Annotated in this window: 111 protein-coding genes, 1 tRNA gene and 2 pseudogenes (2 of these 114 running past the window's edge); 73 read left to right on the forward strand and 41 right to left on the reverse strand. The window is 65.8% G+C overall.

The annotated features are described in order from the left end of the window. The 6 genes and pseudogenes from ACOJB8_RS07580 to rfaE2 all read left to right on the forward strand — a co-directional run. Positions 1-910 carry the 3' portion of an ABC transporter substrate-binding protein gene (locus ACOJB8_RS07580; RefSeq protein ID WP_368682831.1) on the forward strand. 221 nt of this gene lie to the left of the window's left edge, so only the last 910 of its 1,131 coding nucleotides appear in the window; the start codon falls outside the window, past its left edge; the stop codon is at positions 908-910. Between the two features lie 58 nt (positions 911-968). Beyond that, entirely contained in the window at positions 969-1,793 is an 825-nt protein-coding gene (locus tag ACOJB8_RS07585; RefSeq protein ID WP_475011938.1) for an enoyl-CoA hydratase/isomerase family protein, read from the forward strand. A 109-nt stretch (positions 1,794-1,902) separates the two neighbouring features. Then, on the forward strand, positions 1,903-2,655 hold the full coding sequence (locus tag ACOJB8_RS07590) for a PhaM family polyhydroxyalkanoate granule multifunctional regulatory protein (protein ID WP_475011939.1): 753 nt from the start codon (positions 1,903-1,905) through the stop codon (positions 2,653-2,655). After that, positions 2,655-2,873: pseudogene (locus ACOJB8_RS07595) on the forward strand (patatin-like phospholipase family protein); the annotation flags it as partial. The gene ACOJB8_RS07590 and the pseudogene ACOJB8_RS07595, both read left to right, overlap by 1 nt. 599 nt (positions 2,874-3,472) lie before the next feature. Continuing rightward, a complete protein-coding gene (locus tag ACOJB8_RS07600; protein ID WP_342949563.1) occupies positions 3,473-4,342 on the forward strand; it encodes a ferritin family protein in 870 nt (289 codons plus the stop codon). Between the two features lie 166 nt (positions 4,343-4,508). Then, the gene (gene rfaE2, locus ACOJB8_RS07605; protein WP_342949562.1) at positions 4,509-5,000 is read left to right on the forward strand and encodes a D-glycero-beta-D-manno-heptose 1-phosphate adenylyltransferase; all 492 of its coding nucleotides are present in this window, start codon (positions 4,509-4,511) and stop codon (positions 4,998-5,000) included. A gap of 111 nt (positions 5,001-5,111) precedes the next feature. Here the strand turns inward: rfaE2 and ACOJB8_RS07610 are convergent, their stop codons facing one another. The 3 genes from ACOJB8_RS07610 to ACOJB8_RS07620 all read right to left on the reverse strand — a co-directional run bounded on the left by ACOJB8_RS07610 (position 5,112) and on the right by ACOJB8_RS07620 (position 7,136). Next, complete coding sequence (locus ACOJB8_RS07610) at positions 5,112-5,351, reverse strand: hypothetical protein (RefSeq protein ID WP_342949561.1); 240 nt, start codon at positions 5,349-5,351, stop codon at positions 5,112-5,114. 73 nt (positions 5,352-5,424) lie between these two features. After that, positions 5,425-6,228 (reverse strand): type III pantothenate kinase, encoded by an 804-nt coding sequence (locus ACOJB8_RS07615; protein WP_342949560.1) that lies wholly within the window; start codon positions 6,226-6,228, stop codon positions 5,425-5,427. Continuing rightward, the gene (locus tag ACOJB8_RS07620; RefSeq protein WP_475011948.1) at positions 6,225-7,136 is read right to left on the reverse strand and encodes a biotin--[acetyl-CoA-carboxylase] ligase; all 912 of its coding nucleotides are present in this window, start codon (positions 7,134-7,136) and stop codon (positions 6,225-6,227) included. Before ACOJB8_RS07620 ends, ACOJB8_RS07615 begins: the two co-directional genes overlap by 4 nt. Positions 7,137-7,467: 331 nt before the next feature. On the opposite strand from ACOJB8_RS07620, the gene ACOJB8_RS07625 reads away from it, so the two are divergent. From ACOJB8_RS07625 to ACOJB8_RS07670, 10 genes are all read left to right on the forward strand, one after another. Further along, entirely contained in the window at positions 7,468-8,601 is a 1,134-nt protein-coding gene (locus tag ACOJB8_RS07625; RefSeq protein WP_475011949.1) for an MlaE family ABC transporter permease, read from the forward strand. A 50-nt stretch (positions 8,602-8,651) separates the two neighbouring features. Next, the gene (locus ACOJB8_RS07630; RefSeq protein WP_475012079.1) at positions 8,652-9,533 is read left to right on the forward strand and encodes an ABC transporter ATP-binding protein; all 882 of its coding nucleotides are present in this window, start codon (positions 8,652-8,654) and stop codon (positions 9,531-9,533) included. A gap of 82 nt (positions 9,534-9,615) precedes the next feature. Continuing rightward, positions 9,616-10,581 (forward strand): MlaD family protein, encoded by a 966-nt coding sequence (locus tag ACOJB8_RS07635; protein WP_069265099.1) that lies wholly within the window; start codon positions 9,616-9,618, stop codon positions 10,579-10,581. An 86-nt stretch (positions 10,582-10,667) separates the two neighbouring features. Then, positions 10,668-11,342: an ABC-type transport auxiliary lipoprotein family protein gene (locus ACOJB8_RS07640; RefSeq protein ID WP_474636953.1), complete on the forward strand. Its 675-nt coding sequence runs from the start codon at positions 10,668-10,670 to the stop codon at positions 11,340-11,342. 69 nt (positions 11,343-11,411) lie between these two features. Next, positions 11,412-12,770 (forward strand): VanZ family protein, encoded by a 1,359-nt coding sequence (locus tag ACOJB8_RS07645; protein WP_342949558.1) that lies wholly within the window; start codon positions 11,412-11,414, stop codon positions 12,768-12,770. 163 nt (positions 12,771-12,933) lie between these two features. After that, a complete protein-coding gene (locus tag ACOJB8_RS07650; RefSeq protein ID WP_069265095.1) occupies positions 12,934-13,260 on the forward strand; it encodes a (2Fe-2S) ferredoxin domain-containing protein in 327 nt (108 codons plus the stop codon). Positions 13,261-13,306: 46 nt separating this feature from the next. Next, positions 13,307-13,939: an alpha/beta hydrolase gene (locus tag ACOJB8_RS07655; RefSeq protein ID WP_069265093.1), complete on the forward strand. Its 633-nt coding sequence runs from the start codon at positions 13,307-13,309 to the stop codon at positions 13,937-13,939. Positions 13,940-14,208: 269 nt separating this feature from the next. Then, the gene (locus ACOJB8_RS07660; protein WP_475011960.1) at positions 14,209-15,513 is read left to right on the forward strand and encodes a D-alanyl-D-alanine carboxypeptidase family protein; all 1,305 of its coding nucleotides are present in this window, start codon (positions 14,209-14,211) and stop codon (positions 15,511-15,513) included. Then, a complete protein-coding gene (locus tag ACOJB8_RS07665) occupies positions 15,510-16,475 on the forward strand; it encodes a D-amino acid aminotransferase (protein ID WP_475011964.1) in 966 nt (321 codons plus the stop codon). The genes ACOJB8_RS07660 and ACOJB8_RS07665 overlap by 4 nt, the downstream gene beginning before the upstream one ends. Continuing rightward, positions 16,472-16,765 carry a DUF493 family protein gene (locus tag ACOJB8_RS07670; protein ID WP_368618097.1) on the forward strand — a complete coding sequence of 98 codons (294 nt, stop codon included), beginning with the start codon at positions 16,472-16,474 and terminating at the stop codon, positions 16,763-16,765. The genes ACOJB8_RS07665 and ACOJB8_RS07670 overlap by 4 nt, the downstream gene beginning before the upstream one ends. Positions 16,766-16,849: 84 nt before the next feature. Here the strand turns inward: ACOJB8_RS07670 and ACOJB8_RS07675 are convergent, their stop codons facing one another. Next, on the reverse strand, positions 16,850-17,827 hold the full coding sequence (locus tag ACOJB8_RS07675) for a transcriptional regulator GcvA (protein ID WP_069265086.1): 978 nt from the start codon (positions 17,825-17,827) through the stop codon (positions 16,850-16,852). A 101-nt stretch (positions 17,828-17,928) separates the two neighbouring features. Between ACOJB8_RS07675 and ACOJB8_RS07680 the strand changes: the two genes are divergently transcribed. The 6 genes and pseudogenes from ACOJB8_RS07680 (at position 17,929) to ACOJB8_RS07705 (ending at position 23,307) form a co-directional block, all read left to right on the forward strand. Next, the gene (locus tag ACOJB8_RS07680; protein ID WP_069265084.1) at positions 17,929-18,255 is read left to right on the forward strand and encodes a DUF2917 domain-containing protein; all 327 of its coding nucleotides are present in this window, start codon (positions 17,929-17,931) and stop codon (positions 18,253-18,255) included. 110 nt (positions 18,256-18,365) lie between these two features. Further along, positions 18,366-19,127: pseudogene (gene lipB, locus ACOJB8_RS07685) on the forward strand (lipoyl(octanoyl) transferase LipB); the annotation flags it as partial. Between the two features lie 166 nt (positions 19,128-19,293). Further along, positions 19,294-20,295, forward strand: coding sequence for a lipoyl synthase (lipA, locus tag ACOJB8_RS07690; protein ID WP_342949553.1), 1,002 nt, complete (start codon positions 19,294-19,296; stop codon positions 20,293-20,295). Positions 20,296-20,544: 249 nt separating this feature from the next. Continuing rightward, positions 20,545-21,597 (forward strand): taurine ABC transporter substrate-binding protein, encoded by a 1,053-nt coding sequence (gene tauA / locus ACOJB8_RS07695; protein ID WP_069265078.1) that lies wholly within the window; start codon positions 20,545-20,547, stop codon positions 21,595-21,597. Between the two features lie 16 nt (positions 21,598-21,613). Continuing rightward, complete coding sequence (locus ACOJB8_RS07700; RefSeq protein WP_475011969.1) at positions 21,614-22,423, forward strand: taurine ABC transporter ATP-binding protein; 810 nt, start codon at positions 21,614-21,616, stop codon at positions 22,421-22,423. After that, a complete protein-coding gene (locus ACOJB8_RS07705) occupies positions 22,420-23,307 on the forward strand; it encodes an ABC transporter permease subunit (RefSeq protein ID WP_475011971.1) in 888 nt (295 codons plus the stop codon). Before ACOJB8_RS07700 ends, ACOJB8_RS07705 begins: the two co-directional genes overlap by 4 nt. 32 nt (positions 23,308-23,339) lie before the next feature. Here ACOJB8_RS07705 and ACOJB8_RS07710 read toward each other — a convergent pair whose 3' ends face one another. Beyond that, the gene (locus ACOJB8_RS07710) at positions 23,340-23,579 is read right to left on the reverse strand and encodes a hypothetical protein (protein WP_141710677.1); all 240 of its coding nucleotides are present in this window, start codon (positions 23,577-23,579) and stop codon (positions 23,340-23,342) included. Positions 23,580-23,603: 24 nt separating this feature from the next. Here ACOJB8_RS07710 and ACOJB8_RS07715 point away from each other — a divergent pair, with 24 nt between their 5' ends. The 3 genes from ACOJB8_RS07715 (at position 23,604) to ACOJB8_RS07725 (ending at position 28,432) form a co-directional block, all read left to right on the forward strand. Beyond that, the gene (locus ACOJB8_RS07715) at positions 23,604-24,890 is read left to right on the forward strand and encodes a dicarboxylate/amino acid:cation symporter (RefSeq protein ID WP_254314733.1); all 1,287 of its coding nucleotides are present in this window, start codon (positions 23,604-23,606) and stop codon (positions 24,888-24,890) included. A 156-nt stretch (positions 24,891-25,046) separates the two neighbouring features. Then, positions 25,047-27,026, forward strand: coding sequence for a sensor histidine kinase (locus ACOJB8_RS07720; RefSeq protein ID WP_475012081.1), 1,980 nt, complete (start codon positions 25,047-25,049; stop codon positions 27,024-27,026). A gap of 32 nt (positions 27,027-27,058) precedes the next feature. Then, positions 27,059-28,432, forward strand: a complete 1,374-nt coding sequence (locus tag ACOJB8_RS07725) for a sigma-54-dependent transcriptional regulator (protein ID WP_370684279.1) — start codon at positions 27,059-27,061, stop codon at positions 28,430-28,432. A gap of 73 nt (positions 28,433-28,505) precedes the next feature. On the opposite strand, the gene ACOJB8_RS07730 is transcribed toward ACOJB8_RS07725, so the two are convergent. Further along, positions 28,506-28,991 carry a TlpA family protein disulfide reductase gene (locus tag ACOJB8_RS07730; protein ID WP_375542204.1) on the reverse strand — a complete coding sequence of 162 codons (486 nt, stop codon included), beginning with the start codon at positions 28,989-28,991 and terminating at the stop codon, positions 28,506-28,508. A gap of 245 nt (positions 28,992-29,236) precedes the next feature. Between ACOJB8_RS07730 and ACOJB8_RS07735 the strand changes: the two genes are divergently transcribed. Next, positions 29,237-29,785 (forward strand): hypothetical protein, encoded by a 549-nt coding sequence (locus ACOJB8_RS07735; RefSeq protein WP_342949550.1) that lies wholly within the window; start codon positions 29,237-29,239, stop codon positions 29,783-29,785. Positions 29,786-30,201: 416 nt separating this feature from the next. Here the strand turns inward: ACOJB8_RS07735 and ACOJB8_RS07740 are convergent, their stop codons facing one another. Then, positions 30,202-31,839 carry a YifB family Mg chelatase-like AAA ATPase gene (locus ACOJB8_RS07740; protein ID WP_342949549.1) on the reverse strand — a complete coding sequence of 546 codons (1,638 nt, stop codon included), beginning with the start codon at positions 31,837-31,839 and terminating at the stop codon, positions 30,202-30,204. Between the two features lie 210 nt (positions 31,840-32,049). Further along, on the reverse strand, positions 32,050-32,307 hold the full coding sequence (locus ACOJB8_RS07745; RefSeq protein WP_028201802.1) for an accessory factor UbiK family protein: 258 nt from the start codon (positions 32,305-32,307) through the stop codon (positions 32,050-32,052). A gap of 528 nt (positions 32,308-32,835) precedes the next feature. Here ACOJB8_RS07745 and ACOJB8_RS07750 point away from each other — a divergent pair. The 7 genes from ACOJB8_RS07750 (at position 32,836) to ptsP (ACOJB8_RS07780) (ending at position 40,791) form a co-directional block, all read left to right on the forward strand. Then, the gene (locus ACOJB8_RS07750) at positions 32,836-33,174 is read left to right on the forward strand and encodes a P-II family nitrogen regulator (protein WP_028201804.1); all 339 of its coding nucleotides are present in this window, start codon (positions 32,836-32,838) and stop codon (positions 33,172-33,174) included. A 40-nt stretch (positions 33,175-33,214) separates the two neighbouring features. Continuing rightward, entirely contained in the window at positions 33,215-34,711 is a 1,497-nt protein-coding gene (locus ACOJB8_RS07755; RefSeq protein WP_342949548.1) for an ammonium transporter, read from the forward strand. Positions 34,712-35,095: 384 nt separating this feature from the next. Continuing rightward, positions 35,096-36,385, forward strand: coding sequence for a glutamate--cysteine ligase (gshA, locus tag ACOJB8_RS07760; RefSeq protein ID WP_069264972.1), 1,290 nt, complete (start codon positions 35,096-35,098; stop codon positions 36,383-36,385). Between the two features lie 135 nt (positions 36,386-36,520). Continuing rightward, positions 36,521-37,474, forward strand: a complete 954-nt coding sequence (gshB, locus tag ACOJB8_RS07765; RefSeq protein ID WP_342949547.1) for a glutathione synthase — start codon at positions 36,521-36,523, stop codon at positions 37,472-37,474. Positions 37,475-37,902: 428 nt separating this feature from the next. Further along, a complete protein-coding gene (locus ACOJB8_RS07770) occupies positions 37,903-38,484 on the forward strand; it encodes a PTS sugar transporter subunit IIA (RefSeq protein ID WP_475011979.1) in 582 nt (193 codons plus the stop codon). 85 nt (positions 38,485-38,569) lie between these two features. Then, on the forward strand, positions 38,570-38,839 hold the full coding sequence (locus tag ACOJB8_RS07775; RefSeq protein ID WP_042270095.1) for an HPr family phosphocarrier protein: 270 nt from the start codon (positions 38,570-38,572) through the stop codon (positions 38,837-38,839). Between the two features lie 212 nt (positions 38,840-39,051). After that, positions 39,052-40,791: a phosphoenolpyruvate--protein phosphotransferase gene (ptsP, locus tag ACOJB8_RS07780; protein ID WP_069265236.1), complete on the forward strand. Its 1,740-nt coding sequence runs from the start codon at positions 39,052-39,054 to the stop codon at positions 40,789-40,791. Between the two features lie 80 nt (positions 40,792-40,871). Here ptsP (ACOJB8_RS07780) and ACOJB8_RS07785 read toward each other — a convergent pair whose 3' ends face one another. The 3 genes from ACOJB8_RS07785 to gpmA all read right to left on the reverse strand — a co-directional run bounded on the left by ACOJB8_RS07785 (position 40,872) and on the right by gpmA (position 44,539). After that, a complete protein-coding gene (locus ACOJB8_RS07785; protein ID WP_342949545.1) occupies positions 40,872-41,633 on the reverse strand; it encodes a HesA/MoeB/ThiF family protein in 762 nt (253 codons plus the stop codon). A 175-nt stretch (positions 41,634-41,808) separates the two neighbouring features. After that, positions 41,809-43,389, reverse strand: a complete 1,581-nt coding sequence (locus tag ACOJB8_RS07790; protein ID WP_342949544.1) for a S41 family peptidase — start codon at positions 43,387-43,389, stop codon at positions 41,809-41,811. Between the two features lie 400 nt (positions 43,390-43,789). After that, positions 43,790-44,539: a 2,3-diphosphoglycerate-dependent phosphoglycerate mutase gene (gene gpmA, locus ACOJB8_RS07795; protein ID WP_069264960.1), complete on the reverse strand. Its 750-nt coding sequence runs from the start codon at positions 44,537-44,539 to the stop codon at positions 43,790-43,792. Positions 44,540-44,751: 212 nt separating this feature from the next. Between gpmA and ACOJB8_RS07800 the strand changes: the two genes are divergently transcribed. The 5 genes from ACOJB8_RS07800 (at position 44,752) to ACOJB8_RS07820 (ending at position 47,774) form a co-directional block, all read left to right on the forward strand. After that, on the forward strand, positions 44,752-45,177 hold the full coding sequence (locus tag ACOJB8_RS07800) for a rhodanese-like domain-containing protein (RefSeq protein WP_042270087.1): 426 nt from the start codon (positions 44,752-44,754) through the stop codon (positions 45,175-45,177). After that, a complete protein-coding gene (gene grxC / locus ACOJB8_RS07805) occupies positions 45,174-45,434 on the forward strand; it encodes a glutaredoxin 3 (RefSeq protein WP_042270085.1) in 261 nt (86 codons plus the stop codon). Before ACOJB8_RS07800 ends, grxC begins: the two co-directional genes overlap by 4 nt. A 227-nt stretch (positions 45,435-45,661) precedes the next feature. Continuing rightward, positions 45,662-46,126, forward strand: coding sequence for a protein-export chaperone SecB (gene secB, locus ACOJB8_RS07810; RefSeq protein WP_042270084.1), 465 nt, complete (start codon positions 45,662-45,664; stop codon positions 46,124-46,126). Positions 46,127-46,172: 46 nt separating this feature from the next. Next, positions 46,173-47,171, forward strand: coding sequence for an NAD(P)H-dependent glycerol-3-phosphate dehydrogenase (locus ACOJB8_RS07815; protein ID WP_475011988.1), 999 nt, complete (start codon positions 46,173-46,175; stop codon positions 47,169-47,171). A gap of 69 nt (positions 47,172-47,240) precedes the next feature. Beyond that, complete coding sequence (locus ACOJB8_RS07820; RefSeq protein WP_475011991.1) at positions 47,241-47,774, forward strand: O-acetyl-ADP-ribose deacetylase; 534 nt, start codon at positions 47,241-47,243, stop codon at positions 47,772-47,774. Positions 47,775-47,799: 25 nt separating this feature from the next. Here the strand turns inward: ACOJB8_RS07820 and trmL are convergent, their stop codons facing one another. Continuing rightward, a complete protein-coding gene (trmL, locus tag ACOJB8_RS07825) occupies positions 47,800-48,270 on the reverse strand; it encodes a tRNA (uridine(34)/cytosine(34)/5-carboxymethylaminomethyluridine(34)-2'-O)-methyltransferase TrmL (protein WP_069264956.1) in 471 nt (156 codons plus the stop codon). Positions 48,271-48,312: 42 nt separating this feature from the next. Further along, the gene (locus tag ACOJB8_RS07830) at positions 48,313-49,143 is read right to left on the reverse strand and encodes a phosphoribosyltransferase family protein (RefSeq protein WP_475011995.1); all 831 of its coding nucleotides are present in this window, start codon (positions 49,141-49,143) and stop codon (positions 48,313-48,315) included. 92 nt (positions 49,144-49,235) lie between these two features. On the opposite strand from ACOJB8_RS07830, the gene ACOJB8_RS07835 reads away from it, so the two are divergent. From ACOJB8_RS07835 to ACOJB8_RS07870, 8 genes are all read left to right on the forward strand, one after another. Next, positions 49,236-50,225, forward strand: coding sequence for a methyltransferase domain-containing protein (locus ACOJB8_RS07835; RefSeq protein WP_069264950.1), 990 nt, complete (start codon positions 49,236-49,238; stop codon positions 50,223-50,225). Between the two features lie 267 nt (positions 50,226-50,492). Continuing rightward, positions 50,493-50,969 carry a DUF2244 domain-containing protein gene (locus ACOJB8_RS07840; RefSeq protein WP_475011997.1) on the forward strand — a complete coding sequence of 159 codons (477 nt, stop codon included), beginning with the start codon at positions 50,493-50,495 and terminating at the stop codon, positions 50,967-50,969. Positions 50,970-51,058: 89 nt separating this feature from the next. Further along, a complete protein-coding gene (coxB, locus tag ACOJB8_RS07845; RefSeq protein ID WP_342949538.1) occupies positions 51,059-52,726 on the forward strand; it encodes a cytochrome c oxidase subunit II in 1,668 nt (555 codons plus the stop codon). A 122-nt stretch (positions 52,727-52,848) separates the two neighbouring features. Further along, complete coding sequence (ctaD, locus tag ACOJB8_RS07850) at positions 52,849-54,462, forward strand: cytochrome c oxidase subunit I (RefSeq protein WP_069264943.1); 1,614 nt, start codon at positions 52,849-52,851, stop codon at positions 54,460-54,462. Between the two features lie 137 nt (positions 54,463-54,599). Beyond that, complete coding sequence (locus ACOJB8_RS07855; protein WP_208867222.1) at positions 54,600-54,740, forward strand: cytochrome oxidase small assembly protein; 141 nt, start codon at positions 54,600-54,602, stop codon at positions 54,738-54,740. Positions 54,741-54,780: 40 nt separating this feature from the next. Next, positions 54,781-55,359: a cytochrome c oxidase assembly protein gene (locus ACOJB8_RS07860; protein WP_069264941.1), complete on the forward strand. Its 579-nt coding sequence runs from the start codon at positions 54,781-54,783 to the stop codon at positions 55,357-55,359. 43 nt (positions 55,360-55,402) lie between these two features. Beyond that, complete coding sequence (locus tag ACOJB8_RS07865) at positions 55,403-55,624, forward strand: DUF2970 domain-containing protein (protein WP_069264939.1); 222 nt, start codon at positions 55,403-55,405, stop codon at positions 55,622-55,624. Positions 55,625-55,727: 103 nt separating this feature from the next. Then, entirely contained in the window at positions 55,728-56,585 is an 858-nt protein-coding gene (locus ACOJB8_RS07870) for a cytochrome c oxidase subunit 3 (protein WP_069264937.1), read from the forward strand. A gap of 134 nt (positions 56,586-56,719) precedes the next feature. Here the strand turns inward: ACOJB8_RS07870 and ACOJB8_RS07875 are convergent, their stop codons facing one another. After that, a complete protein-coding gene (locus tag ACOJB8_RS07875) occupies positions 56,720-56,929 on the reverse strand; it encodes a twin transmembrane helix small protein (protein ID WP_028201826.1) in 210 nt (69 codons plus the stop codon). Between the two features lie 105 nt (positions 56,930-57,034). On the opposite strand from ACOJB8_RS07875, the gene ACOJB8_RS07880 reads away from it, so the two are divergent. The 11 genes from ACOJB8_RS07880 to nagE all read left to right on the forward strand — a co-directional run bounded on the left by ACOJB8_RS07880 (position 57,035) and on the right by nagE (position 70,158). Further along, positions 57,035-57,829, forward strand: coding sequence for an SURF1 family protein (locus ACOJB8_RS07880; protein ID WP_342949537.1), 795 nt, complete (start codon positions 57,035-57,037; stop codon positions 57,827-57,829). A 104-nt stretch (positions 57,830-57,933) separates the two neighbouring features. Next, positions 57,934-58,587 (forward strand): SCO family protein, encoded by a 654-nt coding sequence (locus tag ACOJB8_RS07885; RefSeq protein ID WP_475012009.1) that lies wholly within the window; start codon positions 57,934-57,936, stop codon positions 58,585-58,587. A 38-nt stretch (positions 58,588-58,625) separates the two neighbouring features. Continuing rightward, positions 58,626-59,735, forward strand: a complete 1,110-nt coding sequence (locus ACOJB8_RS07890) for a COX15/CtaA family protein (RefSeq protein ID WP_342949536.1) — start codon at positions 58,626-58,628, stop codon at positions 59,733-59,735. A gap of 9 nt (positions 59,736-59,744) precedes the next feature. Continuing rightward, on the forward strand, positions 59,745-60,650 hold the full coding sequence (gene cyoE, locus ACOJB8_RS07895) for a heme o synthase (protein ID WP_069264928.1): 906 nt from the start codon (positions 59,745-59,747) through the stop codon (positions 60,648-60,650). Between the two features lie 4 nt (positions 60,651-60,654). Next, positions 60,655-61,296, forward strand: a complete 642-nt coding sequence (locus ACOJB8_RS07900; RefSeq protein ID WP_069264925.1) for an SCO family protein — start codon at positions 60,655-60,657, stop codon at positions 61,294-61,296. Between the two features lie 191 nt (positions 61,297-61,487). Next, positions 61,488-62,300 (forward strand): MetQ/NlpA family ABC transporter substrate-binding protein, encoded by an 813-nt coding sequence (locus ACOJB8_RS07905; protein ID WP_069264923.1) that lies wholly within the window; start codon positions 61,488-61,490, stop codon positions 62,298-62,300. A gap of 464 nt (positions 62,301-62,764) precedes the next feature. Then, entirely contained in the window at positions 62,765-63,499 is a 735-nt protein-coding gene (locus ACOJB8_RS07910) for a GntR family transcriptional regulator (protein WP_324148451.1), read from the forward strand. Between the two features lie 76 nt (positions 63,500-63,575). After that, on the forward strand, positions 63,576-64,679 hold the full coding sequence (nagA, locus tag ACOJB8_RS07915) for an N-acetylglucosamine-6-phosphate deacetylase (RefSeq protein WP_069264917.1): 1,104 nt from the start codon (positions 63,576-63,578) through the stop codon (positions 64,677-64,679). Beyond that, positions 64,672-65,679: an SIS domain-containing protein gene (locus tag ACOJB8_RS07920; protein WP_069264913.1), complete on the forward strand. Its 1,008-nt coding sequence runs from the start codon at positions 64,672-64,674 to the stop codon at positions 65,677-65,679. Before nagA ends, ACOJB8_RS07920 begins: the two co-directional genes overlap by 8 nt. A gap of 12 nt (positions 65,680-65,691) precedes the next feature. Continuing rightward, positions 65,692-68,286 (forward strand): phosphoenolpyruvate--protein phosphotransferase, encoded by a 2,595-nt coding sequence (gene ptsP, locus ACOJB8_RS07925; protein ID WP_342949535.1) that lies wholly within the window; start codon positions 65,692-65,694, stop codon positions 68,284-68,286. 120 nt (positions 68,287-68,406) lie between these two features. Beyond that, the gene (nagE, locus tag ACOJB8_RS07930) at positions 68,407-70,158 is read left to right on the forward strand and encodes an N-acetylglucosamine-specific PTS transporter subunit IIBC (RefSeq protein WP_342949534.1); all 1,752 of its coding nucleotides are present in this window, start codon (positions 68,407-68,409) and stop codon (positions 70,156-70,158) included. Positions 70,159-70,241: 83 nt separating this feature from the next. On the opposite strand, the gene cydB is transcribed toward nagE, so the two are convergent. The 4 genes from cydB to rpoH all read right to left on the reverse strand — a co-directional run bounded on the left by cydB (position 70,242) and on the right by rpoH (position 74,415). Further along, positions 70,242-71,378: a cytochrome d ubiquinol oxidase subunit II gene (cydB, locus tag ACOJB8_RS07935; RefSeq protein WP_342949533.1), complete on the reverse strand. Its 1,137-nt coding sequence runs from the start codon at positions 71,376-71,378 to the stop codon at positions 70,242-70,244. Positions 71,379-71,415: 37 nt separating this feature from the next. After that, positions 71,416-73,002, reverse strand: a complete 1,587-nt coding sequence (locus tag ACOJB8_RS07940; protein ID WP_069264906.1) for a cytochrome ubiquinol oxidase subunit I — start codon at positions 73,000-73,002, stop codon at positions 71,416-71,418. Then, positions 72,989-73,291, reverse strand: a complete 303-nt coding sequence (cydP, locus tag ACOJB8_RS07945) for a cytochrome oxidase putative small subunit CydP (RefSeq protein ID WP_342949531.1) — start codon at positions 73,289-73,291, stop codon at positions 72,989-72,991. The genes ACOJB8_RS07940 and cydP overlap by 14 nt, the downstream gene beginning before the upstream one ends. Positions 73,292-73,479: 188 nt before the next feature. Next, the gene (gene rpoH, locus ACOJB8_RS07950) at positions 73,480-74,415 is read right to left on the reverse strand and encodes an RNA polymerase sigma factor RpoH (protein ID WP_069264904.1); all 936 of its coding nucleotides are present in this window, start codon (positions 74,413-74,415) and stop codon (positions 73,480-73,482) included. Between the two features lie 574 nt (positions 74,416-74,989). Here rpoH and ACOJB8_RS07955 point away from each other — a divergent pair. Then, positions 74,990-75,373, forward strand: coding sequence for a nuclear transport factor 2 family protein (locus tag ACOJB8_RS07955; protein ID WP_028201838.1), 384 nt, complete (start codon positions 74,990-74,992; stop codon positions 75,371-75,373). A 150-nt stretch (positions 75,374-75,523) separates the two neighbouring features. Here ACOJB8_RS07955 and leuA read toward each other — a convergent pair whose 3' ends face one another. The 3 genes from leuA to ybiB form a co-directional block, all read right to left on the reverse strand. Continuing rightward, positions 75,524-77,170, reverse strand: a complete 1,647-nt coding sequence (gene leuA, locus ACOJB8_RS07960) for a 2-isopropylmalate synthase (protein ID WP_342949530.1) — start codon at positions 77,168-77,170, stop codon at positions 75,524-75,526. Next, entirely contained in the window at positions 77,160-77,363 is a 204-nt protein-coding gene (locus ACOJB8_RS07965) for a hypothetical protein (protein ID WP_342949529.1), read from the reverse strand. Before ACOJB8_RS07965 ends, leuA begins: the two co-directional genes overlap by 11 nt. A gap of 392 nt (positions 77,364-77,755) precedes the next feature. After that, positions 77,756-78,718: a DNA-binding protein YbiB gene (ybiB, locus tag ACOJB8_RS07970; protein ID WP_475012019.1), complete on the reverse strand. Its 963-nt coding sequence runs from the start codon at positions 78,716-78,718 to the stop codon at positions 77,756-77,758. 235 nt (positions 78,719-78,953) lie between these two features. Between ybiB and ACOJB8_RS07975 the strand changes: the two genes are divergently transcribed. Continuing rightward, positions 78,954-79,652: a fumarylacetoacetate hydrolase family protein gene (locus tag ACOJB8_RS07975; RefSeq protein ID WP_342949527.1), complete on the forward strand. Its 699-nt coding sequence runs from the start codon at positions 78,954-78,956 to the stop codon at positions 79,650-79,652. Positions 79,653-79,696: 44 nt separating this feature from the next. Beyond that, positions 79,697-80,344 (forward strand): maleylacetoacetate isomerase, encoded by a 648-nt coding sequence (gene maiA, locus ACOJB8_RS07980; protein WP_475012021.1) that lies wholly within the window; start codon positions 79,697-79,699, stop codon positions 80,342-80,344. Between the two features lie 98 nt (positions 80,345-80,442). On the opposite strand, the gene ftsY is transcribed toward maiA, so the two are convergent. Then, complete coding sequence (gene ftsY / locus ACOJB8_RS07985) at positions 80,443-81,612, reverse strand: signal recognition particle-docking protein FtsY (protein WP_342949525.1); 1,170 nt, start codon at positions 81,610-81,612, stop codon at positions 80,443-80,445. A gap of 284 nt (positions 81,613-81,896) precedes the next feature. On the opposite strand from ftsY, the gene rsmD reads away from it, so the two are divergent. The 3 genes from rsmD (at position 81,897) to ACOJB8_RS08000 (ending at position 83,491) form a co-directional block, all read left to right on the forward strand. Beyond that, positions 81,897-82,538 (forward strand): 16S rRNA (guanine(966)-N(2))-methyltransferase RsmD, encoded by a 642-nt coding sequence (rsmD, locus tag ACOJB8_RS07990; protein ID WP_475012023.1) that lies wholly within the window; start codon positions 81,897-81,899, stop codon positions 82,536-82,538. A 108-nt stretch (positions 82,539-82,646) separates the two neighbouring features. After that, a complete protein-coding gene (gene coaD / locus ACOJB8_RS07995) occupies positions 82,647-83,150 on the forward strand; it encodes a pantetheine-phosphate adenylyltransferase (protein ID WP_069264884.1) in 504 nt (167 codons plus the stop codon). An 80-nt stretch (positions 83,151-83,230) separates the two neighbouring features. Next, positions 83,231-83,491 carry a YfhL family 4Fe-4S dicluster ferredoxin gene (locus ACOJB8_RS08000; protein WP_069264882.1) on the forward strand — a complete coding sequence of 87 codons (261 nt, stop codon included), beginning with the start codon at positions 83,231-83,233 and terminating at the stop codon, positions 83,489-83,491. 69 nt (positions 83,492-83,560) lie between these two features. Here ACOJB8_RS08000 and hisC read toward each other — a convergent pair whose 3' ends face one another. The 8 genes from hisC to ACOJB8_RS08040 form a co-directional block, all read right to left on the reverse strand. Beyond that, positions 83,561-84,628 (reverse strand): histidinol-phosphate transaminase, encoded by a 1,068-nt coding sequence (gene hisC / locus ACOJB8_RS08005; RefSeq protein ID WP_342949523.1) that lies wholly within the window; start codon positions 84,626-84,628, stop codon positions 83,561-83,563. Positions 84,629-84,643: 15 nt separating this feature from the next. Next, on the reverse strand, positions 84,644-85,246 hold the full coding sequence (pth, locus tag ACOJB8_RS08010) for an aminoacyl-tRNA hydrolase (protein ID WP_342949522.1): 603 nt from the start codon (positions 85,244-85,246) through the stop codon (positions 84,644-84,646). Between the two features lie 149 nt (positions 85,247-85,395). Further along, positions 85,396-86,004, reverse strand: coding sequence for a 50S ribosomal protein L25/general stress protein Ctc (locus ACOJB8_RS08015; protein ID WP_069264876.1), 609 nt, complete (start codon positions 86,002-86,004; stop codon positions 85,396-85,398). Between the two features lie 169 nt (positions 86,005-86,173). Then, positions 86,174-87,130: a ribose-phosphate pyrophosphokinase gene (locus tag ACOJB8_RS08020; RefSeq protein ID WP_069265235.1), complete on the reverse strand. Its 957-nt coding sequence runs from the start codon at positions 87,128-87,130 to the stop codon at positions 86,174-86,176. Positions 87,131-87,219: 89 nt separating this feature from the next. After that, positions 87,220-87,296 (reverse strand) — tRNA-Gln (locus tag ACOJB8_RS08025). A 50-nt stretch (positions 87,297-87,346) separates the two neighbouring features. Further along, entirely contained in the window at positions 87,347-88,249 is a 903-nt protein-coding gene (gene ispE, locus ACOJB8_RS08030; RefSeq protein WP_475012026.1) for a 4-(cytidine 5'-diphospho)-2-C-methyl-D-erythritol kinase, read from the reverse strand. 80 nt (positions 88,250-88,329) lie between these two features. After that, entirely contained in the window at positions 88,330-88,992 is a 663-nt protein-coding gene (gene lolB, locus ACOJB8_RS08035) for a lipoprotein insertase outer membrane protein LolB (RefSeq protein ID WP_069264872.1), read from the reverse strand. Next, positions 88,992-90,827, reverse strand: coding sequence for a tetratricopeptide repeat protein (locus ACOJB8_RS08040; protein WP_368605855.1), 1,836 nt, complete (start codon positions 90,825-90,827; stop codon positions 88,992-88,994). The genes lolB and ACOJB8_RS08040 overlap by 1 nt, the downstream gene beginning before the upstream one ends. Positions 90,828-90,949: 122 nt before the next feature. Here ACOJB8_RS08040 and mutM point away from each other — a divergent pair, with 122 nt between their 5' ends. Both mutM and mutY read left to right on the forward strand, forming a co-directional pair. Further along, on the forward strand, positions 90,950-91,780 hold the full coding sequence (gene mutM, locus ACOJB8_RS08045) for a bifunctional DNA-formamidopyrimidine glycosylase/DNA-(apurinic or apyrimidinic site) lyase (RefSeq protein ID WP_069264868.1): 831 nt from the start codon (positions 90,950-90,952) through the stop codon (positions 91,778-91,780). Between the two features lie 15 nt (positions 91,781-91,795). Then, positions 91,796-92,929 (forward strand): A/G-specific adenine glycosylase, encoded by a 1,134-nt coding sequence (mutY, locus tag ACOJB8_RS08050; protein WP_368618125.1) that lies wholly within the window; start codon positions 91,796-91,798, stop codon positions 92,927-92,929. Positions 92,930-92,958: 29 nt separating this feature from the next. Here mutY and ACOJB8_RS08055 read toward each other — a convergent pair whose 3' ends face one another. From ACOJB8_RS08055 to kdsD, 11 genes are all read right to left on the reverse strand, one after another. Continuing rightward, positions 92,959-93,597: an LON peptidase substrate-binding domain-containing protein gene (locus ACOJB8_RS08055; protein WP_069264867.1), complete on the reverse strand. Its 639-nt coding sequence runs from the start codon at positions 93,595-93,597 to the stop codon at positions 92,959-92,961. Positions 93,598-93,639: 42 nt separating this feature from the next. Further along, a complete protein-coding gene (gene rapZ, locus ACOJB8_RS08060) occupies positions 93,640-94,533 on the reverse strand; it encodes an RNase adapter RapZ (RefSeq protein ID WP_069264864.1) in 894 nt (297 codons plus the stop codon). A 140-nt stretch (positions 94,534-94,673) separates the two neighbouring features. Next, on the reverse strand, positions 94,674-95,642 hold the full coding sequence (gene hprK, locus ACOJB8_RS08065) for an HPr(Ser) kinase/phosphatase (protein WP_028201859.1): 969 nt from the start codon (positions 95,640-95,642) through the stop codon (positions 94,674-94,676). A 201-nt stretch (positions 95,643-95,843) separates the two neighbouring features. Next, on the reverse strand, positions 95,844-96,299 hold the full coding sequence (gene ptsN / locus ACOJB8_RS08070; RefSeq protein ID WP_069264863.1) for a PTS IIA-like nitrogen regulatory protein PtsN: 456 nt from the start codon (positions 96,297-96,299) through the stop codon (positions 95,844-95,846). A 353-nt stretch (positions 96,300-96,652) separates the two neighbouring features. Next, positions 96,653-97,009: a ribosome hibernation-promoting factor, HPF/YfiA family gene (gene hpf, locus ACOJB8_RS08075; protein ID WP_028201861.1), complete on the reverse strand. Its 357-nt coding sequence runs from the start codon at positions 97,007-97,009 to the stop codon at positions 96,653-96,655. A gap of 173 nt (positions 97,010-97,182) precedes the next feature. Then, positions 97,183-98,700, reverse strand: coding sequence for an RNA polymerase factor sigma-54 (locus tag ACOJB8_RS08080; protein WP_342949517.1), 1,518 nt, complete (start codon positions 98,698-98,700; stop codon positions 97,183-97,185). Between the two features lie 274 nt (positions 98,701-98,974). Continuing rightward, positions 98,975-99,766, reverse strand: a complete 792-nt coding sequence (gene lptB / locus ACOJB8_RS08085; protein ID WP_069264858.1) for an LPS export ABC transporter ATP-binding protein — start codon at positions 99,764-99,766, stop codon at positions 98,975-98,977. Further along, the gene (lptA, locus tag ACOJB8_RS08090; protein WP_069264856.1) at positions 99,763-100,455 is read right to left on the reverse strand and encodes a lipopolysaccharide transport periplasmic protein LptA; all 693 of its coding nucleotides are present in this window, start codon (positions 100,453-100,455) and stop codon (positions 99,763-99,765) included. The genes lptB and lptA overlap by 4 nt, the downstream gene beginning before the upstream one ends. Positions 100,456-100,486: 31 nt before the next feature. Continuing rightward, positions 100,487-101,089, reverse strand: coding sequence for an LPS export ABC transporter periplasmic protein LptC (gene lptC, locus ACOJB8_RS08095; protein ID WP_342949516.1), 603 nt, complete (start codon positions 101,087-101,089; stop codon positions 100,487-100,489). Then, complete coding sequence (locus ACOJB8_RS08100) at positions 101,086-101,640, reverse strand: KdsC family phosphatase (protein ID WP_069264851.1); 555 nt, start codon at positions 101,638-101,640, stop codon at positions 101,086-101,088. Before ACOJB8_RS08100 ends, lptC begins: the two co-directional genes overlap by 4 nt. Next, positions 101,640-102,626 (reverse strand): arabinose 5-phosphate isomerase KdsD, encoded by a 987-nt coding sequence (kdsD, locus tag ACOJB8_RS08105; protein WP_342949515.1) that lies wholly within the window; start codon positions 102,624-102,626, stop codon positions 101,640-101,642. The genes ACOJB8_RS08100 and kdsD overlap by 1 nt, the downstream gene beginning before the upstream one ends. Positions 102,627-102,851: 225 nt before the next feature. On the opposite strand from kdsD, the gene ACOJB8_RS08110 reads away from it, so the two are divergent. The 8 genes from ACOJB8_RS08110 to ACOJB8_RS08145 form a co-directional block, all read left to right on the forward strand. Next, complete coding sequence (locus ACOJB8_RS08110; protein WP_069264848.1) at positions 102,852-104,867, forward strand: monovalent cation:proton antiporter family protein; 2,016 nt, start codon at positions 102,852-102,854, stop codon at positions 104,865-104,867. 96 nt (positions 104,868-104,963) lie between these two features. After that, the gene (locus tag ACOJB8_RS08115; RefSeq protein ID WP_069264845.1) at positions 104,964-105,530 is read left to right on the forward strand and encodes an adenine phosphoribosyltransferase; all 567 of its coding nucleotides are present in this window, start codon (positions 104,964-104,966) and stop codon (positions 105,528-105,530) included. 35 nt (positions 105,531-105,565) lie between these two features. Then, the gene (locus ACOJB8_RS08120; RefSeq protein ID WP_475012031.1) at positions 105,566-106,180 is read left to right on the forward strand and encodes a LysE family translocator; all 615 of its coding nucleotides are present in this window, start codon (positions 105,566-105,568) and stop codon (positions 106,178-106,180) included. An 18-nt stretch (positions 106,181-106,198) separates the two neighbouring features. Next, entirely contained in the window at positions 106,199-107,083 is an 885-nt protein-coding gene (locus tag ACOJB8_RS08125) for an NUDIX hydrolase (RefSeq protein WP_069264841.1), read from the forward strand. Positions 107,084-107,157: 74 nt separating this feature from the next. Further along, positions 107,158-108,027, forward strand: coding sequence for a formyltetrahydrofolate deformylase (gene purU / locus ACOJB8_RS08130; RefSeq protein ID WP_342949512.1), 870 nt, complete (start codon positions 107,158-107,160; stop codon positions 108,025-108,027). A 247-nt stretch (positions 108,028-108,274) separates the two neighbouring features. After that, positions 108,275-109,600, forward strand: coding sequence for an MFS transporter (locus ACOJB8_RS08135; RefSeq protein WP_475012033.1), 1,326 nt, complete (start codon positions 108,275-108,277; stop codon positions 109,598-109,600). Positions 109,601-109,645: 45 nt separating this feature from the next. Then, positions 109,646-111,040, forward strand: coding sequence for a NarK family nitrate/nitrite MFS transporter (locus tag ACOJB8_RS08140; protein WP_342949510.1), 1,395 nt, complete (start codon positions 109,646-109,648; stop codon positions 111,038-111,040). A 169-nt stretch (positions 111,041-111,209) separates the two neighbouring features. After that, positions 111,210-112,031 carry the beginning of a nitrate reductase subunit alpha gene (locus ACOJB8_RS08145; RefSeq protein ID WP_342949509.1) on the forward strand. 2,904 nt of this gene lie beyond the right edge of the window, so the window shows 822 of its 3,726 coding nt (coding positions 1-822); its start codon is at positions 111,210-111,212; the stop codon falls past the right edge of the window.

Consider the following 112,031-nt stretch of genomic DNA (forward strand, 5'->3'; position numbering starts at 1 on the left):
CGACGAGCAGCATGTCGATGCGATCATCGGCTCGTCGATCACACCCAACTCGCTCGCGATGCTCGACGTGATCGCGCAAGGCGAGACGCCCACGATCTCGCTCGCTTCGTCGGCGAAGATCATCGAGCCCGTCGACGACAAGCGCCACTGGATGTTCAAGACACCGCAAACCGACGCGATGATGGCCGGCGCGATCATGGAGCACGCAGCCGCGCACAACGTGAAGACGCTCGCCTATATCGGCCAGGCCGACGCGCTCGGCGAGACGTTCTACGCCGAGATTGCGAAGGCCGCGCAGCAGCACGACATCAAGCTCGTCGCGAACGAGCGCTTCAATCGCACCGACCCGAGCGTGACGGGGCAAGTCCTCAAGATCGTCGCGGCGCACCCCGATGCCGTCGTGGTCGGGGCGGCCGGCACGCCCGCCGCGCTGCCGCCCAAGGCGCTCAAGGAGCGCGGCTACAAGGGCGTCATCTATCACAACCACGGCGTGGGCAACCGCGACTTCCTGCGCGTGTGCGGCGCCGACTGCAACGGCACCTTCCTGCCCGCAAGCCAGGTGCTGGTGGCGGCGCAACTGCCCGAGGACCAGCCCGGCCGGCGCCTCGCGCTCGACTATATTTCGCGTTACGAGGCCCGTAACGGCGCGGGCACCGTGTCGGCATTCGGCGCCTACACGTGGGACGCGGGGCTCCTGCTGCAGAACGCGATACCCGTCGCGCTCAAGTCGGCAGCGCCCGGCACGCCCGCGTTTCGCCGCGCGCTGCGCGACGCGCTCGAAGCGACGCACGGGCTGCATGACACCAATGGCGTCGTCAACATGAGCGCCACCGATCACCTCGGCCTCGACGCGCGAGCGCGCGTGATGGTCGAGATCCACGATGGCAAGTGGATGTATCAGCCGCATTGATGAGCGGCACTGCCATCGCTTTCACGTAATCAGCAATCCGAAGCAAAGGAGTCCGCCCATGAACGATCCTTTTTACGCCCAATATCATGCTCTGCGCGTGCGGCGGCACGAGCACGGCATCGTCGAGATCGTGATGAGCGGCGAGGGCACGAACAAGAGCGGCCTCGCGACCGCCGACGCCAACATGCACCGCGAACTCGCCGAAATCTGGCGCGACGTGGACCGCGATCCCGACGCGCGCGTCGCCGTGATTCGCGGCGAGGGCAAGGGCTTTTCGGCGGGCGGCGACTTGCAGCTCGTCGAGGACATGGCCACGCATTTCGACGTGCGCGCGCGTGTGTGGCGCGAGGCGCGCGACCTCGTCTACAACGTGATCAACTGCGGCAAGCCGATCGTCTCGGCCATGCACGGTCCGGCGGTGGGCGCGGGGCTCGTCGCGGGACTGCTGGCCGACATTTCCATCGCCACCAAAACGGCGCGCATCATCGATGGCCATACGCGCCTGGGCGTCGCGGCGGGCGACCACGCGGCGATCGTGTGGCCGCTGTTGTGCGGCATGGCGAAGGCGAAGTATTACCTGCTGCTGTGCGAGCCGGTGAGCGGCGAGGAGGGGGAGCGCATCGGCCTCGTCTCGCTCGCCGTGGACGAGAACGACTTGCTGCCGAAAGCGTTCGAAGTGGCGAAGCGCCTCGCCAACGGTTCGCAAACCGCGTTGCGCTGGACCAAGTACGCGCTCAACAACTGGCTGCGCATGGCGGGGCCGAACTTCGACACGTCGCTCGCGCTCGAATTCATGGGCTTCGCGGGACCCGATGTGCGCGAAGGCGTGAAGTCGCTGCGCGAGCGGCGCGCGCCGGAGTTTCCGGGCGGCGATCCATTCTGATTCGCGCTTTCTGCCGATTTCTGGTTTTACGCGCGCTATCATCGAAGAGATCGTTTCGTGCCGCCCACGCGCGCGCATTTGACCACCTATCTATGCGAGGGAGTACCGCATGACCGACTCAGCAGGCAACATGCCGCCGTTCCCGGGTTTTCCGGGCTTTCCGCCCGCCGAAATGCTCGACCAGATGTGGGGGATGATGCGCCTCACGCCGTTCGGCGGCGCGTTTCCGGGCGGCGAACCGGGCGTGGCGCAAGCCTTTGGGCCGCCGCTTTCGATGATGACCGACATGATGACGCCGCTCACCAACATCGAGGAACTCGACAAGCGGATCACCGATCTGCGCGCCGTCGAGCAGTGGCTGAAGCTCAATCTCGGTATGTTGCAGTCCGCCATCCAGGCGCTCGAGGTACAGCGCGCCACGCTCACCACGCTGCGTGCGTTCGGCGCGTTCGCGCAGGCGCAGATGACGCCGACGCACGCCGAATCCGAAGCGCCGAGAGCGGGCGCCGCGCGCGAGCGGGCTACCGAGCCCGAGGCCGCGAACGCAGGCGCTGCGTCCGAAGGTGCGGCAGCCGCGCCGCCGGGCTTCGACGCGGGTTCGTGGTGGAATCTCGTCCAGGCGCAGTTCAACCAACTTGCGCAATTCGCGATGGCGCAGCCCGCCGCCGCGGCGCAGGCCGCGCAAGCGGCGGCGCAAGCGGTGAGCGAGGCGCAGGCGAAGACCGAAGCCGCCACGGCCAAACGCAGCAGCGCCGCCAAGCGGAGCAGCAACACCGGCAACGGCAACGGCAATGGCAACAGCGGCGGCGCAGGCCGCAGCGCGCCGCGCGGCGCGAAGAAGGCGCCGGCGCAGCCCGAATAAGGCGCGCCGCGGCGCTCGCCGTCACGGCGCAGCTATTCGTCGGGGCGGCACGTCACGTTCTACCAGGTGCAAGCCGGTTGTCGTGGCGGCGCGTGCAACGCACCGCGCGCATGGTCGCGCTCACGCCCGCGCATTTGCTCGCTTCGGCGGCGATTCCATTGGTGTTCCCGGCCGTGCGTCTCGAACTCGACGGCCGCCACGAATATTTCGGCGAAGGCTGAATTGATCGAGCTGGGTGACCACGACACGCTCGCTCAAAGCGACGTTCTTTTGACTTGGCTCAAAGCTCCGACAGACGGCGCGATCATGGATTTCGGGGCGCGGCGGAACTGAAACATCGGCATGCTATTATTGTGTAAGGTTTTTCCGGTCATTTGTGGGAGTTGCGGACGGCGTTGCGACGCTCCGCCGCGCAGGTTCCACGGCCTTGACGGGCGGGATGTCGGCCCATTGGAAAATCAGCCAGCAGGTGTGTCAAAAAGACGTCGACGTGGGGTGCGAGAATGCGGCATTGTGTCGCATAGCCGCGCGGCGATGGCTTGCATGCCTTGCCGGTATCGGTAGTGATCAGCGGTATCAGGCGGCCGGGTTCGAGGAACGGAGCAGCTACCCAGAATCCACGACGGCGCCTTCATTCCGGTTGGCTGGATTGTCGTGGGGCAACGCGTGTTGCGTTCGCCGGTCTGCGATTGCGTCCAGAGGGCCGGATACCGCGTAAAATTAAATGCTTTTTGCCTGCGCGGCCGCGTTGTATGCGGGCACGCGGCACGCTACGAATTCGTCATGCGCGCGTTTTGCGCAGATCAGGGGCGGGACTATGAACACGATGCTTTATCCGGAACTTTACAAATCGCTCGAATCGGTCCGATGGGACATGGAAAAGGACATTCCCTGGGACAAGTTCGATGCGTCGCTCCTTACCGATGAGCAGGCGGCGACCATCAAGATGAACGCGATCACCGAATGGTCGGCGCTGCCGGCCACGGAAATGTTCCTGCGCGACAACCATCACGACAGCGACTTTTCGGCGTTCATGAGCGTGTGGTTCTTCGAGGAGCAAAAGCATTCGCTCGTGCTCATGGAATACCTGCGCCGCTTCAAGCCGGAAATGGTGCCGACGGAAGAAGAGTTGCACGCCGTGCGCTTCGAGTTCGACCCGGCGCCGCCGCTCGAAACGCTCATGCTGCACTTCTGCGGCGAAATCCGCCTGAACCACTGGTATCGCCGTGCCGCCGAATGGCACACGGAGCCGGTCATCAAGGCCATCTACGAAACGATTTCGCGCGACGAAGCGCGCCACGGCGGCGCCTATCTGCGCTACATGAAGAAGGCGCTCAACAATTTCGGCGACGTCGCGCGCGCGGCGTTCGCGAAGATCGGCGTGCTGATGGCTTCGGCGCGCCGCACCGAAAAGCCGCTGCACCCGACGAATCTGCACGTGAACCAGGCGCTGTTCCCGCGCGACACCGTGCAGTCGCGCCTGCCCGACCCGGAATGGCTCGAGCGCTGGCTCGACGAGCAGATCTGTTTCGACGACGGCTGGGAGAAGAAGGTGATCGAGCGCATTCTGCACAACCTCTCGATCCTGTTCGAGCGCACGTTCACCACGGCGCAGGAACTGAACCGCTATCGCAAGGAAGTGGTGCAGCGCCTGCAGGCCGAGCAAGGCACGCAACAGCCGGCCTGACGCGCCGGGACATCTCGCGTGCGTGCTCTCGTGGCGCGCCGCGACCGGGACGGCCCGAAGCGCTTTTCGCGTGACGGGCCGTTTTCATTGGCGCGCGTCTCACTGGCTTGCTCAATGCGGCACGCCCAAATCGATCCGCGCCTATTTTTTATCCGAGCCTCATTCCATGCCCGCTTCCTTCGAACGCAAGATCACGACCCGCGAGGCGCTCGCGCAACTGCGCGCCTCGCTGCCCGGCCCTGTGGTGTTCACCAATGGCGTCTTCGACATCCTGCACCGCGGACACGTCACCTATCTCGCCGATGCGAAGGCGCTGGGCGCCACGCTGATCGTCGGCGTGAACAGCGACGCGTCGGTGAAGATGCTCGGCAAGGGCGATGACCGCCCCATCAACAACGAGAACGACCGCATGGCGCTGCTGGCGGCGCTGGAGAGCGTGGACTGGGTCGTGCAGTTCGGTGAGCAAACGCCCGTCGAGCTGATCGGAGCCTTGCGCCCGGACATTCTCGTGAAGGGCGGCGACTACGACATGGACGCGCTGCCCGAGTCGGCGCTGGTGCGCGGCTGGGGCGGTCGGGCGCTCGCGATCGCCTTCGAGCACGACCGCTCCACGACGAAGCTGCTGCAGAAAGTGCGCGCGCAGGAAGGATCGAAGTAAGTCGCGACGTACGTCCGCACGATGTGGCGGACGATGCAAAACCGGCCGGAGGCCGGGCCGCCCAATGCCTGGGCGCGCCCGCCCCCCGGCCGGTTGCGTTTGAGCTGTCGCTTACTGCGTGAGGGTCGACGCCTGCACCGACGGTACCGTCACCGGGCCGCCGACGGTCGGCACGTCGGCCGATTCGGACGGTCGGATCGGCTTCACCACGAGCCGCTCGGGGTGGATCTGCCGGTTCAGGTGCTGGGTTTCGCGCGAACCCGACGAGGGCGTCGGGCCGAACACGCCGCCAATGGCCGCAAAGGCCAGGCCGTTGGCGAGAATCAGAATGGCGATCAGCCAGCGCAGCATCGTGTGAAGCTCCTTCGAAAACGTTCGTTCAGTTTCAGGGCCGGATGTAAGCGGCGCGCGGGTGACGCGCGTCTCAGGACTGCGCCGCGATGAGCGCCAGGCCCGACAGCACCAGTGCATCGTGGCGAGTATGCGGCACCTTGAGCGCCGCTGTCACTTCGGCCGCTGCGCCGCCGCTCACCACGAGCCGCACTGGCATTCTCCACGCATCCTGTAGATCCGCCCAGGCGCGCTCGATGAGCGCGGCCTGCGCGAGCGCACAGCCCGCCGCAATCGAGCTTCGCGTGTCGGTGGCGAAAGCGATGCCTGGCTGGGCAGCACTCGCCATGCCGCCGGCGACCACGGGCAGCTGCGCAGTGTGCTCGCCGAGCGAGCGCATCATGAGCGTGAAGCCCGGCGCGATCATGCCGCCCACGAAGGTGCCGTCGGCGCGCAGCGCTTCGAGCGTGGTGGCCGTGCCGAATGTTGCGATCAGGAGCGGCTCGTCCGGATAGGCGGCGTGCGCGCCGATCATGCCGGCCCAGCGGTCGCTGCCGAGCGCGTCGGGCGTGGCATAGCTGTTCGTCACGCCGCACTGCTGCGCGCAGGCCCGCACCACGATGCGCGGGAGTCCCGGCCAGTGCGTCTCGACCAGCGCGCCGAGGCGATCGCCCACCGCCGCGCCCGCGACGTTCGATATCCACGCGCCGGCGGGCCGGGGCAGCGTCGCCCATTCTTCGCTGCTTCCAGCTTCATGAGCGATGGGCGCGGATTGCGCGCCGTCGTCGCGCACATGATCCATCGTTCCCGCGTGCAGGCGCGACCCATCCCGCGCGACGAGCGCCCATTTGATCCGGCTGTTGCCTGCATCGATGAGGAGGAAGGGGCCGCGGCTCATGCGCCGCTGTCCGCGAGCCGCAGCGACACGTCGCCGGCCGTGACGGTCTCGCGCCCGTTCGGCGTATCGAGGATCAACTGGCCGCGCTCGTCCACGCCGGCAGCGGTGCCGCGCAGCAGTTCCTTGCCCTGCTCGTAGATGGCGACCTCGCGGCCCGCGTACGCGTGGCACGCGTTCCAGCGCGCCTGGAAGGGCGCAAAGCCCGCCGCGCCGAAGCGTTGCAGCGCGGCTTCGAGTGCGTTGAGTTCGGCGGCGAGCGTGTCGGTGAGATTGGCGTTCGGCCACGCGCGCGAAAGCGCCGTGGGCGTCGTGCCGGGCACGACTGCCGCGCTGCCGCCCGCGGCGTTGAGCGCCTCGACGCTGGCGGCGAGCGCATCTTCGCCGCGCACGTTCGTGCCGATGCCGATCACGACCGCTGTGGCGTCGGCGGTGGTCCAGGCGGTTTCCACGAGGATGCCCACCAGCTTGTCGCCTTCGAGCAGCACGTCATTGGGCCACTTGAGCGCGATTTGTCCGGGCGCCGTGACGGGCAGCGTGCGCAGGCCGTCCACCAACGCCGAGCCGACGGCGAGGCTCAAGCCCGCAAGCCCTTCGATCGGGCGCGGCAGCACGCAGCCGATCGAGAACAGCAGTGCGTCGCCGGGCTGCGCGACCCAGGTGCGGCCGCGCCGGCCCCGGCCGGCCGTCTGCAGATAGGCCACGCGCACGATCGGGCGTGCGAGGGCGTCGCGCTTTTGCGGCAGCGCCTTCAGGCGCGCCATGAGGTCGGCGTTGGTCGAGCCGGTTTCCTCGACGATCTCGATGGGCCAGTCGTGTGCGGCCGGGCCGAACAGCGTGATCGCGCGGTTGCGGTCGATGCGCCAGTCGCCGGCGCTCGGAGTCTCGGGGGTGGGGGGCGTCGCATTCATGTCTCATATTGTAGTGGCTGAGGCGCGGGTAGCAGCCCGCAACGCTGGTTTCGACCCGAAATGTGGGCAATTCACATGCCACCCACAGGCAGCCCACAGGTTATCCACGGAATCGTCCACAGGGTGACGGTGGCAATCGCCCCCCGTCGATTCCCCGCAATTTGCCCAATCTTTAGGCAATTCACAGGCCGCCCACAGGCAGTCCACAAGTTATCCAGAGAGTTGCCCACAGTTCGCCTCGTGTCTGAAAGCCAACCGTGCGCTTTCGGACCGACGAAACGGGGCGCGTTCGCTACAATGTTTGCTCACCCCGTCCGTCGAGTGCTTACCCTTGAATCAAGACACGCCGCCCGGCCTTGAAGTCTCGGCCGGCACCCACGGAAAGACCGTGCGCCTGTCTGGCCAGTGGACGGCGCTCGCGCTCGCGCGCGACCGCGATCAGGGCGGCGCCGCGCGCCGTCTGCGTGCGCTCGCCGAAGAGCGCGTGGGCGCTTGGGACCTCTCGGGCGTCGAGCGCATGGATCACGTCGGCGGCCAGGCGCTCTGGCGCGTCTGGGGCCACAAGCTGCCGGCCGACCTCGTCGACCTCACGCAAACGCAGCGCGACATCTTCGAGCGCATCGCCCTGCTCGACTCCGTGCGCGAGCCGGCGGAGCGCATCGTGCGCATCGATCCGGTCACGCAGCTCGGCCTCGCGATCTTCTCGTTCTTCGACCACCTGTACGGCGGCATCGCCATGTTCGGGCGCGTGATCCTCGATCTGCTGCTCGTGGTGCGCAAGCCCAAGGTCACGCCATGGATCGAGATTTCGGCAAACATCTACAACGCCGGTGCGCGCGCGCTGCCGATTACGGCGCTCGTCGCGTTTCTGATCGGCATCGTGCTGTCGTACCTCTCGGCGCAGCAATTGCGCCTGTTCGGCGCGAACCAGTTCATCGTCAATATCCTCGGCCTTGCGGTGATCCGCGAACTCGGGCCCGTGCTCTCGGCGATTCTCGTGGCGGGGCGCTCGGGCTCTGCCATCACGGCACAGATCGGCGTGATGCGCGTGACCGAAGAACTCGACGCCATGCGCGTGATGGGCATCTCGCACGGCCTGCGTCTGATCCTGCCTCGGGTGATCGCGCTCGGCATCGCAATGCCGCTGCTCGTGATCTGGACCGACATCATTGCGTTGCTAGGCGGCGCGATCGCGGCGAAGATCGTGCTGGGCATCGACATTTCGTGGTTCATGCGCTCGATACCCAGCGTCGTGCCGATCGCCAATCTCTGGATCGGCCTCGGCAAAGGAGTGGCGTTCGGCATGCTGGTGGCGATCGTGGGCTGTCACTTCGGCTTTCGCATCAAGGCGAATTCGCAGAGCCTGGGCGAGGGCACGACCACGTCGGTCGTCACGTCGATCACGATCGTGATCCTCGCCGACGCCGTGTTCGCGATCCTGTTCCAGAACGTGGGGCTTTCATGAGCACGACTGGCACGACGGTTACGACGATCGAGACGAAAACGACCGGCACGATCACCACGCCGCTCAAGGAGGTCGCGCAGGATCTGCCGCTGCCGACCATCGGCGAGCCGGTGATCGAGGTCCACAACCTCTCGAAGCGCTATGGGCGCAACGTCGTCCATCAGCATCTGAACCTGGAAATTCGCCGTGGCGAGATCGTCACGCTGGTAGGCGGCTCGGGCTCGGGCAAGACCACGCTCGTGCGCCAGATCCTCGGGCTCGAGAAGCCGACCTCGGGCACCATCAAGATGTTCGGCGAGAACATTTCGACCATCGACGCCGAGCGTGCGCGCCTCATGCGCACGCGCACCGGCATGCTGTTCCAGCAGGGCGCGCTGTTCTCGTCGCTCACGGTGTTCGACAACATCGCGCAGCCCGTGCGCGAACTCGGCAAGGTGCCGGCCGGCCTGCTGCGCGACATCGTGATGCTCAAGCTCGAAATGGTCGGGCTGCCGTGCAAGCACGCGTCAAAAATGCCGGCCGCGCTCTCGGGCGGCATGATCAAGCGCGTGGGCCTCGCGCGCGCGATCGTGCTGGAGCCGGAGCTGCTCTTTCTCGACGAACCCACGGCCGGGCTCGACCCGCGCTCCTCCGACGAAGTGGTGGAGCTCATCAGCACGCTGCACCGGGCGTTGGGGCTCACGGTGGTGCTCGTCACGCACGACCTCGACGCCATGGTCGCGCTCTCCACGCGCGTGGCCGTGCTCGCCGAGCGCGGGGTGCTCGTGGCGGCGCCCGTGGAAGAGGCGGCGAGCGTCGATCATCCGTTCATCCGCGAGTACTTTCTGGGCATGCGCGGTCGCCGCGCGCTCCAGGCGCTGCCGCCCGAGCGGCGCGCAAAGCTGCCGCCGGCGGCGCTCGCTCCCGCAGCCGTGGGGTACAAGCCGTGGTAGGGCCCGCGCGCGCCGCTATCCGGCTCGATCGGCCCGACCGGCTCAACCGGCGCGCCGCGGCCGCCAAAGAAGGAATCTGACGATGGAAAACAAACCGCATGCGTTCTGGGCGGGCATGTTCACGATAGGGCTGCTCATCGTGATCGCGCTTGTCGTCGTCTTCTTCAGCGCCGATCGGGCCGTGCGCGTGCCGTACGACCTCATTTCGCGCTCGAGCGTGACGGGCCTCTATCCGGACGCGGCGGTGCGGTTTCGTGGGATCGACGTGGGCAAGGTGCAGTCGATCAAGTTCGATACCCAGCATCCGGGCCAGATCCGCATTCGCATTCTCGTCGACCAGAAGGCGCCGATGACGCGCTCCACCTTCGGCTCGCTCGCGCTGCAGGGCGTGACGGGCATCGCGTTCGTGCAGCTCGACGACAACGGCGTGGACCTCTCGCCGTTGCATTCTTCGCCAGCGCGCGTGGCCGAGCTGCCGCTGCGCCCGGGCTTGCTCGACCAGCTCCAGCGCCGCGGCGACGCGCTCCTGCGCAAGCTCGACAACATTGCCGGCGACATCGACGAAATGCTCTCCGAGGACAACCGCAAGCAGGTGATGCAGGCCGTGAACAGCCTGCAGCAGGCCGCGAGCAGCGTGAACGTGCTCGCCGAGCAGCTCCAGCCCGCCACGAAGCAGCTACCGGGCGCGGTGACGCAGCTGCAGCACACGCTGCAGTCGACCAACACGCTGATCACGAGCATGAACCGCCCGGACGGCCCGTTCCAGACCAACCTCAACAAGGCCGGCACGGCGGCGGCCCAGGCCGGCGCGGCGCTCACCTCGATCGACACCTCGATCCAGGACCTGTCGGCGCGCGTGGGCTACGACACGCTGCCGCGCGTCGACTCGCTCACCGACGATGTGCGCTCGGCCATGCGCGCCGTGGACCGCGCGGCGGGCACCTTCAGCACGAGCCCGCGCAGCGTGCTGTTCGGCGGCGCGCCGCAGCCGGCGCCCGGGCCCGGCGAGGCGGGATTTGCGTGGCCGGCTACTGCGGGGACGAGGTAGGCCGCGCCGCTGCCTGACGGTCCTACGCGACACCATTCGATGCACTTCGCGCGGCGCATGCGCCGCGCGCCAAAGAAGGAAACGCAATGTCACGCACATCACGCCTGCCACCATCGATGCAACGCGCTGCAGCGGCCGGCTCAGCCTGGCTGGCGGCGCTCGCGCTCGGTGCGCTCCTCGCCGCCTGTGCGAGCAATCCGGCGATCAACGAGGCTCGCTACGACCTCGGCCTGCAGTCGTCGCAGGAAGCGCCTGGCGCCCAGGCCGCCCCGACGGCGCCCGGCGCGCCGGGTGCCAGGCCGCTTTTGAAGGTGCTGGCGGTGAGCGCGCCGCCGCCGCTCGATAACGACGGCATCCTCTACCGGATGAATTTCGACTCGCAGCGCACGGCGCGCTACGCGAACAGCCGCTGGACGATGTCGCCCGCGCGGCTGCTCACGGAACGCCTGCGCACGTCGCTCGGCGCGCACGCGACGGTGCTCGCCGGCGGTGACGCCGTGCAGGCGCCGATGCTCAAGGTCGAGCTGTACGAGTTCGAGCAGGTGTTCGAGAGCCCGACGCAAAGCGCGGGCGTGCTGGCTGCGCGCGCAACGCTCATGCAGGGCGGCAGGGTGCTGGCGCAGCGCTCGTTCGCCACGCGCGCGCCGGCGCCCACGCCCGACGCCGCGGGCGGCGTGCGTGCGCTGCAGGCGGCCAGTGACGATTTCGCCAATCAAGTGGGCGCGTGGCTGAGCACGCAGTCGTTCGCGGGCACGCCTTGAGGGATATAGAGAGGCGTCGCGCGATTGCGATGTGCGGCGTGACATCGGGGGCAAGGGCGGGATAGCGGCATGATCGAAGCGGGACGGCTCCGGCTGCGCGCCCCGCACGGCGGGCGGCGCGGGATGGACGGCGACGAGGGTGGTCAAAGCGGTGGCCAAAGCAACGGCCAGGGCGCTGGCGACGAACGCGGTGCGATCGCCAGCGGCGACACGCCCGCGTCGTCAGCGCCAGCGCCATCGCCTGCCGCCGCACGCGAGCCGCTGCCGCGCCAGGCCTCGACGCTCTCGCGCCAGGCACTCGCGCTCTACACCGCGCTGATCGTCTACGGCTCGTGGTATCCGTTCTCCGGCTGGCGCTCGCTCGGCCTCAGTCCCTTCGCCTATCTGGGCGATCCGTGGCCACGCTACTGGACGGTTTTCGACATCGTCACCAACGTGCTCGGCTACATGCCGTTCGGCGCGCTCGTCGTGCTCGCCGCGTGGCCGCGCTGGCGCGGTTGGCTCGCCGTGTTGCTCGCCGCCATTGCGGGCACGCTGCTTTCGGGCGTCATGGAGGCCGTGCAGACCTGGCTGCCCACGCGCGTGGCGTCCAATCTCGATCTCGCCTCGAACGCGCTCGGCGCATTGCTCGGCGCGCTCGTGGCGGCGCCCGCCACCGGCGCGCTGCTCGAGCGCGGCTTCCTGCGCCGCCTGCGCTTTCGCTGGTTCGAGCGCGACGCGGCCGTGCTGATGGTGCTCGCGGGGCTTTGGCCGTTCGCGACGATGTACCCTACGCCGCGCCTCTTCGGCTTGGGCGAGTGGGCGCGCGCGCTCTGGCAGCGCCTCGACGGCTCGATGCAGGACGCCGTGATTGCCTGGACGCCTGCCGCCTGGCATCTGCGCTCGCTACCCGACATGCTCGCCGCGCGCCTGCCCGATAGCGGCTGGGAGGCGATCGTCACGACGCTGAACCTGTTCGGCGCGGCGGCGTTCGCGACGCTCCCCATGCGCTCGCGGGCGCCGCGCGCGCGGCTCGTCATTGCGCTGATTGCGGTGACACTCGTCGTCAAGGTAGGCGCGACCTTTCTGCAGTCGCAAAGCGGCCTGATTTTCGACTGGGCGACGCCGGGGGCGCTCGCGGGCCTCGTGTGGGGCACGCTGCTCGCGTTTCTCGCCTTGCGTCTGCCGCGCGTCGTGCGCGCCGCGGCGGCGACGCTCGCACTCGCGGCGGCCCTCGTGTTCGTGAATGTGCTGCCCGTGAATCCGTATTTCGACGTCGTGCTCGCGGACTGGCGCCAGGGCCGCTACCTGCACTTCAACGGCCTCGCGCGCTGGCTCGCATGGACGTGGCCCTGGGCCGCGCTCGCATGGACGGCGTTCTCGCTCGAACGCGCGTGGCTCGTGCGGCGCGCGCGACGGGCCGCGAAGCGCGCTCGCCACGACCGGTGAGGGCGCGCGGCGCTCGCAAGAGCGTTCACGCCGCGCTCGCTATAATCGACCGGATCGCCGCGCAGCCACGCTCGCGCGCCACGCAATGTATTGCCGCCAAGGCGGGCCACACGCTTTCAGCAAGCCCGCGCTCACTGCGCGACACTCACCGGTGCCCCACGCCATGACCGATTCGTTCTACAAGTACCACGTCTTTTTCTGCCTGAACCAGCGCGACCCCGGCGCGGACCGCCCGAGCTGCGCGAATTGCAACGCACAGGCCATGCAGGAGTACGCGAAGAAGCGCGTGAAGCAGCTGGGCCTCGCCGGTCCCGGCCAGGTGCGCATCAACAAGGCGGGCTGTCTCGATCGCTGCGAGGAGGGCCCGGCCGTCGTCGTGTATCCGGAAGGCACGTGGTACACGTATATCGACGAGAGCGACATCGACGAAATCGTCGTCTCGCATCTGCAGAACGGCCAGGTGGTCGAGCGCCTGAAAATCGATCGCTGATTGCTCCAATGCACGGCCAAACAGTACCCGTAAGGACTGCCGCACGATGAACGCCCAGACACAAAAATTTCAGATCGACGGTCCCGTCGGCAAGATCGAGTGCGCGCTCGACGTGCCCGACGCCGGCACGACACCGCGCGGCATTGCACTCGTCGCGCATCCGCATCCGCTCTTTGGCGGCACGATGGACAACAAGGTCGCGCAAACGCTCGCGCGCACGCTCGTGCAACTCGGCTACACGACCTATCGCTCGAACTTTCGCGGCGTGGGCGAAACGGCGGGCACGCACGACAACGGCATCGGCGAACAGGACGATCTGCTCGCACTCATCGCCTACATGCGCGCGCAACCGGGCCACGCCGACGTGCCGCTCGTGCTCGCGGGCTTTTCGTTCGGCACCTTCGTGCTCTCGCACGTCGCGAAGCGCTACCTCGAAGCGGGCGGTGCGATCGAGCGCATGGTGTTCGTCGGCACGGCTGCGAGCCGCTGGGAAGTCGCGCCCGTGCGCGACGACACGCTGGTGATCCACGGCGAGCTCGACGACACCGTGCCGATTCTCTCGGTGTACGAATGGGCGCGTCCGCAGGAATTGCCGGTCGTCGTGATTCCGGGGGCAGAACATTTCCTGCACCGCAAGCTGCATATCCTCAAGCGCATCATCGTCGAAGCGTGGCGCTGAAGCGTCGGCCCCACAGTTTCGGGGCCCGATGCTAGCCCTTCGTCACCTCGCCTATGTCGGCAGAAATGCGTGAAAAATGCACGACAGGTACGCGCAAACGTGTGACTTAGCGAAAATTCGCCACGACGTGACGCGTATAATGTTCGCCAATTTTGTGCTTGCTGCGCCGCGACCGGCGCATGCACGGCACCCGCATTCCGGCTTTCACCGACCGTGCGCCGCATGGCGCGCTACGTTCATCCCGTCCCAATTCAGCCCGACCTGAACCTATGCGTTTTCTCTCCTCCGGCCAACCGTCTTCTTTCGTTCCTTCCTCCGTCGTCCGCAATGTCACGCTCGCAGCGCTGCTGCCCGCCACACTTCTCGTGAGCGCGAGCGCGTTTGCCCGCACGCCCGCACCCGCCGGCGCGAAAGTGCAGGCACAGCCGCAGGCGCAGGCGTCTGCCGGCGCGGCCGCAGACCAGGTGCTTGGCGGCCTGCCGCCGCCCGGCGTGAACGCGCGCTCGTGGGTGCTCGTCGACGCGACCGCGAACCAGGTGCTCGCCTCCGGCAACGCCGATGAGCGCGTCGAGCCCGCATCGCTCACGAAGCTCATGACCGCGTACCTCGTGTTCGAGGCGCTGCAGAGCAAGAAGATCTCGATGGAGCAGATCATCGAGCCGAGCGAAGCCGTGCGCCGCGTGAAGAACGACGAGTCGCGCATGTTCATCGAAGCCAACAAGCCGGTCTCGGTGCATGACCTCGTGTACGGCATGATCGTGCAGTCGGGCAACGACGCGGCCATCGCGCTCGCCGAACTCGTGGGCGGCAGCGAGGCGAATTTCACCAACATGATGAACGCCGAGGCGCAAAAGCTCGGCATGACGCACACGCATTTCGCCGACGTGAACGGCATGCCCGACCCGAATCACTACACGACGGCCGGCGACCTCGCCAGGCTCTCCGCGCGCCTGATCCGCGACTATCCCGAGTACTACGAAATCTTCTCGGTCAAGGAATTCAAGTACAACAACATCAAGCAGCCGAACCGCAATCGCCTGCTGTGGATCGACCCGACCGTCGACGGTCTGAAGACCGGCCACACCGAAGCTGCGGGTTACTGCCTGATCGCATCGGCCAAGCGTCCGATCGCGGGCGGCGCCTCCCGCCGTCTCGTTTCGGTGATGATGGGCGAGCCGAAGGAACACGACCGCGTGCAGGACAGCCTGAAGATGCTGAACTACGGCTATAGCGCATACGACACCACGCGCATCTATCAGGCGAACCAGGCCGTGGCGACGCCGCGCATCTACAAGGGCACGCTCGACGCCGTAAAGGTCGGCGTGCAGAAGGATCAGTTCGTCACGCTGCCCAAGGGCGCCGCCGAGAAGGCCAAGCCGCAGGTCGAACTCAGCAGCCCGCTGATCGCGCCGCTCGCCGTTGGCCAGCAGGTCGGTTCGGCGAAGTTCGTGGGTGCGGACGGCAAGGTGCTCGCCCAGGTTCCGCTCGTCGCGCTCGAAGCCGTGCCGCAGGCCGGTGTCGTCGGCCGCGTGTGGGATTCGCTCATGCTCATGGTCAACAAGAAGAAGTCATGACGCCCGCTTCAGCGACGCAGCCGGCCGAGCCGCTCGTCTGGCTCAACGGCGAGATCACGCCGCTTTCCGAAGCACGCATTCCCGTGCTCGATCGCGGCTTCATCTTCGGCGACGGCATTTACGAAGTCGTGCCCGTCTATGCGCTCGCCGATGATGAAGGCACGGTGCGCGTGCCGTTTCGCATCGCGCAGCATCTCGCGCGGCTCAAGCGCTCGCTCGAGAAGGTCGGCATCGCGAATCCGTTCGACGAAGCAGGCTGGCGCGCGCTCCTCGCGCGTCTGATCGAGGCGAACGAAGCGGCGGGTGCGCTCGCGCGCGATGCCCACGCCAACTTCTACGTGCAGGTGACGCGCGGCGTGGCGCCGCGCGGCCACGCCTTCCCGGCGGCGGCCACGCCCACCGTGTTCGCGATGGTCAATCCGCTCAAGCTGCCGGGCGTTGCACAGCGCGAACAAGGCGTGCGCTGCGTGACGGCTGAAGACAAGCGCTGGCTCAATTGCGACATCAAGTCGACCTCGCTGCTCGGCAACGTGTTGATGGCGCAGCACGCGGCGGAAAACGACGCGTTCGAAACGATCCAGCTGCGCGACGGCTGGCTCACCGAAGCGTCCTCGTCGAACGTGTGGGTCGTGAAGGACGGCGCGCTCTTTGCGCCGCCGCGCAGCAACCGCATTCTCGAAGGCATTCGCTACGGCCTGATCGAGGAACTGGCCGAGGAATGCGGCGTGCGCTTCGAAGCGCGCGAGATCGCCGAAGCCGAACTGCGCGACGCGGACGAGATTCTCGTGACCTCGGCAACGAAGGAAGTGCTGGCGGTCGTCGCGCTCGACGGCAAGCCGGTAGGCGGCGGCAAGCCGGGCCCGGTCTATGCGGCGCTTCACGCGGCGTACCAGCGCGCGAAGCAACGCGAGGCGCAGGCATTGCGTGCAGCAGTTGCCGAGCTACAGGAAGTGGAGAAATGAACGTGACACAGCAGGCAAACCCCCCCGCAGCGAAAGAATCGCTGATCGAATTCCCCTGCGACTTCCCGATCAAGGTGATGGGCAAGACGCATCCGGAATTCCAGGACACCATCGTGACGGTGCTGCGCGAATTCGACGGCGGCTTCGACGCCACGACCATCGAGACGCGTCCGTCGAGCGGCGGCAACTACACGGGCCTCACCGTGACGGTGCGCGCCACGAGCCAGGCCCATCTCGACGACATCTATCGCGCCCTCACCGGGCATCCGATGGTGAAGATCGTGCTGTAAGCGAGCAGAAGGCGTTCGAACGAAAAGGGCCGCAATATGCGGCCCTTTTTGCATCGGGCGCCGCATCTGGCGTCCAGTGGATCATCAAGGCATGTCGCCGATGCGCGCGCGCTGCGCCGCGGCGGCGGCCGTCATCAGCGGACCGGCTTCGCAAGCGTCCTCGTAGAGCCGTCGAAAGCGCGCGACCTCGTCGAATACCCAGTCGCGGAACGCCTGCACGCGCTCGGTCTGCATGCGTTGCGGCGGGCAGATGAAGTAGTAGCGCCACGGGCTCGGTCCGTCGATGTCCTTGAAAAGGCGCACGAGGCGCCCGCGTGTGATCTCGTGCATGGCGAGCGAGCGGCGCACGAGCGCGATGCCCTGGCCGTCCATCGCCGCCTGCAAAAGGTTCGACGAATCCTGGTAAAGCACGCCGCGCTTCGGCTCGGGCAGGTCCTGGAGGCCAGCGGCGTCGAACCACGGCCGCCACAGTTCGTCGTCCGAGCGCAGCAGCGGCAGCTTCGCGAGTTCGTGTGGATCGGTGGGCAGATTGCCGCCGTTGAATTCGGGCGAGCAGGCGGGAAAGAAGATTTCGTCGAGCAGCAGTTCGGCGTGCAGCCCCGGATAGTGCCCGTAGCCGAAGCGGATGGCGACATCGACGTCGTCGCGCGCGAAGTCGGTGAGCGAATTCGTCGATTGCAACTCGACGTCCCACTGCGGATGCGCCTCGATGAAGCGGCCGATGCGCGGCGTGACCCAGCGCGCCGCGAACGACGACAGCATTGAAACGACCAGCCGCCGGTCGCGGTCGCCGGCGCGGATTTCCTGGGTGGCGTGCGCGAGCTGGCTGAGCGCGTCGCGCACCTGGCCGGCGTAGCGGCGGCCGGTGTCGGTCACGCGCACGCGTTTGCCGTCGCGGGCGAAGAGCGCCACGCCCAGTTCCGCTTCGAGCGCGCGAATCTGGTGGCTCACGGCGCCGTGCGTGACGAAGAGTTCGTCGGCGGCGCGCGAGAAGCTTTCGTGGCGGGCGGCGGCTTCGAAGGCCTTGAGCGCATTCAGCGCGGGTAGCTGGCGCAGATCCATATCGTATTTTTTCTCACATAGGCGTGAAAATTGATCGTTTTGCTCGACCCCTTATGGTGTCTACGATTGTAGCTATCGAAGCAGGTCATTCGGAGTGGAAAATGAGAGAAATTTCTTCGGATATCACGTTTGAGGTGGCGGCCGGCCAAACGGCTTCAGTGCGCGTCGCACGCAGCACGCGGCTGAGCGTGAAGTGCGGCACCGTCTGGGTCACGCGCAGCGACGACACCGCCGACTACTGGCTCGAACCCGGCCACACGATGCGGCTGCGGCGCGGCGAGCGCCTGTGGATCGGCGCGGAAGGCGGCGCGCCCGCGTGGGTGGGGTTCGCCGCGCCGGCGCGCCTGAGTGAGCGCGTGGTCGACCTGGCCGCGCGCGCCGCACAGCGCGCAGGCGTTCACATCGGCGACGGCTGGCGCACGGTTTGACCTGACGGCTCGTCACTCGAAAGCGGCGACGATGGGAAAGCCACCCATCGCCGCCGTTGTCCGCAGCATGCCCGGCGCGCTCGCCCCGAATTCGGTAAACTCCCGAAATCATGTGCGCCACCCCGGTTTCACCCTCGCAAATTCATTCCGACCCCGGCGCGGCCGCGGTCGCGTCTCAAACGGCAAGTTCGTCCATCGTCGTGCGCTGGCGCGGCAACGAGGCTTATCAAGCAAGCTTTGACGCCATGCGCGAGTTCACGGCCGCTCGTGACGCCAATACGCCCGATGAAATCTGGCTCGTCGAGCATCCGCCCGTGTTCACGCTCGGCCAGGCCGGCAAGCCTGAGCATCTGCTGGTGGCGAACAGCGGCATCCCGCTCGTACAGATCGATCGCGGCGGGCAGATCACGTATCACGGGCCGGGCCAGGTGGTGGCCTACCTGCTGCTCGACCTGCGGCGCCGCAAGCTGATGGTGCGCGAGCTCGTCACGCTCATCGAGGACGCCGTGATCGAAACACTGGCGGCGTATAATCTCGCGGGCGAGCGCAAGGCCGGCGCGCCCGGCATTTACGTGCCAGAAGGCGCCAGCGGCGCGAGCGCCGCGCACCCGGGCGCGAAAGTCGCCGCCCTCGGGCTGAAGATCCGCAACGGCTGCAGCTATCACGGCGTGAGCCTGAACGTGTCGATGGATCTGAACCCATTTCTGGCGATCAATCCGTGTGGATACGCCGGTCTCGAAACCGTCGATATGGCCACGCTTGGCGTCCGGGCGGACTGGCGCGAAGTCGCCGCCACGCTGGCGGCGCGGCTCGAGGCGAATCTCGCGGCGCACGCAGCAACACTTCTCGCGGTAGCCGAAGCGGCTGCCACAGACCCTTCAGCCGAAGCGGCCGGAACGAAACCGGTCGCAGAGGCGGCTGAAAAGGAAGCGGCCGCTTGCGCGGCCGCGATGGACCCGGCCGAAGCGGCCGTATCAGGCGGGCAACCGCCGCAACCGCAGGCTGGCGTTGCACCGGCGGCCTGACTGGATCGAAAGCATGACTGACGTAACCGCGAACCCCGCCGCAAACTCCGCTGGCACGAGCGCCGACGCCGTTGCCTACGACGCCACCGCAAAACAGAAGGCGCAGGCCAAGACCTCGCGCATTCCGATCAAGGTCATTCCCATCGAGAAGCTGAAGAAGCCCGAGTGGATCCGCGTGAAGGCGGCCACGGGCAACTCGCGCTTCTACGAAATCAAGAACATCCTGCGGGAGCACAACCTGCACACGGTGTGCGAGGAAGCGAGCTGCCCGAACATCGGCGAATGCTTCGGCAAGGGCACCGCGACCTTCATGATCATGGGCGACAAGTGCACGCGCCGCTGCCCGTTCTGCGACGTGGGCCACGGCCGCCCCGATCCGCTCGATCCGGATGAGCCGGCGAACCTCGCGCGCACGATCGGCGCGCTCAAGCTCAAGTACGTCGTGATCACGAGTGTGGACCGCGACGACCTTCGTGACGGCGGCGCCGGCCACTTCGTGGAGTGCATCCGTCAGGTGCGCGAGCAATCGCCCGAAACGCGTATCGAGATTCTCACGCCGGACTTCCGCGGCCGTCTGGATCGCGCGCTGCAGATCCTCAATGCCGCGCCGCCCGATGTGATGAACCACAATCTCGAAACGGTGCCGCGCCTCTACAAGGAAGCGCGCCCGGGTTCGGATTACGCGCACTCGCTCAAGCTGCTCAAGGACTTCAAGGCGCTGCATCCCGAAGTCGCGACGAAGTCGGGCCTGATGGTGGGCCTCGGCGAAACCGAAGAAGAAATTCTTCAGGTGATGCGCGACCTGCGCGCGCACGACGTCGACATGCTGACGATCGGCCAGTACCTGCAGCCTTCGGAGCACCATCTGCCAGTGCGTTCGTACGTGCATCCCGACACCTTCAAGATGTACGAGGAAGAGGCGTACAAGATGGGCTTCACGCACGCGGCCGTTGGCGCGATGGTGCGCTCGAGCTATCACGCCGATCTGCAAGCGCATGGGGCAGGGGTGGTTTAAACAATTCCCCGCTTCTCGCAAGCACCCAGTCGAAAGGCCCGCTGAAAAGCGGGCTTTTTGCTTTTTTGCGTCGCGCCGCGCTCGAACAGCGCGATGCATGCATCGATTCCCGCACCATCCACCTCAACGCGAAAAGCAATGCTCCAGCAGCGTCATTAGCTAACGCGGATAAGTTAGAACCGGCCGCCGCCAGACTCCCTATAGTCGGAACCTTCATTCACTCGAACGTCGTTTCGCCGGAGTCTCCCGATGAACCCTCGCGCTATCCCTGCATTCGCACGCCGCCCGCACATCGCCGCCGTCGCATTCGCCGCCGCCTGCCTCGCTAGCGCGTTCGGCGCGCCGCGCGCGCACGCCGAAACGCGCGAGGTCGTGATCGCGTATCAGGACATGGTGGTGCCGTGGCGCTACGCGCAGGCAACCGGCGAAGTCGAGAAGGAAACGGGCTACAAGGTCACCTACCGTAAGCTCGCGAGCGGCGCCGATGTGATCCGCGCGCTCGCCTCGGGCTCGGTGCAGCTCGGCGAAGCCGGTTCGAGCCCGATTGCGGCGGGCCTCTCGCAGGGCGTGGATCTCTCGCTCTTCTGGATTCTCGACAACATCAACGACGCCGAAGCGCTCGTCGCGCGCGACGGTTCGGGCGTGACGAGCATCGCGGGTCTGAAGGGCAAGACGATCGGCGTGCCGTATGTCTCGACCTCGCACTTTCACGCGCTCGTCGCGCTGCAGAACGCGGGCGTGAATCCCGCCGACGTGAAGATCGTCAACCTGCGTCCGCCCGAGGTCGCGGCCGCCTGGCAGCGCGGCAACATCGACGCGACCTACATCTGGGACCCCGTGCTCGCGCAGGTGAAGAAGAACGGCAAAGTGCTGGTGACTTCGGGCCAGGTGGCGAAGGCCACGGGCAAGGCGACCTTCGACGGGTTCGTGGTCGATCGCAAGTTCGCGAAGGACAACGGCGATTTCGTCGCCAGGTTCGTGAAGGTGCTGGCCGCCGCCGACGCCGATTACGGCGCGCATCGCACGGCATGGAACGCGGCTTCGCCGCAGGTGCTGGCGGTGGCGAAAGAGTCGGGTGCGAATGCCGCCGAAGTGCCCGCGAGCCTCGCGCTCTACGCGTTCCCCACGCCCGCCGAGCAGGCCTCGAAGACCTGGCTGGGCGGTGGCGCGCAGTCGGGGGCGGCGCAGTCGCTGCTCGCCACGGCGGCCTTCCTCAAGGAGCAAGGCACGATCCAGAACGTGCTGCCCGACTATTCGGTAGGCGTTGATCCGCAGTACGTGCAGCGCGCCGCTGCGCATTGAACGCAAGGAGCAACCCATGAGCGCGCTCGAGATCCGCGATCTCACCGTCATCTACGAAGGCGCTCGACGTGACGCTGCGCCGAACGTCGCGCTCGCGAACGTGAACCTCGACGTGGCGAGCGGCGAGTTCGTCGTGGCGCTCGGCGCTTCGGGCTGTGGCAAGACCACGTTGCTCAACTGCATCGCGGGCTTCATCGAGCCGGCGCTTGGCGAGGTGCGCGTGAACGGCGCGCGCGTGGAGGGGCCGGGCGCCGAGCGCGGCGTGGTGTTCCAGAAGCACGCGCTCCTGCCGTGGCTCGACGTGCTGGATAACGTCGCGCTCGGCTTGCGCTTTCGGCGCGTGCCGAAGGCGCAGCGCGAGCGCATCGCGCGCGAGCAGCTTGCGCTCGTGGGCCTGGAAGCCCAGGCGCGCGAACGCGTGTATGCGCTCTCGGGCGGCATGCAGCAGCGCGTGGGCATTGCGCGCGCGCTCGCGAGCGATCCGCAGATCCTGCTGATGGACGAGCCGATGGGCGCCCTCGACGCCATGACGCGCGAGCAGGTCCAGACGCTCGTGCTCGACGTCTGGGCGCGCACGCAGAAGACGGTGTTCTTCATCACGCACAGCGTCGAGGAGGCGCTCTTTCTGGCGACGCGCATCGTCGTCATGACGCCGGGCCCGGGCCGCATCGAGCGCGAGTACGAGGTGCCGTTCGCGCGCCGGTATCTCGCCACGCGTGACGCGCGCGCCGTGAAGTCGTCGCCGGAGTTCATCGCGTGGCGCGAGCGGCTGGTGGAATTGCTGCATGCAGACGCGGGCGCTCACGTACACGAGGAGCCGGTATGAGCGTGTCGCACGAATCGTTGAGAGAAGTCGCGCTTAAAGCGGCCCGCGCGCTGCCCCGCACTGACGAGGCGCACGCGGCGCAAACGGCGCGCTCCAAAGTCTGGCGCATGCCCGGCGAAGGCCCCACGGCGGCGCTGAGCGCGGCGTCGGTGGCGGCGCTCGCGCTGCTCTGGTGGCTCGCGACGCAGCTGCACTGGCTGCCGCCGCTTTTCCTGCCGACGCCGGAAGCCGTCTGGCAAGCCTTCACGGACGCGCTGCACGGCCGCATCCAGGGGGGCCTGCCGCTCTGCGAGCATCTGTTCTGGAGCGCGCTGCGCGTGTTCGGTGCGTTCCTGCTGGCGGTGGTGACGGCCGTGCCCGTCGGCATTCTGATGGGCGTCTCGCGCATCGCGCGCGGCCTGCTCGATCCGCCGCTCGAGTTCTACCGGCCGCTGCCGCCACTCGCCTACCTGCCGCTCGTGGTGATCTGGTTCGGCATCGACGAAACGGCCAAGATCGTCGTGATCTGGCTCGCGTGTTTCGCACCCATCGCCATGGCCGCTCGCGCCGGCGCGAAGAGCGCGAGCGTCGAGCAGATCCGCGCGGCGGCGTCGCTGGGCGGCAGCCTCGCGCAGATCGTGCGCTTCGTCGTGCTGCCCGCCGCGCTGCCGGAGATCCTCACGGGCCTGCGCATCGCCATCGGCTTCGGCTGGACTACGCTCGTGGCCGCCGAGATGGTCGCCGCGACGGCAGGTCTCGGGCAGATGGTGCTCAACGCGTCGAGCTTCCTGCGCACCGACGTCGTGGTGATGGGCATCGTGCTGATCGGGCTCATTGCCTGGTTCTTCGACCTCGCCATGCGCGCGCTCGAACGGCGCCTCGTGCCGTGGAAGGGACGCGGCTAAGGCGGCTCCCGTCTTTCTGGAAATCCGAACGCTCATAGGGCGCGATTCTGGAAAACCAGATTCGCGCCTTGGTTCGTTGGATAAAAATCCTTATAAATCAATGGCGTGAGCGGTTGCGCTAGCTGGCATTCTCCTTGCAAATAAGAACGCGCGGCCACCCCGGCCGCGACAAAAAAAACAGCAAGGAGACAGCCGATGTCCGATCCCCTCTTCCGGTTTCGCTGATCCCCAGTTTCGACCTGTCGCGGCCCGAACTCGATTCGTTCGGCCATTGGCTTAACTCATTTGCAGGAATCATCGTGAAGAAACCTCTCCACAAAGTCCTCTATTTCCAGGTGATCGTGGCGATCGTCATCGGCGTGATCCTCGGCCATTACTGGCCCGCCATCGGCATCGACATGAAGCCGCTCGGCGACGCCTTCATCAAGCTCATCAAGATGGTGATCGGGCCGATCATCTTCTGTACCGTCGTGACCGGCATCGCCGGCATGGAGGACATGAAGAAGGTGGGCCGCGTGGGCGGCAAGGCGCTGCTCTACTTCGAGATCGTCTCCACCTTCGCGCTCGTGCTCGGCCTGATCGCCACGCACGTGCTGAAGCCGGGCGCGGGCTTCAACGTCGACGTCCATTCGCTCGACGCCAAGGCCGTGGCCAGCTACGCCGAAAAGGCGCATGGCCAGAGCAGCGTCGACTTCCTGATGCACATCATTCCGGACACGATCACCTCGGCGTTCGCGCAGGGCGAAATCCTGCAGATTCTGCTGATCGCGCTGCTGTTCGGCGCCGTGCTCACGCAACTGGGCGAGCGTGGCCGCGTGGTGACCGAGTTCATCGACAGCATCTCGGGCGTGCTGTTCGGCGTCGTGAAGATCGTCACGAAGCTCGCACCGATCGGCGCGTTCGGCGCGATGGCGTTCACCATCGGCAAGTACGGCGTGGGCTCGCTGATCCCGATGCTCAAGCTCATCGGCACGTTCTACCTCACGTCGATCGTGTTCGTGCTCGTCGTGCTCGGCGCGATCGCGCGCTTCACGGGCTTCTCGATCATCCGCTTCGTTTCCTATATCAAGGAAGAGCTGCTGATCGTGCTCGGCACCAGCTCGTCGGAATCGGCCCTGCCGCAACTGATGCAGAAGCTCGAGCGCCTTGGCTGCTCGCGCTCGGTCGTGGGCCTCGTCGTGCCGACCGGCTACTCGTTCAACCTCGACGGCACCAACATCTACATGACGATGGCGGTGCTCTTCATCGCCCAGGCGACCAACACCGATCTCACGTGGACGCAGCAGCTCACGCTGCTCGCGGTGACGATGCTCACCTCGAAGGGCGCGAGCGGCGTGACCGGCGCGGGCTTCATCACGCTGGCGGCCACGCTCGCCGTGGTGCCGACCATTCCGCTCTCGGGCATGGTGCTGATCCTCGGCATCGACCGCTTCATGAGCGAATGCCGTGCGCTGACCAACATCGTCGGCAACGGCGTGGCGACGGTCGTGGTCTCGGCATGGGAGAAGGAGCTCGACCGCAACAAGCTGCGCGCCGTGCTCTCCGGCGAGGTCGAAGAAATGAAGGAAAGCGCAGGCGCGTAAGCCGCGCTGGGCGGGCGCGCGCAGGCCGTGAGGCGCGCCGCCCGTCGATGTCTGTTCTCTCGATGTTTCGCGGCCATGGCCGCTGGGCGGCGCGAGCGTTTCCCCTGCGCGAGCGCCGTCCGTTTTTGTTTCTCGTCTGACTTCGCCGCAGTTTGGCTGAGTGGGTCCGAAGCGCTTAGTCCAGCCGGACGCCCCGGCGCGGCGCGGCCGTGTGCCACAATCTCTCTCATCCCCCTCGACCGTCTGGAAGCCGCTCACGTGACGCGCCGCCTCATCATCCTCTTCGCGCTCGCAGCCGGCCTCGTCGCGGTCTGCGCGCTGACGTGGGCGCTCACGTGGCAGACCGGGATCGACGCGCTGCGCCGCAACGCCGCCGTGCGCGGCGACCGCACCGCGGCTTCGCTCAAGAGCACGCTCGAGCGCTACGACTCGCTGCCCTATATCGTCGGCGAGCATCCGCTCGTGCAGGACGTGCTGGTCGATCCGAGACCCGAGTGGGTGGCCGCCGCGAACCGCTATCTCGAAGACGTGAACCGTCACGCGCGCGCCACGACGACCTACATCATCCGCGCCGACGGCATGAGCATCGCGGCGAGCAACTGGCGCGACCCCGATAGCTTCGTGGGCGTGGACTACCGCTTCCGGCCGTATTTCATCGACGCGATGAACGGCCGCGTGGGGCGCTTCTTCGGCATCGGCACGATCTCGCACGATCCGGGCTACTACGTGTCGCAGCCCGTGCGGCGCGACGGCAAGATCGTCGGCGTGGCCGTGGTGAAGCTCAATCTCGAATGGTTTCCGGGCACCGATGCCTCGGAGCCGCTGCTCGTCACTGACGACAACGGCGTGATCTTTCTCTCCTCGGTGCCCGCGTGGAAGTACCGCACGGTGCGCCCGCTGCCGCCGGCCGTGGTGGCCTCGATCGACGCCACGCGCCAGTACGCGAGCGAGCCGATCGCGCCGCTGCCGACGCGCGTCGAACGCGTGTTGCAGGGCGGCGCCGACATCGTGCGCATGGGCGCCGGCATCCGCGCACCGCGCTACCTGGAAACGCGACGCTCGCTCGTCGAGCCCGACTGGCATCTCGTCACCATGTCGTCGATCGATCCCGTGCTCGAAGCCTCGCGCAACGCGACCATCATGACCGGTTTCGGCTACGTTTCGCTGTGCCTGTTCGGCTTCTACTGGCGCATGCGGCGCGCACGCGTGAGGGAAGTGATGCGCAGCCGCGCGATGCTGCAAAAGGCCTATGCGATGCTCAACGAGCGCGTGGCCGAGCGCACCGCCGATCTCTCGCAGGCCAACGAGCGCCTGCAGCGCGAGGTGGCGGAGCGCACGCGCGCCGAGGCGGAACTGCGCGCGACCCAGGACGAGCTGATCCAGGCGAGCAAGCTCGCCGCGCTCGGCCAGATGGCGGCAGGCATCACGCACGAACTGAACCAGCCGCTCGCGGCGTTGCGCAGCTTCTCGGACAACACGCGCGTGTTTCTGGAGCGCGGCCAATACACGGCGGCCACCGAAAACCTCGAGGCGATCGGCTCGCTCACCGAGCGCATGGGCAAGATCGTCAATCAGCTCAAGCTGTTCGTCGGGCGCGCGCGGCCGAGAGGCGCGCGTGCACCGGTGGCCCGCGCGCTGCGCAACTCGCTCGCGCTGCTCGGCAAGCGGCTCGACGGCGTGCGCGTGGATCTCACGTTGACGGAAGACGGCGCGCCGACCGTGCCGCTCGACGTGGACGCCGAGTACCCGGACCTGAGCGCGCAGAGCGACGACCTGCGGCTCGAGCAGGTGGTCATCAACGTACTCGGCAATGCGCTCGACGCCGTGGCGGGCCTGCCGTCGCCGCGCATTGCGATCGACGTGCAGGCGAGCGCCGCGACGCTCGCCATCGCGGTGAGCGACAATGGGCCGGGCATTCCCGACGATGTGCTGCCGCGCCTCTTCGAGCCGTTTTTCACGACCAAGGAAATGGGGCAGGGGCTCGGCCTTGGCCTTGCGATCTCCTCGTCGATCGCGCGCGACTGCGGCGGCTCGCTCACGGCGAGCAACGTACCCGAAGGCGGCGCACGCTTCGTGCTGACGTTGCGCCGCGCGCGTGCCGATGCCGAGAGCGCGGCGCGTGCCGCGGGGTTGTGACGCTGGGTTGCGTGGCTGGCTTTTGAATCAGGATGACGAACGAACATGGTGAACGCATGGTCAATACCGCGCCCGGCCGGGTGCTCTACGTAGAGGATGACGAACTGGTGCGCCGCGCGGGCGTGCAAAGCCTGCAGCTCGCCGGCTTCGACGCCGCCGGTTTCGCCAATGCGGAAAGCGCGCTGCCGCTCGTCGATGCCGACTTCGCGGGCGTCGTGGTGAGCGATATCCGCCTGCCCGGCATGAGCGGGCTCGATCTGCTCGCGCAATGCCACGAGCGAGCGCCCGAGGTGCCCATCATCCTCGTGACGGGCCACGGCGATATCTCGATGGCCGTGCAGGCCATGCGCGACGGCGCTTACGACTTCATCGAAAAGCCGTTCGCCTCCGAACGCCTTATCGAAACGGTGCGGCGCGCGCTGGAGCGGCGCCTGCTCGTGCTCGAAAACCTCGCGCTGCGCCGCGAGCTGGCGGGGCACGACGCGCTCGCGCCGCGCATCATCGGCAAAAGTCCGGCGATCGAACAGGTGCGCAAGCTCATCGCGAACGTCGCGCCGACGGACGCCTCGGTGCTCATCAACGGCGACACCGGCGCGGGCAAGGAACTCATTGCGCGCAGCCTGCATGAGCTTTCGCCGCGCCATGACAAGCCGTTCGTCGCCGTGAACTGCGGCGCGCTGCCCGAACCGATGTTCGAGTCGGAGATGTTCGGCTACGAGGCGGGTGCTTTCACGGGCGCGGCCAAGCGCCGGATCGGCAAGCTCGAGCACGCGAGCGGCGGCACGCTCTTTCTCGACGAGATCGAAAGCATGCCGCTCTCGCTGCAGGTGAAGCTGCTGCGCGTGCTGCAGGATGGCGTGCTGGAGCGCCTCGGTTCGAACCAGCCAGTGCGCGCCGACTTGCGCGTGGTCGCGGCGGCGAAGGGCGACATGAGCGAGCACGTCGCGGCGGGGACCTTCCGGCGCGACCTGCTGTACCGGCTGAACGTCGTGACGATCGCGTTGCCGCCGCTGGCCGAGCGCCGCGAGGACATCGTGCCGCTCTTCGAGCACTTCCTGCTCGACGCGGCGGTGCGCTACCAGCGTCCCGCGCCGCTGCTCACCGAGCGCGATCGCATGCGGCTCGCGCAGCGCGACTGGCCGGGCAACGTGCGCGAGCTGCGCAATGCGGCGGACCGCAGGGTCCTCGGGATTCCCGACGATCTGTCGGCAGTCGCGGCGGCCGGCGAGGACGACGCGTTGCCGCTCAAGGAGCGCGTGGAGCAGTACGAGCGCGCACTGATTGCCGACGCGCTGCAGCAGAGCAACGGCGCGGTCGCCCAGGCCGCCGAGCGGCTACAAATGGCGAAAGCCACGTTGTACGAGAAAATTCGCCGCTATGGGCTGGTGGCGCGCGGCGAGGCGTGAAGCGGCACAAAGAGGCATAAAAAAAAGCAGCGGTTTTTCCGCTGCTTTTTTTATTGGCTACGCGAATCGCGTATCAGGTCGCCAGCGCCTTCTGCAGCAACTGGTCGAGTTCGGCGAACTGCGGCTCGCCCACGTAGCGCTTGAGGATCTTGCCGTCGCGGCCGATCACGAAGGTAGTGGGCGTGAGCTGGACGTTGCCGAACTGCCTGGCCGCCGAGCCGTCGTCCATCGCCACCTTGAACGGCAACTGGCGCGTTTGCGCGTAGTTGGCGACGTACATCGGCGCGTCGTAGTTCATCGCCACCGCAACGAACTCGAGACCTTCGCCCTTGAAGCGGTTATAGGTCTGGACCATCTTCGGCATTTCCGCCATGCAGGTCGTGCAGCTCGTCGCCCAGAAGTTGACTAGGTAGACCTTGCCCTTCAGGTCGTTCGTGGAGACCTTCTGGCCGGACAGGAGCGTGAAGGTGGCGTCGGGCACGCGCTGCTGGCTGCCGAAGAACGCGAAGTAGCCGGCCACAGCGATCGCGACGACGACCACCGCCGCGCCAATGCGCATGAGCGCGCCGGAACGCTTGTTCGAAGAATTCGGGGATGCAGCGGTCATGAGCCTTGCCTCGTGCGCCGAAGGGCGCGGGTGTCGAGCGCAAATATTGTAGCGCCGAATTTCCCGGCATAGCGGTTGCGAGACAACATCCGGGTATGCGTCGACGGATAATGTCGCGCACCTTTCACCTCCGTAACGAACCGCGCCCCATGGTCCTGGACATCCTTCGCCGTGCCCGACTCCCGTTGAATCTACCGATGCGCGCCTCCGTTGCTGCCCGCGTGGCGGCGCTGGGCGTACTCGCCGCCGCGTTCGCGCTGGCCGCCTGCTCGCCCACTTACGATTGGCGCACGATTTCGAACGATGCCAGCGGCTACGCGATCGATCTGCCGGCCAAGCCCGACAAGGACGAGCGCCGCATCGACGTGAACGGCACGCCGATGCGCATGCGCGTGCAGACGGCCGAAGTCGCCGGCGACGTGTTCGTGGTCGGCACGCTCGATCTGCCCGACGCGCAGCCCGCAACGCAGCAAAAGGCACTCGACTTCCTGCGCGCGGGCCTCGCGCGCAACGTGGGCGCGGCTGCCGAGACACACGCGGTGGGGGTGCCGCTTGCAATGGGCGGCTCGGTCGAGGGCGTCGAAATGCGCATGGCCGGCAAGGCGGGCGCCAACGGCGAGACGCGCACGATCCACGCGCGGCTCGTTGCAAAGGGCGCACGCGCCTATCAGGTGGCGATCGTCGGCCGTACCGAGCCGCCGGTCGAGCAGGTCGATCAGTTCTTCGGATCTTTCAAGCTGTACTGAGTTTTCGGACTCCAGCACGCCTTGCGTCGCGATGTTTTGGTCACACAGCGGCGGGCGCTTGCGGGCCGAAGTGAAAGTTGCGCTGCAGGTAAACACGCTAATTATCGGATTTGATTGACGGTTTACTGGTTACCCACAGGAGCTGTGGGTAACTTTGTGGAAAACAACGCCCCGTTGGCCGGAAAGGGCCGTCCTGTGGGCTTTCTGTTAGTTTTGGCCGCTTTTCTGTAAATCCAGAAGGGTAGAAGAATCAATGGGTTACGAAAGCGATCGTGGCGTAATGCGAACCATGCTCAGAACCAGGGGCATCATGACGAAATGTGCATAAGTCAAGTCTTGACTTCGACTTATTGGCGCTATTCACATTCCCTGCGGCGCAAAGCGGCAGCGCTCTCCGGCGAAACCGGCACTGCGGGTTACCGCTCGGTGAACACGCGCCGGTACTGCACGGCCTCCGCCACGTGGGCGGCATCGGGCATCGCGGCGCCCGCGAGATCGGCGATCGTGCGCGCGACCTTGAGCACCCGGTAATGGGCGCGTGCCGACCAGCCAAAGCGCTCGCCCGCTTCGCGCAGCAGCGCTTCCCCGGCGGCGTCCGGCTGGCAGACTGCGTCGGTTTCGCGGCCGTTCAATTCGCGATTGGTTTTACTCTGGCGCGCCAGCTGGCGCTCGCGTGCCGCCTGGACGCGAGCGGCGATCGCGGCGCTCGATTCGGCGTTCGTGCTCGCGCGAGCGGCCAGTTCGGCGGGCGGCAGCGCTGGAATCTCGATCTGGATGTCGATGCGGTCCAGGAGCGGCCCCGACAGCTTGCGCAAATAGCGCGCGGCGCTTTCGGGCGTGCAGCGGCAGCGACCAGCGGGGTCGCCGCGCCAGCCGCACGGGCAGGGATTCATCGCGGCAATGAGTTGGCAGGCGGCCGGAAAGTCGGTTTGCCACGCGGCGCGTGAAATGGTGATCGCGCCCACTTCGAGCGGCTCGCGCAGGGTCTCCAGCACGTGGCGGTCGAATTCGGGCAGCTCGTCCAGAAATAGCACCCCTAAATGCGCGAGCGTGATCTCGCCCGGCTGCGGCGGATTGCGCCCGCCGATCAGCGCGGCGGCACTCGACGAGTGATGCGGCGCGCGAAACGGCCGCTTGCGCCACTGCTGCGGCGTGAAACCGACCGCGCTGGCGGAGAGCAGGGCGGCGGAGGCTAACGCCTCGTCGTCCGTCATGGGTGGCAGGAGCCCGGGCAGGCGTGCGGCGAGCATCGACTTGCCGGCGCCTGGCGGCCCGACCATCAACAGATGGTGCCCGCCGGCCGCCGCGACTTCGAGCGCCCGGCGCGCCCCGCGCTGGCCGACGACGTCGGCCATGTCAGGGGGCGTGGCGATGGGTCCAGTGTCGAGGGCGCTCGCGCGCACGGGGGCGAGGCGCGCTTCGGGATCGCCGCCCGCCAGATGGGCGCACAGGGAGCGCAGGTCTGCCGCGCCGTACACCGCGACATCTGGCACGAGCGCCGCTTCGGCAGCGTTTTGCGCGGGCAGATAAAGCTCGGGCATGCCGGGGCGCGCTGCTTCGCCGGGTTCAGTATCGGGAATCCGAAGGATGGCGCTTTCGCCTATGGGCTCGCGGCTGAACGCTGCCGCTTCGTCGAAATGCGCTGCGCGCTCTCTGTGCGCGCGTGCCGTGCCGCAAGCCATGGCAAACGCGCCGCGCATGGGCCGCACGGCGCCGGTGAGCGAAAGCTCGCCCGCGAACTCCCGGTGCGCGAGTGCCGCAGCCGGAAGCTGCCCGCTCGCCGCGAGAATGCCGAGCGCGATGGGCAGATCGAAGCGGCCGGATTCCTTGGGTAGATCGGCGGGTGCCAGGTTGACGGTAATGCGCCTCACCGGGAAATCGAAGCCGCAGTTCGAGAGCGCGGCGCGCACGCGCTCGCGGCTTTCGCGCACTTCGAGATCGGGCAGCCCGACGATGGAAAACGACGGCAGACCGTTGGCGAGATGGACTTCGACGGTGACTTCGGGCGCGCGGCCAGCAGCCGGCGCGCGGCTGCGCACCACGGCAAGCGACATGGGATTCTCCGGAAGGCTCGCATGCAGAAGTGGCGCGCGGTGTACGAAGCTTCGGACCGGGCTTCGTATGTGTTTCGCGCGCCGTGCATGCGCCAGGCTGGTGAGGCGTATGCCCCTTTACGGTTCCATTGCGACCACGCTACGGATCGCTTGCGGCGGGGCGGCAGCGGTGCTGCACTCAATTGCGCACAGGAGTGCGCAAGGAAATGATCAGGAGGACTGGCTAGTCACCGGCAGCTTCTGCTCGAGCTCGGCCACGCGGCGCTCGAGTTCTTCGAGGCGCTGGCGCGTGCGCACGAGCACCTGCGTTTGCGCGTCGAATTCCTCGCGCGTGACGAGGTCCAGCTTCGAAAAGCCTTGCGACAACATTGCGCGAACATTGCGTTCGACATCGCGCGCCGGCGAGTTCTTGAGCAGATCGCTCACGCGCGACTGCAGATCATTGAATACATCGTTAGGTTGCTTCATTCGATTCCCCTTCGCTGCACAAAAAATGTGCAAGTTTTGTTTCGCCTGTGCCCCGCGGCGGACCGTGATCGATCTTGGTGCGAACTCGCAGGGCCACGGCCAGTGTGCGCGCAAGTGGTGCGCACCGCGGGCCCGTGTGCTTCGCGCTGTGGCGCGGCGGGCCATTTCCAGCCGCCATGCGGCGCCCGGCGCGGCAGCAATGCCTGAGAACACTGTAGCAACGTTCCCCCCGCCACGCCACCGCGCGCGCGCCACGCTGGCCGTTCGGCCAAGGCCTTGCGCGCCGCGCCCCTCAAGGCGCGGACCGCATTGTCCACGGCTTTGAGCGCGCTTGCATCGAAGTCCATCACACCGCCTTTACGCACGGAGTGCAGCAAATTGGCACGGGTGTTGCTAATACTGCCCCGCGCACCGAACGACAGGTTGGCTCACGGTGTGCCAGCGACGCGGCGAAGCATCACGCGCCGTTCGCCGGGCGCCCGTTGCAGAAGCAGACAAAGGAATGAAGCAAACCACAGCGAGGACTACATGAAACTCATTACAGCAATCATCAAGCCGTTCAAGCTCGATGAGGCGCGCGAAGCCCTTTCGGCGATCGGCGTTTCGGGGATCACGGTGACGGAGGTGAAAGGCTTCGGTCGCCAGAAGGGGCACACCGAGCTGTACCGCGGCGCGGAGTATGTCGTCGACTTCCTGCCGAAGGTGAAGATCGAAGCCGCCGTGGCCGACGACATCGTCGAGCAGGCCATCGAGGCAGTCGAACGCGCGGCCCGCACGGGCAAGATCGGCGACGGCAAGATTTTCGTCACCCCGATCGAACAAGTGATCCGCATCCGCACCGGCGAGACCGGCGCCGACGCGCTGTAAAGCCTAAAGAGACCGAGACAAGAGGAAAGAGGAAACCGAGATGCGCAAACTTTTGATGTCCCTGATGATGGCCGGCTCGCTGCTGGCCGGCGGCGTCGGCGCCGCGCTGGCGGACGACGCATCCGCGCCCGCCGCGGCCTCCGCGCCGGCCACCACCGCTTCGGCGCCCGATGCGTCCGCAGCCGCCCCGGCTTCGGCGCCCGCAGCCGACGCGGCTTCGGCCCCGGCAGCAGCAGCCAGCGCCCCGGCCGACGCATCGGCCGCTGCCGCAGCCGCGGCGCCCGCCGCACCGACCGCGCCGTTCTCGGTCGATTCGTCGAAGATCAACTCCGGCGACACCGCGTGGATGCTGACCTCCACCGCGCTCGTGCTGTTCATGACGATCCCGGGCCTCGCGCTCTTCTACGGCGGCATGGTCCGCAAGAAGAACGTGCTCTCGACGCTCATGCAGAGCTTCGCGATCACCTGCGTCGTCACGGTGATCTGGACGGTGGTCGGCTACTCGATCGCGTTCACGCCGGGCGGCTCGTTCATCGGCGGCTTCTCGCGCATCTTCCTTGAGGGCATGAACTACATCAAGGGCGACAAGGCGACGACGCTTACCGTGAGCCACCTCGCGCCGACCATCCCCGAGACCGTGTACTTCGTCTATCAGATGACGTTCGCGATCATCACGCCGGCGCTCATCACCGGTGCGTTTGCCGATCGCATGAAGTTCTCGGCGATGCTCGTGTTCATGTCGCTGTGGTCGGTCATCGTCTACTCGCCGATCGCGCACATGGTGTGGGAGCCGACGGGCTGGCTCGCCAGCGCCGGCATCCTCGACTTCGCGGGCGGCACGGTCGTGCACATCAACGCCGGTATCGCGGGCCTCGTGTGCTGTCTCGTGCTCGGCAAGCGGGTTGGCTATGGCCGCGAAGTGATGGCTCCGCACAACCTCACGCTCACGCTGATGGGTGCGGCCATGCTGTGGGTGGGCTGGTTCGGCTTCAACGCGGGTTCGGCAGTCGCGGCTGACGGCCGTGCCGGCTTCGCGATGCTCACGACGCAAATCGCTACCGCCTGCGCCGCGCTCGGCTGGATGTTCGCGGAGTGGATCGCGAAGGGCAAGCCGTCGGTGCTCGGTATCGCTTCGGGCGCCGTTGCAGGTCTCGTGGCCATTACGCCGGCTTCGGGTTTCGTCGGCGTGCTGGGCGCAATCGTGATCGGTGTGGTGGCGGGCGTGGTCTGCTTCTGGTCGGCGACGTGGCTCAAGCACAAGTTCAACTATGACGACTCGCTCGACGCGTTCGGCGTGCACGGCATCGGCGGCATCATCGGTGCGCTGCTGACCGGCGTGTTCGCGGTGAAGGATATCGGCGGCGCGGATGGCAGCCTCATCCTGCAAGCCAAGGGCGTGCTCACGACCCTCATCTATAGCGGCGTGGTGAGCTTCGTCCTGCTGAAGGTGATCGACATGGTGATGGGCCTGCGCGTTTCGGAAGAAGAAGAGCGCGAAGGTCTCGACGTGGTGCTGCATGGCGAACGCGTGGAATAAGCGCGCCGCGTTAGACGGTTTGATCTAGCAGGGCAGTAAGCAGCGACCTGGGCCCGCCTTTTCGGCGGGCCCTTTTCTTTTGCGCGCTGCGGCGCCGGGTGTGGGCTTTGCTCCCGCGGGAGGGGGAATAAGCGCCGCGCCCGCGCGTTCGCATAGTGCCCCTTCAATCCGTGTGCCCAATTGCGCCGGGCGGCGCGGGCGGTCCAGAATGGATATCCGGCTTGAATATCCGCGCGCGCGAAACGCTCGATTGACCCTACCGCGCCCAAGGGTTTCATGACGGGGATTCACGAGGGCAATCCCGTCTTGCAACTGGCGCAATCGTCCCCAGATAAACGACCGGTTTCCCTACAATCAAAGCATTTCGTCCGCGAGTCACCCCTTATGGTCCCGCATCTGGTTACGGCGTTGAATGGCCCGCTCCTCGAACTGGAGCAGCGCATCCTCGACGCGACGCCGGCCATCGAGCGCTGGTTCCGCCTCGAATGGCAGGAGCACACGCCGCCGTTCTACGCCTCGGTCGACCTGCGCAACGCCGGCTTCAAGCTCGCGCCCGTCGACACCAACCTTTTTCCCGGCGCCTTCCACTGCCTGCCGCAGGAAGTGCTGCCGCTCGCCGTGCAGGCGGCCATGGCCGCCATCGAAAAGATCTGCCCGGACGCCAAGAACCTGCTGGTGATTCCGGAGATGCACACGCGCAACGCGTTTTATCTGGAGAATGTCGCGCGGCTCGCCACAATCATGCGCCAGGCGGGCCTGAACGTGCGTTTCGGCACCCTCGACGACACGATCGCCGGGCCGGTCACGATCTCGCTCGCGGACGGCCAGAAGATCGTGCTCGAACCGCTCGAGCGCTCGCAGCGGCGCCTCGGCCTGAAGAACTTCGACCCGTGCTCGATCCTGCTGAACAACGATCTTTCGGCCGGCATTCCGCCCGTGCTCGAAAACCTGCACGAGCAGTACGTGCTGCCGCCGCTGCACGCCGCCTGGGCGGTGCGCCGCAAGTCCACGCACTTCTCCTGCTATGACGACGTGGCGAAGAAGTTCGCGAAGATGGTGGGCGTGGACCCGTGGATGATCAATCCGTACTTCGCGCACGTGGAAGGCGTGGACTTCGAGGCGCGCACGGGCGAGGAGCCGCTCGCGACCGCCATCGACGCCGTGCTCAAGAAGATCGCGAAGAAGTACCGCGAGTACGGCATCACCGAAAAGCCCTATGTCGTCATCAAGTCCGATGCCGGCACGGACGGCCGCGGTGTGATGACGGTGCACGATGCCTCGGAGGTCGCCGCACTCACGAAGCGCGAACGTGCGAAGATGTCGGCCACGAAGGACGGGCTGGAAGTGCACGACGTGATCGTGCAGGAAGGCGTCTATACGTTCGAGCATATCGGCGACGAAGTGGCCGAGCCGGTCGTGTACATGATCGACCGCTATGTGGTGGGCGGCTTCTACCGCGCGCACGGCAGCCGCGAGCGCGACCAGAACCTGAACGCGCCGGGCATGCATTTCGTGCCGCTCGGCTTCGAGCACACGGCGCTGCCCGACACGCGCGCGAAAGCGGGGGCGGCGCCGCCGAACCGCTTTTACATGTACGGCGTGGTGGCGCGGCTCGGCTTGCTGGCGGCCTCGGTCGAGCTGGAGAAGACCGACCCCGAAGCGATCCAGGTCTGATCCAGCCGTCATCCTTCACACAATCGAACGCAGCGCCCGCCACCGTGCGGGCGTTGCCGTCATGAAAGCAGGCACCACACCAGGCGCCATGCCAGGCGTCAAGCAGCGACAGGACAGGGACAAGGCAGAGACGATATGGACATTCTCTTCATCGCCGATCCGCTCGAGCGGTTCAAGATCTACAAGGACTCGACCTACGCGATGATGGCCGAGGCCGCGAAGCGCGGCCACCGGCTCTTCGCGTGCGAGCCTCAGCACCTCGCATGGGTGAACGGCCAGGTGGAGGCCGACGTGCGGCGCTTCACGATCATCGGCGATACGGCGGACCTGCATCGCGAAACGTGGTTCGAAGCCACGGCCGATGCGCGCGCGCTCACCGGCTTCGACGCCGTCGTCATGCGCAAGGACCCGCCGTTCGACATGGAGTACGTCACGTCGACGTGGCTGCTGGAGATCGCCGAGCGCGCGGGCGCGAAGATCTTCAACAAGCCGCAGTCGATTCGCGATCACTCGGAGAAGCTCGCCATCGGCGAATTTCCGCAGTTCGTCGCGCCGACGCTCGTCACGCGCAGCGCGGCGCGCCTGCGCAAGTTCCATGAGGAGCACCAGGACGTGATCCTCAAGCCGCTCGACGGCATGGGCGGCATGGGCGTCTTCCGCGTGAAGGCGGACGGCATGAACCTCGGCTCGATCATCGAGATGCTGAGTCACGACGGGGCGCGCAGCGTGATGGCGCAGAAGTTCATCCCCGAAATCAAGGCCGGCGACAAGCGTATCCTGCTGATCGGCGGCGAGCCGGTGCCGTTTTCGCTCGCGCGTATTCCTCAGGGCAATGAAGTGCGCGGCAATCTGGCGGCGGGTGGGCTCGGCGTCGCGCAGCCGCTCACCGGGCGCGACATGGAGATCGCCAAAGCGCTCGGCCCGACGCTCGCGGCACGCGGCCTGCTGCTTGTCGGGCTCGACGCCATCGGCGACTGGCTCACCGAGGTCAATGTCACGAGCCCGACGTGTTTCCGCGAAATCATGGAGCAGACGGGCTTCGACGTGGCCGCGATGTTCATCGACGCGCTGGAGCGCGCGGCGGCCTGAATCTGCTTTCGAAACGGGGACCGGGCGCATTTGAAGCCCGCACCTGGAGCGCGGACTTGAAAGCCTCGCGTATGGCTGCATTTGCCGGATGTGGACGCCTTGCAGGGCAGGCGCCCCCTCCAGACCTTGACTGGCGGGCAGTTTTGGACCACGAAAGGTCGAGCGCGTACGCGGAGCCTGTGAATCGCGCGCGATATCTGTCGCCGCTGTGAGCAGAACCGCCTCGCGTGCGCGAAAATGACCCTGCTACAATGCCGCGAGCCCGCGTTCCGGGCTGGCAGGCGGGCGTCGACGAGACGCTTTGGCTGCCGCGCGGCGCGTCTTCCGACCCTGCGAGCTCACGGCTGGCTGCGGGGTTGGCGCTGCAGGACGCGATCTACGGGGTCGTCCGAGCATCAACCGGAGCCGTTTTTTGCAGTCAAGCTGACATGGCAGGGATTCTGATCATTGCGCACGCACCGCTCGCCACCGCGCTACGCGAGTGCATCGCGCATATCTATGGCGGTTGTCCGGCGCGCATCGGCGCGCTCGACGTGCTCCCCGACAGCGACCCGGCTGAAGTGGTCGCCAAGGCGAATTCGGAGATCGAGCGCCTGCGCGAAGAAAACGGCGCGCTCGTGTTGACCGACATGTTCGGCGCCACGCCTTCGAACATCGCGGCGCGCCTCGCCACGGTGCCCGAGGTGCGCGTGCTGGCCGGCGTGAATCTGCCGATGCTGGTGCGTGCCGTGTGCTACCGGGCAACGCCGCTCGACACGCTGGTCGAAAAGGCGCTGGCCGGCGCGAGCAAGGGCGTGCAGACCATCGGCCCGACCATGCCGCCCATTGCTCCTGCGAGCGAATGCGCTTGCCCGCCCACGCCCTGCACCGAAACCACTGCCGACGCGACAAAGCAGGCCGCGAATCCGGTAGCCGGCCAGAGCGCGAGCCAGCCAGCAGCCGCGACGCGCGGCGCGGCTTGCACCGGCGGCGTTGCGGCGGGCGTGTTCAGGCCGGCTGGCAGCACCTGAGCCGGCGGCGCGCCAGCGAAAGCCAACAACAAGGCACAGCGAAACAACCCAGTCTCACTTCCACACACCGCGTCCGGATCGACCTATGCTGCAACAAGAAACGACCATCGTGAACAAACTCGGCCTGCACGCGCGGGCGTCGGCGAAGCTGACGCAGCTCGCAGGCAACTATCAGTCGGAAATCTGGATGAGCCGCAACGGCCGCCGCATCAACGCCAAGAGCATCATGGGGGTCATGATGCTGGCGGCGGGCATCGGCAGCACGGTGATGATCGAAACCGAAGGCCCGGACGAGGCCGACGCCATGAGCGCGCTGCTCAAGCTGATCGCCGATAAGTTTGGCGAAGGCCAGTAAGACGCGCGTGGTCATTGCGCCTTGCTCGGAACGCCGCGGTTTGCCGCGGCGTTTTTGTTTGCGGGCGGCGACTGCTGCACAACGCCGCAGTCATGCGCGCACAGGTGCGCATGGCCACATTCCGCCGCGCTGGAATTTATAATCATCGCCGGGGTCTGAGAGAGCGCATTGCAGCGGTTTGCCGCAGCATCAAATAACCAGAGGAGGTGCGCGTGCCGTTCACGCTGCATGGAATTCCCGTATCACGCGGTATAGCCATCGGGCGAGCGTACCTGATCGCTCCGGCTGCGCTCGACGTCGACCATTACCTCATCGAGCACGCGCAGATCGAAGACGAAATCGTGCGCTTTCGCGCGGCGCTGCAGGCCGTGGAGCACGAACTCGACACGCTGCGCGCCGATCTCGCCGCCGACGCCCCTTCCGAAATGGGCGCATTTATCGGTGTGCACCTCATGATCCTGAACGACGTGATGCTCGTACAGGAGACCATCGATCTCATCCGCACGCGCCGCTTCAATGTGGAGTGGGCGCTTACCGAACAGCTCGAACGCCTCTCGCGTCACTTCGACGACGTGGAGGACGAGTACCTGCGCGAGCGCAAGGCCGATATCGAGCAAGTCGTGGAGCGCGTACTGAAGTCGCTCGCCGGCGCCATGCCGCCTTCGCTGCACGGCGGCTGCGACGAGATGATCGTCGTCGCGCACGACATCGCGCCGGCCGACATGCTCCAGTTCAAGGGGCAAACCTTCCAGGGGTTCGTCACCGATCTGGGCGGCCGCACCTCGCACACGGCGATCGTCGCGCGCAGCCTCGGCATCCCGGCCGCGGTGGGCGTGCAGCAGGCGAGCGCGCTGATCCGCCAGGACGATCTCATCATCGTCGACGGCGACCACGGCATCGTGATCGTCGATCCCGCGCCGATCGTGCTCGAGGAGTACACCTACCGTCAAAGCGAGATGGCGCTCGAGCGGCGCAAGCTGCAGCGCCTGAAGTTCTCGCCGACGCAAACGCTATGCGGCGCGAAGATCCAGCTGTACGCGAACATCGAGCTGCCCGACGACGCGCAGGCCGCGCTCGACTCGGGCGCGACGGGCGTGGGCCTCTTTCGCACTGAGTTCCTGTTCATGAACCACAAGAACCACCTGCCGGAGGAGGACGAGCAGTTCGCCGCCTACCGCCGCGCGGTGGAGCTCATGAACGGGCTGCCCGTGACGATCCGTACGATCGACGTGGGCGCGGACAAGCCGCTCGACGCCATGAATGCGGGCGACGGTTACGAGACGGCTGCGAACCCGGCGCTCGGCCTGCGCGCGATCCGCTGGAGCCTGTCCGAGCCGCAGATGTTCCTCACGCAGTTGCGGGCGATCCTGCGCGCCTCGGCGTTCGGTTCGGTCAAGATCCTGATTCCGATGCTCGCGCACGCGCAGCAGATCGACCAGACGCTCGACCTGATCCGCGAGGCCAGGCGCCAGCTCGACGACGCGGGCCTCGCCTACGATCCCAACATCCAGGTCGGCGCGATGATCGAGATTCCGGCGGCCGCGCTCGCGCTGCCGATGTTCCTGCGCCGTCTCGACTTCCTCTCGATCGGCACCAACGACCTGATCCAGTACGCGCTCGCCATCGACCGCGCCGACAACGCGGTGGCCGACCTGTACGATCCGCTGCATCCGGCCGTGCTGCAGCTGATCGCGCATACGCTGCGCGAGGCGAAGCGCGCGGGCGTGCCCGTTTCGGTATGCGGGGAGATGGCGGGCGACCCGTCGTTCACGCGTTTGCTGCTCGGCATGGGGCTTACCGAGTTTTCGATGCACCCGAGCCAGTTGCTCGTGGTGAAGCAGGAGATCCTGCGCTCGCAGCTCAAGACGCTGGAAAAACCGGTGGCGGAGGTGCTGGCCGCTTACGAGCCCGAGGAGCTGCAGGCCGCGCTGCAGCGTGTGGCCCAGGCCTGAGCGTGCACCTGCTGATACGCGAAAATGCGAAAAGCCCCGGCATGTCCGGGGCTTTTTTCTTGCCTTGGCTCGCGCGGGCCTCAGGTGTGCCGGTGACGCTTGCCGCACACCGGGCAATCCGGCTGCCGTGCCACGCGCATCGTGCTCCACTCCATGCGCAGCGAGTCGAGCATCATGAGCCGCCCGACGAGCGGCGTACCGATGCCGCCGATCACGCGCAGCGCCTCGGCCGCCTGCATCGCGCCGATGATGCCAACCGTTGGCGCGAATACGCCCATCGTCGAGCACGCCACTTCCTCGAATGGCTGATCTTCCGGGAACACGCAGGCGTAGCACGGCGAGGCGTCGTCGCGGAAGTCGAACGTGCTGATCTGTCCGTCGAAGCGCAACGCCGCGCCCGAGACGAGCGGCACGCCATGCTTCACGCACGCGCGGTTGATGGCGTGGCGCGTGGCGAAGTTGTCGGTGCAGTCGAGCACGACCGTCGCGCCCGGCACCTGCGCGTCGAGCCACGCATCGTCGATGCGTGTTTGCAGCGCGATCACCTTCACTTCGGGATTAAGGCGCGCGATGGCGTCGCGGCCCGACTCGACCTTCGCGCGGCCGACCGAAGCCGTCTCGTGCATGATCTGCCGCTGCAGGTTGGTGAGGTCGACGGTGTCGTTGTCGACGAGCGTGAGCGTGCCCACGCCCGAGGCCGCGAGATACATCGCCGCGGGCGACCCCAGGCCGCCCGCGCCCACGACGATCGCATGCGCGTCGAGAAAGCGCTGCTGCGCCTCGATGCCGATCTCGTCGACGAGGATATGGCGGGAATAGCGAAGGAGTTGGTCGTCGTTCATCGCGATGCGCTGGTTCGATGGCGCTGCGATGGACTCGAGAGCCTGAATGGCCCTGAATGGGGGAGCGCGCGCCGGGGAAATACCGTGCCGTTATTGTAACGACGCCAGCGGCTGGAGGAGGGGCGGCCTCGCGACCGGCGCACGAGGCGCACGGGTCGCGAGGCGGTACGGCGTGTTACTTCGCCGGCGCGGGAGCGGAGGCCGGCGCGGCGGAGCCCGGAGCCGGCGCCATGATGAGCGCGCCCGGCTTCACGGCGATCGGCGCGGAAGCCGAGGTCGGCGGCTTCTGCTGCGCGAGGCGGCGCTCCATCGGCGACTTCGATTCGGCCACCGGCTTGCCCTGGAGCTTGTTCAGCGCCTGCTGGAGCATGTAGTCGTCGGTAGAACCGAACTCGACCGGCTTGCGCTCGCGATCCTTCTGGCGCTGATCCGGCGTCTTCTTGTCGTTCTGCTCTTCGAGCTGACGCAGCATGTCCATGCGCTCCTGCTCGCGCACTTCCTGCTCCTTCTTCTCGTCCGGATCCTGCGTGTTGGCGAGGTGGTTCTGGTAGTCCACTTCGCGCGTGACGAGTGCGTCGTCCGGATCGCCGTCTGCGTACTGGTCGACCGCGATATCAGGACGGATGCCCTTGTTCTGGATCGAGCGGCCGCTCGGCGTGTAGTAGTACGCCGTGGTGAGACGCAGCGCCGTGTCGGCCGTCATCGGGCGCACGGTCTGCACCGAGCCCTTGCCGAACGTCGTCTTGCCGACGATCAGCGCGCGCTTCGAGTCCTGCAGCGCGCCCGCCACGATTTCCGAGGCCGACGCCGAGTAGGCGTTGGTCAGCACGACCATCGGCACGGTCTTGAACTCGGCCGCCTCGCCCTTGAGCGGGTCGCCGTCGAACGACGGCAGGCGGTAGTTCTCGTAGGTGTCGCGGTAGACCTGCTTCGAGTCCGGGATCTGGCCGTTCGTCGAGACGACGACCGAATCCGGCGGCAGGAACGCGCCCGCAACGCCGACGGCGCTTTGCAGCAGGCCGCCGCCGTTGTTGCGCAGGTCGAGGATGATGCCCTTGAGGTTCGGCTCCTGGCGCGCGATATCTTGCAGCTTCTGGGCGAGGTCGGGGACCGTGCGCTCCTGGAAGCTCGTGATGCGGATATACGCGTAGCCCGGCTGCACGATCTTCGACTTCACGCTCTGGACCTTGATGATGGCGCGCGTGATGGTGAGCGGGAAGGTGCGGTCGTCGGTCTTGCGGAAGATCGTGAGCGTGACCTTCGTGCCCGGGTCGCCGCGCATCTGCTTGACGGCCTGGTCGAGCGTCATGCCGCGCACCGGCTTGTCGTTGATGCGCGTGATGAGGTCGCCCGGACGGATGCCGGCGCGGTAGGCGGGCGTGTCTTCGATCGGCGAGATGACCTTGATCAGGCCGTCTTCCGACGAGATTTCGATGCCGAGGCCCGCGAAGCGACCCTTGGTCTGCTCCTGGAGTTCCTGGTAATCGGTCTTGTCGAGATACGACGAGTGCGGGTCGAGGCTCGACACCATGCCCTTGATGGCGGCGGTGAGGAGCTTCTTGTCGTCCACCGGCACGACATACTCATGCTTGATTTGACCAAAGACTTCGGCGAAGAGCCTCAGCTGGTCGAGCGGCAGCGGTTCTACGACCGTCTGCTGGGTTTGCTGCGCCTCGGCGGAAATCTGCAGGGTGGCAAATACGCCGGTCGCGAGGCCAGCGGCGATCAGGCCGATGTTTTTCAGGTTCTTTCGCATAGAGTATGTTGCGTGCGGTCGAAAAGGCGCGTGGCAGCGTCTATTGGAAAAGCGACGGACAAGTATAACTGCACACCCGCCGTGGCTGTGTATATGGCGCGTACGATGGGGACTAAGACAGTGCCGCAGCCGCCAGGTTCGCAAACCGTGTGCCGCAATTTTGCTTCTGGCACGGTGCTGGCAGTGCGCTGGCAATCCTGCCAGCCTGGCCCGGAAAGAGACAGAAAAGGGGAATGTGCAACGAATTCCAGCGCGGCCAGAGTGCCGGGGCGAAGCCGCGCGGCGCTTCGCGTGGCGGGAGGGCATGGCCTGCGGACAGGCCGCCGGCCCGACGGACCGGCGGCTTCCTGAATCAACCAGGCATGGCCAGGATGCGGCCGACGAGGGGAAGCACCAAGCCTCAGCCCGCCTTCTTGCCCTGGTTCGCAACGGCGGCCTGCGCCTTCGCGATGGCTTCGGCGTCGCCCAGATAGTAGTGCTTGATGGGCTTGAGGCTCTCGTCCAGCTCGTAGACGAGCGGCACGCCGTTCGGGATGTTCAGACCGACGATGTCGTCATCCGAAATGTTGTCGAGGTACTTCACGAGCGCGCGGATCGAGTTGCCGTGCGCGGCGATTACCACCTTCTTGCCCGCCTTGATGGCCGGCGCGATCGACTCGTTCCAGATCGGCATCACGCGCGCGACCGTGTCCTTCAGGCACTCGGTGAGCGGCAGTTCCTCGCGCGGCACCTTGGCGTAACGCGGGTCGTTGTACGACGTGCGCGAGTCGGACGGCTCGAGCGCCGGCGGCGGCGTGTCGTAGCTGCGGCGCCAGACCAGCACCTGCTCGTCGCCGAATTTGGCCGCCGTTTCGGCCTTGTTCAGGCCCGAAAGCGCACCGTAGTGACGCTCGTTCAGGCGCCACGAGTGGACCACGGGCAGGTACATCTGGTCCATCTGGTCCTGCACGTGCCAGAGCGTGCGGATCGCGCGCTTGAGCACGGAGGTGTAGGCGATGTCGAACGTGTAGCCGGACTCCTTGAGCAGCTGGCCTGCCTGCTGCGCTTCGCGGTTGCCCTGCTCGGTGAGGTCGACGTCCACCCAGCCGGTGAAGCGGTTTTCCTTGTTCCAGGTCGATTCGCCGTGGCGGATGAGTACGAGTTTGTACATGAGGATGCCGGTCGGTAGTGAAGGAAGCGGTAATCGGGGACGGAAGACGCAACACGGCAGCAGCGCCATGGCGGCGGTCCAGGTCCGGCGGGTGGCACGCCCGGGCTGGGGGGCGGTAACCCTGCGACAAACGGTTATTTTATAATGAGCGGATTGTCCGAATCCGATTTCGCACGATTTCTCCGACTTTCCCTTTTTCCGGCGGCCCCTCCGTGACGTTCTTCACCAATTACATCAACCTTGTACTCATCGCGATCGTCCTCATCTCAGGAGGGTTGCTCCTGTGGCCGACGCTCAAGCGCGGCGGCCGCGGCGGGGTTTCCACCGCCGAGGCGACGCAGCTCATCAACCGCCGCAACGCGGTGGTGGTCGACCTGCGTCCCGCGGGTGAGTTCGCGAAGGGTCATCTGCCCTCGGCGCGCCAGGTTGAATTCGGCGAACTCGAGACGAAGATCGGCCAGCTCGTGAAGAACAAGAGCAACCCGGTGTTGCTGGTCTGCCAGACGGGCCAGCAGTCGCACAAGGCGCTGCGCCTCGTGAAGGACGCCGGTTTTGCCGAAGTCCACGTGCTGGACGGCGGCGTGAACGCCTGGCAGCAGGCCGGTATGCCGGTCGTGAAACAAGGAGGTTCGAAGTGAGCAAAGTGGTCATGTACAGCACCCAGGTGTGCCCGTATTGCCAGATGGCCGAGCGTCTTTTAAAGTCGCGCGGCGTCGAACACATCGAGAAAGTGCTGATCGACCGGGACCCGGCGCGGCGCGAAGAGATGATGACGCGCACCGGCCGGCGTACCGTGCCGCAGGTTTTCATCGGCGAGACGCACGTGGGCGGTTACGATGATCTCTCCGCGCTCGACCGTGCGGGCGGCTTGATGCCGCTGCTCGAAGCCGCCTGAGGTTACGGGCGGATTCAAGGCCTGATTCGCAGCCCGATAGCCTTGCGGCCTCGGTCCGCAGGCGGGTTGCGCAGCGTGACGTAGCGACGCAGGGTTTCGGCCCGCGCGAGCCAGTGAGGCTTGCGCGGGCCTGTTGCCGTTCATTGCCGTAGCGCGGCGCATTTTCGGGACGCTGAGATGTCACGAGGATGCCGCCGCGATCCATTCAATCAGGGAAGCCATACACCATGTCTGACGAGAACAACCAGCCGTTCTTCAATATCCAGCGCATTTACCTCAAGGACATGTCGCTCGAGCAGCCGAATTCGCCGGCCATCTTCCTTGAGCAGGACATGCCTTCGGTCGAAGTGGAAGTCGACGTCAAGGCCGAGCGCCTCGCCGAATCGGTGTTCGAGATCATCGTCACCGGCACCGTCACGGCCAAGGTCAAGGACAAGGTTGCGTTCCTGATCGAAGCCAAGCAAGCCGGCATTTTCGACATCCGCAACATCCCGGCCGAACAGGTCGATCCGCTCGTCGGCATCGCATGCCCGACCATCCTGTTCCCGTACCTGCGCTCGAATATCGCCGACGCGATCACGCGCGCGGGCTTCCCGCCGATCCACCTGGCCGAGATCAACTTCCAGGCGCTCTACGAGCAACGCCTGCAGCAACTCGCCCAGCAAGACGGCGCAAGCAGCGCAACGCACTAAAGCGTACGTTGATCGTTTCCACGAACTACCGGTGCGGAGTATCGGAATGAACATCGCCGTTCTCGGCGCCGGAGCGTGGGGCACCGCGCTGGCAGGGCATCTCGCCCAGGCGCATCACACGCTGTTGTGGGCGCGCGATGGCGCGCTCGTCGACACCTTGCGCAAGACGCACGAAAACGCCCGCTACCTCGCGGGCGTCGCGCTGCCCAGCAATCTCGAATACGAAACGGATCTTGCCGCCGCGCTCGACCATGCGTCGGGCGAGGCGGATCTCGTCGTGCTCGCTACGCCCGTGGCCGGCCTGCGCGGCATGCTTTGCACACTGCGCGACATGGGCCGCGTGCCCGCGCACTTCGTCTGGCTCTGCAAGGGCTTCGAAGCGCAAACGCAATTGATGCCGCATCAGGTCGTGGCGGCCGAGCTGCCGGGCCATGCGAGCAACGGCGTGCTTTCGGGGCCGAGCTTCGCGCGCGAAGTCGGCGAGGGCCTGCCTGTCGCGTTGACGGTGGCGAGCGCCTCCGCCGATTGTCGCGAGCGCACGCTCGCTGCGTTCCATCACCGCGCGATGCGCATCTATACCGGCGACGACGTGGTCGGCGTGGAGGTGGGCGGCGCGGTCAAGAACGTGCTCGCGATCGCGACCGGCATTGCCGATGGTCTGGGCCTCGGCCTGAACGCACGCGCGGCGCTCATCACGCGCGGTCTCGCCGAGATGACGCGCCTTGGCGTCACGCTCGGCGGGCGTGCCGAGACCTTCACGGGGCTGACCGGCCTCGGCGACCTCATCCTCACCGCCACGGGCGACCTCTCGCGCAACCGCACCGTGGGCAAGCAGCTCGCGAGCGGCCACACGCTCGACGATATCCTCGCCGCACTCGGTCACGTGGCCGAAGGCGTGCGCTGCGCGCAGGCCGTGCTGGCACTCGCGCGCGCGCACGGCATCGACATGCCGATCACCCAGGCGGTATGCGCCGTGCTGTTCGACGGTGTCACGCCGCGCGACGCCGTGAGCGCGCTGCTGCGGCGCGACGCGAAGGCGGAGTAGGGCGCTTCGGTCCTGCTGCGCCAGGTGTTGAGCACGCTTTGCGTGGACCGGATCGCAAAGGAGGACCGTATGCTGACCATCGGAAACTGCCGCATCGAAGCGCAGGCCGTCGACATCACCACGTTGAAGGTCGATGCGATCGTCAACGCCGCGAACGAATCGCTGCTCGGCGGCGGCGGCGTGGACGGCGCGATTCATCGCGCCGCCGGGTCGGACCTGCTGCGCGAATGCGAGACGCTGAACGGCTGCCCGACCGGCGACGCCAAAATCACCGGCGGCTATCGCCTTCCCGCGAAACACGTCATCCATACCGTGGGCCCCGTCTGGTACGGCGGCGGCCGTGACGAAGCGCATCTGCTCGCTTCCTGCTACCGGCGCTCGCTCGAGTGCGCGCGGGAGGCGGGCGTGACGAGCATCGCGTTTCCGGCAATCAGTTGCGGCGTCTACCGTTTTCCTGCCGACGACGCGGTGGCGATTGCGGTATCGACCGTGATCGACGAGCTATCGAAATATCCGACGCTCGAACACGTGATCTTCGCGTGCTTCGACAATGCGATGCTCACGCGCTACGAGCGTGAGCTTGCGGCGCGCGGCAGGGCATAGGGCGACGCGGTACAACGTACCCGCGTCATTCGCCGCCTTCGAACCCCGCTTGACGCCACGCTTCGAACACCACGACCGCAACTGTGTTCGAAAGATTCAGGCTGCGATTGCCGGGTCGCATCGGCAGGCGCACGCGCTGTGGCGTCGCAAAGCGCTCTAGCACCGCGTCGGGCAGGCCGCGCGTTTCCGCGCCGAACACGAACCAGTCGCCCGGCTGGAACGCATGCGCATGAAAGCGGCCCGATCCGCGCGTCGTGAACGCGAACATGCGCGACGGGTCCGGCGCTTCCTTGGCGATGAAGGCATCCCAGTCGGCGTGCACGTGCATCTGCGCGTACTCGTGGTAATCGAGGCCCGCGCGGCGCATTTTCGCGTCGTCGAGGGGAAAGCCGAGCGGTTCGATCAGATGAAGCCGCGCACCGGTGTTCGCGCACAGGCGGATCACGTTGCCCGTGTTCGGCGGAATTTCGGGTTCGACGAGAACGACGTTGAACATGACGATGAAACTCTCTCGATGTCTTGAATAGTGTGAGGCCGATCAGTCTTTCGGCGTGCGTAGCGCGACGAAATTCGTCACGCGCCGTGCGCCCGCGGCCTTGAGCGTATGCGCGAGCGCGTCGAGCGTGGCGCCCGAGGTCATCACGTCGTCGACCACGCCCACGTGCTGGCCGGCAAGCGGCCGCGCGAGCGCGAAGGCCCGGCCGACGTTGCGGCGGCGCGTCTCGCGATCGAGCTTCGATTGCGGCGCCGTATGCAGGATGCGTCGTACGAGCGTGGCGTCCGCGGGCGTGCCCAACCGGCGCGCGAGCGGCCGCGCGATCTGCCAGGCCTGGTTGTAGCCGCGCTCGATCAGGCGTTCGCGCGAGAGCGGCACCGGCACGACGATCTCCGGCATGCCGTGCTCATCGCACATATCGTGTGCGGCCAGCGCCAGGCGTCGCGCAAATTCCTCGCCGAGTGCGAGGCGCGCGCGAAACTTCAGGCCACGCGCGAGCAGGTCGAGCGGCGCGCGATAATCGGCGAGCGCGAGCGTGGCGTCGAACGCAGGCGGTGCGTCGGTGCAGGCCTCGCAGCGGTAGCGTGTGCGTCCCGCCGCAACGCGCCTGTGCGCGAGCGGCATCGCACAGACCGTGCAGCGCAGGCGCGGCTCATTCCAGTACGCGGCATCGCAGCACACACAGAGCGTGGCTCGCGTCAAATTGCCGCATAATGGACACAGATTGGGCAGCACGAAGTGGGCAAGCTGTGACGGCAGCGCCCGCGCTTTTCGACAGACGCGCGCAACGCCCGCAAGACGAGTGCGGTGCGAAGCGGGCGGTGTGACGCCCGCTGCATTGCGTGCATCACGTGAAGAAGGGCGCGGCGGCATCGAAGGACGGCCCGGGCAGCGGGCTCGCGTGACTGAAAGGAAAGGAAAGGAGTGAGCGAGTATACTTCGCAGACTTCGCCAATACGACCGACATGTCCCCGTCTCCCGCAAGAACTGGCCGTCCGGACTATGACACCCGGCACCTGCGGCGCATCTTCGATCGCCGTGCGGCGACTTTCGACGACGTTGCCTTCCTGCCGCGTGAAATCGCGCAACGCATGCGCGAGCGCCTCGAGTACATCAAGGTGAAACCTGCGGCCGTGCTCGACATCGCGTGCGGCCAGGGCGACGACCTGCCCGGCTTGCGCGAGCGCTTTCCCGAAGCGCCCGTGTTCGGCACCGATCTCTCCCTCGCCATGCTGCGCCGTGCCCGCGAGCACGACGCCCCCGACACGAGCTGGCGACGTTTCCTGCCTGCATCGGTTGGACGCGCGCTCGGCTCGCGCGGTCCGCGGGTTGCGCAGGCCGACTTCGCCGAACTGCCGTTCGCGCACGGTGCGTTCGAGCTGCTGTGGTCGAATCTCGCACTGCATTGGCATCCGCGCCCCGACCTCGTGTTCGGCGAGTGGCAGCGCGTGCTTAAGGTCAACGGCCTGCTCATGTTCAGCACGCTCGGCCCCGACACGCTCAAGGAGTTGCGCGGCGCGTTCGCCGAAGTCGAAGCCGCGCACGGCGTGCCGACGCGCGCGCACGTCATCGATTTCGTCGACATGCACGATCTCGGCGACATGCTTGTCGAGAACGGTTTCGAGATTCCGGTCATGGACCAGGAAACGCTCACCATCACCTACAAGACGCCGGAGAAGCTGCTCGCCGACGTGCGCCGCTGGGGCGCGTATCCGTTCGAGCGCAACGGCGATGGCGACAGTGAGAACGGTGGCACCGCGCGGCGCCTGCACCGTGCGCTCGTGGCGGCGCTCGAGGCGCGCCGCTGCACGGACGGTCCGCACGCGGGCACGATCCCGCTGACCTTCGAGATCATCTACGGCCACGCGTGGAAGGCCGTGCCGCGCACGACCGCCGAAGGCCATGGCATCGTGCGCATCGAAGACATCGGCCGGGGTCCTGCAAGGAATCGGTAACGTGGTAAGGGGGCTTTCGTTATGCCTGAAATTAGCGCCGGAAAAGCCCTGGGGAAATGCTTGAAAAATCGCTGTAAAGCCCGTCTGGTATGGGTTCGCGGGCGATTGGGCCTTGCTTGTGAGGGCTGGGGATCGCGCCTATAATGCGTCAGTTTGCTGCGCGGAAGGGTCCCCAAATTCCGTTGTGGCAAGTCCAGATGTTCCCGTAGTTGTGCGAGGCGCGACGCGGCGATAGTCTGGCGAAGTTGCAAGTGGGGGAAGCGAGCGATGCAGGCGTCTGATCTGCTGGCGAGTCCGGAACCGGTCCTGAAAGACTGGATCATGAAGCGCAACTGTTCGGTTTCGCCCAGGCAATTCGTGTTCTTCTATGTTTCGCTGGCGCTGGTTTCCATCGCGATCGCCGTTCTGTTGTTGATCCACGGCGCCTGGCTGGTTTTGCCGTTTACCGGTATCGATCTGTTGGTAGTAGGCGGCGCTTTTGTCATCTATGCGCGCCATGCTGTCGATTACGAACGTATCAGGCTTTATCCGAACCGGCTGGTGATCGAACAGACGAGCGCCGACGCGCTCACGCAGTTCGAATTCAATCCCCGCTGGGTCCGGGTCGAGCCGGGCGCGACCCCACGCGACCCGGTGCGTCTCGTGTCCCGCGGTCAGGCGGTCGCTGTCGGGTTGCATCTGCCGCAATATCGGCGTGCGCAGTTCGCGCGGGAACTGCGTGCCTGGCTTGCGCGCGCGCCTTGATGCGCGGCGCGTGAGCTTGCCGGTTGGCGGTACGAGCGTCCCAGGGGGCGCCCTGGTTGCAAAACCTTCCTGCGGGGTCGAGGGTTTGAATGGAAATTATGGGTAAGGAAGCTATGAAAACAATCAAGCGAGCCCTCCAGGGCGTGCTGGCGTGCAGCGGATTCCTCGTCGCCGGCGCGGCACTCGCAGTCGGAGACAGCCCAGGCGGCCCTGCGGTCAACGAGATCAATTTCCAGCCGCCCGTCACGCGCATCGCCGAAGAGCTTTACAGCCTCCACATGATGATGCTGCTCTTGTGCGTCGTGATTTTCGTCGGCGTGTTCGGCGTCATGTTCTATTCGATCTACGCGCACCGTAAGGCGAAGGGCCACAAGGCCGCTCACTTTCATGAGAGCACCACGGTCGAAATCATCTGGACGGTGGTGCCGTTCATCATCGTCGTGCTGATGGCGCTGCCCGCCACCAAGGCCGTCGTCGCGATGAAGGACACCTCCAACGCCGACCTCACCGTGAAAGTCACGGGCTACCAGTGGAAATGGGGCTACGACTACGTGAAGGGGCCGGGCGAGGGCATCAACTTCCTCTCCACGCTCAGCACGCCGCGCTCCGAGGTGAACAACCGCGTGCCGATCACCGATACGTACCTGCAGGAAGTCGACAATCCGCTCGTCGTGCCGGTCAACAAGAAAATCCGCGTCATCACCACGGCCAACGACGTCGTGCACTCGTGGTACGTGCCCGCGTTCGGCGTGAAGCAGGACGCGATTCCGGGCTTCGTGCGCGACACGTGGTTCAGGGCCGACAAGGTCGGCACCTATCGCGGCTTCTGTACCGAGCTGTGCGGCAAGGAGCACGCGTTCATGCCGGTCGTCGTCGAGGTGCTCTCCGACGAGGACTACGCGAAGTGGGTCGATACGCAAAAGGCGAAGATGGCCTCTGCCAACGACGACCCGAACAAGACCTACACGCTGGCCGAGCTCAAGGAGCGCGGCGAAAAGATCTACAACTCGAACTGCGCGGTGTGCCACCAGCCCACCGGCAAGGGCGCGGGCGCGTTCCCGGCGCTCGACGGCAGCAAGGTCGTTCAGGGTCCGCTCGCGGAGCACGTGAGCATCGTCCTGCACGGCAAGAACGCCATGCCATCATGGGCGCCGACGCTCAACGACGTCGAGATCGCATCGGTCATCACGTTCGAGCGCAACTCGTGGGGCAACCACACCGGCGACATTCTGCAGCCGCGTCAGGTGGCCGACGCGCGTAACGGCAAAATGCCCGAGGGCGGCGGCACGACGGCGGCAGCGGGCGAGGGCGCCGCGAGCGGCGCGGCCGCGGCAAGCGGCGCGGAAGCCGCCAGCGGCGCGGCCCAAGCGAGCGCGGCGAGCGGCGCGGTCCCCGCAAGCGGCGCGGATCAGGCGTCGGGCGCAGCGGCGCCGAGCGCAGCCGCGTTGCCGGCGAGCGTCTACTTCGAAGTGGGCAAGAGCACGCTGCCCGCCGACGCGAAGGACGCCATCCAGGCGGCAGCCGACTACGCGAAGGCGCATCCGGACGCGAAGTTCACGCTGTCGGGCTACACCGATTCGAGCGGCAACGCCAGCACGAACGCCGACCTCGCAAAGCGCCGCGCGCAAGCGGTGCGCGACGCGATGAAGGCGGCAGGCATCGCCGAAGACCACATCATTCTGAAGAAGCCGGAAACGATCACGGGCGGCGCGAACGCGAAAGAAGCGCGTCGGGTGGAGATCAGCGCGGCGGCCTGAACGGGCCCGCGCCATAAGAACAAGCAGCAAGAGACGCAAAAGCAATTCGCTTCAGCATTTCAATTGCATGGGGCTGGAGTCAGGCGCCAAAGCGCCAACTTCGGACCGACAGGAGATAAGACATGTCTAGCATCGGACACGATGTAGCTGGCGGGCACGGTCACGTGCACGGCGACCACGCGCACGCCACGCCCCACGGCTGGCGCCGCTGGCTGCTCGCGACGAATCACAAGGACATCGGAACGCTATATCTGCTCTTCTCGTTCGTGATGTTCCTCTCGGGCGGCGTCATGGCGCTCGCCATTCGTGCGGAGCTGTTCGAGCCGGGCATGCAGATCATGCGCCCCGAGTTCTTCAACCAGCTCACCACGATGCACGGTCTCATCATGGTGTTCGGCGCGATCATGCCGGCGTTCGTGGGCTTCGCGAACTGGATGATTCCGCTGCAGATCGGCGCCTCGGACATGGCGTTCGCGCGCATGAACAACTTCAGCTTCTGGCTGCTGCCCGCCGCCGGCTGCCTGCTGGTCGGCTCGTTCTTCTCGCCGGGCGGCGCGACCGCCGCGGGCTGGACGCTCTACGCGCCGCTTTCCACGCAGATGGGCCCGGGCATGGACTTCGCGATCTTCGCGCTGCACATGATGGGCGCCTCGTCGATCATGGGCGGTATCAACATCGTCGTGACGATCCTGAACCTGCGCGCGCCCGGCATGACGCTCATGAAGATGCCGATGTTCGTGTGGACGTGGCTCATCACCGCCTACCTGCTGATCGCCGTGATGCCGGTGCTCGCGGGCGCCATCACGATGCTGCTGTTCGACCGCCACTTCGGCACGAGCTTCTTCAACGCGGCCGGCGGCGGCGACCCGGTGATGTACCAGCATATCTTCTGGTTCTTCGGGCACCCCGAGGTCTACATCATGATCTTGCCGGCGTTCGGGATCGTTTCGCAGGTGATTCCGGCGTTCTCGCGCAAGCCGCTGTTCGGCTATAGCTCGATGGTGTACGCCACGGCGTCGATCGCGATTCTCTCGTTCATGGTCTGGGCGCACCACATGTTCGCCACCGGCATGCCGGTCACGGGCCAGCTCTTCTTCATGTACGCGACGATGCTGATCGCCGTGCCGACGGGCGTGAAAGTGTTCAACTGGGTCGCCACGATGTGGCGCGGCTCGCTCTCGTTCGAAACGCCGATGCTGTGGGCCGTGGGCTTCCTGATCGTGTTCACGTTCGGCGGTCTCTCGGGCCTGATGCTCGCCATGGCGCCGCTCGACATCCAGTATCACGGCACTTACTTCGTGGTGGCGCACTTCCACTACGTGCTGGTGGCGGGGTCATTATTCGCGTTGTTCTCAGGGTGGTACTACTGGGCGCCAAAATGGACCGGCTGGATGTACAACGAGACGCGCGGCAAGATCCACTTCTGGTGCTCGCTCATCTTTTTCAACCTCGCGTTCCTGCCGATGCACTTCGTCGGCCTGGCCGGCATGCCGCGACGCTATGCCGACTATCCGGCCCAGTTCACCGACTGGAACCAGGTGATCACGATCGGCGCCTTCGGCTTCGGGCTTTCTCAGGTGTACTTCCTGTTCTTTGTCGCGCTGCCCGCGTATCGCGGCGGCGGCGAGCTGGAACAGGCCGGCGACAAGCCGTGGGACGGCGCAACGGGCCTCGAGTGGACCGTGCCGAGCCCGGCGCCGTTCCACACGTTCGAGAACCCGCCGACGGTCGAGTAACCCGTCGAGTGGGTGGCGTCCGGCTGTGCGCAGCCGGACGCGAACGAAGCACGCGGTCTTCACGCAGTCTTCATCGGAGCACGTACGAGAGGCGATTCACGATGCAAGGAGAAGCCGCGGCCAGCCGCGCTGAACGCATGACCCGGGATCCACAAAAAAGACGCACGCCTGAGCAGATCCGCGCCGGCAATCTACGGCTCGGCCTCATCTTGCTGGCTGTCGTGGTCGGTTTCTTTGTGGCGGCCGTCGTCAAGCAGGTGTATTTCCCCGGCCACTGACGCGCAGGGCGTTTGCCGGAAGATCGTTCGAGGAAGTTCGATGTCCACGCAAGCTGGAAATGATCGCGCATTCAACCGGTCGATGCTCATCAAGCTCGCCGTGGTGGCGCTGCTGATGTTCGGTTTCGGTTTTGCGCTGGTGCCGATGTATCGAGCGATCTGCCAGGTCACAGGCATCAACAACCTGGTGCAGCGCGACGCCACGGAGCGCGAGGCGCGCAACACGCAGGTGGACATGACACGCACGATCTCGGTCGAGTTCGACGCGAACGCACGCGGGCTGCTCGGCTTCAAGCCGGAGCAGACGAGCCTCGACGTGCATCCGGGCGAAGTCATGACGGTGATGTACGACATTTCGAACAACGAAGGACGCACGATCGACGCGCAGGCCATTCCGAGCTACGCGCCGAAGCAGGCGACGGAGTACTTCCGCAAGATCGAATGCTTCTGCTTCACGCAGCAGGTCCTGAAGGCGAACGAGACCAAGCGCATGCCGGTGGTGTTCGTGATCGACCCGAAGCTACCGAAAGACGTGAAGACGATCACGCTGTCGTACACGTTCTTCGAGCTGAACAAGCCGGCTGTGCCGCCGCCGCCGAAGCAATCGGCGGGCGCGTGAGCCTTCAGCGTCGAAGTCAACGATGCCAGGAGGCGAAGGGCGCATGAGTGACGAACATGGCGGAGCGGGGCCGGCGAAGAAGAAAGGCGGCATCCTGCAGTTGATGAAAGCGGTGGCGTGGTCCTTTCTCGGCGTGCGCAAGCGCGCCGACCTCGAAGACGACGCGGCGAACCTGCACCCCGTGCAGTTGATCATCGCGGGCATCATCGGCGCAGTGCTGTTCATCGTCGTGCTGCTGTTGATCGTGCACGCGGTGGTGGGATGAGCAAGTGCGCGCAACGCTGCGCACGAAGCAGTGAATAACGAGGACACACTCGGACAAATGCAGCCGGCGATGTCCGGTGCAACTGGAAACTGGAGAAACAGGCATGAGCGGCCAAAACGATAGCCCGTACTACTTCGTACCGCACCCGTCGCGGCATCCGATCAGCGCGTCCATTGGGCTTGTGGTCATGCTCGGGTCGCTCGCCTCGTGGATCAACGGCGAGTCGTGGGGGCCGATCGGTGTGCTCGTCGGCCTGCTGTGGCTGCTCTTCACGCTGTGGCACTGGTTCGGCGACGCCATCGCCGAGTCCGAAGGCGGCATGTACGGCAAGCGCGTCGATGTGTCGTACCGGTGGAGCATGAGCTGGTTCATCTTCTCCGAAGTGATGTTCTTCGGCGCGTTCTTCGGTGCGCTTTTCTACGCGCGTGCGATCGCCCTTCATCAGCTCGGCAGCCTCGACTACAGGCTGATCTGGCCGGACTTCTCCGCGGTGTGGCCGAACAACGGTCCCGCAGCGCTGGTCTCGCACTTCCGCTCGATGACGCCGTGGCCCGTGCCGACCATCAATACGGCGCTGCTCCTTTCCTCTGGCGCGACGCTCACGGTTTCGCACCACGCGCTGCGCGACAATCATCGCTCGAAGGCCATCGCTTGGCTCGCCGCGACGATCGTGCTGGGCGTGTGCTTCCTCTTCCTGCAGGCGTTCGAGTACATCCACGCGTACGGCGAGCTGAATCTCACGCTCGCTTCGGGCATCTACGGTTCGACCTTCTTCCTGCTCACGGGCTTCCACGGCTTCCACGTGTTCCTGGGCGGCACCATGCTGACCGTCGTGATGATCCGGCTCATTCGCGGCCACTTCACCGCGGAGCATCACTTCGCCTTCGAAGGCGCGGCATGGTACTGGCACTTCGTCGACGTGGTGTGGCTCGGCCTCTACGTCGTCGTGTACTGGCTGTGATGCGGGGTGCGCCGCGCAGGCCGCGGCGCGCGAGCCGGGAGAGAAACAAGGCGCCGCCCGACCTCGTCGGCGCGGCGCCTTGTGTTTTCCGGAATGCGGTTTGCGCGGCGGTGTTCGGTGACGGTCAGCGGTGCTCAGCGACCGTAGGGAATCCCGGTGGACTGAATCCAGCCCATCCAGTGCGCGAACAGGATGAACAGAAAGAGCGAGATGGAAAGGCCCACGCGCGTGGCGAGCGACCAGACCATCCGCTTGGTGCGGCCCCGGTCGTGCATCATGAAGTAGAGCGCGGAGATCATGCTCGCGATGATCAGCGCGAACGCAACGGGGACGAGTATGTGCATGAAGTTCACGGAATTTGGCATGCCTGAAAACGTCTGTCTCATTATCGCACCACGCTGCGTGGCGCGGGGTTCGATCACCGGTATCTCACGCATCGGACGTGCCCAATGAAAATGCGGCTCGTCCCCACGCTGCTCATCTTGATCGTGATGGCCGTGACGATCCGGCTCGGCTTCTGGCAGCGCGACCGCGCGCATCAGAAGGAGGCGCTGCAGGCGCAAATCACGCAGTACGAATCGTCTGCGCCGCAACCGGTGGGTGCCGCGCCGCTCCCGCTGAAGGACATCGAGTTCCATCGCGTGCGGGCGACGGGCACCTTCCTGCCCGAGCGCGTGGTGTATCTCGACAATCGTCCGTATAACGATCAGCCGGGTTTTTATGTCGTGATGCCGCTTAAACTCGAAGGCGGCGGCTACGTGCTGGTCAATCGCGGCTGGCTGCCGCGCAACGTCGCGGACCGCACCGCAATCGCGCCCTATGTCACGCCGCCTGGGCCGGTCGTAGTCGAAGGCATTGCGCGCGCAAACGCCTCGCGTGCGTTCGAACTCGGTGCGGGTGGCTCTGCAGCGCATCAGAAGATACGGCAGAATCTCGGCGTCGCTTCCTACGCTGCGGAAACCGGGTTGCCGCTGCAATCGTTCGTGATCCAGCAAACCGGCTTCGTGCCGGCCTTCAAGGACGGGCTCGTGCGCGACTGGCCGGTGCCGGATACCGATGTCGAGCGCAACTACGGCTACATGCTCCAGTGGTGGGGCATGGCGCTCGCGGCCCTCGGTTTCGGTCTGTTTGCGGCCCGTAAAGCTGCGAAAAGCGCTGCGACAAAAGCGCGCACCGAAGGCGAAGCCGGGCGGTACGCCGAAGAGCCCGCAGGGCAAGACGCAGGCAGCGCGAAGGACGCCTGATGATCCGTCGGACGAATCGATTCGATCCCGACATGATCCGGACAATGGCGCTGCGCGTGCAGCACATGGACAACTGAAAGCGACAGAAGCGAGGTTCCACGAGAGTGTCGACGCAATCCCCCCGTTCCGCCCAGGCCAGACAAGCCGCACAGCCGGCCGCCACGTCCGCGCAGAATCACGCGAAGCGGCGTGGCCGCTGGACGCTGCTCATCATCGTGCTCATCTGCGGCGCGCCGATCGCGATTTCGTACTTCTCGTACTACGTGATCAAGCCGAAGGGCGGCTCGACGAGCTATGGCACGCTCATCGAGCCGCAGCGGCCCATTCCCGGCGCGCTCATGGTGACGGGCGACGACGGCCATGAAGTGCCGCTCGCCTCGCTCAAGGGCCGCTGGCTGATGATCTCGGTGAATGGCGGCGCCTGCGACGAAGCCTGCGCCACGAAGCTCTATTTCATGCGCCAGGTGCGCGCGACGCAGGGCCAGGAGCGCGAGCGCATCGTCACGGTCTGGCTGCGCACCGACGACACGAGCGTCCCCGCGAAAGTGAAGGGCGCCTACGCGGACACGCGCGTGTTGCGCGCCGATCCGGTCGCCGTCGCGGCGTGGCTGCCCGCGACGCAGACGACGAACGACACCGACCACATCTATCTGGTCGATCCGAACGGCAACCTGATGATGCGATTCCCGGCGCAAGCCGATCCGTCGAAAATCAAACAAGACGTCACTAAACTGCTCAAGTGGTCCCGCATCGGTTAAGGTGCGCAGCGCGAGTCTGACAGAGAAGAGTAAGAGAGATGTTTATCCTGGAGCTGGGCCTGATCGGCCTGTGCATCGCGTTGCTGCCGCTCTCGTGGGTCTGGGTCAAGGCCGACGACAACAAGTTTCGCAAGCTCGTGTGGCTCACGACGTTCATGACGCTCGACCTCGTGATGTTCGGCGGCTTTACGCGCCTGACCGACTCGGGTCTCGGCTGTCCTGACTGGCCGGGCTGCTACGGCACGTCGTCGCCGTTCATCGCGCACGTGCAGATTGCCGCGGCGCATCTGGCCATGCCGAGCGGTCCCGTGAGCATGACGAAGGCATGGATCGAGATGATCCACCGCTATTTCGCCATGGCGATCGGTGTGCTGATCATCGCGCAGATGGCGATTGCCTGGCGCGCGCGCATCAAGCGCCTGCCGCTGCATGTGTCGCCGTGGTGGCCCACGGCGCTGCTCGGGCTGATCCTCGTGCAGGGCGTGTTCGGCGCGTGGACGGTGACGATGAAGCTGCAACCCATCATCGTCACGACGCACCTGCTGCTCGGCCTCACGCTGCTCGGCTCGCTCGCCTGGCTCGCCGCGCGCATGACGCCGCTGCCCGCGTACGAGCCGGACGCCGCGCGCTGGCGCATGGCCGCGCTGGCGGCGCTCGTGCTGCTCGTTTTGCAGATCGCGCTGGGCGGCTGGGTGAGCACGAACTACGCGGTGCTGGCCTGCACCGACTTCCCGACCTGCAACGGCGCGTGGATTCCGCCGATGGATTTCCATCACGGCTTCCACGTGTGGCGCGCGCTCGGCATGGACGGCAACGGCGACGTGATCACGCAGGACGCGCTAGTCGCGATCCACTGGACGCACCGCACCTTCGCGTTCGTCGTGATTGCTTATCTGGTATGGTTCGCCCTCAAGTTGCGACGCTATGCCTCGCTGCGACGCCCGGCAAACTGGATCATGATCGTGATCTTTATCCAATTTCTGACAGGGCTATCCAACATCGTGCTGCAGTGGCCGCTGCCCGTGGCAGTGGCGCACAACGGTGGCGCGGCGATCCTGCTGCTTTTGGTCGTCGTGCTAAACTTTCGAATTGCTTGTAGCCGCCCCGGCCGCGCCGTTCTCCCAGCGCGCGATACCGCTGCGGTGTGATCCCGCCCTATGGAAAGTACAACCCTATCCCAGACGCCCGGTAGCCGGATTTCCCAATATCTCGCGCTCACCAAGCCGCGCGTCACGCAACTCGCCGTGTTTTGCGCCGTCATCGGCATGTTCCTCGCCGTGCCCGGCATGGTGCCCTGGAAGCAGCTGATCGGCGGCACCGTCGGCATCTGGCTCACAGCCGGTGCGGCCTTCGCGATCAACTGTCTCGTCGAGCAAAAGGTCGATGCGCGCATGCGTCGGACTGCCTGGCGTCCTTCGGCGCGCGGCGAGATCACGAGCACGCAGATCCTGATCTTCTCGGCGGTGATCGGCGGCCTGGGCATGTGGGTGCTGTACACGTTCACCAATGCGCTCACCATGTGGCTCACGGTCGCGACCTTCATCGGCTACGCGATCATCTACACGCTGCTGCTCAAGCCGGCCACGCCGCAGAACATCGTGATCGGCGGCGCCTCGGGCGCCATGCCGCCTGCACTCGGCTGGGCCGCGGTGACGGGCCACGTGCCCGGCGACGCCTGGATTCTCGTGCTGATCATTTTCGTGTGGACGCCGCCGCACTTCTGGGCGCTCGCGCTCTACCGCCGCAAGGACTACGAAAACGCCGGCCTGCCGATGCTGCCCAACACGCACGGTGAGAAGTACACGCGTCTGCACATCCTGCTCTACACCGTGATTCTGTTCGCGGTCACGCTGATGCCGTACATCTCGGGCATGAGCGGCGTGCTGTATCTGGCTTCGGCCGTGCTGCTCGGCGCCGTATTCCTCGCCTACGCGTGGAAGATCTACGTCGAATATTCCGACGCACTGGCGCGCAAGACTTTCCGCTATTCGATCGTCTACCTCTCGTTGCTGTTCATGGCGTTGCTCGTCGACCATTACGTGCATGCGCTCATCGCGGCGTAACGACATGGCCCACCGCACGCTTGCGCGCTTCGTGCGCGCCACGGTCGTCGCGCTTGCCGCTGCAGGCGCACTCGGCGGCACGCTGGTTCTCGAGGGCTGCGGCCAGCAGCCGCCCGCGTTCTCGAACCTCGACATCACCGGCAATACCCAGTTCGGCAAGGACTTCGCGTTGCCCGACACCAGCGGCAAGATGCGCACGCTCGCCGACTTCAAGGACAAGGTGGTCGTGCTGTTCTTCGGCTACACGCACTGTCCGGACGTTTGCCCGACCACCATGGCCGAGCTTTCGCAGGCGCTCCAGCAGCTCGGGCCCGATGCGGCGAAGCGAGTGCAGGTGCTGTTCGTCACCGTCGATCCCGAGCGCGACACGCCGCAGATCCTGGGCCAGTACGCGGCCGCGTTCAATCCGACCTTCATTGGGCTGCGCCCGGCCAACGAGGACCAGCTCAAGCAGGTGGCGAAGGATTTCCGCGTGTACTACGCGAAGGTGCCCGGCAATACGCCGGATAGCTACACGATGGATCACACCGCCGCGAGCTACGTGTTCGACACGACCGGCAAGCTGCGCCTCTTTGCGCGCGACGGGCAGGGCGTCACGCCCTGGCTGCACGATCTGAAGATCCTTCTCGGCTCGAATCCCGACTAAGGGAAGCGCGGCGTGTTCGCCTCGAGAGGCGAACGCGCGCCGCACGCCTCAGGGCTGCACGGGCATACCAGTATGCGAATTCATTATTTCCCGCAACCGGTTCCATATGAGACGATTTATATCGTCCGGCAGATGGCGCTCAACGCCACGGAACCGGAGCAATACCAAAACCACGCAGGAACATCCTCTTCATGCAGCGCAGAAATCTGATTAAAGCACTCCTCGCCGGCATCGCCGCCACCACGCTCGCAGCCAGCTTCGGCGCACGCGCCGACGACCAGGTCATCAAGGTCGGTACCGTTTCGGGTCCGGACGCGCAAGTCTGGGCCGTCGTCCAGAAGGTCGCCAAGCGCGAAGGCCTGAACGTCAAGGTCGTCGAATTCAACGACTACGTGCAGCCGAACGCCGCGCTCGACGCCGGCGAGCTCGACGCCAACAGCTTCCAGACCGGCCCGTATCTCGACAGCCAGATCAAGCAGCGCGGCTACAAGCTCGTGAACGCAGGCCTCACGTACATCTCGCCCATCGGCGTGTACTCGAAGAAGCTCAAATCGCTGAACGATCTGCCGCAAGGCGCGAAGGTCGCCGTGCCGAATGACCCGTCGAACGAAAACCGCGCGCTGCTGCTCCTGCAAAGCAAGGGCCTGATCAAGCTGCGCGCTGGCGCGGGCGTCAACGGCAACAACGCGACGCCGCTCGACCTCGCCGAAAACCGGAAGAAGATCAAGCTCGTCGAACTGGACGCCGCGCAGCTTCCGCGTGCGCTCGGCGACGTGGACGCCGCCGTGATCAACACGAACTACGCGCTCGCGGCCGGCCTGCAGCCGACCAAAGACGCGATCGCCATCGAGGACATCCACAGCCCGTACGCGAACCTGATCGCCGTGCGCACCCAGGACAAGGACAAGCCTTGGGTGAAAAAGCTGGTCGCCGCGTACCAGTCGGAAGACGTGCGCCAGTTCATCAAGAACGAGTTCAAGGGCTCGATGGTTCCGTCGTTCTAAGGGACCTTCGAGCAGCGGCTGCCTGCGTCCAATCGACGCGGGAGCTCAGCAGGACCCGAACGCCGTGGCGACCGCCACGGCGTTTTTTATTGCGCGTGCACGATCGCGGTCTCCGCGACGGTTCCTGCTGCAGTCGCATCCTGGTCCTACGGCGGTACTACGGTGGGCCTATGTCAGCTAACCTGTTGACGCCACCCTGGTCCCATTGTGGCGCCCCCAGGAGACCGCTCCAGGGTAAATCCTGATGTCGAACTGCACCCCGCTGGAGCCTTGTGAGTTCGTTTAATGCATTGATTTGTAACGATATTCTTAGATTACCTGCGGCGCGATGGCCTCTGTTGACTGGTCTTATTGTGGTTATATAATGGGCTCGCTTCCACACCGGACCAATCTGCACCACCGGCACTGCCACGCAGCGTGCCCGTCCGGCCCCCCACGATCGTCCAACCGCTGGCGCCAAGTCCATGGAAACCCGTTGGTCTGCCCTGATGCCCGATGCGCGCAATGTGACGCCGCTCTATCTGCAGCTGGCGCGCAACCTTGCCACGGCCATACACTGCGGCGTGTGGTCGGCCGGCGAAGCGCTGCCTTCGGAGCGCACGCTGTCGGACGCCATCGGCGTGTCGCGCATCACCGCGCGCAAGGCGATCGAGCTGCTCGTGGAGCAGGGGCTGATCCGGCGCGCACGCGGTGCGGGCAGCTTCATCACGCCGCGCGTGGAAGACCCGCTTTCGCGCCTCACGGGCTTCACGAAGAAAATGGAGCAGCGCGGCTTCACGCCCGACTCGGTGTGGCTCGCGCGCGAGGTCCGGCCCGCGCACCGCGAAGAGATCGTGCAGCTCGGCCTCTCGCCGGGCGCCTCGGTCGCGAGCCTGCGCCGCTTGCGCCGCGCCGACGGCACCGTGATGGCCGTCGAGCATTCGGCGCTGCCCGTGTCGATCGTGCCCGACCCGGAAGCCATCGAGGGCTCGCTGTATGCGTATCTCGAGCAGCACCGCGTGCCCGTGGTACGCGCCCTGCAGCACTTTCGCGCGGTCAACGCGACGGGCGAAATCGCCGCGCTGATGGGCGTCGAGCCGCGCGCGGCGCTGCTCGTCATCACGCGCGTGGGCTTTTCCGCCGATCAGCGCGCCATCGAGCTGACCGACACCTATTGCCGCGACGGCTATTACGACTTCGTTGCGGAGCTGCGCCAGTGAGCGCCGCCGCAGTCTCTCTCATGCACGTCACCGAAACGTCCTACCGCGCTTCGATGCGCCTCATCGGAAAACTCTCATGCTGAGCGGAAACATACTCACCCCTGAAGGCTGGATCCACGGCACGCTGTCGTTCGAGAACGGACGCATCACCGCGATCACGGGCGAGGCCACCGATCCGGCGAACAACGACGCGCCCTACATCCTGCCGGGCTTCATCGACCTGCACGTGCACGGCGGCGGCGGCGCCGACGTGATGGAAGCCGGCGACGCGATCGAAACCATCGCGCGCACCCACGCCCGCTACGGCACCACGAGCCTGCTCGCCACCACCATGACCGCCCCGCGCGACGAGCTGATGAACGTGGTCGCGGGCCTCGGCAACGTCACGCGCAACCGCACGGTGGGTGGCGCGCGCGTGCTGGGCGTGCACCTCGAAGGGCCGTACATCAATCCGGGCAAGCTCGGCGCGCAGCCCGACGCCGCCGTTTCGGCCGTGCTCGACGAAGTGCTCAAGTACCTCTCGATCGCGCCGATTCGCGTGGTGACCGTGGCGCCCGAGATCGCGGGCCATATCGAGATCATCGGCGAGATGGCGGCGCGCGGCGTGCGCGTGCAGATCGGCCACTCGCTCGCGACCTATGACGACGCCGTGGCCGCGCTCAAACACGGCGCCTGCGGCTTCACGCACCTTTTCAACGCGATGTCGCCGCTGCACCATCGCAACCCGGGCGTAGTCGGCGCGGCGCTCGCGCATGCCGAGTACGCGGAGATCATTCCCGACCTGCTGCACGTGCATCCGGGCGCGATCCGCGCCGCGCTGCGCGCCATTCCGCGCCTTTATGTGGTGACCGACAGCACCTCGGCCACCGGCATGCCCGACGGCGAATACCGCCTCGGCAGCCAGCACGTGACGAAGTGCCTTGGCGGCGTGCGCCTCGCCGACGGCACGCTCGCGGGCAGCACCCTCACCATGGACCAGGCGCTGCGCAACCTCGTCTCGATCGGCTTGCCGATCGCAGACGTGTCCGCGCGCCTGTCGCGCTATGCCGCCGATTACCTCGGCATCGAAGACCGTGGCCGCCTCGCGCGCGGCGCATGGGCCGATGTCAACGTGTTCGATCGCGAGCTGGCGCTCACCGCGACCTACGTCGAAGGAGAATCGATTGTCGAATATGCTTAAGGAAGCGCTGGCCTCGGCCAGCGTTGTCGCCGCGCAACTCGCGGACACCGCGCGCGTCGAGGCGCTCGCCCGCGCGCTCGAGGCCGAACCGCGCCATGTCGCGCTCACCGTCGCGCGCGGCAGTTCGGACCACGCGGCGAGCTACTTCGCTGCGCTCACCATGAGCCGCATCGGCATACCGGTCGCCACGCTGCCGATGTCGATCGCAACGCTCCAGCAGGCGCCCTTACGCGTGCGCAGCCAGTTTGCCCTCGCTTTCTCCCAATCAGGTAGGAGTCCTGATCTGGTTGCGACGATCAAGGCGCTGCGCGAAGCCGGTGCGCTGACGGCGGCGATGGTCAACGTCGCGGGCTCGCCGCTCGCCGAGGCCGCTGGCATGGAGCTGCCGCTGCTCGCCGGTCCCGAGCTGAGCGTGGCGGCCACCAAGAGCTATATCGCGATGCTCGCGATGTCGGCGCAACTCGTCGGCTTCTGGCAGCGCGACGCCGCGTTCCTCGACGCCGTGCGCGCGCTGCCCGACGCGCTCGATCGCGCGGGCACGCTCGACTGGTCGAAGGCCGTCGAAGAATTGCGCGACGTGAAACAGATGATTGTGATCGGTCGCGGTCCGGGCCTCGCCGTTGCGCAGGAGGCTGCGCTCAAGCTCAAGGAAACCTCGGGCATTCAGGCCGAAGCGTTTTCGAGCGCCGAGGTGCGCCACGGCCCGATGGAGCTGATCGACCGCGATTACCCGCTGCTCGTGTTCGCCCCGCGCGGGCCGGAGCAGGCGGGCCTGATCGAGTTCGCCCGCGACATGGAAAAGCGCGGTGCGCGCGTGCTGCTCGCGGCGCCCGCCGACGTGGCTGGCGCTGCGCTGCCGCTCGAAACGGCTGCCGACGCGGCTCTCGATCCCATCGCGGCCATTTTGTCGTTCTACGTGATGGCGGCGGGCCTTGCCGCCGCGCGCGGCCGCAATCCTGACGAGCCGCGTTACCTGAACAAAGTCACCGAAACACACTAGATTGGAAAGCGAATGGAACGCATCGAGGAGTCTCGCCTGATGGATCCGCATACTCGCGCCGAGGGGCACATCGTACTGGTCTCTCCGCTCACCGGCCCGGTTGTGCCGCTCGCGTCGGTGCCCGATCCGGTGTTCTCGGAAGGGTTGTTCGGCGACGGCATCGGCGTCGATCCGCTCGTCGGCCGCGTCGTCGCGCCGTGCGACGGCATCGTCGTGCATCTCGCACGCACCGGCCACGCGGTCACGCTGCAATCGGCGGAAGGCGCACAGGTGCTCATGCACGTCGGCATCGATACGGTCGAGCTGAACGGCAAGGGCTTCACGCCGAAGGTCGCGCAGGGCGCTCAGGTGCGGCTCGGCGACACCTTGATCGAGTTCGATCTCGACGTGGTGGCGTGCAATGCACCGAGCCTCGTTTCGGTCGTCGCGATCGCCAATTCGGATGCATTCGAAGTGATCGAGCGCGCGGGCGCGGGTCACGTCGAAGCGGGCAAATCCGCGCTGCTCGTGCTGCGCGTGCGTGACGGCGCGGAGATCGCAGCCGCCCATGAATTGATCGCAAACGAAGTGCGCCGCAGCGTCACACTTACGCATGCGGGCGGCCTCCATGCGCGGCCCGCGGCGCGGGCGCGCGAAGCGGTGCGCGGCATCGACGCGCGCGTCGAGGTGCGCTTCGGCGAGCGCAAGTCCGCCATCGAGAGCGTCGTCGGCCTGCTCGCCCTCGGCGCGGGCGAGGGCGCGACCATCGAACTCGTCGGCATCGGCCTGGAGGCGCAGCGCGCCGTGGACGCCGTAGCGAATGAGCTCCTGCGCGAAGCGCCCGGCGAGCACGGCGAAGCGCCGGCGCGGCAGCAATCGCCCGCGCCCGTGATGCAGGAAGCCGCGGCCGCCGTGGCGTCCTCCGCCGAGCCGGGCGTGCTCGCGGGCGTGTGCGCCGCGCCGGGCGTCGCGGTCGGCAAGCTGGTGCGCTGGGACGAAGCCGAACTGACGCCGCCCGAACTCGCGAGCGGTACGTCGGCCGCGGAAAGCCGCGCGCTCGACAAGGCGATCGCCGCTGTCGACGCCGAGCTGAACCAGAGCGTGCGCACGGCGTCGCAGCGCGGCGCGATCGGCGAGGCGGGCATCTTCACGATGCACCGCGTGCTGCTCGAAGACCCGACGCTCGTCGACGCCGCGCGCGACGCGATCAGCCTCGGCAAGAGCGCGGGCTACGCGTGGCGCGAAGCGATTCGCGCGCAGATTGCGGTGCTCGGCAAGGTGGACGATCCGCTGCTAGCGGAGCGCGCCGCCGACCTGCGCGACCTCGAAAAGCGCGTGCTGCGCGCGCTCGGTCTGTCGAACGCGGCCGCGCGTACGCTGCCCGAAGAAGCCGTGCTCGCCGCCGACGAATTCACGCCTTCCGATCTCGCCTCGCTCGACCGCAAGCGCGTGATGGCGCTCGTGATGGCGCGCGGCGGCGCGACCTCGCACGCCGCGATCATCGCGCGCCAGGCCGGCATTCCGGCGCTCGTCGCGCTCGGCGACGCGCTGCATGCGGTGCCCGAGGGCACCGAAGTCGTCATCGATGCGAGCGCCGGCCGCTTTGCGTACACGCCGAGCGCGCTCGACATCGAACGCGCGCGCAGCGAAAAGCAGCGCCTGGCCGGCGTGCGCGAAGCGAACCGCCGCACGTCGCACGAGGCCGCAGCCACGCGCGACGGCCACGCGGTGGAAGTCGCCGCGAACATCGCGACGCTGGAGGATGCCAACACGGCGGTGGATAACGGCGCGGACGCCGTGGGGCTGCTGCGCACGGAGCTGCTCTTCATCCATCGCCAGGCCGCGCCCACGGTGGACGAACATCTTCAGAGCTACCAGGCCATCACGGACGCACTGGCGGGCCGCACGGCGATCATCCGCACGCTCGACGTGGGCGCGGACAAGGAAGTCGACTATCTCACGCTGCCGCCCGAGCCGAATCCGGCGCTGGGTCTGCGCGGCATCCGCCTCGCGCAGGTGCGGCCCGATCTGCTCGACGATCAGCTGCGCGGACTCGTTGCCGTGAAGCCGGAGGGCAAGGTGCGCATCCTGCTGCCAATGGTGACCGACGTGGGCGAACTCGTGCGTCTGCGCGAGCGCATCGACACGTTCGCACGCGAAGCGGGCCGCACGGAGCCGGTCGAAGTGGGCGTGATGATCGAGGTGCCCTCGGCCGCGCTGCTCGCGGACCAGCTCGCGCGCCACGCCGATTTCCTCTCGATCGGCACCAACGATCTCACGCAGTACACGCTCGCGATGGACCGTTGCCAGCCTGACCTCGCGGCGCAAGCCGACGGGCTGCACCCGGCCGTGTTGCGTCTCGTGGCAGCGACGGTCGAAGGCGCGAACAAGCACGGCAAGTGGGTCGGCGTGTGCGGTGCGCTGGCGGGCGATCCGCTCGCGGTGCCGCTGCTCGTCGGCCTCGGCGTGACGGAGCTTTCCGTCGATCCGGTTTCGGTGCCGTCGATCAAGGCGCGCGTGCGCAAGCTCGACTACAACGACTGCCGCCAGCGTGCGCAGAACGCCCTCGCACTCGAATCGGCGCAAGCCGTGCGTGCGGCAAGCCGCGAAAGCTGGCCGCTCGATTGATGATTTCTGTTTCACCCACCCTAAGTAATCCTTAGAAACATGCCGGCGTGCGCAGCGATCGCGCGCCGGCTTCTCTCACCCACACACGTCAAGCAAGAGATAGAGACTGGAGGCAGTTCAATGGATGGCAATCCGTTTCTCAAGATTCAAAGCCTCGGCCGCGCGCTGATGCTTCCCATCGCAGTGCTGCCGGTCGCCGGCATCCTGCTTCGTTTCGGCCAGGCCGACATGCTCAACATCAAGATCATCGCCGACGCGGGCGGCGCGATCTTCGATAACCTGCCGTTGCTGTTTGCGATCGGCATTGCGGTGGGCTTTGCGAAAGATAACAACGGCGTCGCCGGCCTCGCGGGTGCGCTGGGCTATCTGGTCCAGACCGCCGTGATGAAGGACATCAACGACAAGCTCAACATGGGCGTGCTGTCGGGCGTGGTGGCCGGCGTCGTCGCGGGCATGCTGTACAACCGCTTCAAGGACATCAAGCTGCCCGAGTTCCTCGCGTTCTTCGGCGGCAAACGCTTTGTGCCGATCGTCACAGGGCTCACGTGTCTCGCGCTGGGTATCGTGTTCGGCTACGTCTGGGGACCGGTGCAGGGCGTGATCGACACCGCCGGCCACTGGCTCACCACGGCGGGCGCGATCGGCACCTTCGTGTACGGCTTGCTCAACCGGCTCCTGCTCGTCACGGGTCTGCACCACATCCTCAACTCGCTCGTGTGGTTCGTGTTCGGCTCGTTCACGCCGGCAGCCGGCGGTGCGGCGGTCACGGGCGACCTGCACCGCTTCTTCGCGGGCGACCCCACGGCGGGCAGCTTCATGGCCGGCTTCTTCCCGGTGATGATGTTCGGCCTGCCGGCAGCGTGTCTCGCGATGCTGCACGAAGCGCCGAAGGACAAGCGCGCGATGGTGGGCGGCCTGCTGTTTTCGATGGCGCTCACCTCGTTCCTCACGGGCGTGACCGAGCCGATCGAGTTCACGTTCATGTTCCTCGCTCCCGTGCTCTACGCGATCCACGCGGTGCTCACGGGTCTGTCGCTCGCGATCTGCTCGCTGCTCGGCATCAAGCTCGGCTTCACCTTCTCGGCCGGCGCGATCGACTACGTGCTGAACTACGGGCTCTCCACGCACGGCTGGTATGCAATTGCGCTCGGCGCGGTCTATGCGGTCGTGTACTACGGGCTGTTCCGCTTCTTCATCCGCCGCTTCAATCTGCCCACGCCGGGCCGTGAAGCTTCGGCGGGCGATACGGCAATCGCCTCGTCGATGTCGGGCGTGGCGGTGGCAGCAGGTGGCACGGCCACGGCGGCGTCGCTCTCGCGTGCTGCGCGTTATATCGATGCGCTGGGCGGCGCGGCCAACCTCAAGGTGGTCGATGCCTGCACGACGCGTCTGCGTCTCACGGTGGCCGATCCGGCACATGTTTCCGAGCCGGCGTTGAAGGCGATCGGCGCACGCGGCGTGCTCAAGCGTGGCGGCGAAAGCGTGCAGGTCGTCATCGGGCCGGAAGCGGACATCATCGCCGATGAGATTCGCGGTGAGATCGCCCGCGGCGGTTCCGCGGCTGGCAAGGCGGCTCCCGCGGCTCAGGCTGTTCTGGCTGCTCAGGCGAGCGCGAGCGCAGATATCGCGCATGGCCCGCTCGATCCGAATCCGTCGCGCTGGCTCGCGGTGTTCGGCGGCGTTGGCAACATCGTTTCGCTCGACGCGGTGGCGGCCACGCGCCTGCGCGTGATCGTGCGCGACCCGGCGGCCGTGGATCGCGAGAAGCTCGGCGCGCTCGACTCGGTGTGGACTTCGGCGGATACGCTGCACATCGTGGTCGGCGACGCCGCGCCGCGTTACGCACGCGAGCTGGCGCTCCAGCCGGCGTAATCGATTCGCTGTATGCCTGTGAAAGACGCCGCGGCACCTGCCGCGGCGTTTTCGTTTCCAGCGCCGCTCAGTCGCCTGGGCGCTCAGTACAGCGTATGGTGGTTGTCCTGTATCGCGCTGGCGGTGATCTTGCCGCGCATCACGCGATAGACCCACGCCGTGTAGGCGAGCACGATCGGCAGAAAAATGATGACGGCCACCAGCATGATCTCGAGCGTCATCTTGCTCGAGGTTGCGTCCCAGACGGTGAGGCTCGAACGCGGGTCGAGCGAGGAGGGCATGATGAACGGGAACATCGAAAAGCCCGCAGTCAGAATCACGCCGACGATCTGCAGCCCCGTGCTCACGAACGCGAGCCGCTCGAAGCGCGAGCCCGCGAGTGCGAATGCGAGCACGCCGCCGAGCACGCCCACGGAAGGGGCGAGCGCCATCCACGGATAAAGCCCGTAGTTCGCGAGCCAGAGCCCTGGCCCCGAATCGACACGCTTCAGGAGTGGATTGGCCACGGTATCGAGCGGCGCCGGCGACGTGATCGTATAGCCGCCGATGAGCGTCGCCACGAGCGCGCCCGCCACGAGAAACAACACGATCGTGAGCGCCGAGAAAAGCCGTAGCGCCTTCGAGGCGCGCATGGCGACGACGCCATCGGTCTTCCTCTTCAGGAACGCCGCGCCGTGCGCGGTGAGCATGCAGAGGCTCACCAGTCCGCAGACGAGCGCGAACGGATTGAGGAGTGCGAAGAAGCTGCCGTGATACGTCACGCGCAGGTCCGTGTCGTAGGCGAACGGCACGCCCTGGAGCAGATTGCCGAACGCCACGCCGAACACGAGCGCCGGCACGAAGCCGCCGATGAAAAGACCGCAGTCCCAGCCCTGGCGCCATCTCACATCGACGCGCTTGCCGCGATAGTCGAAGCCCACGGGACGGAAAAACAGCGAGAACAGCACGAGCAGCATCGCGAAGTAGAAGCCCGAGAACGACGCCGCATAGGCGAGCGGCCACGCGGCGAACATCGCGCCGCCCGCCGTGATGAACCACACCTGGTTGCCTTCCCACGTCGCGCCGACCGCGTTGATGACGATGCGGCGCTCCTCGTCGGTCTTGCCGACGAAGGGCAGCAGCACGGCCGCACCCATGTCGAAACCGTCGGTGAGCGCGAAGCCGATCAGCAGCACGCCGATCAGCACCCACCAGATCAACTTGAGCGTTGCGTAGTCCATGGCGTGTTTCCTCGCGTCTTTCGGTGTCTTGCAGCGATCACGAGACCTTGCCGCTGGTGGCCAGCGCGGCCGTCTGCTCGTGGAAGTAGCGACCGGTGTGCAGCGACGAAGGCCCGAGGCGCGCGTACTTGAACATCAGCGTGATCTCGATGATGAAGAGCAGCGTGTAGAAGATCACGAAGCCCGCGATGCTCAGCATCACGTCGCCGGGTGCGAGGCTCGAAGCCGAAAGACGCGTGGGCAGCACTTCCGCGATGGTCCACGGCTGGCGGCCGGTTTCCGCGACGACCCAGCCGAACTCGGCAGCGAGCCACGGCAGCGGAATCGCCACCAGCGCCCAGCCGAGGAACCAGCGGCGGCTGTCCTTGAGCAGCGAGCGCTGCGCACAGAACCAGAAGGCGAGTACGAAGGTCACGAGAAAGAGGATGCCGAGACCCACCATCACGCGAAACGACCAGAACACCGGCGCGACGGCCGGAATCGCGGTTCGCGACGCGGCCCTGATCTGGCCGGAAGTCGCGTCGACCACGTTCGGCGTGAACCGCTTCAAGAGCAGGCCGTAGCCGAGATCGGCCTTGTGCGCCTCGAACACGTCGCGCGTTTCGGTGTCGGCGGTGCCTTCCTTCATCTTTTGCAGCGCGGCGTAGGCGAGCATGCCATTGCGGATGCGCACTTCGGCGCGGCCCATCAGGTCTTTCAGGCCGATCACGGGCGTGTCGATCGAGCGCGTGGCGATGATGCCCATCAGCCAGGGAATGCGGATCGCGTAGTCGGTGCGCTCTTCCTTCTGGTTAGGCAAACCGAATAGCGTGAACGGCGCGGGGGCGGGCGCGGTTTCCCATTCGGCCTCGATGGCGGCGAGCTTGACCTGCTGCACCACGCCGTCGGTGTAGCCCGATTCGTCGCCGAGGATCAGCACGCATAGCGTGGACGCAAGGCCGAAGCCCGCGGCGATCGCGTACGAGCGCAGCGCGAACTCGACGTCGCGCCGGCGCAGCAGGTACCACGACGAAATGCCGAGCACGAACATCGACGCCGTCACATAGCCGGCCGAAACCGTGTGCACGAACTTCACCTGCGCGACGGGGTTGAAGATCACCGCGAACAGGCTGGTGAGTTCCATGCGCATGGTTTCATAGTTGAACGACGCACCCACGGGGTTCTGCATCCAGCCGTTGGCGATGAGAATCCACAGCGCCGAGAGGTTCGAGCCGAGCGCGACGAGAAACGTGGTGAAGAGGTGTGCGCCTTTCGACAGGCGATTCCAGCCGAAGAAGAACACCCCGACAAAGGTCGATTCGAGGAAGAACGCCGCGAGCCCTTCCACGGCGAGCGGCACGCCGAAAATGTCGCCCACGTAGTGCGAGTAGTACGACCAGTTGGTGCCGAACTGGAACTCCATCGTGAGACCGGTGGTGACGCCCATCGCGAAGTTGATGGCGAAGAGCTTGCCCCAGAACTGCGTCATGTCCTTGTAGATCTCCTTGCCGGTCATCACATAGACGGACTCCATGATGACGAGCAGCCATGAGAGGCCGAGCGTGAGGGGCACGAACAGGAAGTGGTAGAGCGCGGTGATGGCGAACTGAAGACGCGAGAGTTCCACCGATTCAATCGTGGGCATGACGGTCTCCTCGCGGGGGCGGCATGGTCGGGGATTGGGACACTGACGGCTTGAGCGCCGTAGACTCGGGCACGGCCAGGATGGCCTGCGCGACAGCGGCAGGCGGCATGTTCATGTCTTCTGCCTGCGGATGATTGAAGAACGCGTATTTGAGCGCCATCAAGAGGACGAGCTTGACGGCGAGAACGAGGGCAATATCGCGCGCGAAGGTGGGGCCGCGCATCCACTGGAGGATGCGCGTGCGCAGCAGCGACGATGTGCGCTGGCGTTGACCGGATGCCGGGATCATGGCGACGGGTGCCCTCGAACGCGTTGCGAGGCCAGACCGCGGCGCGGCCTCTGGCTCACCACCTCGAAATCATCTTAGGGTGGAATCAGCGAGGCCGGTGCGAAGGTGCGCAGCGTGTGGTGCGCGCAAAAGAAAAACCCCGTTCGCGGGAACGGGGTTTTCGGTGTGCCGGTGAGACCTGGCGACGCTTACGCGTAGTCGGCGAGGGCGGTGCGCATCTTCTTCATGGCGCTCGCCTCGATCTGGCGAATGCGCTCGGCCGAAACGCCGAACTCGTCGGCCAGTTCGTGCAGGGTCGAGCCGCCCGAACCATCGTCGTCCACGTTGAGCCAGCGCGCCTCGATGATGCGGCGGCTGCGTGCGTCGAGCGCTTCCAGCGCGCTCGCAATGCCGTCCGACTGCAGGCGGTCGCGCGAACGTGCGGCGAGCACGGCGCTCGGCTCGCTGTGCGAGTCGGCGAGCCAGGCGATCGGGGCGAACGACTCCTCGCCGTCTTCGGTCTGGCCTTCGAGCGCGATGTCGGCGCCCGACAGGCGCGTTTCCATCTCCACGACCTCTTCGCGCTTCACGTTCAGTTCCTGCGCGAGGCCGTCGATTTCTTCCGGCGTGAACGACTGCAGGCCCTGCTTGTGGCTGCGCAGATTGAAGAACAGCTTGCGCTGCGCCTTGGTCGTGGCGACCTTCACCATGCGCCAGTTGCGCAGGATATATTCGTGGATCTCAGCCTTGATCCAGTGCATGGCGTATGACACCAGGCGCACGTTCTGCTCGGGGTCGAAGCGCTTCACGGCCTTCATCAGGCCGATGTTGCCTTCCTGGATCAGGTCGGCGTGCGGCAGGCCATAGCCGAGATAATTACGCGCGATCGACACCACGAGGCGCAGGTGCGACAGCACCAGGCGGCGCGCGCCTTCAAGATTGTTCTGCTCGCGAAACTCGGTCGCGAACTGACGCTCTTCTTGTGGCGTCAGCATCGGGATCCGGTTCACGGCCTGAATATAAGCGTCGATGTTGCCCAGCTGGCCGGGCAACAGGGAAGCATTCGCGAGCGCCAATGAGCCCCCGGCCTTGGCCGACGACGGGCTCAGCGTACTCGGAAGGGTCATGGTCATTGCGTTGCTCACGTAGCGAACTCCTCAGGAATCTTGCGAAAGTCAGACACCGACTCCACGGTGGATGTTAGCACTCTGAATCCCCGAGTGCTAATACTTGGAGTCTGTAGGGGCTTCAAGGTTCCTTGATTCCTATCGAAATGGTTGTATCGATAGATTACACTAAACGCCGGCAATCAAGCAGGGCGGGGCCCGGCGCCCGGCGCTGGCCTGCGCAAGGGGCAGGCCGAAGGAACACTCTAGTACGGGACAGCGTCCGGCGCGAAGTGCGCGGGAAATAAGGGGTGAAATCAGCGACGTTCGAGCGGCCGCGCAGCGCCAGGACCTTGTCACACAATCTGAGAAATAGACATCGGATAAAGCGGAAAGTGCTGCGCTGCGACATCCGGGCGCGGCCGCGGAGATGTCGCTACGCCAGGCGCAGTTCTCACCGGGCGCGTGGCGTATCCACCATAGGTGGAGGCGATGTCTTTGATCGCAAGTATCCTTGTGCCAAAACCTGGTATAAATTTCAGCCAGACGTATGCAGAAATCTTCGGCGGAGATCTGCGCTCAGGCGCGGGCCAACGCGCAAGGGGCTCGAGCGATGGCGGCAAAACTGATCGATGCGATTCGCGGACTTGAGCGCGAGCGCTTTCGCGCGATGGTCGACGGCGACGGCACGTCGCTGGACCAGTTGCTGTCCGATCACGCGACCTTCGTCCACACCAACGGCAAACGCGAGACCAAGCAGCAGTTCATCGACGCGATCACGGCCGGCCGCCGCCGCTACCGCCAGATCGAGATCCAGTCGCAGGACGTGCTGCACGCGGGCAACGAGGCCTGCGTGGTCTCCGGCCGCGTGTTGATCGAGATGGAAGCGAACAACGGTGCGCTGCTCTTTCCGATTGCCTATACGGCGATCCAGACGCAGGAAGGGGGCCACTGGCGTCTGCTCGCATGGCAGGCGACGCGTTGCGCGATCGAGTGATGACCGGTAAGTCCACTCGCTGAAACGCCGTGTAGGCGCTTCAGGCGCACGCCGGCGGCCCGTTTTGCCGCCGGCGCTCAACAATGCCGCCGATTTCCCTGCTGAAACCCAAACTGCTTCGCGCACAGCGCGCGACACGCGCGAAAGGCGTCAGGCCGCCGCGCGCCGATCCACTTGCGGCCAGGCCGCGCGGTTCACCGCGCTGACCACTGCCGCGACGCACGCATGGACCGCGTCTTCGCCCACGCCGACGCCGTGGCGCAGCGGCTGGCCGCCCACGCGCGCGCCGACGAACACGGCCGTACCGCCCTGCGAGGTGCGCTCAGTCTCGAACGACGTGATTTCAATGTGCTCGCCGGCGAGTGCCGCGATGGCGGCGGCCACAGCTTGCGCATGTGCCTCATCGCTGCTCGTGGCAGCCGGCATGGCCACATCACGGCCTTCCCAGCGCACGCGGCCCGAACCGGCGTTGGCAACCGGCCCGCGCGTTTCGAAGTACTCACGCGCGAACAGTGCGCAGACCGCCTCGCCCGTGATCTCTTCGCCAGACGTATCGGCGACGGTCTGCACGGCGTGGCTGAACTCGATCTGCACGCGGCGCGGCGGCGTGAAGCCCATGCCGCGCTCGAGCAGATAAGTCGCGCCACCCTTGCCCGACTGGCTGTTCACGCGGATCACCGCGTCATAGCTGCGGCCGAGGTCGGCGGGATCGATCGGGAGATACGGCACTTCCCAGACGGCGTCGGGCTGCTGCTGCGCGAAGCCCTTGCGGATCGCGTCCTGGTGCGAGCCCGAGAACGCCGTGAACACGAGGTCGCCCGCATACGGATGACGCGGATGCACGGGCATCTGGTTGCAGCGCTCGACCACGCGGCGCACGGCGTCGATGTCCGAGAAGTCGAGGCCCGGGTCGATGCCTTGGGTGTAGAGGTTCATCGCGAGCGTGACGAGATCGACGTTGCCGGTGCGCTCGCCGTTGCCGAACAGGCAGCCTTCGATCCGGTCCGCGCCCGCGAGCAGCGCCAACTCGGCGGCGGCCACCGCCGTGCCGCGGTCGTTGTGCGGATGCACCGACAGCACGATGCTGTCGCGGTACGCGAGATTGCGGTCCATCCACTCGATCTGGTCGGCGTAGACGTTGGGCATCGCCGCTTCGACGGTCGCCGGAAGATTCACGATCATCTTGTGATCGCGCGTCGGGCGCCACGTCTGGGCCACCGCGTCGCAGACTTCGCGCGCGAAGGTCAGCTCGGTCATGCTGAAGGTTTCGGGCGAATACTGGTAAATCCAGTGCGTTTGCGGGTTCTTGTCGGCGTGTGCGCGGATGATGCGCGTGCCTTCGACCGCGAGCGCTTTCACTTCCTCCTTCGACTGGCCGAACACGATCTTGCGGAACGACGGGCAGATCGCGTTGTAGAGGTGGACGATGGCGCGCGGCACGCCTTCGAGCGCTTCGAACGTGCGTGCAATCAATTCTTCGCGCGCCTGCACGAGCACTTCGATCGTCACATCGTCGGGAATGCGTTTTTCGTCGATCAGCTTGCGCACGAAATCGAAGTCGGTCTGCGAAGCAGACGGAAAGCCGACTTCGATTTCCTTGAAGCCGATCGCGACGAGCATTTCGAAGAATTCGGTCTTCTGCTCGATGCTCATCGGCTCGATCAGCGACTGGTTGCCGTCGCGCAGGTCGGTGCTCATCCAGATCGGCGCGCGCTCGACGGCGCGCGTGGGCCATTTGCGGCCGTTCAATCGGATGGCGGGGAAGGGGCGGTACTTCTCGGCGGGATTACGCAACATGACGAGCCTCGTTCTTCATGGTGTCGTTTGCGATGGTGGTCGGCAGCGGGCGGTTGGCGGGCTGGCGACGGAGCACGATGCGCGAAACCTCACGCGTACGGGCGGCAACCTCGGACGCGAAGAAGACGGCCACGGTGACGGCGGTAACCGGCGCGGCGAAAGCGGACGTGAACGATGCCCATGCAACGTGCATTTTGACCTCGCGACTCGTCCGAACGGTAAGCGGACGAATGCAGACGACAAGTTGTAGAGATACAGCGGATTTGGGGTACTGCGAGAACTGCTTTGGGAGGACCGCGGTGACCGGAGGAGGGGTCGTTGCGGCGCTACACCAGCTTTAGGCCAGGCGTAGCGATAGGGCCGATAGTCGGCCGAAGGTAATTCGGAGGGTGTTCGGGTAGGAACGCATTCGTCCAATGTAAATCAGGGCGGCTGCGCGTGTCAACAGCGAATTTGCTGGTTGGGCGCGTGAAGATGCGTGAAGATGGCCGATGAAGCGCGCCGATACGCTTGTGGCGGACCACGCGCGTCGCCCGCCCCGCACGGCCCTCGGCGGCTTGAGCGCCGGGTTTTCGGGTTCGATCGTCAGCGCTTCGCGATGCGTTTGATCGTCTCGATCTGGCGCGAGAGCGCATCCGGCACCGGCGCTTCGCCGCGCTGCACGGCATCGATCCAGGCGGCTGTAGTCGGTGCATCGCGGCCTTCGGGGAGATCGATTTCGGGCGCGCCGGGCGACGAGCGCTCCGGTTCGACCAGCGTTTCGCAGATGCCGTCGTGCAGCCAGTCGACCTGCACCTGGCGGCGGGTATCGGCGACGGCTTCGCCCTCAGTGCCGCGCGCGAGCAACGCGCCGCCCACCGCCGCTTCCGGATGCGCCGCGAAGAGGGCGCTGAGGCTTTCGCGGTACGGCGGGTGCGTGTAGTTCACGAGACGCAGGCCCGGCTCCGCGAACGGCTGCAGCAGCTTCACGAGCGTATGCGTGGAGTTGCGCACGCCCATGCGCCGGCGCATCGAGAGCAGGCGCGCGAGTTTGGGCGCGAGCGTGTCGATCGACGAAAACGCCACGCGGCCCGACGCCAGTTGCGCCTCGATTTCGGCGTGATCGCGTGCTTCGGGACGATTCAGCGCCGCGAAGATTTCCGCGCTCGTGACACGACCCGGATCGGTCACGACGCCGTGCACGAGCGTCGGCACACCTTCGCGCGCGAGCAGCAAGGCGAGCAGCGGCACGAGATTCGGCTGCTTGCGCGCGCCGTTGTAGCTTGGGATCGACACAGGCCGATAGTCGCCTCGCGGCACCGCGAGCGGCGCGAACGAGGCGTGCGCCGCGCAGAGCATGGCGGCCAGCTCATCCGCGGTTTCGCCCTTGAGGCGGTAGGCGAGCAGCACCGCGCCTAGCTCCAGCTCGGGCACGCGGCCGTCGAGCATGGCGGCGTACAGGGCTTGCGTGTCTTCGGACGAGAGCGAGCGAGCGCCGTGCGGTCCGCGGCCGATCTCCTTGATGAAGCGGGCGCACGGGAAGATGTCGGTGGAGTCGGCGGTGGTCATGGGCGCGGTTCGTTCGACGGCGTGCCGAGGGCCGCCGTCGTATTGAAATGGGGATGCGGGAAGTATCGCACGAGCACGCGGTGCCTCGCCGGCCGCGCCCGGCCGGCCGCGTGAAGACGCCGCCGCGCACGCCTACCGCCGCGCGTTACACTCGCGATTGTTCTGACGGCGCAAGCCGCGCGATCGACAGGCACGCGTGCTTCGTGCACGCGCCATCACAAAGACGGAGAACTCCATGACGTACGTATTCGAACCGGCGGCACTCGCCTCGGTGCCGGTGGCAGGCACCGACACGCGTTTCCCGGTGCGGCGCATCTATTGCGTTGGCCGCAACTACGAAGCGCATGCGCGCGAGATGGGCCACGATCCGAACCGTGAACCGCCGTTCTTCTTCTCCAAGCCCGCCGACGCCGTGCTCTACGTTGCACCAGGCTCGACCGCCGAATTTCCGTACCCCGCACAATCGCAGAACGTGCACTTCGAGATGGAACTCGTCGCGGCAATCGGCAAAGGCGGCAAGGACATTCCGGTCGCGAGCGCGCTCGACCACGTGTTTGGCTACGCGCTCGGCCTCGATATGACACGCCGGGACTTGCAGGGCGAGGCGAAGAAGCTCGGTCGTCCGTGGGATACGGCCAAGGGGTTCGACCATTCGGCGCCGATCGGCCCGATCCATCCGGTCTCGAAGATCGGCCAGCTCGAGAAGGGCGAAATCTGGCTCGCAGTCAACGGCGAGGAGAAACAGCGCTCGGATATCTCGCAGATGATCTGGCCGGTTGCCGACACGATCGCGTTCCTTTCGACGCTGTTCGAACTCAAGGCCGGCGACCTGATCTACACGGGCACGCCCGAAGGCGTGGGCGCCGTGGTCAAGGGCGATCTGATGACGGGCGGTGTGGCAGGAATCGGCGAATTCGCCGTGCGGGTCGTCTGAGCGGCGCGCGCCGCAGCACGATTCAAGAGGAGCAAGAGAGGAGCATGAAGCTTTACAGCTATTTCCGCAGTTCGGCATCGTATCGGGTGCGAATTGCGCTGAATCTGAAGAACCTGTCGTACGAGTACGTCCCGGTTCACCTCGTGCGCGACGGCGGCGAGCAGCTCAAGGCCGCCTATCGCCAGGTGAATCCCGATGCGATCGTGCCGTCGTTCGTCGACGACGAAGGGCACACGCTTCAGCAGTCGCTCGCGATCATCGAATATCTGGAAGAGACGCATCCCGAGCCGCCGCTGCTGCCGAAGTCGCCCATCGATCGCGCCCATGTGCGCTCGCTCGCGCTGCAGGTGGCGTGCGAGATTCATCCGGTGGACAACCTGCGCGTGCTCAAGTACCTCAAGCACACCGTAGGCGCCGACGACGCGACGAAAGATGCGTGGTACCGCCACTGGATCGAGGCGGGCTTCGCGACGCTCGAACAGCGGCTCGCCAGCGATCCGCGCACCGGCAAGCTCGCTTTCGGCGACACGCCGACCGTCGCCGATCTTTGCATCGTGCCGCAGGTCTACAACGCGAACCGCTTCAAGATCGACACGACGCGTTACCCGACCATTCAGCGTATCAACGACTACGCGCTCACGCTCGACGCGTTCGCGCGCGCCGCGCCGGGCGTGCAGCCGGACACGGAATGAGCGCATGACCGGTTTGCACTGGCCGCGACAATGAAAAAGGGGCGTCGTTCGTGAGAACGACGCCCTTCGTCCATCTAAAGCCGGGTAATTGCGCGCTATCAGCTGCCAAGCAGCGCGTCGGCGAATTCTTCGGCCACGAACGGCTGCAGATCTTCGACCTTTTCGCCCACGCCGATGAAATACACGGGGATCGGGCGTTGCCGCGCGATCGCGGCGAGGATGCCGCCCTTGGCGGTGCCGTCGAGCTTCGTGACGATGAGGCCGGTGAGGCCGAGCGCGTCGTCGAAGGCCTTGACCTGTGCGAGCGCGTTCTGGCCCGTGTTCGCGTCGATCACGAGCACCACCTCGTGCGGTGCGCCGTCGAACGCCTTGCCGATCACGCGTTTGACCTTCTTCAGCTCGTCCATCAGATGCAATTGCGTGGGCAGGCGGCCAGCGGTGTCGGCCATCACCACGTCGATGCGGCGCGCGCGCGCGGCGCTCACGGCGTCGAAGATCACCGCTGCCGGATCGCCGCTTTCCTGCTGCACGACCGTCACGTTGTTGCGCTGGCCCCAGATGGCGAGCTGTTCGCGCGCGGCGGCGCGGAACGTGTCGCCGGCGGCGAGCAGCACGCTCTGGTCGAAGCTTTGCAGATGCTTGGCGAGCTTGCCGATGCTGGTGGTCTTGCCCGCGCCGTTCACGCCCGCGATCATCATCACGAGCGGCTGCGCGCGGCCGAGCATGAGCGACTTCTCGAGCGGCTTGAGCAGGCCGATGAGCAACTCGCGCAGGGCGTTCTTCACCTGCTGTGCGTCGGTCAGGCGCTCGGCGCGTACCTTCTGGCGCAGCGTTTCGAGCAGATATTCGGTCGCGTCGACGCCCGCATCCGACATCAGCAGCGCGGTTTCGAGCTCTTCGTAGAGATCGTCGTCGATCTTCGCGTTGACGAAGATGCTCTGGATGTTCGAGCCGGTTTTCGAGAGCCCCGACCTCAGACGCTTGAGCCACGATTGCCTGGCTTCGGGCTCGAGCGCTGGCGGCGGGACAATCTCGACGGTTTCCGGTTCGTCGTCATTGTCGACGGCTTGCTGCGGCTCGACCGGAGCGGTCACGGCCGGTGGAGCGGAGGGCGCGGGCGACGTTTGGTGCGGCGCGCTGGCGGCCTCATCAACGGCCTTATCAACGGCCTCGTCCGGCGCCTCGAGAGTGGCTTCGTCCTGCGCATTCTCGGCCGGCGCGTTCTCGGCGTCCTTCGAGCCGCGGAATCGTTTGAAGAAACTGAACATGGTCTGGGGTGGGTCAGGCGCGCTGCGGGTCGGACCGAGGGGCGGTCAGCGACAGCATGGAAGAGGTAACGCGCGGAAAACATGGCATTTTATCAGGCGCGTTAGCTGGAGTCGCTGCGGCATCGCCGTGGGAGCGTTGCGGCGCGCACGCGGCACCTGCGCGCCCCTGTGGTAACGTGCGCGCATTGGAGGGCGCGATGCGAAAGCGTCGAACCCCCAGAGTCGAGTTCCGCCGGCGAGGTAACTGCCAGCGGTCAAATGCACGCAGCGGTACGACCCAACGCATGACCCGTTCCTCACCTTCACGTGGCCAAGGCGGCCGCACCCATCAGCCCGATCCCCGCGCACGTGGCGGCGGCGGTGCGCACACGATCCGCATCATCGGCGGCGACTGGAAGCGCACGCCGCTGCCGGTGCTCGACCTCGACGGTTTGCGTCCGACCCCCGATCGCGTGCGCGAGACGGTCTTCAACTGGCTTGGCCAGCGTCTCGACGGTCTGCGTTGCCTCGACCTTTTCGCGGGCAGCGGCGGCCTCGGCTTCGAGGCGGCGTCGCGGGGCGCCGCGCGCGTCGTGATGGTGGAGCGCAGCGCGCGCGCCGCCGCGCAACTGCGCTCGAACCAGGCGCGCCTTGGCGCGCGCATGATCGAAATCGCAGAAGCCGACGCACTGCGTCTCGCGGCCAATCTCGCGCCAGGCTCGTTCGATGTGGTGTTCCTCGATCCCCCGTTCGGCGACACCGCGCTGCTCGAGCGCTCACTCGACCTGGCTGCGCCGCTCGTCGCCCCGGACGGATGGCTTTACGTGGAGTCAGGTGAGCGTATCGATCCAGCTGCGCGGCCCGCGCTGGCGGGCTGGAGCGTGATGCGCGAGGGCCGGGCCGGCGCCGTTCACTATCATTTGCTGCAGCGCGAAAATGAGGAATAATGCGCGTTCGATAAGAAGCGGCGGGCGGCCTGGCCGTCACGCACGCACGTGCGCATGCGTCGCCACGGCACTGCATTGCGCCCCATTTCTGTTGAGAGGAGAAGCCTCATGGTAGTCGCCGTGTACCCCGGTACCTTCGACCCGCTCACGCGCGGCCACGAAGATCTCGTGCGGCGCGCGTCGAGCATTTTCGACACGCTGGTAGTCGGCGTTGCGGACAGCCGCAACAAGAAGCCTTTCTTCTCGCTCGACGAGCGGCTCGAGATTGCCCACGAGGTGCTCGGCCACTATCCGAACGTGCAGGTCATGAGCTTCAAGGGGCTCCTGAAGGACTTCGTGCGCACCAACAACGCACGCGTGATCGTGCGCGGCCTGCGCGCGGTGTCGGACTTCGAGTACGAATTTCAGATGGCGGGCATGAACCGTTACCTGCTGCCCGACGTCGAGACGATGTTCATGACGCCATCGGACCAGTATCAGTTCATTTCGGGCACGATTGTGCGCGAAATCGCCCAGTTGGGCGGCGACGTGAGCAAGTTCGTGTTTCCGTCCGTGGAAAAGCGCTTGCAGGACAAGGTGGCCTCGATGGGCGCCCCGGTTACGAAGGTGTGAACGCCCGGCCAAAGCAGCGTAAACTGTCGGGCTAAGCAACGTGTGAGCCGGCCTTCGCGCCGGCGGGAAGTGAGAACAGCATGGCCCTGATGATTACCGACGAGTGCATCAATTGCGACGTGTGCGAGCCCGAGTGCCCGAACGACGCGATCTCGATGGGCCCGGAAATCTATGTGATCGACCCGAAGAAGTGCACCGAATGTGTCGGCCATTTCGATGAGCCGCAGTGCATCCAGGTGTGCCCGGTGGAGTGCATTCCCAAGAATCCGGAGCATGTCGAGTCGCCCGAGCAGTTGATGCAGAAGTACCACGCGCTGACGGCCGCCAAGAACAACGCCTGAATCGCGCAATTCTGCGGAAAATAAAAAACGCGCCAACTGGCGCGTTTTTTATTTCATCCTGCCGCCTTCTTACGCGACGATGGCCTTCAATGCGTCGATGAGCGTGTCGCACTCGGCATCCGTGCCGATCGAGATACGCAGATGCTGGCTCACGCGCGGCGCGTTGAAATGGCGCACGAAGATCTCATTTTCGCGCAGCTTGGCCGCAATTGCCGCCGCGTCGTGCGCAGAATGCGTCGCGAACACGAAATTCGACGCCGAAGGCACCACGTCGAAGCCGAGCGCGGTGAGCGCGGCCGTCAGGCGATCGCGGCTGGCGATCACGCGCGCGCTCGTGGTCTTCAGCCACTCGCCGTCTTCGTAAGCGGCGGTCGCGGCGGCTTGTGCCAGGCGGTCGAGCGGGTACGAGTTGAAGCTGTCCTTCACGCGGTTGAGCGCATCGATGAGATCGGGGTGGCCGAACGCGAAGCCCACGCGCATGCCCGCGAGCGAGCGCGATTTCGAAGTTGTGTGCACGACCAGCAGGTTCGGATAGCGGTCGATCAGCTCAATCGCCGACTCGGCGCCGAAATCCACATACGCTTCGTCGATCACCACCACGGATTCCGTGTTCGCCGCGACAAGCCGCTCGATTTCCGCGAGCGGCAGCGCGTGACCCGTGGGCGCATTCGGATTCGGGAAAATCACGCCGCCATTGGGCTGGCGGTAATCGTCGACGCGAATCGTGAACTGTTCCGTGAGCGGCACGGTGCGGTACTCGACCTCGTAGAGCCGCGCGTAGGTCGGGTAGAAGCTGTAGGTGATGTCGGGAAAGAGGATCGGCTCGTCGTGCTTGAGCAGCGCCTGGAAGGCGTGAGCGAGCACCTCGTCCGAGCCGTTGCCGACGAACACCTGCTCCGCGCGGATGCCGTGATGCGCGGCCACGGCGGCGCGCAGACGCTTCGCGACGGGGTCGGGATAGCGGCGCAGCGACTCGCCCGTCTCGCCCAGTTCGTGGCGGATCGCCTCGAGCACACGCGGGGAGGGCGCATACGGATTCTCGTTGGTGTTGAGCTTGACCGGCTTCGCGAGCGCGGGCTGCTCGCCCGGCACGTAGGGCACGAGCCGGTTGACGATGTCACTCCAGTAACGACTCAAGACGCTCTCCTTGTTTCAACCGTTGCGATGCAGCTGCATCACCGCGCGTTCGGCCTCGCCCTTCACGAACGTCGGCATCACGGCGAGCGCGCGTTCGATCGATGCGTCGATCACCTCTTGCTCTTCGCGGCGCGGCGGCTTGAGCACGAAGTTCGCGACATCGGGCTTTGCACCGGCGCGCGCGCCTTCGGGAATCAGGTCGCGCGGATGGCCGATGCCGATGCGCAAACGCCAATACTGCTGCGTCGACAGATGCGCGGATATGTCCTTCAGGCCGTTGTGGCCGCCGCTGCCGCCGCCGAGCTTGAGCTTGACGGCGCCGGGCGGCAGATCGAGCTCGTCGTGCGCGACGAGGATCTCATCGGGCAGGATCTTGAAGAACGCCGCGAGAGCGACTACCGATTGCCCCGAGCGGTTCATATAGGTCTGCGGTTCGAGCAGATGCACTTCCTCGCCGTAGAGTCGCGCCTTCGCGTAGTGGCCGTGGAAGCGCCGCTCGTCGCGCAGCGTCGTGCCGGCTTCGCGCGCGAGCTGGTCCACGAGCCAGAAGCCCGCGTTGTGGCGCGTCGCCGTGTATTCGGCGCCCGGATTGCCGAGCCCGACGATCAACCTGATCATTGTGGTGTTCCGCTTGCGTAAATCGATGAACTGACCCGCAAGTGTACGAAAAAGTGCGAAAAAAAACCCGCCGGGGCGAACCGCGGCGGGTCACGTCGACCGTTTCAGGGAAACGGATCGAGAGGATCGGCTCATTGAGGCCGCTGCGCTTACTCCGCAGCCGGCGCTTCTTCGCCTTCAGCAGCCGCCTGGGCGCCAGCCGGCACGGGTGCCGACACGATGACCGGGTTTTCCACTTCGACGTGCTGAACCAGCGTCACGCCTGCGGGCAGGGTGATGTCCTTGGCATGCAGCGATTGACCGGCTTCGATCTTGGCGAGGTCGACTTCGAGGAATTCCGGCAGTTGGCCCGGCAGGCACTGGATTTCGATTTCAGCCAGAACGTGCGAGATGATCGCGCCACCCGTCTTCACAGCCGGGTTGGTTTCCTGGTTCATGAAGTGCAGGGGCACCTTCGTGTGGATCTTCTTGCTCGGATCCACACGCTGGAAGTCCACGTGCAGCACGAGCTGACGGAACGGGTGGTATTGCACGTCGCGCAGCAGCACTTGCTGCGACTTGCCGGCCACTTCGAGGTCGAGGATCGACGAGTGGAAGGCTTCCTTCTTGAGGGCGTGCCACAGCGCGTTGTGATCGATTTCGATCAGTTGCGGCTCGGCGCCGACACCGTAAACGATGCCAGGGGTCTTGCCAGCAATGCGCAGGCGGCGGCTCGCACCCGTACCTTGCAGGTTACGCTCGAAAGCGATGACTTTCATTTGATTCTCCATTGCACTGCCCGCGACCAGGCAGTAAAACGGGGCCTTTTCAGCAGAATGCCTGCCTTCCGGCCCCCGGCGATGCAGCGCGAACCATCGTCCGTTCGCGCCGATTACGTGCAAAAGCGCGGCGTCCTTGCGAACACCGCGCCTTGCGCGTCAATTCTTTTTAGCTTTCCGCGAACAGCGACATCACCGAGTCGCCGCGACGGATACGCGAGAACGTTTCGGCGAGAAGTCCTGCGCTCGTGAGCGAGCGGATCTTCGCGCACGAACGCGCTTCGGCGCCCAGCGGAATCGTGTCGGTCACGACGAGTTCGTCCAGAGCAGAAGCGGCGATGCGCTCGCCTGCGCCACCCGAGAGAACCGGGTGCGTGGCGTAAGCGAACACCTTCTTCGCGCCGCGTTCCTTCAGCACTTGCGCTGCCTTGCAGAGCGTGCCGGCGGTGTCGACCATGTCGTCCATGATCACGCAGGTGCGGCCTTCGACTTCACCGATGATGTTCATCACTTCGGCGACGTTCGCCTTCGGACGACGCTTGTCGATGATGGCGAGATCGCAATTCAGTTGCTTGGCGAGCGCACGGGCACGCACCACGCCGCCGACGTCCGGCGAAACGACCAGCAGGTTCTCGTGATTCTGCTTGCGCAGATCGCCGAGCAACACGGGCGTCGCGTAGATGTTGTCGACGGGAATATCGAAGAAGCCCTGAATCTGGTCAGCGTGCAGATCCATCGTGATGATCCGCTCGACGCCGGCGATTTCCAGCATGTTCGCCACGACCTTCGCCGAGATGGCGACGCGCGCCGAACGGGGGCGGCGGTCTTGACGGGCATAGCCGAAGTAGGGAATAGCTGCGGTGATCCGGCCTGCGGATGCGCGCTTGAGCGCATCGACCATGATCATCAGTTCCATCAGGTTGTCGTTGGTCGGCGCGCAAGTCGACTGAAGGACGAAGACGTCCTTGCCGCGCACGTTTTCCTGGATTTCGACCTGGATTTCACCGTCGGAAAAGCGGCTAACCATAGCCTTACCGAGGGGAATACCGAGGATCTTGACGACTTCCTGGGCAAGCGCGGGATTTGCGTTGCCAGTAAAAACCATCAGGCCGTCATGGCTGCTCATCATGCACCTGCTGCGGACTTTGGGGGGCGAGAGGAACTACTTGGGCGAACTGCTCCGGGTAACCCACAGAGCGAACTGCCTGGAATTTTTGGCAGGGGAGGAAGGACTCGAACCCTCGCATGCCGGAATCAAAATCCGGTGCCTTAACCAACTTGGCGACTCCCCTACACTCAACTTTGAGCCTGACTGACCGGTAGGACGATCAACCATGCAAAACTATGCCGCGAAAGCGAAGAGTGGATGCTTGTTCAGACTCGAGGCTACCGCGCTTCGCCAGTCCGGTTGTTCCGCAAGCAGTCTGGCCTGTGCCGATTCTGCTTCGGACCGACTGGCGAATGCTGCAAAAACGCTGGCACCCGATCCGGTCATCCGCGCTGGTGCGATGCTGCTCGAGACACTCTCAAACCATCGAAGCACCTGCGCTACTTCCGCGTATTTTCCTGCGACAACCGCTTGCATATCGTTATGACCGAAGCTGTCTGGCCATCCGTTCTGCGTTGCTTGCTGTGCAAGAAAGACTGCAATTGTGCAGGTCTTTGTGTCCCTTGTCAACGATTTTTCTGAAAAAATCTCGGCAGTAGGAACATGAACCCGCGGCGTCACGACCAAAAAATGACGCGGGGGCAATTGTACAGCCTCGAGGGCTTCGCCAACACCCTCCGCGAACGCATTTTTCCCGAACACGAAGAAGGGCACGTCCGCGCCCAGCTCGAGTGCGAGCGCCTGCAATTCCTCGCGTTGCAGGTTGAGCTTCCACAGGCGGTTGAGCGCGAGCAGCGTCGTGGCCGCGTCGGAGCTGCCGCCGCCGAGACCCGCGCCCATCGGCAGACGCTTTTCGATATCGATCTCGACACCCTCGCTCGCGCCCGTGTGTTCCTTGAGCAGCGTCGCGGCGCGCACGGTGAGGTCGTGCTCGGCAGGTACGCCTTCCACTTCCACGGTGCGCGTGATGCGGCCGTCGTGGCGGCGCGTGAAATGCAGCGTGTCGCCCCAGTCGAGCAACTGGAATACGGTCTGCAGATCGTGATAGCCATTGGGGCGCCGGCCCGTGATGTGCAGGAAGAGATTGAGTTTCGCGGGCGCTAGGCAGTCGCGCAGCGAGTCCTGGGTTTCGATCATGATGCTCTTGGGATGATGCCTGGATACTGACCGGCGCGTGCCGGCCAGATATTGCTGATGAGAGACCGCAACCGGCCCGCTTACTGGTCGAGCACGAGCTTGATCTGGAGCGGCGGTGCTTCGCGCGTGAGATTGACGCGTTTCACGCCATTGGCCGGCGCGTCGGCATAGGCGACATAATCGATGGTCCAGCCGTCCTGCTCGATCTGCGAAAGCCGCTGCGGATTCTGCGAGTCGGGCGTAGTGCGCGCATGCGAGGTGGGCGCGACCGAAGGCTGCAGCCAGTAGCGCAGCCCTTCCACGGGCAGGGCAAAGCCGAGCGCCTGCTGCATGAGCGTGCTCACGTTGTCGGCCGTGAGCGGCTGGCGGTTGGGCAGTTCCAGCGTGGCTTGCGATGGCGCGGAAGTGACGAGCGCGAGTGTCTGGCCGAGCGGATTGAGCAGTTGCAGCGTCACCGTCGAATCGGTCTCGTGCCAGTCGAAGTTGCCGTACGCGTTGCGCTGCTGGCCGTTCTGATCGACATATTGAACGGCGAAGCGGCCATGATAGGCGCGGTTCGTCTGCGTACTGAGCGAGGTCGTGGCGTTCGAGGTGGAAGGTTGGCGCGGCGGCTGCTGCGTCGCGCAACCCGTCAGCGCGAGGAGCGCGGCCGCCGCTGCGCCGAGCGACGCGCGCCGTACGAAACTGGCTGCGCGCGCAACGGTGAGGGCCTGGGGGGAAATCGAAGTGAAAAAATCTGCCATCAGAGATCGTTGACCTGGAAGCGTTTGAGCGTCTTCAGGAGCGTGTCGTTGTCGGGTTCGAGCTTGCGGGCCTCGCGCCACGCGGCGCGTGCGCCGTCCTGGTCGCCGTTTTTCCAGAGCACTTCACCGAGGTGCGCGCCTATTTCCGCGTTCGGCTGGAGGCTGTAGGCCTTGCGCAAGAGCTTGATCGCGTCGGCATTGTCACCCAGGCGGTATTTGACCCAGCCCACACTGTCCATGATGAACGCGTCGTCCGGTGCGAGCGACGAGGCTTTTTCCACCAGTTTGTCGGCTTCCTGCAGGCGCTGATTGCGGTCCGCAAGCGAGTAACCGAGCGCGTTGTAGGCCTGCGGATTGTCGGGCTGCGTCTTGATCAGCTTGCGCAGCTGCGCTTCCATGACGTCGTAGTGGCCGGTTTTTTCCGCAGCCATCGCGTAGTCATAGGTGAGGTCCGGGTCGTCCGGGAAGTCGGCGGTCGCCTTCGCGAGCCGTGCCTCGGCTTCCGGGTAGCGCTTCGCGTCGAACAGGATCGCGGCGTCGGTGCGCGCGATCAGCGCCTGGTCGCGCGGATCGTCGGCCTGAATGCTCGCGAGCTGACGGCGCGCGTCGTCGGTCTTGCCTTCCTTGTCAAGGATCTGTGCGCGCGTGATCTGGGCCGGCACATATTGCTGGCTGTTGGGCTGGATCTTGTCGAGCCACTTCTGTGCGCCGGCGTCGTCCTTCTGCTCGACCGACAGTTGCGCGAGGTAAATATAGGCCTGACCTGGGTCGGCGGCCGGATTCTTCTCGGCAACCTGCGCGTATTGCGTCAGATACTTCTGCGCGGCGTCGAACTTCTTCTGCTGCACGCTGATGAGCGCGAGCGCCATGAGCGGCATCAGGTCGGTCGCGTTGTCCTTGTGCAGAATCTCGAACTGCTTCTGCGCGTCGTCGAGGCGGTCGGCAGCGAGATAGGTCTGCGCGAGTGCGAGACGCCCTTCACGCGACTTCGGGTTCTGCTGGACGTATTTTTCGATCGACGCAATGCCTTCGGCGCGCTCCTCCGGCCCCATCTGCGCGAGCATCAGCGCGGCGGGAAGGTAGTCGGGCTTGAGCGCGAGCGCCTGCTCGAACGACTTGCGTGCGCCGGGTGCGTCGTCGGCGAGCAGCTGCTGGCGGCCGATCGCGAGCTGCGCCTCGGGACGGTTCATGTCGTCCTTGAGCAGCGTTTTGAGCACATTCAGGCCGCCCACGCGATTGGGACCGCGCGAAAGCAGAAGCTGCAGTGAGAGGATCGCCTGGCCACGGCTGTCGGCCGGTACCTTCGCGAGTTCGCGCGCAAGCAGCGGCTGGGCGTCGTCGGGCCTGCCCGCGAGCACGAGGAGTGACGCGTCGAGCTGCGCCGCGCGCTCGGAATCGGGCGCGTACTGCTGCCAGAGCTGCACCGCATTCAGGGCGTCGGACGGGCTTTGCGCCGAGAGCGCGATTTCCGTCGCGCGCTGCGCCATGCGCGGGTCGTGCGTGTCGCGCGCGAGCGCGAGATACGTTTGAAAGGCGGGGGCAGGCTGGTCGCGCTGCAGCGCGATTTCCGCGGCGAGCACCTGGAAGACGATCTGGCTCGACAGCGGAACGGCCGGCAGATCCTTCTTCTCGTCGGGCGAGGGGGGACCGAAAGCGTCCGGCATGGTGACGGAAGTGTCGTCCGTGTCAGGGGACGGATCCTGCGCATATGCGCTCGACGTGGTCAACGCCCAGGCGGCGAGAACTGCGGCGCCAACGAGGCGACGCGCGAAGGCGGCAGGGGCGCGGGGCGTCGCGGGACGCTTCGCGAACAGCTTAACGAAAGACAGTTCCATGGAATTCCGTCGAATGTTTCGGTCGATTGTAACGCGCTGGCTACAATACGCGCACAACGCGCACACACGTTTACGCAAGTTGCAGACCAACCCGGACCAGCATCCGAATCAGGCCGCGAGATATGCCAGAGTTGCCAGAAGTTGAGGTTACCCGAAGGGGGATCGAACCGTGGGTCGCGGGCCGCCGCGTCGAGCGTGTGGAGGTGCGCAACCCCGCATTGCGCTGGCCCGTGCCGGCTACGCTCGCCCGTACGCTGCGCGGCCGCACGATACGTTCGGTTGGGCGGCGCGGCAAGTATTTGCTGTTCGAGGTCGACGAAGGCTGGTTCATCGTGCATCTCGGCATGACCGGCACGCTGCGCGTGCTGCGCAATCTGCCGAAGCCGCCGGCCGCGGAGAAGCACGATCACGTCGACTGGTTCTTCGACGACTTCACGCTGCGCTTTCGCGACCCGCGCCGGTTCGGCGCCGTGCTCTGGCACCCGCGCGAGGCTGGCGACGTGCTCGGCCATCCGCTGCTGGCGGCGCTCGGCATCGAGCCGTTCACACCGGCCTTCGACGGCGCACTGCTCTTTCGCGAGACCCGCGGCCGCAAGGTCGCCGTCAAGCAGGCTCTCCTCGCGGGCGATATCGTGGTGGGCGTTGGCAATATCTACGCATCGGAAAGTCTGTTCCGCGCCGGTATCCGGCCGACGACCCCGGCGGGCCGCGTTTCGCTTGCGCGCTACGAACTCCTCGCGGATGCCGTGCGCGCCGTGCTCGCCTCGGCCATCGAGAAGGGCGGCAGCACGCTGCGCGACTTCGTCGGCAGCAACGGCGAAAGCGGCTATTTCCAGCTCGAATACTTCGTTTATGACCGCGCGGGCCAACCCTGCCGCGTGTGCGGCACGCCGATCAAACAGATCGTGCAGGGCCAGCGTTCCACTTATTTCTGTCCGCGCTGCCAGCGCTGAGCGCCAGGCATTTCCATGTACCGAACTTCTTCCACTTCCGTGCCGCTACCGGCTGGCGCGTATCCCGCTGAGCTGCTTACCGGTTTCGCGCCGCGCCTGATCGCCTGGCAGCGCGAGCATGGCCGTCACGACCTGCCGTGGCAGAACACGCGCGACCCGTACCGCATCTGGCTCTCGGAAATCATGCTGCAGCAGACTCAGGTCTCGACCGTGATTCCGTACTACGCGCGTTTTCTCGAGCGCTTTCCCACGGTCGAAGCGCTCGCCGCCGCGCCCGACGACGACGTGATGGCGCTCTGGGCCGGCCTCGGCTATTACTCGCGCGCGCGCAATCTGCACCGCTGCGCGCAGGTCGTGGCCGATACCCACGGTGGCAAGTTTCCGCAGACGGTCGAGGCGCTCGCGGAGCTGCCCGGCATCGGCCGTTCGACGGCGGCGGCGATCGCGTCGTTCGCGTTCGGCGCGCGCGAAACGATCCTGGACGGCAACGTGAAGCGCGTGCTCGCGCGCGTGTTCGGCGTGGAAGGCTTTCCTGGTGAAAAGCGCGTGGAGAACGCGATGTGGACGCTCGCCGAAACGCTCGTGCCGGGTCCCGAAGCGAGCGACGCCGACGTGAGCGCGTACACGCAAGGCTTGATGGATCTTGGCGCGACGCTGTGCGGGCGGGGCAAGCCCGACTGCGCGCGCTGCCCGTTCGCGCAGGACTGCGTGGCGAACACGACGGGACGTCAACGCGAACTACCCGCCGCGCGCCCGAAGAAGGCCGTGCCCACGCGGCGCACGTGGATGCTCGTGCTGCTCGACGGCGATGCGGTGATGCTGGAGAAGCGCCCGCCATCGGGTATCTGGGGTGGGTTGTGGAGCTTGCCCGAAGCCGCGGACGAACCCGCGCTCGCCGAGCGCGCGCGAGACTTCGGAGTGACGCCGGAGCGCGCGGCGTCGAGTTCGGCGCTCATGCCGCTCACGCATACGTTCACGCACTTCAAGCTCGACATCGAGCCGCGCGTGATCGAACTCAAGCGCAATGCTGCGCCGCTCGAAGCCAATGATGGACAGAGCGCATGGGTGTCGCTAGGCAACATCGACGCGTATGGCGTGCCCGCGCCGGTGCGCAAACTGCTCGATGGTTTGCGTGGACCGCTGATCTGAGTCAGCGAGCAAGCGGCATCAACGCTGCATCAAAGCAGCTGATGCTGCTGCATGTAGTGATGCACGATTTCGATACGCGCGCCGGCGTCGTTCAACTCCATGAGCTTCTGACGCGCGCGCAGCGCGATCGGCAGCACCTCGGCCAGACGGTTCGATACCCACGAGGGATCGTCGAAGCGGAACGGCTCCGCAAACGGCAGGCTCGCGGAATCGCGCTCGCGGATCGTCGCGATGATGCGCTCGAGCACTTCCGCACACGCGCCGAATTGCGCGAGCTGTTTGCCGCCTTCCAGTGGAATATCTTCGGGGATCAACTCGGCCGTGCCCACGAGCAGGCCGTCGGCTTCGACGCGATGCGAGAGCAGATGAAAGCGTTGCGTGCCGTGAGCCTGGATATGCAGCATGCCGACGGTCTCGACATCGCATTGCTCGATGAGCGCGAGGCATCCCACGGATTCGGGCACGGCAGTCGTCTCGTCGGGCTGCGCGACTTCCGCGCCACTTTTGAGCAGGCACACGCCGAACGGCGTGTGCTCGCGCAGGCACTCGCTCGCCATGTCCAGGTATCGCGCTTCGAAGATCTTGAGCGGCAGCAGGCCGCCGGGGAACAGCACCGTATGCAGCGGGAACAACGGCAAACGGCCAAGCACGGCAGGAGACGAGGACATGGCGCAACGCTTTCGGTTAAGGGCCGCGCGATGCGCAGCCGGTTAGGCGATCAGCCGTGACGACTCTCCGACATCGAGAGGCGCGTCGCGGTGACGCACGATAACGTTCGACTCGCCGGCAAAGCGCGTGGCGAGCGTCTGGGCGATGTACACCGATCGATGTTGTCCGCCCGTGCAGCCGATCGCAACGGTGAGATAGCTGCGGTTGTCGGCGCGAAAATGCGGCAGCCACTTCGCGACGAACGCATAGACATCGTCGATCATTTCGTGGACGGCCGGCTGCGCATTGAGAAAGTCGATCACGGGCTGATCGAGCCCGGTGAGCGGGCGCAGGCGGGCGTCGTAATGCGGGTTCGGCAGCGTGCGCACGTCGAACACGAGGTCGGCGTCGAGCGGTACGCCGCGCTTGAAGCCGAACGATTCGAACGTGAGCATGAGCGAGCCGCGCTCGCCGCCGACGAACACCTTCACCCACTGGCGCAGTGCGTTGGAACTCAGGTTGCTCGTGTCGACCTGATGGCCGAACTCGGCGAGGTTCGAAACGAGTTCACGCTCGTGCTCGATCGCTTCTTCGAGTGACTTGAGCATGCCCACGTTGGCGTCGTGCGCGGCGGAGCCCGAAAGCGGATGGCGGCGGCGCGTTTCCGAGAAGCGCTGGATGAGCGACTGCGTGCTCGCGTTGAGGAAGAGCACGCGCACATCGTGGCGAAGCGCCAGGTCGCGGATCATCTCCGGCATGTCGTCGAACGACGAACTCGAGCGCGCATCGATAGCGACGGCGAGGCGTTCGTAGCCGTCGTCGCTGAGATATTGGGCGAGTTGCGGTAGAAAGCGCGGCGGCAGATTGTCGACGCAATAATAGCCGACGTCTTCGAGCGCATTGAGCGCCACTGACTTGCCGGAACCCGAAATGCCGGTGATCAGGATGATACGCATGGGAGAGTCGATGAACCCGATTGGGTCATCATAGCATCCGATCCGCGCGCCTGTATTGGCTCTCCGGGCCGCAGGCGCTCGTTTCGAGGGCGCGCTCGGCGTACATTGCGCGCGCCTCGCCGGCCTCACCGCTTCGGGCGTCAGATCAGCTTGCCGGGAAACTGGCTGTCGGGGTCCTGCATGGCGAGACGCTGGCGGTCCATGAAGTCGCGCAGGGTGTCGATACCGCGCAATTGCAGGATCGTGTTGCGCACGGCGGCCTCGACCAGCACGGCGAGGTTGCGGCCCGCGGCCACCTGGATCGTGACCTTGCTGATGGGCAGGCCGAGCACGTCGACGGTCTGGCTCTCCAGCGGCAGACGCTGGAACTCGCCGTCCGGGCGGCGCACGAGTTGCACGATGAGCTTGAGCTTCATCTTCCGGCGCACGGCCGTTTCACCGAAGATCGTCTTGATGTCGAGCAGGCCGAGGCCGCGCACTTCGAGCAGGTTCTGCAACAGCGGCGGGCAGCGCCCCTCGACGAAATCGGGGCCGAGGCGCACGAAGTCCACGGCGTCGTCGGCTACGAGGCCATGGCCGCGGCTGATCAGCTCCAGACCCAGCTCGCTCTTGCCGAGACCCGAGTCGCCCGTGAGCAGCACGCCCATGCCGAGAATGTCGAGAAACACGCCGTGCAGCGTCGCGCGCGGCGCGAGAATGCGCGACATGTAGAGGCGCAGGCTGTCGATGACGGTGGCCGCCGACATCGGCGTGGTGAAGAGCGGCGTGGAAGAACGCGTGCAACGCAGCACCAGTTCGGGCGGCGCGGTCATGCCGTCGGCGACCACGAGAAACGGCGGTTCGAGCGCGATCAGCTCGGCCATGTGGCGCGAGCGGTCTTCGTCGGTCTGGCGCTGGTAGTAGTGAATTTCGGCGTCGCCGAGCACCTGGATGCGGTTCGGGTGGATCAGGTTCAGGTGACCGACGAGGTCGGCGCTCGCCGTGGCCGTGGCCACCGTTTCGGTCGAAAAGCCGCGTTCCCAGCCTTCGTGCCCCGTCAGCCAGCTGAGTTTCAGCGTGGTGGCGTTGTCGTCGAAGATGCTTTGGGCGTTGATGCTGGAAGTGTCCATGAGTCGGTGACTCCGCGAGATGACTCGCTTAACGGCTGACTGAATTGCTGGCTAAATAATCCGCGCGACCTGGCCTCGGTGCGCTACCTGGGTGGTTCACGGCTGCCGGCGCCTTACGCTTCACCCCTGCAACGAGCGTCGAGCGCGCGCTGTTCGGCCGCGCGTACCGCGACCGCGCCTCGCAAGACGCCGCACATTACATCAAGGTTGCCACTGGGTGAGCAGGCGATGCAACGTTTCGCGGTCTTCTTCCGTATGGAGCCGCTCACGCGTTTCGCGATCCGACAGTAGTTGTGCGATCTCGGACAGGATTTCAAGGTGCTGCTGCGTGGCCTGTTCGGGCACGAGCAGGAAGATCAAAAGCGACACGGGCAGGCCGTCTGGCGCTTCGAAGGCGATCGGCTCGGCGAGGCGCACGAAGGCGGCCTGCGGCTGCTTCAGGCCCTTGATGCGGCCGTGCGGGATCGCGACGCCTTCGCCGAGGCCCGTGGAGCCGAGACGCTCGCGTGCGAAAAGATTGTCGGTAACCGTGCTGCGGGCGATGCCGTTCTGGTTTTCGAAGATCAGGCCAGCCTGCTCGAAGACGCGTTTCTTGCTGGTGACGGACAGGCCGACGACGACGTTCTCGATGGGAAGTATTTTGGCTAAACGATTCATGTTGGCAGGCGAAAACGTGGCCTGAATGCTCCACACCCCGACAGCTGACCGCTTTGGCGGAAGCTTTGGATCTGGCGACGAAGCCCGGTGCCGGGACCGTGGGGACCTGTTGGCGCGTTAGACCCCGTAATACGACTGGACCATTATAGAACAAGCGTCCACGCCGATGGTGCGATGCGCCACGCATGAGCGCAACCCTCGTTGCCCGGTTGCACCCAGCGGTAAAACCCAGCATTGCGCGTACTCACGAAAAAGCCGCCCGGTTTGGGCGGCTTCGCTTCGAGGGGCGGAGGATGAACTATCGACTCCAGCCCCGGTTCATGGCGTGAATCGCCACACAGGACACTGTGGGATCACTGCGGCGGGATTTCGATGATGGGCGCAGGCTGGTGCTTGATCGCCTCATGTTGATGTCCCTGCACGCGGTCCTTGTGACGTACGACCTGGCGGTCCAGCTTGTCGACCACGAGATCGATGGCGGCGTACATGTCGCCGTTCGCGCTCTCCACAAATATGTCCTTGCCTTTCAGATGAAGGTTCACTTCGACCTTCTGTCTCTTATCCTTTTCCTTATGGTTGTCGACCGAGAGGACCACATTGCCATCGATTACCTGATCGAAATGTCTTAGCACCCTGTCCAGTTTGGTGATCACGTATTCTCGCAACGCTGGCGTTACTTCGAGATGGTGTCCACTGATCTTCAGATTCATAGTGCTTCTCCAGGCTGATGGCCGCGTGACGCGTGAAGTGCGGCAATGCCGGTCGACTGTCTGCCAGAACGCGGCTCCCCGAAAGGCCTGCGACGGCGGGCGAACTCGGCCGGCCATGTCCGCCAACGGGCGTAGCGGCCGGAAAACGCCTGCTCCGAAAAAGCCGGAACAGGCTAAAGAGACTTGCGCAGATTGACGGCTGGAATCTTCAGCGCCTCGCGATACTTCGCAACGGTGCGTCGCGCGACCACGAAGCCCTGTTCTGCCAGCAGTTCGGCTATGCGGCTGTCTGAAAGAGGAGATTTGGTGTTCTCGGCTCCTATGAGTTGCTTGATGAGGGCGCGGATGGCGGTGGACGATGCAGCGCCTCCGGTGTCCGTCGATACATGCGATCCGAAGAAGTACTTAAATTCAAGTGTCCCGAATGGAGTCAGCATGTATTTACCGGTTGTCACACGCGAGACAGTTGATTCGTGTAGGCCCAGCGTATCAGCAATCTCCCTCAAAACCAAGGGGCGCATGGCGATTTCGCCGTGCACGAAAAAGTTCTTCTGACGCTCGACGATAGCCTGCGCGACACGCAGGATCGTCTCGAAGCGCTGCTGGATATTCTTGATGAGCCAGCGCGCTTCCTGCAGCTGCTGGCGCAGCGAACCGCTAGCCGGATCGCCACGGTTGTTGCGCAGGATATTCGCGTACAGGTGGTTGATGCGCAGCTTCGGCACCACCTCGGGGTTGAGTTCCGCATGCCAGTTCTGGCCGGTCCTCTTCACGATGATGTCGGGCACCACGTAATCGGCTTCGGCCTTGCCATACGACGAACCCGGGAACGGTTCGAGCGAACGGATCAGCGCATGCGCGTCACGCAGTTCGTCGTCGCCCGTCTTCAGTTGCTTGCGCAACCGCGTGAAGTCGCGCGCGGCGAGCAGTTCGAGATAGTTCGACACGATTTCGAGCGCGAGCGTGCGCGTGGGCGACGAAGTGACGCGCAACAACTGCAGCTTGAGGCACTCGGAGGCCGAGCGCGCGCCCACGCCCGCGGGGTCGAAGCTATGCAGCAGCGCTAGCGCCGCATTGAATTCGTCGGCGTCGACTTCGAATTCTTCGGGAATGTCGGCAAGAATTTCCTCGCAGGTCGCGCTGAGGTAGCCGTCTTCGTCGAGCGATTCGATGAGAAACGTGATGAGCGCGCGGTCGCGCTGGCTCGCGTTCGTTTCGCGCAACTGCGCCATGAGATGGTCGCGCAGCGTGGTGGTCGATTCGTGGATCTGCAGCGGCGGCAGGTCGTCGTCGTCGGAGGCGTTGCCCGAGCGGCCGTAATCGTCCAGGTTCCACTGGCTCGCGTCGCCGTTCGCGTCGCCGCCAAGGCCGTCGTATTCGTCCACGCCTCGCGGCTCGCTCTCGCTGTTTTCGCCGCTGCCGTTGGACGTCGAGGTGGAACTGTTCGCGCCCTGCATCGGCTCGGCGCCGGAGGGCGCGGGCGGCTGCGCGATGACCGAGCCGTCCGCGGCCACGCGCAGCGGGCTCGCGATCCAGTCGTCCTCGTTCTCGAGCAGCGGGTTCTGCGAGATCGCCGTCGCGACCTCCTGCTGCAGTTCGAGCGTCGACAGCTGCAGCAGCCGGATGGACTGTTGCAGTTGTGGCGTGAGCGCAAGATGCTGCGAGAGGCGGAGTTGGAGGCTGGCTTTCATGGCGGTGTGCGAACCATTGTAAAGAGTTTGCCACGCGGACGAAACCACGGGGCACTCGCAAAAACGAGCGTGCGCCACGCCGGTGCCTGCCCGGAATTTGGTGCGCAAACAGGGGCGCTCCCGGGCCTGCCATGCACCGTTTTGGGGGCAAGGTCGAGCAGTTACACGGGGAAACGCGAAAGATGAGGCGGGAAAAACGCGAAAGCGGATCGCGCGCGCCCGGGTGGGCGCTGCGGGACTGCGGTGAACGGGCGCGCGAGGCGCGCCCGGGGGCTTACATGCGGAAGTGCTCGCCGAGGTAAACGCGGCGCACGTTCTCGTTCTCGATGATCTCGCCGGGTGCGCCGGCCGCGAGCACGCTGCCGTCGCTGATGATGTACGCGTGATCGCAGATGCCGAGCGTCTCGCGCACGTTGTGGTCGGTGATCAGCACGCCGATGTTGCGCTGCTTCAGGAACTTCACGATCTTCTGGATTTCCAGCACGGCGATCGGGTCGACGCCCGCGAACGGCTCGTCGAGCAGGATGAAGCTCGGATCGGTTGCGAGCGCGCGCGCGATTTCGACGCGCCGGCGTTCGCCGCCCGAGAGCGACAGCGCCGGATTCTCGCGCAGATGCGCGATTTGCAGCTCCTCGAGCAGCGCTTCGGCGCGCTCGGTGATGACGTCTTTCGACAGACGTTTGCCGTTGCCATCGACCTGCAGTTCGAGCACCGCGCGGATGTTCTCCTCGACCGTGAGCTTGCGGAACACCGAGGCTTCCTGCGGCAGATACGAAAGACCGAGCGCCGCGCGCTTGTGGATCGGCAGAAGGCTGATGGAGCGGCCGTCGAGGTCGATCTCGCCCGCGTCGAGCGGCACGAGACCCACGATCATGTAGAACGACGTGGTCTTGCCGGCGCCGTTGGGGCCGAGCAGTCCGACCACTTCACCGCTCTTCACGTCGAGCGACACGTCCTTGACGACGGTGCGCGAGCCATAGCGCTTCTTCAGGTTGCGCACGACGAGCGTGCTCGTCTTGCCGGCCAGCTGGCGGCCGTAGCTTTGGGTGGCGGTGACGGTATTCACTGTGGCGGCGCTTCCTGCAGCTTGGTGGACGGCGTGAGGGCGGCCGGGGCGCCGGCGGGCGGCTGTGCGCCGGTGGCGGTGTTGCGCGGCGAGAGCATCGCGCGAACGCGGCCGCCGGGGTTGCCGGGACCCGCGACGTCCTTGCCGGAGCGCGCCGTGTAGAAGTCGTTCTGGCCGTCGTACGTGACGACGCTGCCGTGGACCTGATCCATCACCGTCGAGAGACCCTGCAGGCGGCGCACCGTCGCGCGCGTCGTGAGCGTGGTGAGGTCCTGCTTGCCGTCGTAGTCGATGCGCTCGGCCGTGCCGTCGACGTATTCGTCGAGGCCTTCGCGCTTCTGGCGGAAGTAGGCGAGCTTGTCGGCGGGCGTGCCCGGCGCGACGGTGCCGGTCGCGAACTGGTAGCCCTGCGGGTCCTGGGTGACGACGAGCTTGTCGGCCTTGATGAGGATCGTGCCCTTGGTGGCAACCACGTGGCCCGTGAAGACGGTCTGCTGCTTCAGATCGTCATAGGTCATGTTGTCCGCTTCGATATTGAGCGGCTTGTCCTTGTCGGCGCGCTCGGCGTGGGCCGCGGGCGCGAGGCCGGCGAACAGCAGCGCGCTGGCGAGCGCCATCAGCGCCGCGAAGCGTGCGCGGCGGGCGTCAGGCGAACGGCCGTTCAGTGGACGGGGAAGCGAATCGTTCATGCAATCGTGCCTTGCGTGGACGGCCCGGCGTTCAGGACGAGCCGCCGGAGTCTGCCGGGGCGATGGCTCCACGGACGTTGCCGAAGAGCTGGATGACCCGGGAGACATTGTTGTAGTTCATGCCGCTGGTGGCCGTCATGACCGACTGGCCGCGTCGAAGTTTAACCGGCTTTTCGGTCAGGATCACATCGTCGTTCACGAGCACTTTGAAATGCTCGGAATCAGCCTGCATTTCGGGGTCGCCGGCGCCCGCCGCGCGCAGAATGCGCGCGTTGTCGTACAGATTGACGATCGAGGCGTCGGCGTTGACCGTGCCGCGCAGCCCGGTGGCCGTGACGATCGGCTTGCCGGGCTGGAATGCGCGCACGGCCGGGTTCGTGAGGTCGCTGTTCTCGTCGTCCTCGTAGTGAACCATGTGCGTGGCCGTGAGCCGGTACTGCGTGGCGCCCGACTGGTCGAGCTCGGACACCGAGAAGTTATCGGCGAAATAATCGGGCGTATGCGTGGGCGCACGCGGCGCCGCCTCTTTCTCGCGCGGCTGGACGGCCTGCAGCAGCCACCACGTGAAGCCGGCGAGCGCGGCGACGCACACGAGCGGCACGAGCGACGTGAGGCGGAACTTCTGGTGGTTCATCGCGGCATCCCGGCGAGCGGCGCGCAGGCCGCGGCGAGCAGGGCGTCGTAGCGGTTCTGCGCGCGCAGGATCAGGTCGGTGACTTCGCGCACGGCGCCGTGGCCCCCCACCTTGTCGGACACCCAGTGGGCGCGCGAGAGCACGTCGGGGTGGGCGTTCGCGGGCGCAGCCGCGAAGCCGCACTGGAGCATCACGCCGAGGTCGGGCCAGTCATCGCCCATGTAGCCGCACGCTTCGGGCGCAATGCCGGTTTGCGAGAGCAGCTCGGCGAACGCGACGCGCTTGTCTTCCACGCCTTGCCACAGATGCGTGATCTTCAGTTCCTTCGCGCGCACGGCGACGATCTCCGAACGGCGCCCGGTGATGATGGCCGTGTCGATGCCGGCTTCGCGCAGGAGCTTCGCGCCGTGGCCGTCGAGCGAGTTGAACGCCTTCATCGTGTCGCCCGCGCCGGTGAAGAGCAGGCCACCGTCGGTGAGCACACCGTCGATGTCGAAAATCATCAAGCGCACACGCGCGGCGCGCGCGGTTGCGTCGAGTGGGCTAGCCATCAGATCACCTTCTTGGAGAACAGGTCGTGCATGTTGAGGGCGCCGATCAGCGTGCCCTCGGCATCGACGACCAGCATCTGATTGATGCGATGGCGCTCCATCAGTTCCACAGCTTCGACGGCAAGTTGGTCCGGGCCGATCGTGCGCGGGCCTTTCGTCATGACCTGAGCGATCGGCAGGTCGCGGAAATCGCCCACGCGCTCGAGCACACGGCGCAGGTCGCCATCCGTGAAGATGCCCTGCACGTGGTTGTCGGCGTTGACGATCGCCGTCATGCCCATGCGCTTGGCCGTGAGCTGGAAGAGGGCGTCGCGCACGGTCACGTCGTCGCGCACCTTCGGGATTTCGTCGCCCGTGCGCATCACGTCGCGCACGTAGGTGAGCAGGCGCCGGCCGAGCGCGCCGCCCGGATGCGAGCGCGCGAAGTCGTCGGCACCGAAGCCGCGCGCGTCGAGCACCGCGACCGCGAGTGCGTCGGAGAGCGCGAGTGCCGCCGTCGTGCTGGCGGTGGGCGCGAGGTTCAGCGGGCAGGCTTCTTTCTCCACGCCGGCGTCCAGATGCACGTCGGAAAGCTGGCCGAGCGTCGATTGCGGGCGATTGCCCGTCATGCCGATGAGCTTCGCGCCAATGCGTTTGACGAGCGGCAGGATCGCCACGAGTTCTTCGGATTCGCCGGAGTTCGACAGGCCGATGAAGACGTCGTCGGCGGTGACCATGCCGAGGTCGCCGTGGCTCGCTTCCGCCGGGTGCACGAAAAACGCGGGGGTGCCCGTGGAGGCCAGCGTGGCCGCGAGCTTGCGGGCAATATGGCCCGATTTGCCGATGCCGGAAACGACCACGCGTCCACGGCAGCTGAGGATGAGGTCGACCGCGCCGACGAAGTTGTCGTCGAGCCGGTCGCGAAGCCCGCGCACGGCGTCCGCTTCGATGTCGAGCACGTTGCGAGCGAGCTTCAGCGCCCGGTCGCCATTGATTTTCGCTATCATCCGCGGAGTATAGCAAAGGCGTCTGCGCGCCGCGCCGGCGCCCCCAGCGCCAAAACCCCGTGCGCGAGCCGCCGGGCTTGCCCAGCCGTTTCTCCGTAGCCCTTCCCATTTAGCCCGTTATTCATGTAAACAGGCCTTAGCCGCCCTGGCGTCGATCATTGACCCGGCGCGGGGCAGAATTTGCATCGCCGGTAACGACGCAGACGAACGAGGACGCTTCACACGATGATCTCCCCGCTGGAAATGACACTGTTCCTGCTGCTCGCCTCGGTGGTTGGCGTCGTGCTGTTTCGTTATCTGAATCTGCCGCCGATGCTCGGCTACCTCACGGTGGGCATTCTCGTGGGCCCGCGCTCGCTCGGCATCGTGCCGGACACGCACGGCGCGCAGAACCTGGCCGAGTTCGGCGTCGTGTTCCTGATGTTCTCCATCGGCCTCGAGTTTTCGCTCTCGAAGCTGCGCGCCATGCGCCACGCCGTGTTCGGACTCGGGCTTTCGCAGGTGATGGGCACGATCGTCGTGGCACTGCTGCTCGGGCTCGTGCTGGAACCGTGGGTGCATATCACGTGGCAGGCGTGCGTGGCGCTGGGCGGCGCGCTCGCCATGTCGTCGACGGCCATCGTCAGCAAGATGCTTTCCGAGCGGCTCGAGATCGAATCGGAGCATGGCCGCAACATTCTGGGCGTGCTGCTGTTCCAGGATCTGGCCGTGGTGCCGCTTCTCATCGTGATCGCGGCGTTCGGCGGTTCGTCGGCGTCGCTCGTCGAGTCGCTCGGCACGGCGGCCGTGAAGATCGTGCTCGCGCTCGGCATTCTGCTCATCGTCGGCCAGAAGTTCATGACGCGCTGGTTCAACGTGGTCGCCCGCCGCCGCTCGCAGGAGCTGTTCGTGCTCAACGTGCTGCTCGTCACGCTGGGCGCCGCGTTCATCACCGACAAGTTCGGCCTCTCGCTCGCGCTCGGCGCCTTCATCGCGGGCATGCTGATCGCCGAGACGCCGTACAGGCACCAGGTGGAAGAGGACATCAAGCCGTTTCGCGACGTGCTGCTCGGCCTTTTCTTCGTGACCACGGGCATGCTGCTCAACCCGCACGTGATCTGGCAGCACCCCATCATGGTGGCGGCGTTCTTCCTCGGGCCGGTCGTGATGAAGGCCGTGCTCATCACGGCGCTCACGCGTATTTTCGGCGCCTCGCCGGGCGTGGCCATGCGCACGGGTCTCGGTCTCGCGCAGGCCGGCGAGTTCGGCTTCGTGCTGCTGAACCTCATTCTCGACAAGCATCTGGTCGACGCCACGCTGCTCCAGGCGATCCTCGCGGCCATGCTGCTGTCGATGCTCGCCGCACCGTTCCTGATTCAGAACGCCGACCGCATCGTACTGCGCCTCTCTTCGACGGAATGGATGCAGCAGTCGCTGATGATGACGCGCATCGCCACGCAAAGCATCAAGCAAAGCGGCCATGTGATCGTGTGCGGCTACGGCCGTGCAGGGCAGAATCTCGCGCGCATGCTCGAATACGAAGGCCTTTCGTACGTCGCGCTCGACCTCGACCCGGACCGCGTCGCGGCGGCTGCGGCGGCCGGCGAGTCGGTGGTGTTCGGCGACGCCGCGCGGCGCGAATCGCTCGTCGCGGCGGGCATCCACCGCGCGGCCGCGGTGGCGATCACGTACGCCAATACGCAATCGGCGTTTCGCGTGCTCCATCACATTCACGAACTGGAGCCCACCTTGCCCGTGATCGTGCGCACGGTGGACGACGCCGATCTCGAACGCCTGCTCGCCGCGGGCGCGACCGAGGTGATTCCGGAGATCGTGGAAGGCAGCCTGATGCTCGCCTCGCACATGCTGGTGCTGATGGGCGTGCCGATGCGGCGCGTGGTGCGCCGCGTGGAGGAACTACGCGACGAACGTTACAGCCTCCTGCGCGGCTACTTCCACGGTACCGACGATGTGGGCGAGGACGGTCACGAGCAGGTGCGGCTACAATCCGTACCGGTCGACGAGCGCGCCGACGCCGTGGGCCGCACGCTCGCGGAACTGGGTCTGTACGAGCTTGGCGTCGAGGTGACGGCGATCCGCCGCCACGGCATTCGCGGTGTGGAACCGGACCCATCGACCAAACTGCGCGAGGCCGACATCGTCGTGCTGCGCGGTCTGCCTGAGCAGCTCGCGCAGGCCGAGGAGCGGCTTTCGCGGCATCGCAAGCCGGGCGCGGCCGGTGCGGGCGCGGCGGCGGTCTGATACGCCATCGTTCGCGCGATCGCGAGACCGCGCCAAGCGGTCCAGCCCCGTTTAAATAACTCTACCGTTCTTGTCTGGTCATTACCCGGAGAAATCATGTCCAACGCACCTGCGAACCCGAGCGCTGAAGCCGCCCAGTTCGTGAACAGCCTGATCCGCACGGTGCCCGACTGGCCTGCGCCGGGAGTGCAGTTCCGCGATATCACGCCGCTCATCGGCCATCCGAAGGGCCTGCGCGTGCTGATCGACCTGTTCGTCGAGCGCTATGTCGATGCGAAGCTCGACTACGTGGCCGGGCTCGACGCGCGCGGTTTCATCATCGGGCCGATCGTCGCGTATGAGCTGAACGTGGGCTTCATTCCGATCCGCAAGATCGGCAAACTGCCGTACAAGACGGTTTCCGAGACCTACAAGCTCGAATACGGCGAAGCGACCGTCGAGATTCACGAGGATGCCTGCAGCAAGGGCGACCGCGTCGTGATCGTCGACGACCTGATCGCCACCGGCGGCACCATGATGGCCGGCAAGCTGCTGCTCGAACGCCTCGGCGCGAGCGTGGTGGAGGGCGCCGCGATCATCGACCTGCCGGATCTGGGCGGCTCGAGGCTGCTCACCGATGCCGGCCTGCCGCTCTTCACCGTGACCGCCTTCGGCGGCCACTGAAACAACCCGAACGCCCACCGTCACGAGTCGATCTCATGCCGAATTTCGCGCTCTTTCTCGCCACCTCCATCGCCATCACGTTCGCGCCCGGTCCCGACAATCTCCAGGTGCTCGCGCGCGGCATTTCGCAGGGCCGCGCCGCCGGCCTCGTGGCCGCGCTGGGTTTCGCCGCGGGCGTGACGTTCCACACCACGCTCGCGGCATTCGGCGTGGCCGCCGTGCTGCGTTCTTCGCCGCTCGCGTTCCAGATCCTCAAGCTCGCGGGCGCCGCGTATCTCGTGTGGATCGGCGTGAAGGCGCTGCGCAGCCAGGGCCTCGCCGCCGCCGGCGACAAGCCGCGCCAGCCGCTCTCCGCGATCTTTCGCCAGAGCGTGCTCGGCAACATCATGAACCCGAAGGTGACGCTGTTCTTCGTCGTGTTCCTGCCGCAGTTCGTCGACCCGCATGGCGCGCAGCCCGTCACGCTGCAGATGCTCGAGCTTGGCATCGTGTTCATGGCGCAGACGGTCGTCGTGTTCTCCCTCTTCGGGCTGTGCGCGGGCACGATCGGCGGCTGGCTGAAGCGCCGCCCGCGCGCGGGCGTGTGGCTCGACCGCCTCGCCGGCATCACCTTCATCGCCATCGGCATACGCGTCGCCCTGCGCGACTGATCCATGGAGTCCTGATCGATGAGCTTGCCTTGCATTATCGACGCGCGACGCTTCGATGCCGGCGCGCATCTGCCGTTTCACATCGGTGACGAGCGCGTGGGCTGGATACGCGAGAACGACGTGGCGCGGCTCGCACGCTGGCCCGACGTGTTCGAAATCGACGGCGATGCGGATAGCGCCCGCGTGACGCTCGCCCCGCACTTCGATAGCGTCGATGCACGCAGCGCCGCGCTCGGTTCGGTGATCGGCGCACTCGCGGCGCAAGGGCACATTCCGGGCTGGCGCAACGAAACCTACGCGATCCGCAACACCTTCGATGCGCCGCCGCTCGCCTTTATCGAACGTGCGGCCTCGCGCTTTTTCGGCACGATGACGTACGCGGTTCATCTGAACGGCGTCGTAGAATACGCAGATTCCGGTGCGGCCGGCGTAGGCGCGCCCGGCGCGCCGCAATTGTGGATCGCGCGGCGCAGTGATACCAAGGCCACCGACCCCGGCATGCTGGACAACGTCGTGGCGGGCGGCATCGGCTGGGGCTTCGGGATCGAGGCCACGCTCGTGAAGGAATGCTGGGAAGAGGCGGGCATTGCCGAGGAGCTGGCGCGCGAGGCGCGCGCGGGCCGCACCGTGCACGTGCTGCAGTCGCTGCCAGAGGGCACGCAGGCTGAGCAGATCTTCATCTACGATCTCGTGCTCCCGGCCGATTTCGTGCCGCACAACCAGGACGGCGAAGTGGGCGAGCATCGCCTCGCACGCATCGACGAGGCCGCGCGCTGGATCGAGGAGGGCGCGATGACGGTGGACGCGAGCCTCGCGACGCTCGACTGCCTGCTGCGCCGCCGATGGATAGACGAAGACGCGTGCGAGGGCATTGCCGCGATCTTCGAACCGCCGACGCTGTGAAAGGGCGCCGGTTCTTTTAGCAAAGCCCAAAGCCCTTTTAGCAACACCAAGTCTTGACGGGAGTTACCAAGGTCATGTCGACCGATCACAGCTTCATCCTCAAACTGTCGTGCGCCGACCGGCCTGGCATCGTGCACGCCGTGTCGGGCTTTCTGTTCGAGCGCGGCAGCAATATCCTCGACTCGGCCCAGTTCGGCGACAGCCACACGGGCGAGTTCTTCATGCGCGTGCACTTCCAGCAAGTGGGCGGCGACCCGGGCCTCGACGGTCTGCGCAGCGCGTTCGAGCCGCTCGCGCAGGAGTTCGGCATGCGCTGGGAGATGCATGACGCGAACGTGAAGCCGCGCGTCGTCATCATGGTCTCGAAGATCGGCCATTGCCTGAACGACCTGCTGTTCCGCTATCGCACCGGCCAGCTGCCTATCGAGATTCCAGCGATCATCTCGAATCACAAGGACTTCTATCAGCTCGCCGCGAGCTACAACATTCCGTTCCATCACTTCCCGCTGCTCGGCGGCACCGAGGCCGACAAGGCCGCGCAGGAAGCGCGCGTGCTCGAAGTGGTGAACCGCGAAGGCGTCGATCTGGTGGTGCTCGCGCGCTACATGCAGATCCTCTCGTCGCAGCTTTGCAAGGCGCTCGAAGGCCGCGCGATCAACATCCACCATTCGTTCCTGCCGAGCTTCAAGGGCGCGAAGCCGTACTACCAGGCGTTCGATCGCGGCGTGAAGCTGATCGGCGCCACGGCGCACTATGTGACGTCCGATCTCGACGAAGGCCCGATCATCGAGCAGGAAGTCGAGCGCGTGGATCACAACATGACGCCGGACCAGCTCACCGCCATCGGCCGCGACGTGGAGTGCGTGACGCTCGCGCGCGCGGTGAAGTGGCACGTGGAGCATCGCATCGTGCTCAACGGTCACAAGACGGTCGTGTTCCGCTGATCTTTGGTTGATCGCGTGCGACACCATGCCGTAGCGTGTTTCATGACACGCTACGGCTTCTCGGACTAATCTTATTGCTCTCCGGCGCGTTCGCATGCGTGCGATTTTTCTTCCGCGCCAACTCGTTCCCGCGGTACTACTCCTTAAGTTCTAGTGGCGCATCGTCGCGCACTCCCTGCGGAGAATAGCCCGCACCTTTCGTCTTTCCTACTCTTGTCACGTCAACTAAACGACAAGAGGGAAATTCATGAAAGCCGCCCCATCTCCGCAGGCGGAACCTGTCGCCGATAGCCGTGCCTGGCGCGTGCTGGGTTCAAGTACCTTCGCGTTCACGATCTGCTTTGCCGTCTGGATGATGTTCGCGATCCTCGGCATTCCGCTCAAAAAGCAGCTTCACCTCACCGATACCGAATTCGGCCTGATTGCCGCGATGCCCGTGCTCACGGGCTCGCTCGCCCGCGTTCCGCTCGGCATCTGGACCGACCGCTTCGGCGGGCGCATCGTCTTCTTCATCACGATGCTCGTGACCGTCGTGCCGATCTGGCTCGTCTCGTACGCGACGCAACTCTGGCAATTCCTCACGCTCGGCCTGTTCGTGGGGTTCGCCGGCGCATCGTTCTCGGTCGGCACGCCCTATGTCGCACGCTGGTTCCCGAAGTCGCGCCAGGGTCTCGCCATGGGCATCTTCGGCGCAGGCAATTCGGGCGCCGCGCTCAACAAGTTCGTGGCGCCCGTGCTGATCGTCGCGGCCGGCACGTGGACCATCGTGCCCAAGGTCTACGCCGTTGCGATGCTCGTGACCGCGCTGCTGTTCTGGATGTTCTCCGCGAGCAACCCGGCGCACCGCGTGCCTGGCACGCAGAGCGTGGCGGCCCAGTTGCGCGTGCTCGCCGACCCGCGTGTGCTGCGCTACGCGCAGTACTACTCGGTGGTGTTCGGCGGCTATGTCGGCCTGTCGCTGTGGATGCCGCAGTACTACGTGAACCAGTACGGCTTCGGCATCGAGCAGGCTGCGTTTCTCGCGGCGTGTTTCTCGTTGCCCGGCGGCGTGCTGCGTGCGGCAGGCGGTTGGCTCTCCGACCGCTACGGCGCCTATCGCACGACGTGGGCCGTGATGTGGGTCGCGCTCGCGTGCTTCTTCCTGCTGAGCTACCCGCCGACCGACTTCACGATCCACAGCGCGCATGGCCCGCTCGGTCTGCATATCAGCACCGGACCGGTGTTCTACACGGTGCTGATGTTCGTCGTCGGCATTGCGATGGCGGTAGGCAAGGCCTCGGTCTTCAAGTTCATCGGCGACGAGTACACCGACAACATCGGCGCCGTCTCCGGCGTCGTGGGGCTGGCGGGCGGTCTCGCGGGCTTCGTGCTGCCGATCCTGTTCGGCCTGCTCGTCGACCTCACGGGCGTGCGTACCACCTGCTTCATGTTGATGTTCGGCGCCACCCTGGTGAGCCTGCTGTTCATGCACTTTTCGTTCCGCCCCGAAGCGCTCGCCCACGGCAGCGCGAAGCTCGCGCACAAGGTTCGAGCCGCGCCGCCGGCGCCGAAGGAAACCACGTACTCCGAATGATCCAACTTGCGCCGCGCGTGCGGCGCCTACTGAACGAGCACAATCATGTCCAAGTATCTCCTGACCCAATGGGAGCCTGAGAACGCCAGGTTCTGGCAGGCTTCCGGCGAGCAGATCGCCACCCGTAACCTGTGGATTTCGATTCCCGCGCTGATGCTGGCGTTCGTGGTGTGGTCGCTGTGGAGCGTCACGGTCGTCAATCTCGACAAGGGCGGCTTTCACTTCACCAAGAACGAACTCTTCTGGCTCACGGCGTTGCCCGCGCTTTCGGGCGCCACGCTGCGCATCTTCTATTCGTTTCTCGTGCCGATTTTCGGCGGCCGCCGCTTCACGGCGATCTCCACGGCGAGTCTGCTGATCCCGGCCTTCGGCATGGGCTTCGCGCTGCGCGATCCGTCCACCTCGTATTCGACGCTGCTCGTGCTCGCCCTGCTGTGCGGTCTGGGCGGCGCGAACTTCAGCTCGTCGATGGCGAACATCAGCTTCTTCTTCCCGAAGGCGCGCAAGGGTTTCGCCACCGGCCTCAATGCGGGCATCGGCAACCTCGGCGTCTCGCTCGTGCAGTTCGTCACACCGATCGTCATCTCGACAGCCGTGTTCGCCGGCCTGCTCGGCGACGGGCACACCTACGTGAAGGACGGCGTCGAGCACAGCATCTGGCTGCAGAACGCCGGCTTCGTGTGGATTCCGCTCATCGTCGTCTCGTCGTTCGCCGCGTGGTTCGGCATGAACGACATCGCCGACGCGAAGGCCTCGTTCAGCGAGCAGGCCGTGATCTTCCGCCGCGCGCACAACTGGATCATGTGCTTTCTCTATGTCGGCACGTTCGGCTCGTTCATCGGTTTCTCGGCCGGCCTCGCGCTTCTCACGAAGGCGGAGTTTCCCGCCATCAACCCGACTGCATGGGCCTTCCTCGGGCCGCTCGCCGGCGCGCTCACGCGCCCCGTCGGCGGCTGGATCTCCGACAGGCTCGGCGGCGCGCGAGTCACGCTGTGGACTTTCCTCGCGATGATCGTCGCGGTGTTGGGCGTGATCGCGTTCCTGCCGGGCGGCGCGCTGGGCGGCGCACAAGGCAGCTTCGCCGGCTTCCTCGCGATGTTCGTCGTGCTGTTCGCGCTCACCGGCATCGGCAACGGTTCGACCTTCCGCATGATTCCCGTGATCTTCCTGACGCACCATCAACGCGCCGCGAAGAGCAAGGGTGATGACGCACAGCGCGGCGCGCTCGCCGAAGCGGGCAAGGAATCGGCGGCGGTGCTCGGCTTCGCGGGCGCGATGGGCGCGTACGGCGGCTTCTTCATTCCGAAGAGCTTTGGCTCGTCGCTCGACATGACCGGCTCGCCGGTCGGCGCGCTCGTGTGCTTCATCGGCTTCTATGTGGTGTGCGCGGTGGTGACGTGGTTCTTCTATGCGCGCCGCAACGCGTCCACACCTTGCTGAACCGGATTAGTCCTTTGGGAGTAGTGCGAACTCTCCCGTTGATGAATGGGCAGGCAGGTGCCTGCTCGCCATACTCGGAACGATACGAGCGCGAGGCGCCAGGCTTGCAACGCGAGCGGGCGGCGACAGGCGCGATCGATCGATTCCAGCAGCAGTCCCGGAGAACCTGATGAGTTATTTTCTGGACCGGTTGAAGTTCATGTCGCGCGTGAAGTCGACGTTTTCGAAAGGTCACGGCGCGGTGGTGAACGAGGACCGCAAATGGGAAGACGGCTATCGCAGCCGCTGGCAGCACGACAAGATCGTGCGCTCGACCCACGGCGTGAACTGCACGGGCTCGTGCTCGTGGAAGGTTTACGTGAAGAACGGCCTGATCACGTGGGAAACGCAACAGACCGACTATCCGCGCACGCGCGCTGACCTGCCCAATCACGAACCGCGCGGCTGCCCGCGTGGCGCCTCGTATAGCTGGTACGTGTATTCGGCGCAGCGCGTGAAGTACCCGATGATCCGCGGGCGCCTGATCGAGATGTGGCGCGAGGCGCGCAAGACGCTCGACCCGGTCAAGGCATGGGCTTCGATCGTCGAGGACCCGAAGAAGGCGGCGCACTACAAGCGCGCGCGCGGCCAGGGCGGCTTCGTGCGCGCCGGGTGGGACACGGCCACCGAGATGATCGCGGCGGCCAACGCCTACACCATCGGCAAGTACGGTCCCGATCGCGTGATTGGCTTCTCGCCCATTCCCGCAATGTCGATGGTCTCGTACGCCGCGGGCGCGCGTTATCTGAGCCTGATCGGCGGGGCGTGCCTGTCGTTCTACGACTGGTATTGCGACCTGCCGCCTTCTTCCCCGCAAGTGTGGGGCGAGCAGACCGACGTGCCCGAATCGGCCGACTGGTACAACTCCACCTATCTCGTGGTGTGGGGCTCGAACGTGCCGCAAACACGCACGCCCGACGCCCACTTCTACACGGAGGTCCGCTACAAGGGC

The organism is Paraburkholderia sp. BR10141 (assembly GCF_056155635.1).

Coding starts and splice junctions, on each gene's coding strand:
- ACOJB8_RS07585 (WP_475011938.1), top strand. CDS start 969: ATGAACGATCCTTTTTACGCCCAATATCATGCTCTGCGCGTGCGGCGG.
- ACOJB8_RS07590 (WP_475011939.1), top strand. CDS start 1,903: ATGACCGACTCAGCAGGCAACATGCCGCCGTTCCCGGGTTTTCCGGGC.
- ACOJB8_RS07600 (WP_342949563.1), top strand. CDS start 3,473: ATGAACACGATGCTTTATCCGGAACTTTACAAATCGCTCGAATCGGTC.
- rfaE2 (WP_342949562.1), top strand. CDS start 4,509: ATGCCCGCTTCCTTCGAACGCAAGATCACGACCCGCGAGGCGCTCGCG.
- ACOJB8_RS07610 (WP_342949561.1), bottom strand. CDS start 5,351: ATGCTGCGCTGGCTGATCGCCATTCTGATTCTCGCCAACGGCCTGGCC.
- ACOJB8_RS07615 (WP_342949560.1), bottom strand. CDS start 6,228: ATGAGCCGCGGCCCCTTCCTCCTCATCGATGCAGGCAACAGCCGGATC.
- ACOJB8_RS07620 (WP_475011948.1), bottom strand. CDS start 7,136: ATGAATGCGACGCCCCCCACCCCCGAGACTCCGAGCGCCGGCGACTGG.
- ACOJB8_RS07635 (WP_069265099.1), top strand. CDS start 9,616: ATGGAAAACAAACCGCATGCGTTCTGGGCGGGCATGTTCACGATAGGG.
- ACOJB8_RS07640 (WP_474636953.1), top strand. CDS start 10,668: ATGTCACGCACATCACGCCTGCCACCATCGATGCAACGCGCTGCAGCG.
- ACOJB8_RS07645 (WP_342949558.1), top strand. CDS start 11,412: ATGATCGAAGCGGGACGGCTCCGGCTGCGCGCCCCGCACGGCGGGCGG.
- ACOJB8_RS07650 (WP_069265095.1), top strand. CDS start 12,934: ATGACCGATTCGTTCTACAAGTACCACGTCTTTTTCTGCCTGAACCAG.
- ACOJB8_RS07655 (WP_069265093.1), top strand. CDS start 13,307: ATGAACGCCCAGACACAAAAATTTCAGATCGACGGTCCCGTCGGCAAG.
- ACOJB8_RS07660 (WP_475011960.1), top strand. CDS start 14,209: ATGCGTTTTCTCTCCTCCGGCCAACCGTCTTCTTTCGTTCCTTCCTCC.
- ACOJB8_RS07665 (WP_475011964.1), top strand. CDS start 15,510: ATGACGCCCGCTTCAGCGACGCAGCCGGCCGAGCCGCTCGTCTGGCTC.
- ACOJB8_RS07670 (WP_368618097.1), top strand. CDS start 16,472: ATGAACGTGACACAGCAGGCAAACCCCCCCGCAGCGAAAGAATCGCTG.
- ACOJB8_RS07675 (WP_069265086.1), bottom strand. CDS start 17,827: ATGGATCTGCGCCAGCTACCCGCGCTGAATGCGCTCAAGGCCTTCGAA.
- ACOJB8_RS07680 (WP_069265084.1), top strand. CDS start 17,929: ATGAGAGAAATTTCTTCGGATATCACGTTTGAGGTGGCGGCCGGCCAA.
- lipA (WP_342949553.1), top strand. CDS start 19,294: ATGACTGACGTAACCGCGAACCCCGCCGCAAACTCCGCTGGCACGAGC.
- tauA (WP_069265078.1), top strand. CDS start 20,545: ATGAACCCTCGCGCTATCCCTGCATTCGCACGCCGCCCGCACATCGCC.
- ACOJB8_RS07700 (WP_475011969.1), top strand. CDS start 21,614: ATGAGCGCGCTCGAGATCCGCGATCTCACCGTCATCTACGAAGGCGCT.
- ACOJB8_RS07705 (WP_475011971.1), top strand. CDS start 22,420: ATGAGCGTGTCGCACGAATCGTTGAGAGAAGTCGCGCTTAAAGCGGCC.
- ACOJB8_RS07710 (WP_141710677.1), bottom strand. CDS start 23,579: ATGGCCGAACGAATCGAGTTCGGGCCGCGACAGGTCGAAACTGGGGAT.
- ACOJB8_RS07725 (WP_370684279.1), top strand. CDS start 27,059: ATGACGAACGAACATGGTGAACGCATGGTCAATACCGCGCCCGGCCGG.
- ACOJB8_RS07730 (WP_375542204.1), bottom strand. CDS start 28,991: ATGCGCATTGGCGCGGCGGTGGTCGTCGTCGCGATCGCTGTGGCCGGC.
- ACOJB8_RS07735 (WP_342949550.1), top strand. CDS start 29,237: ATGCGCGCCTCCGTTGCTGCCCGCGTGGCGGCGCTGGGCGTACTCGCC.
- ACOJB8_RS07740 (WP_342949549.1), bottom strand. CDS start 31,839: ATGTCGCTTGCCGTGGTGCGCAGCCGCGCGCCGGCTGCTGGCCGCGCG.
- ACOJB8_RS07745 (WP_028201802.1), bottom strand. CDS start 32,307: ATGAAGCAACCTAACGATGTATTCAATGATCTGCAGTCGCGCGTGAGC.
- ACOJB8_RS07750 (WP_028201804.1), top strand. CDS start 32,836: ATGAAACTCATTACAGCAATCATCAAGCCGTTCAAGCTCGATGAGGCG.
- ACOJB8_RS07755 (WP_342949548.1), top strand. CDS start 33,215: ATGCGCAAACTTTTGATGTCCCTGATGATGGCCGGCTCGCTGCTGGCC.
- gshA (WP_069264972.1), top strand. CDS start 35,096: ATGGTCCCGCATCTGGTTACGGCGTTGAATGGCCCGCTCCTCGAACTG.
- gshB (WP_342949547.1), top strand. CDS start 36,521: ATGGACATTCTCTTCATCGCCGATCCGCTCGAGCGGTTCAAGATCTAC.
- ACOJB8_RS07770 (WP_475011979.1), top strand. CDS start 37,903: ATGGCAGGGATTCTGATCATTGCGCACGCACCGCTCGCCACCGCGCTA.
- ACOJB8_RS07775 (WP_042270095.1), top strand. CDS start 38,570: ATGCTGCAACAAGAAACGACCATCGTGAACAAACTCGGCCTGCACGCG.
- ACOJB8_RS07785 (WP_342949545.1), bottom strand. CDS start 41,633: ATGAACGACGACCAACTCCTTCGCTATTCCCGCCATATCCTCGTCGAC.
- ACOJB8_RS07790 (WP_342949544.1), bottom strand. CDS start 43,389: ATGCGAAAGAACCTGAAAAACATCGGCCTGATCGCCGCTGGCCTCGCG.
- gpmA (WP_069264960.1), bottom strand. CDS start 44,539: ATGTACAAACTCGTACTCATCCGCCACGGCGAATCGACCTGGAACAAG.
- secB (WP_042270084.1), top strand. CDS start 45,662: ATGTCTGACGAGAACAACCAGCCGTTCTTCAATATCCAGCGCATTTAC.
- ACOJB8_RS07815 (WP_475011988.1), top strand. CDS start 46,173: ATGAACATCGCCGTTCTCGGCGCCGGAGCGTGGGGCACCGCGCTGGCA.
- ACOJB8_RS07820 (WP_475011991.1), top strand. CDS start 47,241: ATGCTGACCATCGGAAACTGCCGCATCGAAGCGCAGGCCGTCGACATC.
- trmL (WP_069264956.1), bottom strand. CDS start 48,270: ATGTTCAACGTCGTTCTCGTCGAACCCGAAATTCCGCCGAACACGGGC.
- ACOJB8_RS07830 (WP_475011995.1), bottom strand. CDS start 49,143: ATGCCGCCGCGCCCTTCTTCACGTGATGCACGCAATGCAGCGGGCGTC.
- ACOJB8_RS07835 (WP_069264950.1), top strand. CDS start 49,236: ATGTCCCCGTCTCCCGCAAGAACTGGCCGTCCGGACTATGACACCCGG.
- ACOJB8_RS07840 (WP_475011997.1), top strand. CDS start 50,493: ATGCAGGCGTCTGATCTGCTGGCGAGTCCGGAACCGGTCCTGAAAGAC.
- coxB (WP_342949538.1), top strand. CDS start 51,059: ATGGAAATTATGGGTAAGGAAGCTATGAAAACAATCAAGCGAGCCCTC.
- ctaD (WP_069264943.1), top strand. CDS start 52,849: ATGTCTAGCATCGGACACGATGTAGCTGGCGGGCACGGTCACGTGCAC.
- ACOJB8_RS07855 (WP_208867222.1), top strand. CDS start 54,600: ATGACCCGGGATCCACAAAAAAGACGCACGCCTGAGCAGATCCGCGCC.
- ACOJB8_RS07860 (WP_069264941.1), top strand. CDS start 54,781: ATGTCCACGCAAGCTGGAAATGATCGCGCATTCAACCGGTCGATGCTC.
- ACOJB8_RS07865 (WP_069264939.1), top strand. CDS start 55,403: ATGAGTGACGAACATGGCGGAGCGGGGCCGGCGAAGAAGAAAGGCGGC.
- ACOJB8_RS07870 (WP_069264937.1), top strand. CDS start 55,728: ATGAGCGGCCAAAACGATAGCCCGTACTACTTCGTACCGCACCCGTCG.
- ACOJB8_RS07875 (WP_028201826.1), bottom strand. CDS start 56,929: ATGCACATACTCGTCCCCGTTGCGTTCGCGCTGATCATCGCGAGCATG.
- ACOJB8_RS07880 (WP_342949537.1), top strand. CDS start 57,035: ATGAAAATGCGGCTCGTCCCCACGCTGCTCATCTTGATCGTGATGGCC.
- ACOJB8_RS07890 (WP_342949536.1), top strand. CDS start 58,626: ATGTTTATCCTGGAGCTGGGCCTGATCGGCCTGTGCATCGCGTTGCTG.
- cyoE (WP_069264928.1), top strand. CDS start 59,745: ATGGAAAGTACAACCCTATCCCAGACGCCCGGTAGCCGGATTTCCCAA.
- ACOJB8_RS07900 (WP_069264925.1), top strand. CDS start 60,655: ATGGCCCACCGCACGCTTGCGCGCTTCGTGCGCGCCACGGTCGTCGCG.
- ACOJB8_RS07905 (WP_069264923.1), top strand. CDS start 61,488: ATGCAGCGCAGAAATCTGATTAAAGCACTCCTCGCCGGCATCGCCGCC.
- ACOJB8_RS07910 (WP_324148451.1), top strand. CDS start 62,765: ATGGAAACCCGTTGGTCTGCCCTGATGCCCGATGCGCGCAATGTGACG.
- nagA (WP_069264917.1), top strand. CDS start 63,576: ATGCTGAGCGGAAACATACTCACCCCTGAAGGCTGGATCCACGGCACG.
- ACOJB8_RS07920 (WP_069264913.1), top strand. CDS start 64,672: ATGCTTAAGGAAGCGCTGGCCTCGGCCAGCGTTGTCGCCGCGCAACTC.
- ptsP (WP_342949535.1), top strand. CDS start 65,692: ATGGAACGCATCGAGGAGTCTCGCCTGATGGATCCGCATACTCGCGCC.
- nagE (WP_342949534.1), top strand. CDS start 68,407: ATGGATGGCAATCCGTTTCTCAAGATTCAAAGCCTCGGCCGCGCGCTG.
- cydB (WP_342949533.1), bottom strand. CDS start 71,378: ATGGACTACGCAACGCTCAAGTTGATCTGGTGGGTGCTGATCGGCGTG.
- ACOJB8_RS07940 (WP_069264906.1), bottom strand. CDS start 73,002: ATGCCCACGATTGAATCGGTGGAACTCTCGCGTCTTCAGTTCGCCATC.
- cydP (WP_342949531.1), bottom strand. CDS start 73,291: ATGATCCCGGCATCCGGTCAACGCCAGCGCACATCGTCGCTGCTGCGC.
- ACOJB8_RS07955 (WP_028201838.1), top strand. CDS start 74,990: ATGGCGGCAAAACTGATCGATGCGATTCGCGGACTTGAGCGCGAGCGC.
- leuA (WP_342949530.1), bottom strand. CDS start 77,170: ATGTTGCGTAATCCCGCCGAGAAGTACCGCCCCTTCCCCGCCATCCGA.
- ACOJB8_RS07965 (WP_342949529.1), bottom strand. CDS start 77,363: ATGCACGTTGCATGGGCATCGTTCACGTCCGCTTTCGCCGCGCCGGTT.
- ybiB (WP_475012019.1), bottom strand. CDS start 78,718: ATGACCACCGCCGACTCCACCGACATCTTCCCGTGCGCCCGCTTCATC.
- ACOJB8_RS07975 (WP_342949527.1), top strand. CDS start 78,954: ATGACGTACGTATTCGAACCGGCGGCACTCGCCTCGGTGCCGGTGGCA.
- maiA (WP_475012021.1), top strand. CDS start 79,697: ATGAAGCTTTACAGCTATTTCCGCAGTTCGGCATCGTATCGGGTGCGA.
- ftsY (WP_342949525.1), bottom strand. CDS start 81,612: ATGTTCAGTTTCTTCAAACGATTCCGCGGCTCGAAGGACGCCGAGAAC.
- rsmD (WP_475012023.1), top strand. CDS start 81,897: ATGACCCGTTCCTCACCTTCACGTGGCCAAGGCGGCCGCACCCATCAG.
- coaD (WP_069264884.1), top strand. CDS start 82,647: ATGGTAGTCGCCGTGTACCCCGGTACCTTCGACCCGCTCACGCGCGGC.
- ACOJB8_RS08000 (WP_069264882.1), top strand. CDS start 83,231: ATGGCCCTGATGATTACCGACGAGTGCATCAATTGCGACGTGTGCGAG.
- pth (WP_342949522.1), bottom strand. CDS start 85,246: ATGATCAGGTTGATCGTCGGGCTCGGCAATCCGGGCGCCGAATACACG.
- ACOJB8_RS08015 (WP_069264876.1), bottom strand. CDS start 86,004: ATGAAAGTCATCGCTTTCGAGCGTAACCTGCAAGGTACGGGTGCGAGC.
- ACOJB8_RS08020 (WP_069265235.1), bottom strand. CDS start 87,130: ATGAGCAGCCATGACGGCCTGATGGTTTTTACTGGCAACGCAAATCCC.
- ispE (WP_475012026.1), bottom strand. CDS start 88,249: ATGATCGAAACCCAGGACTCGCTGCGCGACTGCCTAGCGCCCGCGAAA.
- lolB (WP_069264872.1), bottom strand. CDS start 88,992: ATGGCAGATTTTTTCACTTCGATTTCCCCCCAGGCCCTCACCGTTGCG.
- ACOJB8_RS08040 (WP_368605855.1), bottom strand. CDS start 90,827: ATGGAACTGTCTTTCGTTAAGCTGTTCGCGAAGCGTCCCGCGACGCCC.
- mutM (WP_069264868.1), top strand. CDS start 90,950: ATGCCAGAGTTGCCAGAAGTTGAGGTTACCCGAAGGGGGATCGAACCG.
- mutY (WP_368618125.1), top strand. CDS start 91,796: ATGTACCGAACTTCTTCCACTTCCGTGCCGCTACCGGCTGGCGCGTAT.
- ACOJB8_RS08055 (WP_069264867.1), bottom strand. CDS start 93,597: ATGTCCTCGTCTCCTGCCGTGCTTGGCCGTTTGCCGTTGTTCCCGCTG.
- rapZ (WP_069264864.1), bottom strand. CDS start 94,533: ATGCGTATCATCCTGATCACCGGCATTTCGGGTTCCGGCAAGTCAGTG.
- hprK (WP_028201859.1), bottom strand. CDS start 95,642: ATGGACACTTCCAGCATCAACGCCCAAAGCATCTTCGACGACAACGCC.
- ptsN (WP_069264863.1), bottom strand. CDS start 96,299: ATGAATCGTTTAGCCAAAATACTTCCCATCGAGAACGTCGTCGTCGGC.
- hpf (WP_028201861.1), bottom strand. CDS start 97,009: ATGAATCTGAAGATCAGTGGACACCATCTCGAAGTAACGCCAGCGTTG.
- ACOJB8_RS08080 (WP_342949517.1), bottom strand. CDS start 98,700: ATGAAAGCCAGCCTCCAACTCCGCCTCTCGCAGCATCTTGCGCTCACG.
- lptA (WP_069264856.1), bottom strand. CDS start 100,455: ATGAACGATTCGCTTCCCCGTCCACTGAACGGCCGTTCGCCTGACGCC.
- lptC (WP_342949516.1), bottom strand. CDS start 101,089: ATGAACCACCAGAAGTTCCGCCTCACGTCGCTCGTGCCGCTCGTGTGC.
- ACOJB8_RS08100 (WP_069264851.1), bottom strand. CDS start 101,640: ATGGCTAGCCCACTCGACGCAACCGCGCGCGCCGCGCGTGTGCGCTTG.
- kdsD (WP_342949515.1), bottom strand. CDS start 102,626: ATGATAGCGAAAATCAATGGCGACCGGGCGCTGAAGCTCGCTCGCAAC.
- ACOJB8_RS08110 (WP_069264848.1), top strand. CDS start 102,852: ATGATCTCCCCGCTGGAAATGACACTGTTCCTGCTGCTCGCCTCGGTG.
- ACOJB8_RS08115 (WP_069264845.1), top strand. CDS start 104,964: ATGTCCAACGCACCTGCGAACCCGAGCGCTGAAGCCGCCCAGTTCGTG.
- ACOJB8_RS08120 (WP_475012031.1), top strand. CDS start 105,566: ATGCCGAATTTCGCGCTCTTTCTCGCCACCTCCATCGCCATCACGTTC.
- ACOJB8_RS08125 (WP_069264841.1), top strand. CDS start 106,199: ATGAGCTTGCCTTGCATTATCGACGCGCGACGCTTCGATGCCGGCGCG.
- purU (WP_342949512.1), top strand. CDS start 107,158: ATGTCGACCGATCACAGCTTCATCCTCAAACTGTCGTGCGCCGACCGG.
- ACOJB8_RS08135 (WP_475012033.1), top strand. CDS start 108,275: ATGAAAGCCGCCCCATCTCCGCAGGCGGAACCTGTCGCCGATAGCCGT.
- ACOJB8_RS08140 (WP_342949510.1), top strand. CDS start 109,646: ATGTCCAAGTATCTCCTGACCCAATGGGAGCCTGAGAACGCCAGGTTC.